Here is a 115,343-nt window from a genome sequence, read left to right on the forward strand (position 1 = left end):
TGATCAGCCAGGCCGTAAGATAGGTAAATGCACATATAAAGAAAAGCAGGTTATATCCGCCAACCAGGTTTCCGGCCGCTTTGTACTGATCAAGGATATATCCTACCAGCAGTGGGAACAGCATTCCGCCAACGGCTCCCGACATAGCTCCTATACCTGTCACCGAACTGACCGCCTGCTTTGGAAAAAGATCCACAACAAGTGTAAACATATTAGCGCTCCAGGCCTGGTGAACAGCGAGGGTGAAACTCAGAATAGCGACCACCATCCAGGCATTGGTGGCATATTGGGCCCCCAGAACACTCAACTCCATTACAGCAAAAATCAACAATGCGGCTTTCCTGGCTTTTAATACAGGCAGACCGCGCTTTACCAGCCAGGACGAAAAATATCCGCCGCCTACACTCCCCACTACGGTCATGATATAGATGATCACCAGCTCGGGACTTAATTTTTTCATATCCAGGTTAAATTGGAATGCAAAGTAAGAAGGGAGCCAGAACATAAAGAACCAATAAACCGGATCCAGGAGAATCTTACCGGTAATAAAAGCCCAGGTCTGAGGAAGGGTGAACAATTTCGGCCAGTTGATCTTTGCAACTTCCTCTTCTTCCTGCCGGTTGGTTTCCTGGCCTTCGTGGATCATATTATATTCCTCCGTGGTAAGTGATTTATGCCTGGCAGGTACATCATAAATGATCAGCCAGAACACCAGCCATATAAACCCAAGGAAACCGGTAATAATAAAAACCTCATGCCAGCCATAGGTGCTGAGTATCCAGGGCACCATCAGCAGGGCAATAATGGTACCCGCACTTGTTCCTGCATTGAACAGCCCTGCTGCGATAGCCCTGTCCTTACGGGGAAACCATTCCGCTATGGTTTTCATTCCGGCAGGAACGTTCCCGGCCTCGGTGAGACCGAGGCCGATACGCGCTAAACCAAACCCCAGCGCGCTCCGCGCAGCTGCGTGGAGCATGCCCATAATACTCCATGCCGACACCGACAAGACGTAGCCGATCTTGGTGCCTATCCGGTCGACCAGCCATCCCCAGGAAATCAGTCCGACTGCATAGGCGCCGGTAAAGGCCATCACCATATAAGCAAAGTCGGTTTCGCTCCAGTTAAATTCTACCTCCAGTATAGGCTTCAGCAAGCCCAGGACCTGCCTGTCGAGGTAATTTATCGTCGTGGCTGTAACCAGTAAGGTTAGAATGATCCAGCGGTAATTCTTTATTTTGCGTGCCATTATAATCCCAGTTTTTTACGTCCTTCATCTGTAAGCATATTCCACGACCATTCAGGATGCCAGGTTTGTTCCATGATAACCTTCTTCACCCCGGGCACTTCATATAGCGCTTCCGAAATATTCTTGGACACCGTTCCGTGAACTACGTTCGAGCCGTAATTAAAGTAGGTACCCAGCGGCCGGCCGCGGTGAGGCATAGCCATCGTGACCTTTACCACGCTGCCTCGCACGGCAACATCGTAAACCAGGCCCAGGTCTACAATATTAATATCAGATTTATAGAGCTGCGGATCTTTTACCAGCCGCAAGGCATCCCAGAGAGCCTTTTTAGAGATCCGGTTCTCAGCCGGCAGCTCACTTGCCCGTGCGAGCCTTCCCGAGCCTGTATTTGCTCCGCTTCCCGGCACGAAAGCCGATGCTGAAGCAGAAAGAGGATTTAGCAGTTCCTGCCGCAAGGCCTCAATCTTGGCTGCCCCCTCTGCAGCGCTGTAAGGTATCGTAATATATGCGTTCTTTTGGTGCAGTACAGCTCCTGCCGGCACCGGTTTATTTGCCGGTAAGGGATATCGGCTCCAGATCTGGCCATGCCACTTGTAATACAATGCAGGCGAGCCGTTATGGGCCAGCTCAGGAAGGCCGTCGCCGCGATGCTCGAGGAACAGCCCGATAAAAGAGTCCTGGGTGTCTTTATTAATAAAGCCGATTCCCCATAGCTTATCTTTCATATCAGCAGGTACATTTCCCTGGCGGATCTTTTCGTCAGGACCCATCCAGACCATGTCGGTAAAGGACTGACCGGTAATCACCCATTCGTCATCACGCAATGCTGCCGGTTCAAACTCCTTGATAGCCGTCATATGCCCGAACTTGTGGAAATATGGCAGTCCGGCGTAAAAGCGGTATTCAATATCCACGTTAAGCCGCGCCGGAGAGAACAAAGGGTGTACAGGAGAATAAGGGAAGCCCCAGCGCCGCACAATGGTACAGATCGGGCCTCTTACCACTTCGAAATCGGGGCATTCATCCCAAAGCGAGATCCGCATCTTCTGGAACCCGTCTTCAGATACATAGTCGTGCGCCCAGTCGATACCGGCCGGCTCGCCATGGCCCTGCCCCCCCGAATAGATCTCGAGCCCATGTTCCCGTTTCAGGATCATGCGGGCTAACTGTCCCGTCTGCTTCGAAAGGTAGGCTGTAAAATATTCATTCTCAATGTCGAGCCCATAACCCTCACCCCTGACCACCAGGTCGCTTTCATATTTGGGAGTTTCGGCCTCAGGGTTTCCATAGAACACCAGGTATTGACGCTTTTCATTTCCGTTATTATCTGCCAGGAACATCAGCCTGCAGATCTTCTGGTCGCCCCTTCGCAGCTCAGAGAACACCTGCGAAATGATCTCGGTGATCACCCCGTCCTTCATTTCTGCGACCCGGATCTCCCGTGCCAGAGAATTTGTCTGGGCATTCTGGAAGCTTAAAAGAACTTCTACCGGCTCTGCCTTGCGGCGGATACCTTTCTTCTCCTCCAGGTTTATCACCTTATAATAGTTCCAGCCTTTTGCCCAGTTCTTCCAGTCAGCCGGCAGCGACGATACCAGTCCGAACTGGCTCGCTGTAACAAGAGGTTTACCGGGATCTTCCTGTTCGGCCTGTGCCTGTATGCCCGAAATACGCAGCGAGTTGGCCAGCGCCCGCGCAACCCGGTAATCTTTCTTCTGCCAGGCCGCGTTCAGCAACTTCATCTTTTCATCAAAAGTATCCGACTGCCGTGAGCTGTCCGCTACCGGGTTAATGATATTGCCTACAAAATCGCTGACCGCAGCGCAGCTTTCAGCGCTCGACGCGAGCGGCAGCGCAAGGCCGGCGAAGCCAAGCAGGCCCATACCGAGGAACTTCCGCCTTTTCATGGCATCCGCGGCAACGGTATTCAAAGAATCCGGGCTTTTGACTGCCGGAAGTGGTTTATGTTTTTTCATTATTTTAATTTTTAATGGTAATGAAGCTTGATAGTGAGTTTACACCGTCACCCCAGTCCAAGCTTCTTCCTGCACTCTTCGCTCATCAAATTACTGCTCCATGCCGGAAACCAGGTCTGCTCTACCAGCACTTTTCGCACACCCGGAATTTCAGACAAAGCTCCGGTAATTGTCTTCGACACAGCACGGTGTACCACGCTCGAACCCCAGATAAAGAAGCTCGATAAGGGGCGGCCGCGGTGCGGCATGGTCATCAGTACATTCACCACACCGTCTTTAATGGAAAGGTTGTAGATATATCCCAGCTCAACCAGGTTCACATCAGAAATATACATCTGCTGGTCCTTGCAATTTCTCAGGGCATCCCACAAAACCGCTTTCGGGATCTCGCTGTCTCCGGCCTCGCCTGGGTTTGCCAAAGAGCCTTTTACAGCCTGTGAACCGGAGCCTGCCGGCAGGGAGCCTGCCAGGCTCTGCATTGGCTTAAGCAATTCTTTTCTCAATGCCTCTATTTTCGCAGGACCGTCTTTCTCGGTGAAGGCCACGGTAACATAGGCGTTCTTCTGGTGCAGCACTGCCCCTGCCGGGACCACCTGGTTCCGCTCAAGCGGGTAGCGCGACCAGGTAGTGCCATGCCAGTTGTAGTACAGCAGCGAGTGCCCGGAATCAAGGAACTTCGGGATCATCTCCGCTGAATGCTCCAGGTACATCCCTATAAAAGAGTCCTTAGAGTCTTTGTTATAGTAACCAAAACCCTTCACGTTGAACTTATTCGCTTCGTCGATCTCCCCAAAACGCAGCTTGTCGCTGCCATCGATCCACAGGCTTCCGGTAAACGGCTGGCCGGTGAAAACCCACTCATCATCCCGCAGGGCGGTAGCTACAAACTGCTTGACAGCCTTCATCTTACCAAATTTGTGAAAGAAAGGCAAGCCGGTATAAAAACGGTACTCGATGTCTATATTTAAACGCGAAGGGTTGTAAATGGGATGAAGCGCTGAATGCGGAAATCCCCAGCGCCGGACGATGGTACAGATCGGCCCGCGTGTGATCTCGTAATCAGGACATTCACCCCAATACTGGATCCTTACTTTCATAAAATTATCTTCTGCCACGTAATCATGCGCCCAGTCGATACACGGAGTCTCCCCGTGACCGGGACCGCCGGCATAGAGCTCAACACCATGCTCTCTTTTGATCAGCATCCGCTCCAGCTGACCGGTCTGCTTTGACAGATAGGCTATAAAATGCTGGTTCTCGATCTCCAGGTCATAGCCCTCACCCCTGACCTCCAGGTCTGTGCTGTAATCAGGAAGCTCCGCATCGGGGTTGCCGTAAAAGACCAGGTAGCTGCGTTTCTCAGAACCATTATTATCGGCCAGGAACATGACCTTACATAACATCTCCGAATTACGGCGCACCACACCGTGAACCTGCGAGGTTACTTCCCTCAGGGTACCGTTGCTGACCTCCGCCACGCGTATTTCGCGCGCCAGGGAATTCACCTGGTCGGCCCGGAAGCCCAGCAGCACCTCTACCGGCTCAGCCTTTCTGGCAATTCCGGCTTCTTCCTGTACGCCTACAACCTTGTAGTACTTCCATCCCTTCGCCCAGGTTCTCCAGGCGGCAGGAAGCGTTGCCACCGAACCGAACTGGCCGCCTGATAACAGGGGCTTGCCCGGATCCTCATATTCGTTCTGGGCCTGGATACCCGTGTTCCGGATGGAATCACTTAATGACCGGACCATGCGGTAGTCTTTTTCGGCCCAGGCCTTTTCAATCAGTTTTATCTTATCCTCGAAACTATCAGAATGTTTCCGGAACAGATCAGTCTCTGCCGCCAGGGCTTCTTTCACAAATATCTCGGCAGAGGTATCAGCAGCGCCTTTGGCACCCAGCGGTAAGCTAAGCCCGGCTATACCGAGCAGGCCCATGCCAAGGAACTTTCTCCGCTTGATAGGTTCTGCTACGGGCAGTACACTCTCGTTGGCAATAGTTTCAGACCCCGGCAAAGCTGGCGGGGTATTCTCAGGAAGGGACTCGGTATGCATCATCAGATCAGTGTGGTTTAGGTTAAATTCGTTCATTTCATAAGGTCTTGCTCAAATATCCTTTCAGTTGAGCTATACGGCTAATACTATTTTCTATTAAATCCCTAACTTCTTACGCCCTTCGGCAGATATCAGGTTGGAGCTCCATGCGGGATACCAGGTCTGCTCCACAAGTACCTTCCGCACGCCGGGCACTTCCATTAACGCGCCGTTAATTGTCTTCGACACGGTTCGGTGCACTACGCTGGAACCCCAGATAAAGAAGCTTGATAAGGGGCGGCCGCGGTGTGGCATGGTCATCAACACGCTGACAACACCATCCCTGACAGAGAGGTTGTAGATATAGCCCAACTCGACCAGGTTTACGTTTGAGATATACATCTGCTGGTCGATACAGCTCCTCAAAGCCTCCCAAAGAAGGGCTTTCGGTATCTCGCTGTCGCCGGCTTCGCCGGGATTGGCCAGTGAACCAGGACTTTCCTTTGCCGAAGCGTTTAAGGCCGTGGACGAACTCGCCATCGGACTTAACAGTTCCTTCCTGAGCGCTTCTATCTTTCCCGGTCCTTCCTTTTCGGTAAAGGCGATCGTGACATAAGCATTCTTTTGGCGCAGTATAGCTCCCTCCGGTATCGTATGGTTCTTAATGCCCTCGATGGTGGGATGGCGCACCCATACAGTTCCATGCCAGTTGTAATAGAACAGGGACGAACCTGCATCCAGCAGATCGGGAATAACTTCTGAAGAATGATCCAGGTAAAGGCCTACAAAGGAGTCCTTCGAATCCTTATTGTAATATCCAAAGCCCTTCACGCTGTTCTTGTTGGCAGCATCCACCTCACCAAACTTTACTTTTTCATCGGCACCGATCCACAGGCTGCCGGTGAACGGCTGGCCTGTAAAGACCCATTCGTCATCTCTCATCGTCTGGATAACGAACGACTTAACAGCCTTCATTTTGCTGGATTTATAAAAATACGGCAAGCCCGAATAAAAGCGGTATTCTACGTTAATATTTAAGCGTGAAGGATTATACACAGGATGAAGTGCCGAGTGCGGAAATCCCCACCGCCTGACGATCGTGCAGATCGGCCCGCGGGTGATCTCATAATCAGGGCATTCGCCCCAATACTGGATCCTGACCTTCATGAAAAAATCTTCTGCCACGTAGTCGTGCGACCAGTCAATGCACGGAGTCTCAGCATGAGCAGGTCCGCCGGCATAAAGCTCCACACCATGCTCCCTTTTCAGCAGCATGCGCTCCAGCTGCCCGGTCTGTTTAGACAGGTAGGCAATAAAATGCTGGTTCTCGATCTCCAGGTCGTAGCCCTCTCCCCGTACTTCCAGGTCGGTATCATAATCAGGCAGCTCCGCGTCAGCGTTGCCGTAAAAAACAAGGTATTGACGCTTCTCCCTGCCTTTATTATCGGCCAGGAACATCACCCTGCATAACATCTCCGAGTTCCGGCGCACCACGCCGAAAACCTGTGAAGTGACTTCGCGGAGTGTGCCTTCATTTACCTCTGCCACGCGGATCTCCCGCGCCAGCGAGTTCACCTGGTCGTCGCGGAAGCCCAGCAGCACTTCTACCGGCTCGGCCTTTCTTGCTATGCCTGCCTCTTCTTCAATACTTACAACTTTATAATATTTCCATCCTTTGGCCCAGGTCCTCCAGGCGGCAGGAAGCGTAGCAACCGATCCAAACTCGCTGGCATTTAAGAGTGGTTTGCCCGGGTCTTCATATTCGTTCTGAGCCTGGATCCCGGTGTTCCGGATGGAATCACTTAAAGATCGCACCAGCCGGTAATCCTTTTCATCCCAGGCTTTCTGTATGAGTTTTATTTTATCTTCAAAACTGTCAGAATGCTTCCTGAACAGCTCCGTTTCTGAAGCCATTATACCTTTCACAAATTCTTCAGCACGATTGCCGGCGGCAGCCCTGGCAGCCAGGGGCATACTCAGGCCGGCAATGCCCAGCAAGCCCATGCCAAGGAACTTCCGTCGTTTCAGGTTTGTTTTGATAATATCATTTCTTCCAGCCGCAAGATCGTAATCAGTCACGGCAGGGAAAGTTTCGTTAGGTTCTATCATCCGGTAAAAAATAGGGATCCTTTGGTTAAAGAGGGCATACCTGCTTTCGCAGGCATGCCCGGGGTATTATGATGAAAGCATTGAGTTAAGCCCTTAAGATAGCTTAGTTTGATTTCGACTTATCCCACCACAGGCGGGTTGCAACATTATCAGGTCCACCGCCCAGTAAAGGAACTGCTGCTTTTACAGCAACACCATTGGCAATGATCTCCCTGTCGAGGAACGAGATCCGGCGGATCATCTTATCAGCTGCGATGTCCGGATTCTGTGAGCTCATCAGCGGGTACATCTTCGGATAACCCGACCTCCTCATATTGGCCCAGGCCTCATGCGATTCGGGGAACAGAGCGATCCATTTCTGGGTGCCTATCTGCTCACGCTGTTTTTCAGGCACAGTTGAGAATTTTACCGGGATATCCGTCAGCGGCGGAGTAGGAAATGCATTCGGAGGGGCAATTGGCAGGCTCGTACCATTAATATAAGCCGCTATCGCCCCCGCATCAGTTACCCCATTCTCACGCATCGAGATCTCAATTCCTTTTTCATACATGGCCTGTGCTGTTCCGCCCATATTCCAGCCGTTCAGCGCACCCTCTGCCCTTAAGAAATAGGCTTCTGAAGCATAGAATACAGCCTGCGGAGTGGTGGTCATACTGGCCGCTGCGTATTTAAGCGACACCGCGGAGTTGTTGTTTATGCCGTTCTGAGGCATATTTTGCTGGGCTACGGTCATCCCGTTTCGCACGCCATGGAATTTACCATCACCCAGTGCAGGGCTCCACATCATCGGCAGGCGAGGGTCATTATATCCAACCAGCAAGCTTTCCATACTGGTGCTCATCCGCGATCCGTTCCGGGCCATGAAGTTGGCCAGGCCGTGATTAAAATCTGCCGAGGTCTTAAAGTAAGCCCCATCGGCAACCTCGGTCATAACCCCGTTGGCAAAAGCCTTTTCAGCCTCAGCTTTAGCCTTTGCAGGCTCCACATCCGAAATGCGGAGCGCCAGGCGCAGACGAAGCGTGTTGGCAAACTTCAGCCATTTCTCATTTGACCCGTTATAGATCAGGTCCTTGCTCTCAAATGAGGGCCTGGTTAAATTAGCCTTCAGGTCGGTAGTTGCTTCTTCCAGCTCCTTAAAGAAATCAAAGTAGATACTCTTCTGATCGTCATAGTTTACAACGGTAGTATCCTTACCGATCTTGGAATAAGGGATCGGCCCCCAATAGTCGGTTGCCCGCATAAAAGCATACACTTTCCAGATCCTGGCGATGGCGTTCATAGTTGGCTCCTTGCCTCCCTTAGTTGCCTCGATAATATTCACCAGCTTAGGCATGGTACCTGTGTAAGTTTGCGGCCAGATATCCTGCCATCTCTGAACAATAACATACCGGTGTGATTCCTGGGCAGGATTAGTGCTCGCAAAATGCTGGGAATATACCCCCGCAAACAGCAACATCGTTGTCTCGTTATAACCGGCGCCCAGTCCTGTAACTAAGGCACCCGGAAACAAACTTCTCAGATCCGGCGCTGCCAGTTCCTTCAGCCCTGCCGGGTTTGTATTTATCTCCTCGAAGTTCTTGGTACAGGCAGTCAGTATTACAATGGGCGCTAAAAATAGCATCACCCTGGTGGCCCATTTTCTATATAATGATTTTTGAGATTTCATCGTATTCTGTTTAATATTAATACTTATTTCAATAGCCGGTTAAAAGGTTGCGTTCAGGCTAAGGCCAATGTTGCGGGTAGTTGGCAATGATGAATACTCCAACCCACCCCTGTTAGCAACGCCGGTAGCGATTTCAGGATCGTAAGGAGCATCCCTGTAGAAGAAAAAGAGGTTTCTTCCTACAAGCGATAATCTCGCTGTCTGTACGAAGCCTGATTTCCGCACCAGCTCATTCGGCAATTTATAGCCTAATACAACTTCTCTCATCCTCAGGTTAGTTGCAGAGAAAGCGTAGAAATCCTTTACCGGGGTACGGTTACCCAGCGACTGCCAGTAGGTTTCTGCTGTGATCGACTTGGTGTTTTGCACGCCTGCCTCTGTGACCGCGTCCAATACTATCCCGTTTTCCCGTCCGTACAGTGAAGTCTTCGAGTTGCCGCTGGCATCCATTGCAGCCAGGGTACCGCCAATTACAGTTCCTCCGTTCTTGTAATCCACAAGGAAACTAAGCGAAAGGTTCTTAAAGTTGAGGGAGTTGTTCATACCCAGCATATAGTTAGGGTTATAATTCCCGGCATAGGCTGTTTTAGGCGTAACTACAGGAACACCATTTGCGTTCACTATCCTTCTGCCCTGAGCATCCTTTTTCCATTCTGCCATGTACATGGTGCCATAGCTCTTGCCTTCTTCCACGGTCTCAAGCACCTGGCGGTCATCCCCAAGGACAGCTGTTTTAAGCCTGTCGGAAAGCCTGACAACCTTATTCACATTCTTCGAGAAGTTAAACATCACGTCCCATGAAAATGCGCTGGATCTGACCGGTGTTCCGTTCAGCATAAACTCGACCCCGCTATTGCGGATCAGGCCGGCATTGATATACTGGGCATTAAACAAGGTCGCGTTCGGAACCGCCAGTGAGATCAGCTGGTTCTTTGTCTCGCTCCTGTAGTAGGTAATGTCCAAACCAAGACGGTTGGTAAAGAAGCGCCAGTCGAGACCAGCCTCGAACGACTGGGTAAGTTCTGGCTTGTAGTTGCCCAGCGAGCGGGTACCCGGTGTATTTATGGTACCGCCTGCGCCAACCGAGAAGTAGTTGTCGGTCAGGTATTGCTGTCCGCCATAACCGGCATTTGCCAGCGTAACCCTTGCCTTACCGTAAGAAACCCAGCTTGGCAGATCGACCATATCGCTGACAATGGCTGTTAAACCCACAGAAGGATAGAAATAAGACTGGTTTTCTTTTGGAAGTGCTGACGACCAGTCGTTACGGGCTGTCAGATCCAGGTATAAGTAATCTTTATACGACAAGGTTGTAGTAGCGTACAAGGACTGTACCTGCGGCGTACGGCCATAAGAATTGTTCGTCCGCGGGTTCTTGGCATTAGACATAAAGAAAAAGTCCAGCTTGTTCAGTCCGTTGGCTACTGTTGCAACAGACTCATATTTAGTCTCTTGTATAGAACCACCCAGATATCCCGTCAGGTTAAAGGTTTTGCTGATATCCTGCCTGAAAGATAACAAGGCATCCAGGTTGGTCGCGCGCCTGTTCCCGTCATAGAGGTTAAAAAGGTTTCCATTTCCTGAAAGTTCATAAGAATCGGCATACATTTTTTCATTTGTATTCTCATCCGTTCTGTCCAGACTACCCCTCACCTGGAGATCCAGCCAGTTTGTGAACTTGTATTTTGCAGAGATCAAACCTATCAGGCGTCGTTTCTGTTCGAAAAAAAGCTGCCTGTTCATTTTCCAGTATGGATTCGATAAATAAATTGAGCCCGGAACCCAATAGCTTTGCCTGAGGTTACCCAAAACATCGGTGTATTCGTACTTCTGCATCTCGCTTAATGGAATAGACGCCGGGGCATGGTATATACTACCTGTAGCGTCGTTTCTCTCGCCCGTGAACGGCTTATTGTCAACATCCTCCATGATATAGGTCAGCTTCGAGAAGAATGACAGCTTATCCGAGATCGTATTGTCGATCTTGAAATCAAAATTATGCCTGTCGTATTCATGATTCCTGAGAATACCTTTTGCATTGCTATTTCCATAGGAGAAGTAAGTCTGCATTTTTTCACTGCCGCCGCTGATGCCAATGGTATTAGATAAGCTTGACCCATCGCGGTAGAAATCCTTGATCCGGTCAGGCTGGCCCTGCATGGCCATTTGCGTACCGTTCCATAAGGTAATTGTCTGGCCGGTGATCTTCGGGCCCCAGCTGCTTTCGTTATTCGCATTGTATACACCTCCTGCACCCTGACCATATTCGGCCTGCACATCAGGTAAGATAAACGGACGGTCAATAGTGGTACTGCCGGTATAATCAACAGTAACCTTTCCTGTTTTTCCTCTTTTGGTTGTGATCACGATCGCACCATTCTGTCCCTGGCTACCATATAAAGCAGCTGCGGAAGCCCCTTTCAGGATGGTCATCGATTCGATGTCGTCACTGTTTATCATCCCAATACCGTCACCGCCGTCGCGGCTGCCGCTTGTCTGGCCAGTACCCTGCTCACGGCTGGTATTATCCATCGGTACCCCGTCTATCACATATAATGGCTGGTTATTGCCAAAGATCGAGCGGCTGCCGCGAAGCAGAACCTTGGTTGAGCTTCCCGGGCCGGTCGCATTTTTGGTGATGGTTACACCGGCAACCTTACCTGCCAGTGCATTGATCATGTTTGTTTCCTTGGCCTGGCTAAGATCTGCCGCATCAAGTGTCTGAGCAGCGTAGGTCAGTGATTTCGACGACCGTTCAATACCAAGCGCCGTGACCACCACTTCAGTCAGCGCGGTATTGGCAATATCGAGGGTTACATCGAGACTGGTGCGGTTGCTCACCGCAACTTCTTTTGTGATGTAGCCGATATAAGTAAAGATCAGCGTACTGTTATTATCCGGCACTGTAAGTGTATAAGCGCCGTTGGCATCTGTAGATGTGCCGGCATTCGAGCCCTTAACACGCACGCTAACGCCCGGGAGCGTCACTCCATCCACGTCCTTCACCACTCCCTTTACCACTACCGGAGGAGCCTCCGGGGCGGTAAAAAGGTCGCGCGCGGGCTCGATGTTAAACACTGGCGGGCGCCGCTTCACGATCACCATATTGTTTTTGATGGTATAGGTAAGAGGCTGCCCTGTAAAGCAGATAGCCAGCACCCTTTCAAGGCTTGAATTCTTCAATTCAATATCTACCGGCTTTGCTTCTTTAAGCATCTCCGTATCGTAAATAAATTCGTACTGGCTCTGATTGCTGATCGACCAAAACACCTGCTCGAGCGAAGTGTTTTTCTTTGACAGCGTAATCTTTTGCGCATACCCCACGGCATTGGCCTGAAGTATTGTAGCGACTATTAAAACAAGAGTGAGTTTCATAATCAGCAGTATTTTGGCTTTAGCGGAATACCCGCGGCATTCCCCAACAGAAGAAATTTTCATACATTTGAATAGTTTAAGTTTATAAGTTTTGTGATATCGCATATTATAGACGAGTAAGCTTAGACATGTCGCGTTCGACAGAAAGCCGGTGCGTTGGTAGCGCTCCGGTTTTTTTAAGCTCCCCTATAGGTATAGTTCAGGGCATAGCTATAATCCTCCTTTCATTTTCATGGCTTCCGCCGTTTATAATTTTGAACTTTATAGAACCGGTAGATTCAAGTACCTCCAGCACTTCTGAAATATTACGTGAGCGGGATATCCTTCCGCCAAAGTTTTTACGGGAAATATCTCCCTGAATTTCTATATCGACGTCATACCAGCGTGAGATCTGGCGCATGATGCTTTGTGCATCCTCGCTTTTGAAAATAAAGAAGCCGTTCTTCCAGGCTATAACCTCCTCGGTATCTACAGTGACCACATCAATACCGCCGTTCCCGTTCCTGGCCTGCTGCCCCGGCGTAAGGAGCTTGCTGCCCTTGCTGCTAAAGACTTTTACTGAACCCTCCAGCAGCGTGGTATTGATCGTGCTTTCGCCCGGATAGCTCATTACGTTAAAGTGGGTACCCAATACTTCTATCGTCTGACCTTCATTCTTCACCCTGAAAGGCATGGCCGGATTCCGGGCAACCTCGAAATAAACTTCCCCGGTAATTTCCACTTTCCGCTCTTTGCCGCTGAAGTGAACAGGATATTTTAAAGAGGAAGCTGAGTTAAGCCAAACCCGGCTGCCGTCGGGCAGGTTCACCTGGTATTGTCCCCCGTAAGGAGTTTCTATCGTATTATAAGAAAGGTCTTCCGATGCCGGGCCCGAATCTGATATGGTATATACCAGCTGGCCATCGGCTGTTTTTGTGACCCTGATGCCCGACTGGTTGGCGAGTTCGCCATTCCTGGCCTCGTTCAGGTCGATCCTGCGCCCATCGGCCAGGGTCAGCGTAGCCCTGTTCCCTCCCGGCAGGATATCATTTTCCTGCACCCCGGCAAGCGGCTGCGGCTCCGCGGCAAGGTTGGTCCGGTAGAGGTATATGCCCAGTGACGCCACCAGGATAATGGCTGCGGCTGATGCCACGCGCTGCCAGAGCCGGGAAACGGGTTTCCCGAATAAGGTATAGCTGTGTTTACGGAAAGCCTTTTGAGCCTCGCGGAGCTCGGCCTCCGTAAGCCCTGAGTCTTCATCCTCGGCAAGGTGATGAAACCAGGTTTGAAGAAGCAATTTCTCCTCCGGGGTGCATTTCCCGGACTTATACTTTTCAAATAGCTCTTTTGCTTCTTTCATGTGTTCTTTTGCCTCTTTATATACTAAAACGGCGAGCTCAGATGCGATGGGTACTGCGAACAGCAGAAAAAGGAGTAAGAAGTGAATATTGGTAAGGGAGTATCAGGAATCCGGAAGAAAGTATCAGGTGGGGATGTGGGATGTGGGATGTGAGATGTGAGATATGGGATATGAGCTGGGTGGAGGAGCTGTGTGAGGAAGCCGGAAATCGGTTCTCAGACTTCATACCTCAGCCCAGATATAGCATTATGAGGGTCCATAAGCCCGTCCCGACCCGCATCTTCAATATCCGAAGAGCTTTCTTGATCTGCGTGGACGCGGTTTGTTCCGAGATTTCCATGCGGGCTGCAACGTCTTTATGGCTGAGCCTGAGCTCGCGGCTGAGGCGGAAGGCTTCTCTCATGCGCGGCGGCAGGGCCTCGATCTCCTTTTCGATCAGGCGCTTTAAGTCGTGCTCACGCACCAGGAAGTCGGCCGAATCTACCGACGTATCGATCAGGTGCTGCACCGCGCTCAGGTATTTGGCTTCCACTTTACGATGGGAAAAGATGTCCAGCGCCTTGTTGCGCACAGCCGTAAAGAGATAGGCAGTGAGCGAAAGATCGTCTGCCAGCTGGAAGCGCTTGTTCCATAAAACGCTCAGAACCTCCTGCACAACGTCCTGCGCTTCCTGCTTATCACGGAGTTTCTTATGGGCGTAGATGTAAAGCAGGGAATGATAACGCTCGTAAATTTCAGTAAAAGCCTTCTCCTCCCCTTCTTTTAAGAGGACAGCCAATTCGTGATCGCTTAAACATTTATATCCCGGCATTGTTTGAGATGCGCTTGAACGAATGTAATTATTTTTATGGAGAATTAATATAGGGGGGTGAGGTATGAGGTATCAGGTGTGAGGTATGAGGTATGGGCCGATAAATAAACTCATAGCTCGTTATACCAACGAACTCAGTGCTTCAACAGGACTCATTACGGGCAGAGCACTTTTCTTAAAATCTTTCGTATTGCGGGTAACAATAAAATCAACCCCGGGGATCGCAAGGGCACAATAATACTGTACAGCATCTTCGTAGTCCTTAAAATCTGACCCTAAAGACTGCCGGATAACAGCCCCGGTCACATCGGTTATCTGCGTAATATCTGCAAGTCCTTCCAGTAACTTAATGACCACGGTCCCGGGTGCTGATTGACGCAAGACATAGTAGATATTATTGTAGGAAACTGCTGAGATGTAAATCTTGACCTTGCCCTCTACCGCGAAATTAAAAAGCCTGGCAGCATCTGTAGCAAAAGGTTCCCTGCCAGCCAGGAAGTCGATCACTACATTCGTATCCATGAAAATATGCCTCATATTTATTTCCTGTATTTTTCTGTCAGGGCCTTACCTAGCTGCTTCTTATAATCAAAATCATCGGGCAAACGTATTTTACCCATTAAGCTGCTAACCTTAGGAGATAAGCTGGGCGGGCTTTCATCCTGTGCACTGATCGACTTCAAATAATTTTCTACTATCTGCGACAGACTTTTCCCTTTCTGCCGGGCGTATTTCTTGGCTGAATTTATAACAGTATCGTCAATCGTTAACGTGAGTTTGGTTGTCATAATAACACGTGTAATTATATATACAAAGATACGTATCATATATTTCAATTCAAACTTTAACATCTTCCTACGGTCATAGACAATCTGATCAGGATGATCATGTGCTTCATCATCAAGCTCTATAATTAGTTTCCCGGAAGACAATAAAAAACAACGATGTATGATGCAAAATCTGGTATTCTATCTAAGAAAGCCTGACATAATGAGCGAGAGGTATATTTTAATTATTAAAGGTTTGACACCGCCGTTCACGGGAGTTCTGAAGAGGTATCAGGTATCAGGTATCAGGTATGAGCTGGGCGGAGAGACCTAATTATCCTAATTATCAGCCTTGCGGGGGAACCTAAAATTCACTAGTATGCGGCCTGCTGTATAACCGTGATGCTAAACCACAATATGCTAATACTGAGAACCCTTGCTCCCCTAGTCCTTTTCATTTTATTCACTTCCTGCGATATGCGGGGCGGCGGAACCGCTGTGGAGGCCATAAGGACGACAGCTCCGGGTCCGGGTGAGGGCTATCTGCAGGTTACGCGGGTGGTAGATGGCGATACCTTCTGGGTGGATAACGGGACAGAGAAGGGGCTGAAGGTGCGCCTGCTGGGGATTGACGCGCCCGAATCGCGGAAATCCTTTAACAAGGATGTTCAGCATTTCGGCAAGGAGTCGGCAGCGTACCTGACCAGGCTGATCGCCGGAAAAAAGGTAAAGCTGATGGCGGATGTTTCGCCGCGCGACCGCTACGGGCGGACCTTGTCGTACGCCTACCTGGAAGACGGCACCTTTGTGAATGCACTCCTGATCAGGAATGGTTATGCCCAGGTGCTGACCATTGCCCCGAATGTAAGGTTTGCGGCGGAGTTCGTGAGGCTGCAGCGCAGGGCCAGGGAAAAAGGACTGGGCTTGTGGGCCAGGGATTTCGCTGCTGCGGAGAAAGGCTAAAAATCGTCATTGAAGCCGGATCCGGCAGTTAAACGGTAGGGATCATTGAGGGAACGGTAATTAATGTATTTTAAAATATTAATTTCATTAATTAGCTTTAAATAGCTGCCGGTGCGATCGTGGATTGTCGCGAGCCCCGGCACCTGTCTTACTCATCACCTATGAAAGACAAAAACCAAGTATACGGCCCCTTGCCCGAGTGCGAGGATTACTGGGAGTCACTGCCGGAAGAATTTTACTGGGCATCTGAATGCCCTCCGTATATTACTGACGAACTGGTCAGCTGGCGGAAAAAGGTCGGTGCCAGCCCGGAAAAGATCGCCCGCTTAGCAGGTTTTGAGCCGGCCGATTATCTCCTTATTGAAAGCGGAGAAAGAAAAATCAACCAGGCGGAAGCAGCCAGAATTGACGAAGCGATTCTCGACTATCGAAGATTCCATATCTCCCCTTATTATAATCTGCGTTTAAAAATATTCTTTTGGCTGGAGCACCGTAAAGTGGGCTGGCGGCGATTCCGGCACCACGCACTGGAAATCATTCTGACCATTCTAATATTGTCCATCCCGGTTGTTTTCATACTGGTACGTACGTTTATTTTCCCGGGTCCTGAATATGCGCCGGTATTTTTGCTGGGAAGACTACTGGACTGGGGATCATCATTCGCTCTTCCTGCGGGAATCGGGCTGTGTATTGTGATCTGGGTAGCGCGGGGGGGTCGGGGCTCTGATAAGTAAGGGTGCCGGATGAAAAACATGTAATGTGAGCCGGAACCTGCGGCAGCCAAGCTTTCGCTGGAATCGACCGATAGCTGCTATTCTTTGCTGACGCATCCTTAAATCCTCTTTTTAAACCAAATCACGTTTGAGTACAAAAAATAGGTTTTGTTTGTACCTTCTTCGTCTTTTCTTCGTCTCCAACCCCATTTTAACTACCGCCAGGGCAATAATAGACGAAGAAGGTACGAACGAGAACACTAGGAGGTGGTTTGCGTGTGTCTGGCAGATAAAAATTTGTTACTTGTCAGAAGCCTTTCCAGACAAAGACCCTGAAGGGGTCGTATGTATTAGACTATTAAAAGGTAATTCGCATCGCACATGCGACCCCTTCAGGGTCGTGAATCATGTCCGTTAACCCCTCTATAAACATGTGGCCCCTTCGGGGTCACCTGCATTTTGAATAAAACAGGGATTCTGTTTTATAAATTTCAGGATTAGTTCAACTTTGGTGTGATATAACAAATTCAAATGAATAGTAAACTATCAAAGCGACTTGCTGATATTGTGGACGCACTCCCATTAGAAAAGGATATACGAGTTTTAGAAATTGGTTGCGGACCAGGCGCCATGGCGAGAGAAATTTCAAAACGAATTGGTAAAGGACATGTCCTTGCCATTGACCGTTCAGCCAAAGCCATACAACAGGCTATTTCCGGCTCGCAGCCTGAAATCGAAACAGGCAGACTTTCTTTCAGACAAGTTCTCATTGAGAAATTTGAACTTGGAGATAACGAAAAACCTTTTGACATAGCAATCGCTGTACGGGTTGGAGCCCTGGATGGGCGACACCCGGAAATTGAAAAACAATCATTACTTAAGATTGCAAAAGCATTAAAAAAGACCGGGAAATTATTTATTGACGGTGGGAACCCCTTAAAAGAAATATCACTTCACGAATATAGATAAAGGGGGTAACATGCAGCCTTAATTTGCGTATACCTGAACACCCCGGGTTTCAGTTGCCCGAAGCTCATAAGAGCAATTAAGACTTAACCTATGAATATTCACACCGGAAAATCACAGGAAAATGCGAGCCGGGCTGTTGCAAACACGTTCCATGGGCAGGCCGGGCAGGCTGAATCCGCTACTCAGCTGGGAGACGTCAAACAAAGTGAACTTCAGGAAATAGCAAATCAAAGTCCCCGGGTGCGGCAATTGAGAGCTTACCAGGAAATGGCCGATAACCGCCAGCGGGCAAAACAAGCAGAACCGGCCGACAATTCTCCGGCTCCTGTATCGCCACAGGTGCAGAGAAAAGAAAATAAAACAGGTTTGCCTGATACGCTCAAATCAGGCATTGAAAATCTGTCCGGATACTCCATGGACGACGTCACCGTGCATTTTAATTCCAGTAAGCCTGCCCAGCTGCAGGCTCTCGCCTATGCACAGGGAACCGATATTCATGTCGCACCCGGACAGGAGAAACATCTCCCGCACGAGGCCTGGCATGTAGTACAGCAAAAGCAGGGAAGAGTGAAACCCACGGTACAAACAAAGGGGGTACCTGTAAATAGTGATGCCGGGCTGGAGAAAGAGGCAGATGAGATGGGGGCAAAAGCGTTTCAGCTCTCGTCCGTGCGTAAGGATGGCCCGGAAAGCAGGCCTGTAAAAATAAGCAGCGGCGCTTTTTCAGGTGCTCAAATGCAAACTGTTCAGCGTGTATCCGGCCAGGTGACCCAGGACGAGGGGGACGACGAAGTATACCTGTACAGCGAAGTGATCAATGAGAGCTTCGGGCTTCCCCCGGGCCAGGGAGTTGCCGTTGGGGATATTGTAAGTTTTGACCTGGACGAGTCAGGCAATTCAGCGGAAGCCGGCACGGTTAACGGAATAGCCCCGCCCGGGCTGAATAGAAACGCTGTAGAAAACGAAGTTGGCAACTGGGGCGATGTTACCTGGAAAACCAATTGGTCACTGAACAGGCCTGCTGTTGCTTCGGGATGGGTGATCCAGGATGTTATTGCTGAAGAGCATAATGAGTCCCCTACGGGCGAAGAGCGTGAGGAAAGCTGTGTCTACCAGGAAGCCTGGAAATTGAATGCCGGGGACACTCTTACGGAAGGGTTTATCCAGGATACGATTGAACAAAACCGGCAAATTCAGGAGGCGCTGAATTCCGGCGCTGACGAAGCAGAAATTGATGAAGATCCTTATGATGATGATACAGGCCCGACTCTTGACGAGCATAATTATGAAGGGAGTTACCTGTTCCGGGGCTCCGCCCGTTTTTACGAGGGCTTCCGTTTACCCGGATCCTTTATTGTCAATAACGATGCCACCTGGGCAGGGCCCCTGCATTCGCGGCTTGGCAGTTCGCATGATGATCTCGCCGATGGACGGGCCAGTGCGCCAAATGACATGACATTGCAATTTGAATGGTCGCCATATACCGAAGACGGTCTGACCCAGGTAACCCAGTTGATGAGCGAGGAGGAGGAGCGCCCCGAAGCGGCTGAAACTGCCGGATTAATGGCACCTCCGGCTTCCGGGCCAGACGTAGTGCAGCGTGTGGCAATTAAAGGAGAAGTTCAGTCCCTCCCACCCCTGCCCCCTGTCCAGATGGTTCGCGGCGAGGTAGTACTGTCGACCATCCCGGACGATGACGAAGTATATATTTATTCGGAAGAGATAGATGAAAGCTTTGCGATTCCCGTGGGTGTGAATCTCAGCATAGGAGATCAGATTAATTTTGAATTAGAAGGCGACAAAGTAATTGCAGAAAGTATCGAAGTTATCGGAGAAGAAGTTGTCTATGGCTTGCCTTTATTAGAAGCAACATTTGGCGGTGCCTTCAAAGACACGGTTGGAGGCGCCCAGCGAAGTTCTGAGGATTTACCGGCATGCGATGGCGTTGTGGCCCACCTCTCGATAGTAGTCGCAGATCCCACGCAAATGCATCTGTCATTCTACCCGGCAGACGATGCAGATTACCTGCGAAAAATACTTGATGTCAGGTTTACCTGGAATACCGAAACAAAAACATTCGGAGCATCGGGCGTTGTCAGGGGGATCTGGAAACCATTCAAGGACAAATACGGACTGATGACCACCTGGGCAGAAGAAAGAAAAGCGGGACTGCAGTCACGGTTGAGGGATGCGCTGTAACGACCCCAATTTCAGAACTCATCTGTTCAGTGCACAGGATTACTATGCTATTTGCCCTGTCGTTCCAGAAACTCCTGCAGGTATCCGCTCTTTCGGGTTGTGCTACCTCTTTCCGAAATAGCGTTTGGATGTAATGATTTTTCCGCATAAATCCAACAACCTGAGCTTGTAAATTATAACCTCAGGTTATAGGTATCTCCATTTCTGCTGTCCACTTTTACTCTGGGCTTTCTATTACCCTTTAGTGTTTTTCTTTGGAATTAGGGGTTAGGTATTAGGACACCGGTGCATATGTACCAAATAGGATTAAACTAGATGTGATGAATCTAAACAAGACATACGATTATTTATCAGCAGTGATCGAACCCGGTCCGGGTTGGGTGCTGCTGTTTGCTATGTCCTTGTTTGGTACGTTCAAAGTTTTCTCTTTGATTCTTCTCCAATTTATTGTCCAAAAGATATCCATCACGTTCGTGGTGATTGAACCAATTATTTATCGGAAAAAGTTTACCGTGTTCCAGCGCGGGGCTGTGAACTGCTTATAATGAAAAAGGCCACCCTTAACGAATGACCTCTTTCCGGGAATGCCCACCTAAGCCGGCACAACCATTTTTGCATTCTAAATATAAAGTTTTTGGAGCCCTTTTTTGATAAATAAAAAGTTCAAAACCATGAAAAATCTAAGAATAAATTTATTGTTAATAGTCGCATTACTGGTTACTGCGGCTACTGTTAGTGCGTTTAGCTTAGTTAACCGTAAAGCGCCGATTGCAAAGCCACGCCTGACTTCTACCTGGACATTCGTTGGTACGACTGGTCAAATTTTGACAGCAAGCGAATGGGAAAAACGCTCACCGGGTGGATCTGAATGTGGCGAAATTGGTGATTTACCTTGTTCGATTAGTGTAGAAGCGGATGATGAAACCGCCCTTGCAGCGTATTTTGTCGGCAAAAGTGAGCAGAATATTCTTGATATGAGTCCGTCAAGAAGACCTTAATCCGAATATCAAGAGAGAAGCGGAACACTTCTCTCTTGATCTGTGCTCCTGCTCTCACCGGTAATTCTGGGTCATTCCGGATAAAGCAATCACATCGTCGGGTATGGGCAATGCGTATCTCAGGTCATTGGGAAGCAAGGTATAAGTAATACCATTGGCTTTTCTTGTCAGGGTAATGTTTGCCCCCTCTTTATTAAACCGCTTTAAGTCGGCCCAACGCAAGCCGCGCATGAGTAGTTCCTTTCTTCGTTCGGCTAATATGAGCTCTAGTGCTTTTTGCGGGTTTGGTGCACTTAAATTCAGGAAAGTACCTGCTTTCCATCTTTTGACTAACAGCGTGTTTAAATCAGACATTGCCGCAGATGTATTTCCTTTCCGGGCATTGGATTCTGCACGTATCAGGAACATTTCATCGGTTGTTAATCCTCCGTAAAATGCTGCACTTCCGCCGTAACCACCCTTGAAGGAAATTGTCTCATCGGTGTTTTTTTTAAACAGGATAGTTTTTCTCAAGTCATTGTTTTCATATTGCGCATACAATTCAGGCACTATCCGGGCACTAAGTACCATTGAGGGGCTATTGAGAAGCCGTTCAAGAATAATTTCAGCATTAAACCGGGCAACTGGTGCTGCCGCAGCTGCGTTAAGCTTATTATAATCCATCAGCGTACTATAAAGCTGCAGGCATGAATCGGCATACGCCCCTGCCCGCTCGTAATTACGCATGTTCAGGTACATGCGGGCCATCAATCCATAAGCCGCTGCGCGCGAGGGCCTGACTACATGGAGTGCTTTTACAGGCAGCATTGGAATAGCCTGTTTCAGATCATTCTCTATCTGCAAATATGTTTCCTGTAAGCTGCCCCGCTCCGACTCCTCGTTAAAATCTGTATTCAAACGCAGAGGGATTCCCAGGTCGGTTGCAGCACTCACAGGGTCATAGGCTAATGCCCAGATCTGCGCTGCATCGTGATAGGCAAAAGCCCGGAAGAACAGAGCCTGTCCTTTTAAATGCCGTGCGTCCGGATCGGTAGATGGATGACTCTCAAGTCCTTCAAGAACCGCGTTGGCAACATACACTGACTTGAACAGATAACTCCAGTCGTTACTGCTGCTGCCAGGGGCAAACAAATGGTCTTTTTCCCAGACGTACATGCGGCGCAGACCTTCCTGGCTGATGCTGTTAAGATTCGCATCACTGAGATAATAGTTATCTGCACTGATCTCACCAGAAGAGGGCATACTGTGATTCAGCGTGCCGTAGTTATCCAGCATCGATTGCAGGTCGGTCAGGGTTACGGGCACCGCCAGCTTCTTATCTGCCTTTTCGTCCAGGAATTTTTCACAACTGCTGAACAGCACGGCAAAAAATGCCATCCAACTTAAAAAGATATATTTTTTCATGATCGTAGGTTTAAAGATTAGTTCGAAGTCCGAAAGTCAGCGTCTTTGCCGGCAATAACGTAAAGGTGTCGTTCCCATATTCGGGATCAATACCCGATTTATTGGCCGTCCACAATACCCCCAGGTTATTTATATTCAAAAACAGATTGAGATTTTTTACAGGCAGCGATTTCCATTGACTTTTGTTCAGCGCGTACCCCAGGTTCAGGTATTGAAAACGTACGTGATCCGCTTTTTCAACAAGCACTTCCGAATTCCCGTAAAAGTTATCCCGAAGGGAACTAAGGGGATAAGTCATCGAAGGCACCGTAGTTCGTGATTCATCGCCCGGTGTCTGCCATCGTACATTGAAATCAGCATGACCTTTATTATTATTAAAGAGTGTAAAGTATTGGATAGAAGATCTCCTGAAATAGTGTCCCGCTTTGAACGTGAGACGGGCGCTGAGGGAAATATTATTCCAGGTCCAAGTATTGCCTACCGAACCAAACCAACGCGGAAGTGCCGGCCCGTGATAGTTCAGGTGTTCTATCAGCGTTGAATTGCCGGTAAGCCTTGTGTAGTCTTTTGTGCGAGTTCCATCCACATAGCCCATCGGGTCACCGGTGGTTGGATCCAGGCCCGCCCAACGATAAGAGAATATAGAGAACACGGGTTTCCCTTCTATACCAGCAATCCTGGGCACGGCTCCGACAAAGTTACTACCTACCCTGTTAGCCAGGTAATAGGCGGTAACTTCGTCCCGGTTATAACTCAGGTTCAGATGACTGGACCACTTAAATTTCGAATCGACGTTCAGACTATTCAAAGTTAGGTCCGCTCCGCTACCCTTCATAGACGCTACATTCCTGATCACGCTATTTATCCCCGAAGTATAATCAAGCGAGGAATTGCCAAACAGGTTACTCCCTTTCTTGGTATAATATTCCAGGCTCCCGGTCAGCCGGTTATTTACCGCCATAAAATCCAGCCCGATATTCACCATGCGGGAGGTCTCCCAGGTCAGCGAGGGGTTTGCATAGTTGTTAAACCGGGAGTACGGGCTTAAGGTGTATGGAGAAATGCCGGAGACAAATTCGATCGTGGTTAGCGCTGACTTCTGAGGGTCAATATTACCGCTGAATCCATAGCTTGCCCGCAGCTTAAGGTACGGCAGCCTGTCCCATTTATAGAACTCTTCCCGGGATATCGCCCAGCTCAGCCCTGCCGACCACAGTGGATTCCATTTATCGTTTGTCTTGAGGCCAAACAGGTTAGAAGCATCTTTCCGGGCGCTAAGCGATACTGTGTACCTGTCCTGCCAGGTATAAGCCCCGTTACCGTAAAAGGATACGAAATTGTTGACGGTTTCGTTCATACCGGAAAGGTCAGGTATCAGGTCACTGCTGCCGGTAATAAAATGCGGATAAGGATTGGTAAAATCTACATTTCCCCGGGTCAGAATATTCTGGTTATACCCGTAAACCCGCTGAACATTCGCGTTATTTTGTGCGTGACGGATTTCCGATCCGGCCAGCAGAGTAAGCGCATGCGCTTTCCAGTTCCGGTCATACGTAAACTGCCCCCTTACCTGATGGGCATCCAGCAAAGCATTTTTGGTATCCAGCACCGATCCTCTAGGAACCTTGTAGGTTATGGCACCCGTTGAGGGATTGATCTGGGTGTATAAATTCACCATCTCTCTGGCAAAATAGCTTTCCTCGTCCTGCAAATTTCTCCCTTCTGTTTGCTGCCGGTTATACTGGTACTTCAGATCGGCATTAAATCCATCAAACAGTTTATAGTTTATACCCAGGTTGGCGATCACATCCTGCAGGTTAATGATGTTGGTGTTATGCTTATAGTCCTCCAGCGGATAATATTTCCAATCAAGAAGCTTACCGGCGCCGGCGGTTTCTATGTAACTCTGGCGATAGGTTTTAGCAAGGGCCAGGGAATTACCTTGTTCATCAGCCAGGCTGGCATAGGGATGAACAGCTCCTCCTGCTTTAAAACTCATGCTGCTGAATGAGGGCTTGCCGCTGCCAGTGTTGCTCCTGGTAAAGTAAATACCGGTAGTGATCTGAAGGTCCTTCAGTGGTTTTAGGTTGTGATGGAACCTGAGATTCGTGCGCTTGTATGTTTCATCCAGGGAGCTTGAATTATTGTCGAACCCGGCAGAAAGAGCCCATGCCATCATATTGCTTCCTCCACGTAAACTGAGTGCATATTGCTGGCTGACCGAATTCCCATAGATATAGCGGTCAAAATCAGCCCTGACGTCTTCGCTGCGGAGGCTGTTGATCTCTTTTTCTACCTCGGCGGGACTTTTAGTTCCGGCGCTGCGCTGGATAAGAAGCTCTATCACAGGTGAGAGGAATGGCCTGCCCGTAGAGTTTATCTGACTATTATAAAAGCCTTTACCGTAGAGCATCATTTCTACATCGATGTAATCCGAAGAAGATATCTGGCGAAAGCTGTACACGTCAGGCTTTTCGCCCAGCGTTACATTGGAATTAAACTCAGCACAAGCGGCTGATTTAACTTACCGCGTTTGGTAGTGATTACGATAACGCCGTTTCCTGCGCGTGTTCCCCATATTGAGGCAGCGGCTGCATCTTTAAGAATGGTGATATTCTCGACATCATTCGGATTGATATTATTAATATCGCCGTCATAAGGAAAATTGTCGACCACCACCAGCGGAGCTTTGGGTCCCTGAATGGTGCTCAGGCCGCGTATCATCAGCTGCCCGCCGGGATTTGTTGCCCGGTCGACCGATACACTGCCTGCTACCGCCTCCAGTCTGCTGAGGATATCCGTACTTACCTGCTCATTAAAAAGTTTATTGCCTACCTGCGCGAACGAACCTGTTGAGCGTTCACGAGGTATTTCCTGGTAGCCGGTAGATACGGTCACTTCGCTAAGCATGCCAGTGCGGTCGGAAAGGTAGATGATAAGGGGATTGTTCAGTGGCAGCCTGAGTTCAAGCTCCCTGTCATCATAACCCACAAAGCTGACCAGCAGGGTTAGTTCTTTGGCTGCGCCGGCATTCAGCTCAAAAGTGCCCTGTTCCCCAGCTGATACGCTGGCTGTACTGTTCTTTATCCGGACGGTCGCACCGGCCAGCGGTGCACTGTTCTCCGCACTAAGGACGGTGCCCCTCACCCGGTTCTGGGCATGAGCTGATAAACCGGCAAGTATTATTAGTATGATATAGATCCATTTCATATTTTCTTGGTTAAGGTGTATCCCTGTGAACTTTATTTTTCTTTGATGATCATCATCAGCAGTTCTTCTTCCGAATCTCGCAGGACAAGACCATACCGGGCTAGTTCAGCATTGAGGAGAGGAAGGTTATTCCAGGCCGGCCTGATCTTCATATCCATCTTGCCGGAATAGCCGGTCCGATCAAGCACCGGCACTTTCATCCCCAGCTCCCCATTCATCCGTATGATCAGATCAATTAAGCCGGTATTGCTAAATACCATGGTGTCGTCGACCTTTTTAACCGAAGGACTTTGCCCGGTAGTGGTGAGTAGGCCATTTTTGGATCTCTCCAGCAGCAGACATTTCACGCGTCGCTTTTCAATCTGCATGGTAAAGTCAGTATAGCGGTTGAGATCTTCCAGCGCATACTTGTAGAGTCGTGCAGTATCGTGCAGCGGTACGAGCAGCTCATAAGAGTATAGGTTAGCATTCCGCCACGCAGGGCTTTTGGCACGATCCGCCGTGTAGTAAAGGCGGGCACTGTCCCTGGTTTCTACAATAACCCGGTTGGAGACAAAGCTCTCTCCCATTTCAGAAAATAACTTACTGGCGATATGATTATAAAACCAGAGCAGGGTGCTGTTAGTACTCATCCAGCTGTAAACGCTTCCGTTCTCCTTGCGGTAGCGGTTGCTGCTTCCCAAGCCTTCTGTAAAACCCTTAAGGAAGATCGAATAATGTTCCAGGCGATCTGCAGGAGCTTTGTCCGAAAGATAAAGCGGCATTTCCAGGTTGATGTCAGTTTTCGTCACTAATCTAACATCCGAATTCAGCATCGCCCGGATCGATTCTTTGCTTACCTCGTAGCTGCTGGTAATCGCCTTCACCTTCCCATCCGCAATCCACACATAATGCGGCAATAGCTTGTAAGGAAACAATTGTTTCAGGCTCTGGTCACCATCTACTCGTGGCAGAGTGAACGCCTTCCCGGTCGAAGCTTTACGTTTAGTAAAAAAAGCTTCGTTCTTTTCACTGCCATCAGAACTCACCAGCAGCACCTGCAGCTTGTCTTTAAACTCCGCCTGGAGCGATTCCATTTTCGGGAAGCTCTGGATACATGCTCCGCACCAGGTAGCCCAGAAATCCAGGATGAGGAGCTTGCCGTTAAAATCGGAAAGCTTTGCACTGCTTGTTTTATAGTTTAGAATATTATTTATAGTTAGATCGGGTACTTTATCCCCTATCTTGAGAGCTGCCGTTTGGCCATACACGACACTGCTTAAAAAAAAGCAAAGCGTGGCCACAGCGATTAATTGTATCGTTTTTTTCATTTAGATTTTGTTAAATTGATTCCGAAAAATTGAAGAAAAAACGGCAGCCCTGGACTGATCTAACCAATTAACCATATTCAAAAAATCGGCTGCCGTTTAAAGCGGTAGAGCTTATTCAGGATGTCGTTTTAGGGAAGCGTACAAACGGTTACTGGAATCTGACAGTAAAACTTCTCTCGCCTCATGCTGGCCACCTTCTGCAACAAGTTGCTTTCCCAATTCATACAACACAGGCAGAATATCTTCGATTGCTTCGAAATCGCCGAGAAATTCTTCACCGGGGACATTTTCCAGGAATTGGTAATCGTTGACAAAAAAGCTTTCAAAGGAATCGCGGAGATCCTCATCGCCTTTAAAAAGCGGGGCCCCGGAGCAAAAATCAGTTAGCTGGTCAAAGGATAGCAACGGGAAGCTGCTCACCTCTTTATCCCTGTTATCTTTTGCCTTATTATTTTTAGATGCCATCCTGATTGTTAAAGATTTTAATAACCGGCACAGATACAAATTGCACAACCGAAACGGTTAATTCAAGAAATTGAGAAGCGCTACCATATCTGTATATACAATAATATATAATATTATACAATATAACAACTAAATTGTTATAAATACTAGATATCGTTATCAATTATATTGTATTTCAATCTAAAGAAGTATAATTGAAGAAATCTCTGCATAGTTTGTCACGGGGTGAAGTACTCCACCAGGTAGCAAAATCAAGTCCTTTGAGTTTAAAGGAAATCATAAAGAAAGCAGGTTACAAGTACCCTACATTTTATGTTCATATTAAAAAAGCTGACCTTCCTTATGAAACCCTCGCCAGATACGGTAAGGCTCTTAATCATGACTTCACGAATGAATTCCCCGAAATGGCTGATTATATTCTGAATGATGATCGCAACCTCTACAATAATCAACTGAGCTATGATGAGTTGCTTAAGGACCGGGACAAATGGCTTTCTAAATACCAGGAGCAGACTGAGCGGTATCAAAGGCTATCGGATAAGTATAATAAGTTATTGGAGGAGAAGTTGGGGTTGAAGGGGGAGTGATAACGGGCGGGTGAAAAAGCTCTTGATACTTGCGTGACTAATTTAGGAGGTATTCCTCCCACCTCCGGGTTCTTTTTCTGTAATGCCTTTTTCGATCAAGTTTTGTATGTCTCTTATACTGTATCCGGGAAGCTTTTGGGCATTCTGGCCCATTTAGTTGCTCTTACTTCCGAGGCGATATTTTCAACCACACGATTCCGCTACAGTTTTAAGCTTTAAGTTCATTTCTGTTGTTATCTCTAAGGAAACAAAGTTATCACGTCGCCGGAACCGGGAGTTTCTCCGAATAGTGCTTACAATTCAATCAGCATAATTGCCTGGCCGTCTTTGATGATGGCATAGTTCACCTTCTCCTCTTTCTTAATGCCGAGATCTGCAACAAATTCAGGGCTTACTTCAAAGGGATTGAACATATCATATCCGGGAAGTTGAATAAAATGCATGATCAAGGTATTCTTGGTAGCTTCCTCAGTTTGAATCTGAGAGCATAGTTTTTCAACCCTGGAGGAGAATTGGAGGACTGAATCTTTGAATTCCATGTTGTTTGACTTGGGAACGATCTTTTGGATATCGTTTATCAAACTTATGGCTTCAATGGAATGAAAGAATACGGGAAACCGGAATACGTTAGGATGAACCCAACGCTTATTTGTTTTCGGCCTTACAGACTTTTATATGTAATGAAAGGTCAAATTGGTGATCTTACTAGTGCTAAAATTAAACAGGATTTTAAAACAAGATGTTATTTTTGTATCTTTAATTATTATGGCAAGTAAATCAACAGATAGATCAAGAACAAGCGATGGATTTGCTTATCTTACTAAGCGTATTGTTGTAAGCAAAGCAAAGAGCGCTGGTAAAGCTGCCGCTAAGAATGCAATGAAACTGATGGGCTACGTAGTGACTGTTAAAGGTGGCTGGGTAGTGAAGGAATATCAGGATGGAAACTTCGAGCAAATCGAGAAGCTTCAAGAGGCTTAATTCTATTGTTGGAGCAGATCTCACCACAACTTCGTCTTCGGGTTTTTGCTGGTCCAAATGGTTCAGGTAAAAGTACCGTTATAAAAAGCATTCGTGAAACGGAAATAAATGAGAATGTCAAACTTGACCTGGGGGTATACATTAATGCCGACGATATAGCTCAAAATTTAAAAGCCGGTGAATTCTCCTTTCAATCATACGAGGTAAATTGTACGTTAGCGGATCTTGCTAACTTTGGTAAAATCTCCGGACTCTTATCCAAGGACTTCTCTGTCCAACAATTTAGTAACTCAATTAAAATTTCTGGATATAAGCTTTCTTTGATCAAAGCAGAAAGTTTAGATCGCGTGGCGCAAATTATTGCAAGGTTCCTCAGACATGCATTTATAGTAGCGAAGAGAAGGTTTTCGTTTGAAACGGTGTTTTCGCACGAGTCCAACCTGGATGACATGCGCTTAGCGGCTGAAGCAGGCTACAAGGTTTATCTTTATTTCGTTGGAACGGAATCTCCTGAAATTAATAAGTTCCGCGTAACGCTAAGAGTTAGAGAAGGTGGGCATCATGTTCCGGCCGATCGAATTGAAAAGCGATATGTTCGTTCGATGGAACTGCTTAAAAAAGCCGCAGAAATCGCTTACCAGGCATATTTCTTTGATAACTCCGTTAATAATGAACCTTACCGGCTTGTCGGTCATTTCAAAGTGGTCGCAGGCGAGAAGGAATGGGATGATATTCCCGAGGATCAGGTGTCCATATGGCTTAAGAAATACTATCCCAGATCATAAATTAGTAGCCAAGAGGATTGAGGAGGACTGTTTATTTTTGATATCTTGAGGATTTTCAATTTGGCGACGTTCAAATGCTTTTGGGCATCAGTATCATTTTCCTAAGATCAGGAAAATGATAGGCAACGGTCTCACCCGCGTTTTTACGTGCCCTTCTGAACGTTGGTCGTGGTGTTGGTTCAGGCCCTATTTCCCTCTGCCAGCCAAACAGGCGATCTGCGGTTAAATCATCCGTATATTTTTGGGTAGCATCCAGCATCATTTCCACAACGCCTTTTACATTGCGATCTGACGATACCGACCCGACAAATTCTATACCTAACCTGCGTGCTATTGATGAGCGGACCTGATCCGTATTTAGTTTTTCGCCTTCTATCTCACTTGATTTGGTTACATCCCAGGGTCAGCGTATCCAATACTGCCGTTTCATTTATCTTAAATCCCGCCGAACCCATCAGACCTAGTATTCTTCCCTGCCGATGACGCACTTCACCGAGCCGGGTTAATAGCGCTTCTGCGTCCCAGGTAAAATTTGGCCAATTATTCGACTGATAGATATACCTATTCTCCGCAATTATGCGGTTAATTTACGGTTTATTCTCCGCAAAGTGAATAAAAGTCCGCAAATTTGCGGATTAATTATTATCGGTGCCGTATTCCCGAATAGAATGAACCAATCATTGTGGCACAATACAAGTTCACATAAAACGGCTGATCCAAATGATCTTCTTTAGTTCTATTTCAAAAACGCCACATTCGTTACTTTGTAGTTTAGGGCAGCTGTAGTACCAACAGTGACATCTATAGTAACGCCAGTAATTTTCGCAGCCAGGGGCGAAGCAAGGAATACAGCGGTATTTGCAATTTCTGCCATCATCGGCATTTGCTTTAGCATGGTGTCGTTCGCCATCTTGTCGATGAATTCCTTTACCTCCTCACCTCCTGCTTCTATAGCTTCCTTAAAAGGCCTTGAGTCCGGCGAGCCCCCCGAGCGAATATTGACAACCCTCACCCCCGACGGGCCAACTTCGGCCGCCAGGTTCCTTGAAAAGCCTTCTATTGCGTTACAGGCAGGTCCAAACCCGCCTACGTTGGCATAACCAATACCACCCGGGGTGGCGGTCAGTGATAAAATGACGCCAGATTTTTGCTCAATCATATACCTGGCCGCAGCAGTAGCAGTTAAAAACTGCGTTTTCATAGCGATGTTGATTGGCTGCTGAAACTCTTCTACGATCATCTCGATCAAAGGAATATTCTGAACGTCTTTTATCCCTATCGCATTATAGGAAATGTCGACGCTGCCTGCTTTATTTATTACGCTTTTCAGAAACGCTTCAATAGCATCCGGATCCAACGCATCTACCGCTGCTGCCTCCGCCTTTCCGCCATTCCCTATTATTTCCTCCGCAACCTTTTGAGCAGTTTCAAACCTGTGATTTGTTACAAAAACCTTTGCACCTGCTTCCGCGAAAGCCTTTGCAAACGCACCGCCCATTGATGCGCTGGCGCCATAAATGACAGCATTCTTATCTTTTAGTATCATAATATCGCTTTTGTTCAAAAATAGTACCTATGGCAACTAAACAAGGGGGGCTTGAGCGACATTCATGAGGGCTATTGGAGACATAATTTAAATAAACTTACCCGGCTGACCGGATTGCACTTCGTCCCGCAGATGTTTAGGACGTTTAACGAACGTTTAAAGTTAGGTTTGTCTGTGTCGGGAAGATTTGCATTTCCAAATTTACGTTCTTAAATCGTATATGAAGGCTTCACGTTTTTGGCAGGGTAGATGCGCACTTAAAAACAAAACTCTGGAAGATTATCTGAGTATTTTCGCGAATTTGGAGAATATTGATCAGAATGACAGGCTATTCCATTACGACTCATTAGCACCACTGGTCAACCAGGTGATCTTCCCATTTTCGTCGTAAAAGATCGCAACACAGGCATCAAGAAATACGCCATGTAAAGACATGATTATATATATCCGGTTATCATCCCGCGATTTATACGATTTAGGGAACTGCTTGGCTAACATGCTGATGTGATCACCGGGCTTGTACCAATGGCGCCCCAGCCTCATTTTGAAAGCTGGATTTGTGATATTAATGTTTCTATTGTTGCCAGCCGTATCAAATTCAGCGTCCAACCCGTCCAGCTCGTAAAAGATCCTCATTTCATCCACCATTTCTGAGAATATCCGTTTTTCTTTGGCCGGTCCAAATGCTGCCAGAAATGATTCTACGGAACCTGTAGAATACACGTTCCCATTATTATTTCCTACGGCGATGCTGTCTGCCCTGATGTTATCAAACATATCAGTATAGGGAATCGTATCCGGTGCAGGAGGCTTCAGGGAAATCATATGCCGGGCTGGCATGCTGTCGAGGATTGCAAATTTAGCTGGCTGTTCATCTCCCCTTGTTTTTGTCTGTTTTTTTCTACCGCAGGCCAGAAGACACACCAGGAGCGGATAGCAGATCAGGAGTACCGATATTTTGGGCATCGCGCAGATTTATTATTAAATATAATGTTTTATTTTTGGTATCAAGTGATGGGTAAACGGTAATCAGTGCGGGCGTACCTTGACGTCTAAAGGCTGATGGTATCAGTGAATTCCCATGTATTCAAAAATTATTCTAAATGAAGCTATGAGAAGCTGATTGTGAGTTCAGCTTCCATTAATGCCTTTTTCGATCATGTCTTTTAGATCTCTTAATGCGGTATCCGGGGAGCTTTTGGTCATTCTGGCTCATTTAGTTGTTCTTACTTCGGAGGCGATATTTTCAACCACACGATGACGCCGGAATCACAAATAATACACCATGGTTTTGCAATTCTGAATGAGTGTATCGATACAAGCAGGATTCAGAGCCTGGAGAAAGAGTTATCGGAGTTAAAGGTCTTCGAATTTAGTAGCGACGCAAGCCGTGTCAACCTGCTTAAGCATAGTAAAGCTGTTCATGAGACAGCGAACAACCCGGAATTAAACGGAATTATCACCAATATCTGTGACCGGAAAATGTTTCCCGTTAAAGCATTTGTTTTAGATAAAGCGCTGGACAACAATTGGGCTATCCCCTGGCACCAGGATTTAAAAATTGCAGTCGAGCAACAGGTAGCTGCCGAGGGGTATACCAACTGGTCGGTCGAAGCCGGGATTACACACGTACATCCACCGGTCCATGTAATGGAACGGCTTATCACGATCCGGATCCACCTTGACTCAGCTTCGGAAAAGAACGGCGCTATCCACGTTGTCCCCGGTTCTCATAAAAAGGGTGTTATTGATAATGATGACATTCAAAGGATCGCTAAAGGATCAGGCTGCCGTTTGTGTACCGTTGACAGCGGCGGGATAATGATCATGAAGCCCTTATTATTGCATGATTCGCCCCCCTCTCATTCTTCTGCGCGAAGACGGATTCTTCAAATTGAATTCGGATACGAACTGGGTAATGGGGTTAGGTGGTATGATCTGTCTTAATAAAAACCCAGGGGTGAAAAAAGCTGCGACGTCTTCCCAATTGCCGCCGAAGGTATGTTACTCATTCACTAAAAACCTCACCACCCTCACCGCATTCCCCTTACTCCCTTTGTTCCTTTCTTCACTCACCCTCAGCCGCAATACATGCGATTTAGCAGGCAGCTCTGCATCAAACAGCAGGAACCAGGGTAAGTGCAGGCTGTGACTCCATTGGGTAAAAAGATCCAGTTTCTCAAAGGGCCTGCCGTCAATGGAGTATTCCAGGATCCCGGCATCCGGACCGGAATTGACATTTATTCCTATCGCCCGGCCCTTAAACGGAAGGCTGAGCATGGCGCCGGGGGTGGTGGCTTCTAATACAGGCACGTTAATGAAACCGTCGCGGCCCTTAACACCTTCGGGCTTAAAGCTTTCTATACGCTGCCAGCCCTTCTGTAAGCGGGCGTTCTTAATATCGTAATAAGAAGCATTGGTGAAGCTGTACGGGTTAAGCGGCTTTTTAAGGGTCGTGGTTGTGGCAGCTTCGGCCGGCGGACTATCAATGGTTTTTGAGATCAGGGTTTTTATGGCCGAAAAATAAACCTCCTGTCCGAAAGGCGAAGGGTGCAGGTCTTTAAAATCATCCTTCCAGGTGAACTCCCCATTATCAATCCGGTCGTTTACCAGCCTGGCCAGGTTAATGGAAGGCAGGTCATAATAACCGGCTACTTTTTCATGATTGATCACTTCAACGGGCACTTTCCCGCTGTGATAATCATTGATCTTATCGGGATCCACGAAAGCCATCATAATAATATTGATCTTCGGGTTGGCGGCTTTCGCTTGCCGCACAACACCTTCCAGTCCCCTCACCTGGGTAATACTGTCGGTACCGTTGGCACGGTCGTTCACTGCAGCTTCAAAGAACAGCAGGTCTACATCAGCTAAATCAGGTACGTCGGTACTGATCCTGAATGAATGCGGTAGGCTTCCCAGCGAAGGGACAGCCGCCCTGATGAACGTAAACCGCGTCTGCGGGTATTTCTCCTCCAGGTATTTTGAAGTTTTGTTACGCCAGCCCTCCATGAACGTAATGGAACCGCCCAGGTAAGCCACCGTAAGCTCTTTGTCCTCTAAAATGGCTTTCCGGGTATTGCCTAAACCGCCCCTGATCTCCATGTACGGATCGTTGGGGAGAGTATTCTTCACGGGCTGGGCGGTAGCAGAAACTCCTATTAGAAAGGAGGCTATAAAGAGGTATAATTTCATGATGACAGGGTGAAAGGTTTTTTGAATAAACTTAGGGCTAAAAGCTGGAATATGAAAGTTTCGCCAGTAGCTGATTTGGCGACACTTCAAAGTTGTTTTAAAAAGTAAATGAACCCGCTTGTGCCGCGGGAGGGCACTTACTTTTTGCTGTAGGTCAAAAAGTAAGCAAAAACCCCATCGCTGCGCCTGATGCTTTGGGAGTTTCTGCCAGGGCCTGGCTTGTGCATGCCGCACCAGCCGATGCGAAAAAAAAGGTGAACGGAGATGTTGTGCTTGGGCCTTAGAAACGTACCTGATGGCTAGCTGGTGTAGAGGTGCCGGCCTGCGGCCAGCGTTGGAAACGAGCATGCGAATCAAGATCTAACGATGTAGATATCTGACTTACGGTGGGTGCGGTGGGTAGCTGACACTAATCAACCTTCTGTCACTGCAAGTTGCAGAACTCGCCCTCCTGAGATTTCGCAGGAAAGCTGCGTATTAGCCGTGCACAAACATTCATTTTTTCACTGCGGTCAGGCATCCGATAGCTATCGGATCCGGAGAAGTGTTGCAAAAGCTTTCATACTCTCACATGCAATCATACGGCTCGGATTGTACCTACAGGCTAAAACGTGGATTTACAAGAAATATCAGGAAGGCGCGGCTCTTTGCCTACTTTCCAGCTGCAGGGAAAGTAGGTGCCCTCCCCGCCGGCACGAGGCGGAAATAGCCCTCACGCCGGCACGAGCGGACCCTCAACCCTTACACATACGCTATACAATCAATCTCCAAAATCGACTTCCCTGGAATCCCTCCCTTTGCCACCGCTACCGTAGACCTCGCAGGCGGGTTTTTCCCAAAACGCCCTTTATAAATCTCGTTCATCCCCTCAAAATCCGCCAGGTCATCTAAAAACACGGTGACCTTTAAAACCTTTTCCATAGACGAGCCGGCATCAATCAGCCTTTTTTCCATTTTCTTCAGGACAAAATCCGTGTCTTTCCTGATATCATGTACGGAAGCGGCATCGGCGCCTGTACCGGATATAAATACGAGCCGGCCCAGTTGGGTTGAACCGGCAAATAGCGGTACATCCTGTAAATTTGTGACATCGCGGGATATTTTCTCATCCTTTTCAACTTCCGTTGCGCTTGCCAGGCTTCCTGCCGCTGCCACCCCTGCAACTGCAGCCATAAGTCTTTTTAGTACCGATCTTCGTTTTAGTTCCATGATCTTTGATAATTAGATTTGTGTATTACTAATCTAATCTTTAAAATCGTAAAGGTCAGTGTACGCTGTACGTTTTCTAAACGAGGTGCTTAGATTCCGGACTTGATCCGGAATCTCCCATTTCCCCGTATACGCCTGTCATCCCCGCGAAAGCGGGGACCTCCTGATGCATAAGGCAAAATCTCCAAAAAGCCTCCGCGCACTCCGTGTAAAACTTTGCGCCCTCTGCGTTAAAAACAGTGCCGAAGGCACTCAATAATTATACGTTTCTAAACGCCCCTCAGGCATGCCGTAAGATAAACTCTGCATCGACCTGAAGTTCGGAGTGGACAGCTTTAAGGAAGTCAATGTCCGGTCACAAATTTCATGGCCAATTTTCGTTTTTTTGAAGACAGATCGATATGTTTAACTTCTCAGAATATAAATGAGACGCCGGCATTCAGTACCGATACACCGTAACCCAGTTCGGTATAAACACCTATACGCTCGTTAAAGAACCAACGCCCCCCCAGAAAACCAGAAAAGCCCATACCGCTTCCATAATTGCCCGAGAGACTATTATCGTTTCCATCTGATGAATATTTGACCATGTTATAGCCCAACATAGCACCTCCATATACATCCAGATTAGGAACCGAAGCAAAACCGTTATAGTGATAGGCTCCGCGGACACCGGCTACGACGTAGTTCCATTTGGCGGTATAGCCCAAATCGGTATACTTATAACCGGTATTTCCGAGATACCCACCCAAACTAATAACCCCGGGACCTCCGATTTCCCATAATCCGTGATCAACAGAAGCGCTGATAGCAGGACGTGATTTGCCAAGACCACCAAGAGCGGTTCCTAAGCCTATACCAACATTGGCTGCAGTAGTTCCTTTTTGAAAAGGCTGAGCATAAGTTATTGAAGCGATAAAGATCGCCAGGAGAATAAGGATTGTTTTTTTCATGGTTTGTAGATTTATTGTTTTTAGTTTAATGATTTTCCTTTCAGTTTGCTTGTTTGTAGGTAAAAGTCCGGGTTTCCACTAATGTGTTGGAAGCCTTGTCGTACACTTCTGCCTTGCTGGGATAACCAGCTTCATTGTACTCGTATTCCCAACGCAAATTCCTCGTGGACACTGCCCCACCTGGTATCTGTACGGATTGTGAATACGATCGCTCATTGTTAACTGAGCCCACCTTCCATGTCCAGGGATAATTGGTATAGCGATTTGGTTTGTCATCATAATCCCCTAGTGTTTCATTCACCGAATTGCCACTCATCGCTATTTGTCGCGTTAGCTGGTTACCTTTATCATCGAATGTATAGGTGTTGATTCCTAGTTGATTACCATCTGTATCAAACGATGTTTCAGTAACCCTTTTACCAGAATAAGCATATATAATGTTAACGTTGACCCTACCTTTGTTATCTTTCAAAACAGCTGCAGTTGGTTTATCCGCCGTGCCGTAGGAGTATTCCTCGCTCATGACAAGCTGGCCATTTGATTTTCGTTCCATTTTCGTCAGCTTATCACCGGTATAGGTGAGATTTTCGCTCGTTATGCTGCCATCGATGCCATGCACATGTCTTAATACGACTTGATTCCGGTCATTGTACTCAAATTGCAATTCCGTTTTACCGTTTGTTTTTTCTTCCGTCAGCAGCAGTTTATTAGCGGCTCCCACACCTGCATAGCAACGGCTTTCTTCATCACTCGGATCGCAGTTTTCCTTATCTTTAGAGCAGGATGTTGACGCTATGGCTATGAAGAGCAGCCATACTGTTTTTTGAACTATCGGTTTCATAATTTTCTTTTTGGTCCAATAAAATAAATGATTGGTAGTTTCATCTTTAGAAATTTAAATCGGGTGCAAATTAGAGCAAAAGGTTTTCTGCCCATTGTATAAAAGAGACAATCCGACTTAAGATGAAAATTAAAGAAAGGGGCTGATTCTAACCAAAAATCTGTTGAAGAGCAACTATTGGCTCAGGAGCGATAACGGGACTTTGTTGCAAGTAGAATTCCGAGGGGGTCTTTCCAGAATATCTTTTAAACTCCCGGATAAAATGACTTTGATCGTAATAGCCGAACTTTACTACGATGTCGTGCCAATCTGGTAATTCCGATACTGTTTTCAGATACTTAAAGACGTTGTTGAAACGGCAAATGTTAGCGTATTGTTTGGGTGTAACACCTATGTAGTTCAAAAAATACCGTTCGTAGGTCTTCTTTGTGGTAAATACACCTTGGCGAAGTTTATGAATATCGTAAATTTTATCCGACTCCATTTTTTGGATGCTATGATGGAGCAAATAAGTCTTTTCGTCAAAACGCTGCTGTGCTTTCTTTTTTCTGAGAAAATTTTCTATCGCCTTTATGCGTTCAAATATATTTTGTCTGTCGAGAATTTCCTCATGCAGCAGATCGATCTCGTAATTCCACACATCGTTGGCGCTGATAATCTTGTCGGAGATATGCTTCATATCTATACCTGTAAGCCTGTATAAACCCAAGGTTGTAAACTTTACGCCCAAAATATCAATTCCAAACGAACTGCTTACCGAAACCCGTTTGGAAAGCGGTTGTCCGATCAGGTAGCAATCCTTGTCCATCCGCAAAGACATTTCTTCAGATAAAATATCTTCAGATTGACCACCGAGATTAAAGGTCATAGCCTGTAAAGTAGGTGTGTACATTTCTTGAACCAAAGGTTGCTCCAAATAACACTTTGAATGCCAATAAAGCTCGACAATATCTCCCAATTCATTGCAGGGACGGTATGTATTAAAAAAATTCATCGATTAAAACCGGTACCCGTAAAGATATAAAAAAAGTTATTGGGTGTTAGTTGGCAGATCTTCCCTATTTCAACAGCTGAATGGAATATAGTGCGGTATGGACGTTATCAGCACCCATATCTTTCTGGATCAGCTTTAGAAAGTCAATACCCAGGCGTTGCTTTCCGTTCATAACGAGTGACAGTTTTGCATAGCTGGTTGAGCCTGCAACAGAAGGTTAGTTGAACACTATTCGACTTTTCACTTATAACTTATAACTTACAAACTCTAACTTGCAAACTCTAACTTACAAACAAAACATGCTCAAGTCCCTCCTAATCCTAATATTCCCGCTAATGATCCTTTCAGCCGCATCTGCTCAAACTGTCGTACCGCTTTATGAAGGAAAGATCCCTAATTCTATTGATGCTGATAATATAGAAAAGTCGGACACCACGAAAGCCGACGGCAAGATCCGTGTACGGGATGTATCGGTTCCTACGCTGACGGTATTTCTGCCGGCCAAAGAGAAAGCGACGGGTGCGGCAGTGGTCATTTGCCCGGGCGGCGGGTATTCCCTGCTGGCTATTTCTCATGAGGGCTATGACGTGGCAGCCGCGCTGAATAAGATGGGCGTGGCAGCGATCGTGCTGAAATACCGTTTGCCGGGCGACAGGATTATGACCGCTAAAGAAACCGGTCCGCTGCAGGATGCCCAGGAAGCCATACACGTAGTGAGAAAACGCGCCGCTGAATGGAATATTGATGTAAATAAGGTAGGCATTATGGGATTTTCGGCCGGGGGGCACCTGGCATCGACGGCAGGAACGCATTTCAGCAAGCCGGTGAGGAAGGACCTGGGCAATGTTAACCTGCGTCCCGACTTTATGATACTGATCTACCCGGTGATCAGCTTCTCGGATAGCCTGGGCCATACGGGATCGCGCACGAAGCTGCTGGGAGCAACGCCTTCTGCCGAGAAGAAAGCGGCCTACTCCGCCGAGCTGCAGGTGAATGCCCAAACCCCGCCAACCTTCCTGGTACATGCCCAGGACGATAAATCGGTTAAAGTAGGAAACAGCATCAAGCTTTATGAAGCCTTAACGTCGAATAATATCCCTGCAGAAATGCACCTGTATCCAAAGGGAGGGCATGGGTTTGGGATGGTGAATCCGACTTCGGGGGATTTGTGGATGGGGAGGTTGGAAAATTGGTTAAAGGGAGTGGTTAAATAAGTTTACTCCCCCTCACGTGCATGTGAGGGCATTATTTTCCGCCTCGTGCCGGCAGAGGGCACTTACTTTTTGCTATAGGTCAAAAAGTAAGCAAAAACCCCATCGCTGCGCCTGCTGCTTCGGAAGTCAGTACTGAGGTCTGGACTGTGCTAACCGCACCAGCCGATGCGAAGAAAAAAGGTGAACGGAGATGCTGTGCTTGGGCCTTAGAAACGCACCTAACGTCTAGCTGGTGTAGATGGGGCTGGTCTTACGGCCCGCTGTGGAAACGAGCAGACGGTAGGTACGATGACGAGGCGGAAAATAAACCTAAATAAAACTATCAACCTCCCTATAAGCCTTTATCAAAGACACCTCCCCTTCCTTTCCTTTGAACGCATTCCCGTGCTCCATTCCCATCACACCTTTATAGCCTTTGCTGTGGATATGCTTCAGGACGTTCTTGTAATTGATCTCGCCGGTTGTAGGTTCTTTTCTGCCGGGGGTGTCGCCGATCTGGAAATAGGCTATTTCATCCCAGCATTTGTCAATGGTGGGAATAAGGTTGCCCTCGTTGCGCTGCATGTGGTATATATCATACAGAAGTTTGCAGGCGGGGCTGTTCACGGCCTTACAGATCAGGTGGGTCTGGTCGGCATGGCGGAGGAACAGGTTCGGAGTATCGCTCAGGGGTTCGAGCACCATGGTGATGTTATGCGGAGCGAGGATGTCGGCACCACGGCGCAGGGCCTCGATCACATGGCCCGTCTGGATACCTATAGGCAGGCTCCTTTCAAAATCGCCGGGCACTACGGTTACCCATTTTGCATTAACGCGCTTGGCTACATTAACGGCTTCGCGGCAGCCCTTTAAGAAGATTTCGACATATTCGGCTTTGCCGGCAGCGAGGCTGTTTGCGCCGTTGCCGCCCTTATCGACCACGAACACCCCCATGGTCATACCCAGCTTTGCCAGGGTATCCCCGATCCGGCTTTGCTCTTCGGCACTGCGCTTCATCATACCATTATCCTCGATACTGCGGAAACCCTGGTCGTGCATAAATTTGATCTGGTCGATAAAATCTTTCCCGGCATGGTTTTCGAACATGCCCGCGTGAGGGGCGTAATCCAGGTTAAAGGTTTTCTCTGCCGCGGCACCGCCCATCAGGGCCGAAGCCATGGTTGAGTTGGCAAAGGTTGCTGTCAGTCCTAAAAGAAAGCTCTTTTTCAGAAATTCGTCTCTGTTCATCATTGTAGGTTTAGGTTTTTTTGCGTCGGAGCTCGTCCGGCTTAATTATTTAGCAAGATATTCTTTCTGTTTTGAATTTGGTAATGGTAATTTAATTGTTCCCGCTCATAGCCGCGGGAAGGCCTAGTCCTTTTGCTTTAGGTCAAAAGGACCAAAACCCCACCGCTGCGTCTGGCGCTATGGAAGTTAGTGGTGAGGCTTGATCTGTGGAGCCCGCACCAGCCGATGCGGAAGGAAAAGTGAACGGGGATTTGGTGCTGGGGCCTTAGAAGCGTACCATACTGCCTGGCTGGTGTAGATGAGGCAGGCCTGCGGCCTGCGTGGAAACGTACCGGGCGAAGCTAGGCGAGGTCTTACTATATCTGCATGCGGCGTTGTGTACGCTGGGTAACAAACATTAATCATTTCTTCTGTCACTGCAAGTAGCAGAACACGCCCTCCTGAGATTTCGCCAGAAAGACGCGTTTTAGCCTTTGCACAAACACTCACATCTTCCACTGCGGTTAAGCATCCGATAGCTATCGGATCCGGAGAAGTGTCGTACAAACGCTCACCTCTGCAAAGCCATTCACACGGCTCGGATTGTACCAACAGGCTAAAATGTGGATTTACAAGAAATATCAGGAAGGCGCGGCTCTTTTGCATACTTTTCCAGCTGAAGGGAAAAGTATGTGCCCTTCCGCCGGCACGAGGCGGGATTTGACCCACAAGCTTGATCACCTTTAAAACAATAAACAACAGCGAAAAAAAGTTTGTGCCCTCCCGCGGCACGAGCGGGAATTAATATGTCGTGCCTCCGGTACAAGCCGGGAAAAACCACCTCCCTCTTGCACATCCCTTTAAAAATATTAATCTTTGCGAAAAGCATCTCTCTTGAGGAAACCGGTGATCTTTTCTTTTCTGTTCATCTATCTCTGTGCAAGCACCTGCATGGGTGAGCTCCTCAAGGCGCCTGTACTTTTGCTGCATTTTATTGAGCACCGTGCTGACAATAATTCGATCACGTTCGCCGCATTTATTTACCAGCATTACCAGGATGATGACGGAAATGACCAGGACAATGACCGCGACAGCCAGCTTCCTTTTAAATCACACGATAATTCGCATAGCCAGGGCAGCAATGCCGGGTTCCCGATGGTGCTGACGAAATTGCACCTCACCCCTTTCTCCCAGGCTTCGGTTATTGCCGGAAGTACCTATAAAGAACCTGATATCCCTTCCGCTTACCTGTCACGCATCTGGCAGCCGCCTAAATTCATCATCTCGTAAATTCCACGCAGTACCCGCTTCCTGAGCTAAGAACTTGAGGAAAAACCGGATGACTGCATGTATCGCTGTGTTTCGCGCATTTCCTTGCCGCGCCCCTCAGCTATTCCGCACATGTTACGATGAAATGAATTATGTTAAATAAGATCATTGGATTTTCCATAAAAAATAAACTTTTAATCGGGCTATTCACCATAGCCCTGGTCATATACGGCGTCTTTGAGCTGACCCGTCTGCCTATAGATGCCGTTCCTGACATTACCAATAACCAGGTGCAGGTTATTACCATTGCCCCCTCCTATGGCGCCACGGATATTGAGCGACTGGTAACCTTCCCGGTAGAACAGGCTAACAGCAATATCTCCGGACTTAAAGAGATCCGCAGTTACAGCCGCTTCGGGCTCTCGCTCGTCACCATTGTGTTTAACGACGATGTCGACATTTACTGGGCGCGGCAGCAGGTTGCCGAGCGCCTTCAGCTGGTGCAGGCGCAGATCCCCGACGGGATAGGCACCCCGGAAATGGGGCCCATCTCTACCGGCCTCGGCGAGATCTATCAGTATGTGGTGCGGCCCAAGAAAGGCTATGAGCACAAGTATTCGATCACTGAACTGCGGACTATCCAGGACTGGATCATCCGGCGGCAGCTGCTCGGCGTAAAGGGTGTGGCCGAGGTGAGCAGCTTCGGCGGCAAGCTTAAACAGTACGAGGTGGCCATCAATCCCAATAAATTACAGTCGTACGGCCTTACCATCAACGATGTATTCAAAGCGCTCGAAAGCAATAACCAGAATACCGGCGGCTCCTATATTGAACGTAACGCCGGGGTGCTTTACATCCGCAGCGAAGGCCTCCTGAATGATACGGAGGACATCGGCAATATTGCCATCCCAAGAGCCGGAAGCACAGCTCCCCTCCTGATCAGGAATGTGGCGGATGTCAGGATGGGGCATGCCACCCGTTATGGTGCGCTGACTTACAATGACGAGGGCGAGGTTTCGGGCGCTATCGTGATGATGCTTAAGGGCGGCAACAGCAACGTGGTGATCGATGATATCAAGGAGCGCATCGCGGTGATCCAGAAATCATTGCCCGAAGGGGTGATCATAGAGGCCTTCCTCGATCGCACAAAAATGGTGAACAATGCTATAGACACGGTGAAGACCAACCTGATGGAGGGCGCGCTGATCGTGGTGTTCGTACTTGTCATTTTCCTGGGAAACCTGCGGGCAGGGCTTCTGGTGGCCTCGGTCATCCCGCTGTCCATGCTCTTTGCCGTGATCATGATGAACATCTTCGGCGTCAGCGGTAACCTGATGAGCCTGGGAGCACTCGATTTCGGCCTTATCGTAGACGGGGCGGTGATCATCGTAGAGGCGGTGATGCACCAGCTGTCACACTCGAATAAGTTTAACGGTGCGAAGCTCAGCACTGCTGATATGAACCAGGAGGTGAAGAGCGCTTCCTCTAAAATGATGAACAGCGCCGTATTCGGGCAGATCATTATCCTGATCGTTTACCTTCCTATCCTGACCCTCGAGGGTATTGAAGGCAAGATGTTCAAGCCTATGGCACAAACGGTTGCCTTCGCGCTGCTGGGTGCTTTTATTTTGTCGCTGACCTATATCCCGATGATGAGCACGCTGTTTTTGAGCCGCAGGCAGAAAGAAAAGCTGAACCTGTCGGACCGCATTATGCTGAATATTGAATCGGCTTATAAAAACGCCATTCAGCGCGTGCTGGCCTTCCCAAGGGTGGTGATCGGCGGAGCGGTTTCCTTGTTTGCTATTGCGATGATCATCCTATCGCAGATGGGCGGCGAGTTTATCCCTTCCATCGAGGAAGGCGATTATGCCGTTGAAACGCGCGTGCTGGCGGGGAGTAACCTGAATACCACTATTGAAAGCACCCAGAAGGTGGTGCATATCCTGAAGTCGCGTTTCCCTGAAATAGAAAAGGTAATCACCAAGATCGGCAGCAGCGAGGTGCCTACCGAGCCCCTGCCGATGGACATGGGCGATATGATCATTACGCTCAAGGACAAGAGCGAATGGACTTCGGCTGAGTCGTTTGATGAGCTTTCTGAGAAGATGACGAAAGCCGCGCAGGAGGTTCCGGGAGTTACTACGAGCTTCCAGTTCCCGGTGCAGATGCGCTTCAACGAACTGATGACCGGCGCAAGACAGGATGTGGTCTTAAAGATCTTCGGTGAAGACCTGGATACCCTCTCGCATTACGCCAAAAAGCTCGGCACTATTGTGAGCCAGGTTGAGGGCGCCACGGAGCTCTACGTGGAAACGGTGAGCGGGCTGCCGCAGATCGTGATCGACTATAACCGGCCCGCCCTTGCCCAATACGGCCTGAGCGTAGCCGGGATCAACCAGATCGTTAATGCAGCCTTTGCCGGGCAGTCGGCCGGGCTGGTATTTGAAGGTGAAAAGCGCTTCGACCTGGTTGTACGCCTGGAGAGCGAGAACCGCAGGGATCTGAAAGACGTGCAGAACCTGCTGATCCCGGTGCCGAACGGCTCCCAGATCCCGCTGTACCAGCTGGCAGACGTAAGCCTGAAGGACAGCCCGAACCAGATCCAGCGGGAAGATGCCAGGCGCAGGATCCTCGTTGGCTTCAACGTGCAGGACCGCGACGTGGCGAGTATCGTCGATGAGTTACAGGGCAAGGTGGATGCTGCGATCAAACTGCCGCCGGGATATACCGTAACCTATGGCGGGGCCTTTGAGAACCTGAACGCGGCAAAAGACCGGCTGATGATAGCTGTTCCTGTTTCCCTGGCCCTGATATTCCTGCTCTTATACTTTGCGTTCAACTCCATCCGGCATGGCCTGCTGATCTACTCAGCCATACCGCTTTCCGCGATTGGTGGTATATTTTTCCTGGCACTGCGGGGTATGCCTTTCAGCATCAGCGCCGGCGTTGGCTTTATCGCGCTGTTCGGGATTGCCGTACTGAACGGCATCGTGCTGGTCGCAGAATTTAACCGGCTCAAGGCTAAGGGCGGGCTGGATATCCGGCAGGTTGTGATCCAGGGTACTATTACGCGGTTAAGACCAGTACTGATGACTGCCTCCGTTGCTTCACTGGGCTTCCTGCCTATGGCGCTGAGTACCGGTGCCGGCGGCGAGGTGCAGCGGCCGCTGGCCACGGTGGTGATCGGTGGTTTGCTGATTGCCACCTTCCTGACCTTGTTCGTGCTGCCGGTATTATACATACAGTTTGAAAAAGGATTTAAGATGAAAAAGAAATCACTGGCGGCAGGAATACTGGCTATACTGCTGTTATCGTCGTCATACACCCAGGCGCAGGAAACATTAAGTCTTCAGGCTGCCATTGATACAGCCTTAAAGAACAACCTGCAGGTAAGACAGGAAAAACTGGGCGCCGGTTACCGGCAGGAGCTTATTGCGACGGCGCACGACTTACCTAAAACCCAGCTTAACGCGGAATATGGCAAATTCAACGGACCCTATAACGACAGCCGTTTCAGCCTGGTGCAGAGCTCCAGCTTCCCAACCGTCTACAAAAGGCAGAGGGAGCTTTATGAGCATGAATGGCGGAGCAGCGTTCTTAAAACCGGCTTGCGTGAAGCCGAGGTACGGCGGCACGTGTCGCAAGTGTATTACTTGTTCAGGTATCTCACCGAGAAAGAGCAGCTGCTGAAACGGACGGACAGCATGTATGCGGAATTCCTGCGGGTAACGCAGGTAAGACTTAAAAGCGGTGAGACTAATATCCTGGAAAGCGCCAGCGCCTCTAACCAGAAGGGAGCGATCCGGCTGCAGCTGAACCAGGTTGCGCAGGACAAGGAATTGCTGAGCGTGCGCTTCCGGATGCTGCTGAACTCCGGCCAGGCATACCTGCCCGAAACCGGTCCGCTGAAAATTGCAGGCGGCCCTAACCCGCAGGCGCCCTTTGCGGCAGATCACCCGGTGCTGCAGCTCGCTGCACAGCAGGAACAGGTACAGCGCGCCAATACCGGCCTGGAAAGAGCACGACTCCTGCCCGACCTGTCGCTGGGCTATAATAACCTGAGCCTGCGCAACGGGCTGGACCTGCACCCCGGCGACCGCTTCAGCTCGGTGGAAGCCGGTATAGCTATCCCGGTCTTTACCAGGGCGCAGAAAGCCCGGATTTCAGCATCCAAGGTTAACGAGCAGGCGAGCCGCATTGCGTTTGAGCGTGAGAAGCAGTTGATCGGACAGCAGTACCAGGAAGCGAAGGCACGCTATGAGCGCAGCCTTGCTGATGTGAACTATTTTGAGAACGATGCGCTGAAAGATGCCCAGGTGATCCGCACTACCCTGCGCCTGCAGTTAAGCAAGGGCGAGATCAATTACCTGGAATGGACGCTGCTGAACCAGCAGGCCCTTACCATCGAAAGCAATTACCTGGATGCCATCAATGAGCTGAACCAGCATAGTATAGAACTTGAATACCTACAATCTAATTCAAAATAACATGAGACCTTCTTCTTTAAGATCCATATACCTTCCCTTTGCCGCTGCGCTGATCATCCTGGGCAGCTCATGCGGGACCAAGAATACAGAGGCCAAAACCGAAGCCGCAGCAAGTGAAACTACGGTGGTGCAGCTGAACGAAGCCCAGTTTAAAAATGCGGGAATTAAAACCGGCGCTGTCCAATCCCGGCAAATATCGACCATACTGAAACTGAACGGCCAGATCGATGTGCCGCCGCAGAATATGATCTCGATCAGCATTCCGCTGGGCGGATACCTGAGATCTACTAAAATGCTTCCGGGAACCCATGTCAACAAAGGCGACATCCTGGCGGTAATGGAAGACCCCCAGTACATTCAGCTTCAGCAGGATTACCTGGTTACGGTTGCGAAAATGTCGTACGCCGAGCAAGAGCAAAAACGGCAGAAAGAACTGAACTCCGCGAAGGCGGGAAGCGATAAGGCTTTGCAGATGGCAGATGCTGAGTACAGGGGACTGCGCATATCGGCGGGCGCCCTGGGCGAGAAGCTGCGGCTGATCGGAATTAACCCGGCCCGGCTGAATGAAAAGACCATTACCCGGCAGATCGTGGTGCGCTCTCCTATCACGGGTTTTGTAAGCAAGGTTAACGGCAATATCGGCAGCTATGTAAACCCTTCGGACGTTTTGATCGAGCTGATAAATCCGAAGGATATCCATCTTAACCTGACCGTGTTTGAGAAAGACCTCGACAAGCTGTCGATCGGCCAGAAGGCGCTTGCTTTTTCAAACAACGCGCCGGGAAAGAAGTATGAAACGGAGATCTTCCTGATCACGCGCGACCTTGCGCCCGACCGGAGCGCGGAGGTGCACTGCCATTTTGAAGCGTATGATAAGACCCTGCTGCCGGGCATGTACATGAACGCCGAGATCGCCATCACCAGTCAGCAGAAAGCTACCCTGCCCGAAAACAGCGTAGTAAGCTTTGAAGGGAAGCAATACGTATTTACCGAACGGGGAAATATGATCTATGAGATGACCGAAGTGGAAACGGGAGAAACCGAAAGCGGCTTTATTGCCGTGAACACCGACCTGACTAACCGGAAGATCGTAACGGAGGGCGCCTACTCTTTATTGATGCAGCTGAAAAATGTGCCGGAAGAATAAGTTTGTAAACTTATCTTTTCGCTATCTTGCTCATTAAATTTATTAACCTAATATTTTAAACTATGAAACGTAACGCAACAGCGATCTGGCAAGGATCCGGAAAAGAAGGAAAAGGAAACCTAAGTTCCCAAAGCGGAATTCTTAGCAATACCCAATATTCATATAAATCACGTTTTGAGGAAGGCACAGGCACAAACCCGGAAGAGCTGATCGCTGCGGCGCATGCGGGATGCTTTACGATGAAGCTCTCCTTTAACATTGATGCTGCCGGTTTTACCGCCGAGGAGCTGAGCACCAAATGTGATATTACGCTCGAGAACGGGGCTATCACCAGCTCGCATTTAACGCTGACTGCAAAGATCCCTGGAATTTCACAGGAGCAGTTTGACGCTGCTGTCAAGGATGCCGAAGCAAATTGCCCGATCAGTAAATTACTGAATACGGAAATCAGTGTGGAGTCCACCTTGATGTGAGATGTGAGTAAGCAGTGATCGGTAATCGGTAACCAGTAACCGTGTTTGGTAAGAAATATCCAGTAATAAAAATGAAGAAAAACACCCTTCTCTTAATCCCCCTCATCCTTGGTGCACTAAGCTCATATGCTCAGGACCCTGCCCGGAAACAGACTGAAACCCAATTTGACGCGTTTCTCAGCGCCCAGAGCATCGGAAACACGATTAAGGAGCTTTCGGCTAAGCCGCATTTCGTAGGTTCGCCCGGAAGTAAGGAAGTAGCTGAGAATATCCTGGCAAAGTTTAAAAGCTATGGCTGGGATGCCAATATTGAGACCTACCAGGTGCTCTTCCCCTTTCCAAAGGTGAGGTCGCTGGAAATGGTGAGCCCTCAAAAGTTCAAAGCCTTGCTCAAAGAGCCCGCGCTGAAAGAAGACGGCACCTCTGGTCAGCAGGGACAGCTTCCTACTTCGAATATCTGGAGTGCCGACGGAGATGTCAGCGGTGAACTGGTGTTTGTAAATTTTGGTCTGCCGGAGGACTATGAAACCCTCGAATCGCTGGGCATAGATGTTAAGGGTAAGATCGTTATCGCACGTTACGGCCGGTCGTGGCGCGGTATCAAGCCGAAGATCGCCCAGGAGCATGGTGCAATAGGCTGTATCATTTATTCAGATCCGAAGGAAGACGGTTATTTCCAGGGAGATGTTTACCCGAAGGGAGCATTTAAGAATGAATTCGGTGTGCAGAGGGGTTCTGTGCTGGATATGGTTATTTACCCCGGCGATCCTCTTACACCGGGGACCGGGGCTACGGAAAATGCCAGCCGGCTCGACCGGATGGATGCGCCTAACCTCTTAAAGATACCGGTTATCCCGATCAGTTATCATGATGCGCAGCCGCTTTTACAGGCGCTGGAGGGCCCGGTGGCGCCGGAAGCCTGGCGCGGCGCTTTGCCGATTACCTATCATATCGGGCCCGGCAAGGCAAAGGTGCGTCTTAATATTGAGTCGGACTGGAAACTGGTGCCTGCATACAATGTAATTGCCAAGATCAAAGGCTCGGCGTATCCGGACCAGTGGATCGTAAGGGGTAACCACCACGATGCCTGGGTGAACGGCGCCAACGACCCCGTTAGCGGGGTTGCTTCGATGATGGAAGAGGCAAAAGCCATCGGTGAGTTGGTAAAAAATGGCTACAGGCCAAAACGTACCTTAGTATTTGCAGCATGGGATGCCGAAGAACCAGGTCTGCTTGGCTCTACGGAATGGGTGGAGCATCACAAGGAGGAGCTGAAGCAAAAGGCGGTTGTATACATCAATACGGACGGCAGCGGGCGCGGCTTCCTGAGTGCCGGCGGTTCGCATGGGTTGGAGAATTTTATAGATGAGATAGCGAAGGATGTTAAGGACCCGCAGACCAATGTGAACGTCTACGAACGCTTAAAAGCCCGCCAGGTGGCTACTGCAGGTTCTGATAAAGTAAAGAGGGAGAACCTGGCCAGGAAGACAATGACTATCGGAGCATTGGGCTCGGGGTCTGACTATTCTGCCTTCCTTCAGCATGCCGGTATCCCCTCCCTGAACATTGGGTACGGTGGTGAAGACGGAGGCGGTTCCTATCATTCTATTTATGATTCATATGACCATTACAGTCGTTTTGGCGATCCGGGATTCAGCTATGGGGTTACCCTCGCGCAAACTATCGGACGCGCGGTACTGCGGATGGCGGACGCTGATATCCTGCCTTTCGAATTTAAGAACCTTCATAAGACTGCCTCAGGTTACGTGACCGAGCTGGCAGGCCTGACAGATCAAATGCGGGAATCGACACTTCTTCAAAATGAAATCATCAAGGGAAATAATTACCGGCTTGCAGCCGACCCAACATTGTTTTCGAAGCTGCCGGTGGCTAAGGCTGAAGTACCTTTTATTGACTTCTCCCCGCTTCATAATGCACTGCGTTCTTTAGAGTTATCTGCTTCCAGGCTTTCTGATGCTATAACTAAGCTGCCTGCAGGGGCTGACAGGTCGGAACTGAACAGGAAACTTTACCAGGCAGAGCAAATGCTGCTGAACGAGACAGGCCTCCCACGCCGCGGATGGTATAAGCATACCTTATATGCTCCCGGCTTTTATACTGGCTATGGTGTAAAGACTATCCCGGGTGTGCGTGAAGCTATCGAGCAAAGGAACTGGAAAGAGGCACAAGACCAGATCCATATCGTTGCCGGAAGTATTATGAAGTTATCGGGCCATCTGGATGAAGTGGTGAGAGGGCATTGAGAATGGGGAATGGAATGGGAATGGGGAATGGGTAATGGATAATGGGGAATGGGGAATGGACGGTGACGCGGGACTCTTCCCCGACTTGATCGGGGATCTCCTCATAAGCACCCGCAGCATATGCCCCTGCCGGGCATTCAGATGTAGCTGACCCTTCTTAAACACCGGCACAACTGGAATTTAATTTCAACCGAGTTTTGCAAAACGGAATGTCCCGGTCGCACCTGCGGCTTTGGCCGCGTGCCATCACCAGATCCCCGATCAAGTTGGGGAAGAACCGGAGCGGCAGATTGATCTTAATCCTCTTAAATAAAAAAATCCCCGCCATACAAGCGGGGATTTTCATTTCAACAGGCCCGTCCTCTATTAATCCCTCACCACCTTCGCACTATTCAAATAAATATATCTGCCGAGAACGGATTGCTCGAGAATCAATGTGTACTTGCCCCGCGGTGTTTTTGTACTCGTTTCTACCAGCCGTACTTTCGAACTGGTTGGCGCCGATGCAGGAGATTTCTTCGTAAGAAGTTCATGCATGACCCTGCCATCCATTTGTTCCGGTATAGCGATCTTATGAAGGTGGAGGATGGTCGGCACCAGGTCGACATTGGATGTCGGCAGGTCGCTTTCATAACCTTTCTTAAAGCCCGGACCGTAGGCGATCAGGGGAATCCTGACCTCATAAGGACTGAAGCCTCCGTGACCTGCCACACCCCTGGCGAAGCTTGACCCTGCGTAACCTTTATCGTTCTTTGCATCATTCCAGTTCACGTCCACTAAAATATCAGAGGACCTTTCCGGATGATCCCAGTGGATCGCGTCGAAAGAAAGCGTACCGGGAACCCAGCCTTTAGTATCTCCGGCTTTCCTGGCGGGAGTAAAGATCCCTCCTACCCATTCCTGCTGCTGTAATGCCAGGACGATCTTACTGATCAGCTCGCGGTTACTGTCTTTCACGTAAATGGCTCCGCCGGCAAGTACTACATCATCAGAAGCCTGGTCCTTTTTCAGGCCCTGGCTGATAAGGAATTCGCCCAGGCCCTCTTTTCCTATATCCGTAACGAATCCATGATCGGATGAAATGAGGATATTGAAGTTGTTTGCCAGGCCCTTAGCCTCGATATCTGCCAGGATCCTTCCGAATTGCTCGTCGACAGTCTTTATCGCTGCCATTGCTGTTGCAGTACCTATGCCATCGCGGTGAGCGGTACCGTCAGGATCGCCGAACCAGATGGCGCTTACCTTAGGGCCATCCAGCCGCAATCCGTACTTCATCAGTGCGTTGGCTACCCATATATGCTTATTGCCGGCAGACTGAACAGTGCCGATCTCAGACAGCACTCTATCCTTAAACGATTCAGGCCTTATCAGATCGGGATTAACCACGGCCCCGCCGCTGATCTTATGATTCTGCATCAGCGCCTGTCCGGTTGTGCCGGAGCTGAATACCATCATGCTTGAGCCGGCCTGCTGCAGCAGTTCTGCAAGAGAAGCTGCGGTAAGCACCTTATCGCCGGTTGCCTTTGCGATCTCATCCACCTCAAGGGCATTTCCTGTATTAAGTGCTTTGGCTTTATTTACCTGCGGAAAATAAACGCTGTTGCCCATCAGGCCATGTGTGCCCGGGTAGCTTCCGGTTGAATACGATGAGGCGTTTACACGGGTAACAGTCGGGAATACGCTATGGTGCTGCCTGCCATAGGCTGCCTTATTTTTGAAAGCAAAGAGGTTGGGCATATTGCCTTCAGTGATGTAATCAGGCCTGAGGCCGTCGAAGAACACGATCAGCGTTCTGAGCTCGCCGGCTGTTTGCTGCGCCTGCGAAGACAGGGTGGCGCAGACCAGGATCAGGAGGAAATAGTATCTCGATTTCATATATTATTTTTTAAGTTAATTATTTAGCCCACCAAACCTTGATATCACTATTGTCGCCGCCCATAGAAGCGATAGCGGCAGCAAGGTTATCCGCATTCATCGACTGCAGGTAACCCGGGTAAGGCACGCGGTTAGGAAACTGGTTCTCTGCCGGGATGCCTGAACCACGTGGCAGCACGGGGTAACCTGTTCTTCTCTTTTCGAACCAGGCCTGGTAATCCACGAAGAAATATGCATAATATTTCTGTTCCATGATCTTCTCAAGCTGCTGCTCAGCACTTGCCGCACTATTATAGGCCACACCTGCCTGCGACAGGTAGTTTGCCGGCATATTAACTCCCCACTGCGTCATGGAAGCAGCGATAGCAGATTCATAATGCTGCTTTGGTGTTTTACCGGTGTTCATCCCACGCAAAGCCAGCTCGGCTTTAATGGATTCAAGTTCAGAATAAGTCATCATTATTCCAAGCTGAGGCAGGGTTTTCATCACATCGTTATAGCTGGTGTTCTGCCCTACCGCATATTCCAGGGAAACAGGGTAGCCACTTTCTATACCGCGGTAAACACTTTGCCCGTTCTCCATTACTGGCGTGAACCACAGCGCACGGCGGGGATCGTTATCGGCATTCATCTTATTTATAAAGAACTTGCTGACGTAAGTACCATCTTTCCATTCCAGCTGGCGCTGGTTGTAGTAAGGATTATAGTAAGGGAAAGTGCCCGGGTACCTGAAGATTGCTTCGTCGGCATTAGATGTAAACACCGGGAATTTTACCGGATCGGCCAGGATAGCAGCTATCTGCTGGCTGACGTTGATCTCACCATCCCGTTTAGATAACCTGAGCAGCAGCCTCAGTCTTAAGGAATTGGTAAACTTCTTCCATTTAACTATACCGGCATTTGTACCGCCTGAAACTGTATTGGCATTATAAACCATGTCCCCGCCGTAAGTGAGCGCCGCAGAGGTATTAAACAGGTTGTTGGCCTGTTCCAGGTCGGCCAGGATGCCGGTGTAGACATCCTTTTGCTTATCAAATTTTACAATGAACCCTCCTTCGGCTGCCTTGGTCGCATCAGAATACGGAACATCGCCATACAGGTCGGTAAGGATGGAGTAGGCCCAGCTTTTGTAAACCAGGGCTATGGCTTTATAGTTATTCTCCTTCAGCCGGTCGGCGGTTTTATAGATATCCTCGACATCGGTCATATACGTATAAAAGTTACTCCATACACCCGCTCCCGGGTTTACCTGGTAGCGGTGCAAGCCGCCGCCGCCACTGCTTGAGCGGGGTGCATCCATCTGCATAAGCTGATGTGTAAAGTTACGCGCGGAAGTCATGCTGGCATTTACAATACCATACTGCAGCTGCCCCAGCATAACGCCGGGAGTGATCTCCTTAGGCCGGTTGGGATCGGTATTTAATTCAGCGAAATCCTTAGTACAGGCAAGCTGCAGCAAGCAGGCGGCGACTAAAAGAATATATATTTTTCTCATGTTGTGTATGTTGAGGTTTTAGAATTTTAAAGTAAGGTTCGTGCCTATGACGCGCGTTGACGGGAACTGGGCCAACTCGACGCCCGGGGTAAGGGTTCCGTTGTTGAGGTTACCACCCTCAGGATCGAAGCCCGGGAATTTGGTAATATTGAACAGGTCGCGGCCATAAAGGGCCAGATTTGCGTTCTTCACTCCGATCTTGCTTACCCATTTCAGCGGAAGCTTAAATTCTACCCTTGCTTCGCGCAGCTTCAAAAAGGACGCATCGAAAAGGTTTGTCTCCACGTTGCTGATCCCGTAGTAATTATCATAGTACGAAGAGGCCTGCACCCGTACGGTGTTCGGCGAATACGTATTGGTCGCGGCGTTATAAACTACGCCCTGGCCGATGATACCCTCATCACGCCCCGGTAATGTCACCTTAGTTTTTCCAAGCGTATTGTTCTTATGATTTGTCTGCGAGTAGGTATGTCCTCCCTTCTGGCCGTCGAGCAGGATATTGATCCTCACACTGCCTATGGTGAACTCGTTCATGAGGCCGGCTTTCCAGTCTGCAAAGGCATTACCCCATTTCCTGGTTACAGGGTCTAGTGTAGCAGGCAAACCAACAGAAGAATAGACTATCTGACCATCCGGTGAGCGCTGGAAGCCCTTACCATACATATCGCCCATCCTCCCGCCAACACGTGCTTCGATACTGACGTTGCTGCCGTGGCTATAGATCACCTGGTTGGTGATGCCCTCGGCAAGTTCCCTGACGTAGCTTCTATTCCTGCTCCAGGTTAGCGTAGTGCTCCAGCTGAATTTGTTCTTTGCAAAGGGCTTGCCGGTCAGGGCCACTTCTACCCCCCTGCTATTAATAAGACCGGCATTGACCAATGCGCTTGAAAAGCCGGAAACCGGGTCGAGCGGGATGGCCAGGATCTGGTTACGGCTATTATTGTTGTAATAGGATAGATCAAGGGAAAGACGGTTCCGGAACATCCTCAGGTCTAAGCCGGTCTCAACGCTCGAGGTGATCTCAGGTTTGAGGCTGGCATTAAAGAGCGTTGAAGGGTTAGTGAAGCTGTTGCCATATATGCGGTCGTAGTATTTGTCGGTCTGATACGGACGCGTATCATTTCCCACCTGCGCCCAGGATAGCCTGAATTTGGCAAAGGAGAACATGGACGGCAGGGTAAACAGTTCATCCAGGAGGAAGCTGCTGCTCACTGAAGGGTAGAAAAAGGAATTATTACCGTAAGGCAGGGTGCTCGACCAGTCGTTACGCCCGGTTATATCAAAGAAGATGCTTTCCTTGTATGATAACTGGGCCAGGCCGTAGAGACTGTTAATTGCCTTCCTGGTTTTCTGCGGATCTGCAACTGCCTGGTCAAGACTATTGGATATCTGATAAATGCCGGGCTGCGATAACTGGTCGGCATTCATTCCTGCGAAATCATAGGTCTGCTGCATAGCATTCGCACCGCCTGAAACTGAATAGCTGATATTGCTGCTGATAACATCCTTGTAAGTAAGCAAAGCGTCAGTGTTCAGCTCGTAGCTAAACACATTCTGTTCGCGGTACATACCACGCGGATACTTGGTCATGCTGAACGGACGCTGCTGGGAGCGGAATTCATTTGACATATCCAGTCCGGAGCGAAGCATAAGTTCCAGTTTATTATTGAACTGGTAGGTGGCTGAAAGGTTCCCGATTGCACCGTGCTTATTGATCTTGTTAAGCATTTCATACAGGTCCAGGTAAGGATTATCCGGGCCGGTATTGAACGAGTTCTTCTGCTTAACACCCTCCAGCCCCGGTTCCCAATAAGGCTTAAACCAGTCGGCACGGATGTTCGGCGTAGTGCCTATCATCAGGAAATACATGATTGACTGGTTATTATAACCGGCTGCGGGCAGGTTATTGCTTTTCTTATTGGTATAGTTTACTTTACCGTTGATCTTCAGCCTGTCTGAGATCTGCTGGTTCACCGACAGGGCCGCATTCATACGCTCATAGCCTGTGTTCGGCAATATCCACTTATTCTTAAACTGAGTGAGCGATAATCGCGCCGACCCCTTCCCGGTATTTCCGTCAATGGAGATACCGTTGGAGCTGGTAAGCCCTGTCTGGAAGAAATCAGATATATAGTTCTTATCGGCCACCCATGGCGTGCGCTCGGTTGGCCTGTTGCCCGGAACATCCGGGTTATACTGAAAGTAGGACTGGCCGTTGAACTTTGGCCCCCATGCCCGGCCTGCCGCAACGCCTGTTGCTGTATTAGGGCCGTCCGGACTATCCAGATAAGAAAAGTAAGCCATAGTACGGCCTTCTCCGTAATCAAACTGATAGTCCGGCCAGCGGTTAACCTGGTCGATGCTAATGTTGGAATTGAAGGTAATGCCTAGGCCGTTATCTTTGCTTTGACCACTCTTCGTCGTAATAATGATAGCTCCTCCCGCAGCACGGCTGCCATAAAGCGCTGTTGCCCCGGCACCTTTGAGGACGGTTACTTTTTCAATATCATCGGGGTTGATATCAGAAAGCGCCGATCCGAAATCTACCGGGCTATCCTGGGAAAGATGCGCTGAAAATCCGGTTCCGGTTATGCGGCTGCTTACCGGAACGCCGTCTAGCACGATCAGGGCCTGATTATTATCCAGGTTGAGGGAAGATTCGCCCCTCAAAGTGATCCTTGAAGAACCCATTGGCCCGGAGCCTGTTCCCTGGATGGTTAACCCGGCGACCTTCCCTGAAAGAGAGTTCACCCAGTTATTCGTCCGCGCATCCTTGATCGCATTTTCGCCTACGCTCTGGGCAGCGTAACCGAGAGATTTCTCCTCTCGCTTAATGCCAAGTGCGGTAACAACTACCTCGTTCAGCATCTTATTATCTTCACGAAGCGTAACGTTCATCTCTGTATTGCCATTATATGGCAGCTCGGTATTAAGGAAGCCGATGAAACTAAAGACGATCAGCGCCTGCCTGCCGATGGTTGGCGGAATTAACAGTTTATAATCTCCGTTGATGCCGGTCTTTGCGACTATCTGTGTCCCTTTGATAGAAACAGAAGCTCCGGGAAGCGGCTCCCCTAGCTTGTCTGCAACCCTGCCGGAGAGTGTACGGGATTGCGCAAGTGCGCTTAAACAGCTCACAAGCAGCAGCATAACTGCCAGGCCTGCACGCTTAGTCAGGTGGGTAAAAATATTCATAGCTTTTCTAAATTTTCTGCTAAGCTATTTTCCTGTTATGCACCTGAGATTAAGCCTGTTTTATGTCTATATTAATATTTCCAAGTTATCGTGCGGAAATGAGAAACGATGTAACATGAAGTTAACGAATAAGGCACAGGGGCTTAATGGATAACCATGAAATCACCTCAACTCCCTCATCGCCGCATCCAGGGTCATTACCGCACGTTCATAAAGCCTCTGATCGCCATGCGGTGCCTTTCGCAGGATCTCGCGGCATTCGGACAAGAACCTGCCGGCAAATCCGCGGTCGTGCCTGACGATCTCCGTGCAGTTGTCGATTATATCGGCGTATTTAATGGATTGGGAGTCGCCGCTGGTTTTTGCAATGCGCTCCACTTCAAGGTCTTTCCGCTGGCGGCGGTTGAGATGGGGAAAGGCGGATTTAACGTAAACATCGGTAAGTTCTTCAACCAGTTTGATCGTTTTTCGCACTTCAGGGGGAGGTAAGAGATCTTGCAGAAAGGCTCTGATGTCAGTACTGCTTACAGGAGTATCTTCAAGTACATCATGGAGCAAAGCTGCGGCCAGCATGCTGATATCCCCCGTGTATTCGCTGAGCATTTTCATCACCCGGATGGGATGAACTATATATCGGTCGGGGGTGTACTTCCGCGTTTGCTCTCCATGGGCCTGGTCGGCAAAATAGCTTACCTTGTCCAGGATCTGCTGAGTATGTGAAGATAGACCGGCCATATCCTTTTAAGCAAATTGGTGGCAAATTGTTTGTTCGGGACAGCCCGCGGCCTGGCTTTTACTTAACCGCAAATGCAACATAGCTTGCCCCCGATCTCATCCCAAGCTTACCACCGCCCGCGGCTATCACTACGTATTGCTTACCGTTTATGGAATATACGGCGGGTGTTGCAAAGCCGGCCGCCGGCAATTTTCCTTCCCAGAGCATCCTGCCGGTGGTCTTGTCGAATGCCCGGATCTTCTCGTCCTGGGTGGCAGCGACAAATACCAGGCCTCCTTTGGTGACCACCGGGCCGCCATATATTTCTGTTCCTGAGTGCGGCAGCCCCTGCTTTTTAAGCTCCTCAAATTCACCAAGCGGTACCTTCCATAAAAGTTTGCCCGTGACGAGGTTCACGGCATTGAGCGTACCCCATGGAGGTTTAATTCCAGGGAAGCCGTCTTTATCATAAAAACGGTGATAGCCGTTCATAGAATACAGCGGTGAAATATCGCGCTCACGGCTTGGCACGTCGCCAGCCCTCGCAGGCAGTGCCTCCTTATCTTCCAGGTCGAGCAGGAACGTCATCAGCGGCAGCTTTTCGCCCTCGACGATCTGCCGGAACGAAGGCATCATATTTCTACCGTTATCGAGCAATTGGCGGAGCTGCTGCTCATTATACCTTTTATTGAGATCGACAAGCGAGGGGATCGCCGAGAAATCGCCTTTAAGATCCGGGCCGTGGCAGGTAATACAGTATTTAGCGTAAACGCTCCTGCCCACTTCCTTGAAAGTCTTCCCGCCGACCTTATTCAGTGCAGGATTCGGCACCATTTGCGTCCACCAGGGAAGCTCGCTCGCACTGATGTACATGATCTTGGTAACAGGATCGACAGCGGCCCCGCCCCACTGGCCTCCTCCGTCGAAGCCGGGAAAGGTAATGGCGCCCTGGAAGCTCGGCGGTATAAATTCCCGTCCGCTCTTATATTTCGAGAACTCAGCCAGCAGCTGGGCTTTAATTTCCGGGCTCCTGTCGCTGATATCCTCCGCGGTGAACCGCTGCCTGGCGAATGGTACAGGCAGTGTTGGTATGGGTTGCGTAGGCCATGCCTCTTCACCGGGAAGATCGGAGGCCGGTACTGGCACCTCATTAATCGGAAAAACAGGTTTGCCTGTGACCCGGTCGAACATAAAAATGTACCCGTGCTTGGTGATCTGGGCCACCGCATCAATGTTCCTGCCATCCTTGCGGATGCTTATTAAATTGGGATTTGCGGGCAGGTCGCGGTCCCACAGGTCATGATGCACCACCTGAAAATGCCAAAGATATTTCCCTGTAGCGGCATCCAGTGCGATCAGGCTATTGGCGTACAGGTTGGAGCCTTTGCGATTTGCACCATAGAAATCCGGCGTGGCCGATCCTGTCGGGACATACACTATACCTCTTTTTTCATCCAATGCCATGCCTGCCCAATTATTAGCTCCTCCCACTCTTTTCCAGGCGTCCTTATCCTCCCAGGTTTCATGGCCAGGCTCGCCGGGTTGAGGAATAGTATGAAATATCCACCTCCGTTTACCGGTCAGAACGTCGAAGGCGCGGATATGGCCCGGCAGGGCGTCGCTGCCTTCAGAAACCCGCATAGATGTGATCAGGAGATCCTTATAGATTGCCGGAGCAGCGTTACCCGCGACATTAGCATTTGGGTAATCAAGGTCAAGGTTCTCACGCAGGTCGATAAAGCCCCCCTTACCAAAGCTGCTGATGATCTTCCCGTCGACCGCATTAACGGCATAGAGGTATGGGCCGGTCGAGTAAAATATCCTTTTTACCGTACCTCTTTTATCCTGCCAGTAGGACAAGCCTCTTACCGAGCCTCTCGCCGTTGAATCGGGCGGGCTGAACACCCATTTCTGACGTCCGGTTGCAGCATCAACCGCGAACAGCCTGAGCTGCGGAGATACGCCATAGAGCGTGCCGTCTATCATCAACGGCGTAGTGGGAATGGTAGTTTTGTTTGTTTTATCGCCGGTATCGTAAACCCATTCAACCTTCATGGAAGAAACGTTCTCCCGGTTTATCTGGTCACCGGAAGAATAACGGTTCCCCTCGTTCGTTCCGGCAAAGGTTTGCCAGCTAAGATAAATATCGCCGGCAGGCGGCATCCAGCTGACGGCCAGGAGAAGGATCAGGATACTGAAAATATAGAGGACGCGTTTCATGGTGCAGGAAAATTCGTTAAGGATGAAGATAATTGATTTTTTTTGATGTCCCCCGATTTAATCGGGGGTCTCGTGAAGATCCGGCGTAGCTCGCATCTTCAGGCAATTTGAAGTAAAACAAATTAATCCAGCATATTGTATTTTCATTTGCAGATGTAAATTCCCGCCACGCAACAGAGGCTGTCGCCTCGTGCCTTTACGAGATCCCGATTTCATCGCGGAACAATAATAGAAATTTCATTAACTTAGAGTAAACCAAATGAATAAACTATGTCCATAAAATCAACCTTCCTTTCAGCGAATGCAATTGCATCTGACTTTGGATTATTAATCCTTCGCGTAGTTTCGGGGGCTGCCCTGTTATCCCACGGGTATCCTAAATTTCAAAAAGTAATAGCCAGCGACATGCAGTTCGGCGATCCGCTTGGCATTGGCCAGGCTACATCACTCCATCTTTCGGCTTTTGCGGAATTTATCTGCGCTATCCTGGTCATACTGGGTTTCCTCACTCGCTTAGCCACGATCCCGCTGATCATTAACATGGCGGTTGCGTGCCTGATCGTTCACAGCGCCGATGATTTCGCTACCAAAGAGATGTCACTGCTTTACCTCGGCGTATTTCTGACGATATTCTTCACCGGGCCGGGCAGATATTCGGTCGACCGGAGCGTTTTTAAATAATTGACAGAGGAAAATACTCTTTTAGATTTCTTATCCTGGTGCCGAGTGAATTTTCACCGGGATAAGAAATCATTTAATCGTCTCAAAAGCCACAACGACAATAATTAATTCCTTTGTTGGGGCTGCCTTACATAATTGATCAAGACGTTCATATTTTTCATGTATTCACGCAACGAAATATATTGCTGGTCAGAGGCATCCATTATAGCTCTGCCTCCTGCATCACTGTCCCGGGCTGTATTGCTTTCTTCGCCTCCTGCTGTTACGGAGTACGGGCGGCTTGCCCATTCGTGCCTGGTAAGCCACCGATTCTGATTGTCCAATTTAGCAATAACTGCCTTTACCGCTGATTCATCCGGTGTTGCGGCAGGTGGATTTATTCGTCCATCAAAATACCGCTGAGGTAATTCACCTCCTGTAAACATTCGATTCTTTATCGGGGAGTTCCTGGTAACTTCCGCAGGCGAAAGGGCATTAACTCTCGCGTATTCGTCCTTTAGTTGATCCATATTTAACTTGGTTTTCGCACCATAGTGCAAAAGAGGATTCTCGCTGTTATAATCCCACCAATAACGCCCATTGTTCACTCCTGTACCCGTACGATGGGCATAAAGTTGCTTATTTGAACCTATCTCAGCAAAAACAGGATGAGTATATCTGCCATCCGCTGTTTCACTTTTTGGCAATTGAATACTTTCGAGCCATTTAATGGCATCGGGAATTCTGGCAATAAACTTTCGATCGCCCGTATATTCATAAAAACTTATCAGGGACATACTGTTTCTGAATGTCTGCCCTGGAAGAAGTGCCGGCGGTTCATACGAGCGCGCATGTGCCGGTTTAAGGTCCATATCATATTGTTGTCCCCAGCCCGCCTGAGGGTTTCCCTGCTGACTGATAATGAAAAAGTTCATCGCCCGTTGTATAGGATCAAGGAAACGCTTTTCACCTAAGGTCACATAACAGTCAATCAAAAAATTGAGATTGCCTAATATAACATCATCATTATAAGTATAAAAAGAAGTATAATCTTCGTAATCACCGTGAGGGTAATCATGCTTAAGCGGATATCGCTGAGGCCATCCTCCCAAAGGATACTGCGCTTGAATTATAAAATTTATAGCTTTATCCAGGGATGGCTTAAAGGAAACATCCAGCTTTTCAAGATACATGCGTAAAAGGAAACGGGCTGCCTGGGAAGTAACTTCATCATCAAAAGTAGCATTGCCATAATAATGATTATGTTCTTCAAAACCCCAGGCATTCTTTCCGATAGTATTATACCAGTTTCTGTTAGAAGCATCACCGGCGAAATCAATCATATAATTCCAGCCTCCTGAATCCTGCTGACCAAAAATCAGCGCTCCGGCTACCTTTTCTGCTGCTTTATAATAATATTCATCTTTGGTAACCTTATAAGCATCTAAAAAAACATGACCCATATCAACTGTTCCTGGATTTTGTACCCAGATCATCGTTTTATAGGCTTCGAGTTCGCCCCAGCGACGTGAAAGGTCTTCAAGATATAATCCTACGTAACCTCCGTTTGTACTGACTTTTTCCACCATAAACTTAGTTGCATCCAGCATCTTCTGTTTGGCATTGGAAAGTTGGGTGTTCTGACCCATTGCCGTAGAGGTAAAAATTAAACTAAAAAAAGCCAGGAATAATACAGTAATAGATCTTGTCATGTGTGCTATTTATCGTTTTGAAGTGTTTGTTTCAGTGCATAACCCGTTGCCCGGGAACATGAAGGTATGTGAATAATTGCAAGACAAGCCACAACTTTGCCAAGGCCTTGCTTGCCTGATCGATCAATCAACCATTGTTAAAAGTATCAAAAATTAAAGTTCTTTGCCTTTTAAAATCATTTTCCTCATTCCCAAATATATCAGCAATGAAATTAATAAACCAATGCTGCCAAGGATGAATATAATCTAATGAGTATCTTTTTGCTGAGACATCGTCTATCGTTTCCTTCGTTGAGTATTTTCCAATGATAATATTATTTCACACCGGGTAAATACTTAACATTTAAACTACTTAACGCTCCCGGGTTACCGAGTGCATCTATGCCACGGATCTCGAGGTTATTTAAACCCGGCGCCAGCTTCCATTGATAAGTTGAATCGCTGACTATTATCTTCTCACCATTGGCAATCAGCTCATAGTGCTTAAACCCGGGGCTGTCTGTTGCCATGGAAATCTTAAGCAAACCCTCTCTGACCGGGAATACAGCAAAATCGACAGTAAACAGTGAACCGTACATATCTGAGGCACGCCGGACAAAATAGCGGTGCTCGGGAGTCTCCGGCGTTTGATCATCGGTCCATGCATAATAGCCATCCCATCCCCAGTGTGTCCTCCCGTGGGTTACCGGCAAAGGTGATATCTGACTCAACCAGTTACTGCGGGGTAGCCAACGGACTTCAGCGGTATTATAGAAGCCGTATCCACCTGAATATCCCGGGTTTTCCTTGTTAGATGTTACTTTCCACCATGTATAATCCTGATTAATTTTACCGGAAAAGGCATGGCCTCCGTTTTCCATGGCAATAGGAAGTGTAGCAGGATCAATTCGGCTTGCACGGCGGTCTCTGTCCTCGAACGACCATTTATCCCGGTCGACAGGCTCTCCTCCCGGGTAATAGGTCTCCAGAAACAGATCATGTAATTCCAGAATATTTAATGGTATTCCCGTTTTCTTGTTATAGAACATAGAGTCGAAATTTGGATCAGCCATGATCCATTTTTGGTACTCCCTTGACCAGACCTCAACTAATTCATGTCCTCCCCAGATGGCATAATTGGTATTTACTATCCTTGCCGGAATACCAAAACTCTGGCAAGCCTGTGCGAAGACTATTGCATAATGAAGGCAGTTACCTCCTTTTTTTGACATATTCCCCGAAGCTGCCGGACCGCTGAGTATTTTAGCTGCATTCCAGCTTAACAGGTCTTCAAATTCGGAATTCGGCAGGAACCAATCCCAATAGCCAGCTGTCCATGCTCTCAGGCGCTTAATCTTTTCCCACTCGGTTTTTGCCCCCTCTACCACCTGATCGAGTTTATATTGCTTTCTGAATTCCTGAAGTTCGGGCAACGCAGGATTCTCATGAACAAAATCAAATGAGGATCGGGTAAGGGGGTAATTTTGCACTTCAGATATGAAGATATTCCGGGGGGATGAAGCCGTGCGCCATTGGCTTTTCAAATTAAGTCCCAGAATTTTGGGCTTGCTGTTTCCTGACCCGGGTTCAATGCGATATTCGAGCTGGACGAAGCGATGATTCATTCCATCAATTAATGACTCGTTCTCCATTTTCCTCCAGGGAGTCCATCCGCCTGCCTCGGGGATATGGGTATCCCCGCTTCTTATAAATGCTTGCCAATTAGAACCTTCAGAATCCCTGGTCTCAATTTTCATCTCTGCGGATTCCAAAACCACCGGAAGAAACATCACATTCCCCACGCCGTCTTCTGCCAGATTAATTACCGGGGTTTGCAGCCATGCCTTTTTGCCAAAATCTTGTAATTTCAGGCGCAGAGGGTATTCTGCTAAATCCGACTTGTTACCCGCATACTTCCAGGTTTTTCCATTGTCCTGACTTCGTTCGCTATTACCCGTAGATGACGCTTTCGCTGCGTTGGAGGGCATGATAATAGAATTCAGAGCCATTGGGATCCTGAATTTTTCATTTTGATTGTGCACACTGACCTCGATAAGGTTTTTACCTTTTTTCAGGTAAGATGCCGGCACCGGAACACTGGTCCAGAAATGCAACAATTCATATACAATGGGCTTATTGCCGTTCACAACAAACACAAGTTTCCCTCCGCTCATGGGTTCAGCCGGTACCAATGGATAGATCAGCATACTAATCCAGGCATTCTCAGAAGGCTGCAGCGGCAGTTCGAGATGCTTCCTGATGATAACACCTTTCGACAGCGTATCCCAGGCTTCAGAACGAATAGAACCTAAACTTACCGCATCGTTTTCAATCAAAAGATTGTCCTCAGGCACAATGGCATTTCCTTCAAGTTTAAGGTTCTGAGAAATAGATTGGGACCATAATTCAGCGGCAGTCCATTTCGCTACCTTGCCTTTCAGGGTATCCTTTACTGACTTCGCATCGGAAAATTTCCAGTAGATCGGGGACCGAAGCGACCCTTCGCGTTCACTTTTTTTTACCAGGGAGCAAAAACTATCCTTAAGTCCAAAAAGAGACAGAAAGACAATAATGCTGATACTGAGATTGCGTTTTCTATCCATGATTGCAAGAACGTCATTTCACATTGGTGGTACACAAATCGGAATACCGCAGGGGCCGGTGTTACCACCGGCCTCCCGGAATACCTGGATCCTGATCTGAAGACCCTGAAAAAACTTAGTTATTTATTTTCAAAGGAACTGTTCCTCCCGGCAATTTCACTGTCAGCATTTTTGTTGCTGCATCAAAGCCCCAGTCTTTAACCGCCTTTCCGCTAACTAAAACAGAGGAAGGTTTTCCAGACAATAAAACCTTTAAATTACATCCATTGGCTGATTTGATTTCAGCGTCTATTCCTCCAGGAACAATAGCCATAGTGCCTCTTACACCCACGTCTGAACTTAATGACAGGCCGTTGCCGGATATCGAACTTCCTTCAAAATAAATTTTCTGAAGAGCACCTGACTTGTCATAACTGGCTGTGAATCGTTTCGCATCGGTTGTAAAACCGGCCGCTGCTCCGTTTTCAGCTCCAATTCTGAACAAACCAAGGTCGGAACCATTGCTGTGCACCATCTTCGCACCGATCCATCCCGGAGCTTCCACTTTAGTGGTTACCGGTGCGGCACCGGCGCTGCCTCCTGACTTGGATTCCGGAAGGATCACTGCCAGGAAGTTAACCTGGTTAAGATCCGGCTTACTTGCAAGGTCGAGGAATGACTCATAGAACACTTTCCCAACGCCTTTATCATAGATCTTTGAAGCCTCAATCTCCGGACTAACGACATCCATTGTCAATTTTGCATTTGGGCGGTCAATGACCATCCGGCCTTTGTCATAAGTGATAGCAGTTTGATTATTCTCTCCCGGCGGAGCATGAAACAACCAATCGTAAACATGTCCCTGCGGTGATTTACTTTTTACTTCATCAAATAAGAAAAAAGGCCCGGTCTTGGTGTAAAGGATCGTACGCGAGTACTTTTCAAGTTTATCCTTGTATACAGAACTCAACTCGCTTTCAATTCCATCAGCATCTTTCCCGTTGAATAAATGCAATACCTTTGGCCAGTCACGCAATGATTTGATACCATTATCGTAATGGGCCGGGGCCTGGCTTTCAGGATCATGATCCACAAGCATAACATTGTGAGCGTTAGCCTGAACGTGATAACTCAAGTACTCCAGGTTCGCATAATAGCCCAGGGGGCCATACGCCGGATCAGTTAATAGCGTCTCCCCATTTTTCATGATCTGGAAACTCCCCTGATCATAATGATAATGATTGGAATTTGGCCCAACGCGGGTACTCAACACCGTTGCTGCATCATCCCAGCCTGAACGCATGACCATGCCCTGTGCTGAAAAGAATTTTGATGGCGCTAAGGTTTCTCTTGATACAGGAGTGATATCGTCCCTGAACCATAGGTAACTTAAATATCCGCCTTTGCCCGCCTCCCAGAACGGCTTGACGTAACTGTACAACAATGGGTTTTTGGTCCTGTTCACCAGCCACCAGGAATGTATCTGACCGCCAAGATCCACTTTTGAACCCTTTGCACCCCCTCCATCGCCATAATCCTGCATCAAACCATTTGAATAACTTGCCTGAACCAGGTATTTATAAAAATCTTTAAAGTTCGTGGTTGTCGTATAATCTACACCGAAATTCCGTTCCAGTGCCGGAAGTAATTCCCCCATATCCCGGCTTGCCATATTCATATAGCCGCTTTTTGGTTCACCATAGCTTCCGTCTTCATAATATGTCCGGTCAATAAAGGTTTTGGTTTTAGTCAGGATTCCGGAAATGTATGGTTCCAGATTCGGATTTGATGGATCATCCCCATAAATAGCGGTTGCAGCTAATCCCATACCACCTGCCAAAACTGCTATGTGATTGGTCTGGTTGGAAGGCATGCGGTTCATTTCAACCATATCACGGTGGAACATTTTCAATCCTTTTTCCATGATTGCTGTCCTTACCATAGCTCGTTCTGATTCAGAGAGCAGGTCATACAGCATATCGTAACCGTAAGCAACAGGCTTAATTGTATATCCTACGGGATAATAAGTCCAGAATTTACGTTCAAGCATCCAGTCAGCATTCCATTTCTTGAATGAGCACAGTTTCAGCAAAGCCTTTTTTGCCTGCTCACCTGCAGCCCGGTCGCCGGTAAATGCATATTGAAAACTGCCTTCTTCGATAACTTTCCCAAGTGTAGAATTTGGGTTATTCCAGACAGCATAGGAATTTAATCCCACTGAAGTCCGGGAATGAGGTCCGCCCACCAGGTTCTCTGCAGTATAGTCTCTCCCCTCATTGATGGCATTCACATTGACTTTCATAAAAGCCTTATGCTCTAAGGCATTATCAAGTATACCTTTTGCGACCGGCGATTTTTCGTTCGCAAGTCTTTTCTTCAATTCATCAGCAGAGAAATATAGTCTCGGATGGCCGTTTACTTGTTTTCCAGGCATCAGAAAACGTAAAGCCCAACTCAGTTCTCCCCCCTGCTCATCTTCACCCTTTAATCTGATCTCCCACTGGCCCCGGGCATCCTTTTCAGACAGTTTATAAATAGAAGTATTGGCCCAATCATTACCGCTTTTGCTGAATGAAATATTATCCCTGACAATATTTCCTTTGCTGTCTACCAATGTTCCCTTTACTTGCTTAAGGTTTATATTTCCTTCCGGTGCCACTTTAAGATTAATGTTGTCACCATAGAAAAAGTGCTTATTCAAAATAGACACATCGAACATTTCCAGGTTGGTTGAGCTGGGTGAAGTAGCTATAAATTGTCTGTCACGCTCACCATTGATGCTGAAATCGTCCATCAGAATAGTGTAGGTGAACAAATAATTAACGATCGGATAAGTTCCTTTCAATGTGATCACCTGAATGTGCTCATTCGCACCTAAAGATTGACCATTCAGCTTAAATGATGAAATTGGCAGATCCAGTTCTAGCCATGAATTTGCCTTTGGATTATTGATCTTATGGAAATAGCGCCTGCCATCAAAGGTTCCAAGAGAAAGCTCGAGAGACTCTGCATTCCGGTCACTCTGAAAATAAACAGCAGCTTTCACACGGCTATCTGAAACCGTATAAAGATTTAAGCGTTTTGTAAAACCCTGGTATAACTCATTGACATCATGGGCTTTAAACGGACGGGCAAGTGCATACTTGCTATCTTTATAAGTCGGGGATTTAACTGCAAAATACAGCGCATCAAAGGCTATATCCTGTGCATAGGGATAAGTTTCCCAACCGAAAAGCTCGCCCGTTTCAAAATCATTAAACAAGGTATAAGGAGTTCTGCCCACCTGATTCTGAGCATAGGCAAGATTAAAAATCATGCAAATAGCAAGAATTTGTAAAAGGAATTGTTTCTTCATATGTCTATCATTTGTTTGTGATATCCGCCTGTGCGGGAGGTTTATAGCATGTTTCTATTTGGTCTTTGCGGTTAAATTCTCAGCATACGCAGGGCGTTGCCCGACCATACTTTCTGTTTCTCGGTCTCGTTGATTGCTTTAAATGCTCCGAGCCTTAAAAACGGGGAGGTATAATCCACAAACGGAGTCTCTGTTCCGAAAGCCAGTTTATCAGCTCCGAAATTCTCCAGCAAATACGTTAAACTTTCACTGTTAGGGCCTTTTACAGCCACCCCGCTGCCTCTTGACGTGTCGAAAAGTACATCAGCGGCCTTCAGTATTTTAACAGATTCAGCTGTCGTTGGCTCCTGTCCGTCAGTAATCCTGGCTTCGAGGATCATATATTTTGCATCAGGCACTTTACTGACTAAAGCAGCAATATCATTATAGCTGATCGCCTTATCCACATCCAGCCACGACCTTTCACGCAGATCCGTCATTCTGAGAGGAATTGAAACCGGCATGCCCAGATCTCTGGCTGCTTTAACCATTTCAATACAGGCTTCATCCGTCAGTTTGTAATGGTGATACAGCGGAAATATCCGTATCCCTTTCATTCCAAACTCTTTGCTGCAGGTCTCCAGTGCATCCCTCCACCAGGGCAGAATCGGATTTATAGTTGCAAAGGGAATAAAACGATCTTTAAATGATGCATCGGAATTCAGCTCAGCAAATAGCTCTTCATTTGCAATCTGCCCATCCACATAAAAAATACCATTCAGATTGGATACAATTGCTTTATCCACTCCATAAGTATTCATCCGCTTCAAAAGCTCTTTGAGATTATTTCCTCTCAGGTTTCTGAATGGCCAGTGACCAACGAATGCATTAATATCAACCAGCATGATTACCCGCCTTTCTTAATAAATTGTTAAAATTTTCGAAGAATACCTTTTTCCTGTCTTCTTCACTCAGGTCGGCCCATATAATCTTCCCAACCCCGGTTTCATAATTCATATCTGTAGCAAACAATAAGCGGTCTGCGCCAAGGTATTTAACAGCCATATCGATCATACCCTCATCACTTACACTGCCACTGGTATCCAGATATAATGTTGGAGCTTTCTTTAAAACCCGGCACATATATTCCCAGTTACCACCCCCGCCAATATGACCGCAAATAATCATAGCTTCGGGATAGCGGTTAGCTATTTCAACAAAATCTTCAGGGACAGATGAATTTGGAGGATTAGTTGGCAGGTATCCCGGACGCCAGTTTCCCAGGGTAGTAACACCATGAAGCATTAATGGAATTTTATGTTTGATGCAGCGCTCTACAACCGGGTAATACAGCGGATCATTTATCTTAACTGCATCGTACAGTTCGCCAAGCATTACCATTCCATTATCCACGCAGCGATCAATTTCATCCAGTGCTTCCTTCTTGAACATAGGATTGATGTAACATTGCCCCATGATCCTTTTCGGATGCGATTTCATCGCCTGAATGATGATATCATTATTGGCGCGGATATCTGCCACAGTTTTCCCTCCCGGAATTGAACAGGCAGCTTTTGTAATACCCAGGGCTTCGCAGCTTTCGTCTACCTGGGCAGCATTACTGCCGTCCCAAACGTGATTATGAGCATCCAGTTTCGGATATTTCTTTGCCGATTCCATAATGGCTTTCCAGCCATCTTTCTGAAAGGTGTTCGCAGCTTTTTCAGATTCTTCCTTTGAAGGAACATTGCAAAGAACGCCCGACATGGAAGCACCCAAAAGCCCGAGACCTGTGGTACTTAAAAATGTTCTCCGGTTTAAACCAAAATCAGTCCGGTTTTTCATATATTAAAGTATAATACAGTTTATTAACTCTTTACTTAGATGACCTCCAAAACCCGAAAAGCCCCATTCAGAAATTAAAATATTATTCCCTGGATCTTTTAACCAGTTCAGCCACCTTTTTACTGATCTGCTTTTCTACCGTTTCGGTATAGGGTGCGCGATGTCCGTATTCAGCCATTCCGGTTTCACCCTCGTATCCGCCTTCTTTCAATACCCGAAGGCTTGGAACATAACTTAAGAGATCATTATTATACCCAAAGACCCATGTATCGTTCCAGCCATACAGGCCTTTAAATTTGAGGGAGTAATCGACTACGGTTTCTCCGGTTAAGGCGATAAAGGTAAATCCCGAGCCAAACCTCCAAACCTGAACCGGGTATCTCACCCGGTCTGGCGGAGCACCCAGAGTCTGATATTGATTGATCTGATGTTCAGTTTCAGTTTTTTCCATACCGCTCAGGCCCGGTAGTTTTTTCTGAAGTTCTGCAAGGGATAATCCCGGTTTAAGGTAGAGCTCCGTTTCACCCATAACCGCTTTCAGCGGACCGGTGACAGGTTTCATAGGAGCTGCAATCACTTGCTTAACGGACTCAGCAAGAATATGACCATACATCGAGGTAAGTTTTATTGCCTCACTCTCATTTCCACGTATCCTGGGCAGTGGATTTGCATCGCCGCCACAATTCTGAACAAACATGGCGAGTGATCCCGGGTATTGTTTTTCCAGTTCAATCTGGGCGAACCCGGCATAATCGCCGCTGATGCTTAAGCCACCCAGAGCGGTGGTATGACATGAATAGCCGAAAAGGATAGCCCTGATCTGTTCCCCCGACTTTATTGTCAATACGGGGACATCCTGATCAACCTGTCCGCCGAATGATCGTGTTTCCGCACCGCGAGATCTCCTGCGGTTCACAGCAATACCGGCGAGTCCCTGTTCAAAATTGATCTGTGCAGGAGAAAGATCCTTCAGTGCAGCAGCAATTACTTCATCATATCGCTGATAAACCATTTGGGTGTACCGGTCTTTCGCTGCCCGTTCCTGATCATTAAATTCATAATAGATCCATAATACATCTTCAGTAACCGGACAGGAATGATTATGAGAAGTATTTAAAATCAGGCGTTCTCTTGGCAGCTGATACTTTGCGAGTGCATTAGCCGCAATTATACCTACCATTTTATCACTCAGACCAACCAGGTCGGCAGTCACCATAACTGAAGTTTGTCCCGTTTCATCGCGAATGGCCATTGCCTTAAGCCAGATAGGATGCACAACCTCCTGCGACATACGGGTTTTGCCGCCATAACCTGCCAGCGGCACCGGTTCGGTAGGTGTGATGTCAGCTTTGGCTACACCAGCCTGCCATTCGGCCAAAGCAGGACTTGATAAGAGCATGCTTGCTATGAAAAGTCCCTTCATTAATCTCTTCATTTCTTATAACAGTATTTAAACGACAGACCATCTGATCCGGCAATAGTTAATTTCATAAGCATTTCACCAATCATTATTTGAACATCAGCGTTCCAAAATATTGCGGCAGATGAAACTGCGGCACCGGGTTCTGAACAACCGACCAGGTTATATAATGCGGATTAGTGCTTCTGCTTGATGTTTTATAAAAATTAGCTTTCCATTTAACACCCTTTTCCGGCTGCGTGTAATTACCATATTTTGCAAGCAAAGAAAGAGGCATTTTAAACTCGAGGAACCAGGTTACAGGTTCCGAAATTTCCTGGTCCAGTTTCTTTGGCAACGTATGTGCAACCTCTGCGACATTAAAATCCGCTTCGGTCACATTAGTCCTTTTTCCATCCTTATGGTAGGCCATAAGCGCCGTTCCGCCGGCATTGATCTCAATATTGAAGTATCTGAGCGGCCAGTCCTTATCCGGTGCGAAAAAGAACTCAACGCAGGCATCCGTTGAAACAGGGCTGTTAAATTTGGTATTCTGAATTCTTACATGACGATCTTCAACTTTATAGATCATGTAAATATTCCGGCTGTCATACATCATTTTTGCGACAACACGAGGTTGAAATGCGGGTATTTGACCCATAAAATTCTCGATCGGAATTTCCTTCACCTTCTTCCATTGCGCCTTATTCCAACTGGCATCGATTTTCATTGATCCCTGAAGTTTTTTGACTTTGTACATCGCAGGCTTTTCAGATGAGTGAGCTCCGGGAATCATAAAGACGCAGGCTAATAACAGTAATAATGATGTTTTTTTCATACTTGTATTTTTTTGAGGTGTTGGGGATTAGGTTTTAGGGATTAGGTGTTAGGTATCAGGTATCAGATGTCTTAATGAAATAATTCCGTGTCCGATTCCCTATTTCCTAAACCCTATTCCCTATTCCCTATTCCCTATTCCCTATTCCCTAAACCACCCCTTCGGCACTTTCAAACTCCATACCTGGCTGTCGAGCAAATAGTTTGGTTCTGCAGCACCGCCGGCAACCCAGATCTTATCATCAAATACAAACGCCGAGTGCTCATGGCGCTTTGACCAGATGAGATCCGACTTTAATTCAGTCCAGTTCTTGCCATCCCTGGAATACCATACGTCTCCCAAGTTTCCGGATTCTTCCCAGCCACCCAACACCCACATTCTATCTCTATAGACTAGTGTCGAAAACCACATCCTCGGCTTCCAGGCAGCCGAGCCTGTCACTTGCGTCCAGTTAATGCCATCTTCAGAACACCATACGTCATTCATGGCCTTAGGGTGCGGGTTTCTGTTACCGCCGCCCAGTATCCAGATCTTATTGTCAAACACGAGTGCCTGTCCATGGGTTCTTTTCGACCAGGGCGCATTAGCCAGTTCAAGCTTCCATTCTTTGCCGTCGGCAGATGACCACACGTCATTGAATACAGTTGTGTCATTGTTCTTATAAAAGTCGCTGGTACCACCCATTATCCACATACGGTCTTTAAAAACGACGAAGCCGGGCGCTAATCTCGGGCTCCATCCCGCGTTAGGTGTCTCCAGCACCCAGTCCGTGCCATCTTTTGACGACCAAACCTGATTACTGGTATTGGTACCGGGGAGCTTACGTCCCCCCATCATCCACATTCTGTCTTTAAAAACCACTGCCGCAGGCAGATCGCTATGCTGCCAGGGTGCTGTTTCGATTACACGGGTCCAGTTCTTTCCATCAGGTGATTTCCAGACATCCCTTGGGTTGGGTAACTGAGGCGTAAACCATCCGCCAAGAATCCACATCTGGCCTTTGAACACAAACTCACCCTGAGAATCCCGGGCCTGCCAGGCCGCTTCCTTACTTTCCTGCACCCAATTCAGGGTACCTTTCTGAGCATACGATTCTAAACTTAGTACAGTCAGGCACGCGATAATTAACACTGTAAATTTCATCTGTTTTATTTTTATTGAGCTGTGGGCTGTGAGCTGTGAGCTATCAGCTATCAGCTGTGAGCTAAAAAAATTCTTGTTATCACTTTCTAACACATTATTCTATTGCGATTTTCGATTGCCCGGCCGGCAGGCTCACTGTTAAAGTTTTTGAATCCTGATCGTACTTCCAGTTCTTTATACTAACTCCGTTCCGAACAACAGAAGATGGCTTTACCGGGCTTGCCATACTGAGTTCATAAGGGTTATCCGACTTTATTTCAAGGGCTGTACCCGAAGCCGAAAGTGTAATTGAAGCGTTCACAGGAACAGTGAATCTGAATCCGGAGCCGTAGCCTTCAAAAGTCTTCCCTTCAAAATAGGCCTCTTTTAGCTGATCTCCTGAAACGACTGCGGTAAGCCTCGATGCATCGGTCTTAAAACCTTCAATGCCGGCGCCTGAACTTTGGTTCACCCTGAAAAATCCGTAATAATTAGTATTGCCTTCATTTAATACAGCACCGGTCCAGCCATTTGAATCAATTCGCGTAGGTTTTGGCCTTGCTGCATAATCACCACTGGCGGGCTTGCCTTCAGGTACCATTACAGCAAGAAAATCGGCCTCCTTCAGCTTCGCAGATGATAGGGCGATAAAACTTTCATCACGGTCGGAGTTACGAATTACGCCCGTTAATGGCTGGGGTGAAAGCACATCCAGGGTAAGGCGAGCTTTGGGGCGGTTTATACTCACTCGATTATCCGCATAAGAAATTGAACTCTTACCATTCGTATGTTCGGCATGAAAAAGCCAGTTGTAGGAATGTGCATCAGGGCTTTTCACCCGGTCAAACAAAAAAACTGGTCCATTTTTAATGCTGAGTAACGTGCGGGTATAACTTGACACCGCTCCCTTGTAAACGCTTGTCAGGTCGCTGGCCACCCCGCTGAATCTGTCGCCTGCAAACGAACTGGTAATTTCAGGCCAGGTCTTCAGAGATGCAATCCCATTATTAAAATCACCGGGTGCCTGACTTTCGGCATTCATATCCACCAGCATCACATTATGACCTATGGCCTGTGTATAATACCCCGGGAAGTAAAGGTTTGCATAATAGCTGCTGCTATGTCCGGCATCACTTAAAAGCTCTTCTCCATTATGAGTCAGCAGTATGGTACCCTGATCATAATGATAATGATTTCCGTTAGGACCCGCTTTATAGATCAGGATACTACCTGAATCATCCCAGTTGGAACGAATTACCATGTGACCCTTGCCTTCAAAATGTTTAGATGTAGGCAGAGTCTCCCTGCTGACTGGCGTAATGCCTTCAGTATACCAGAGATAGGGTAATATACCTCCCCTGCCTGCCCCCGAATCCCATGAGGGCTTAACATATTTATACATGAAGGGATCTTTCATCTTATAAACAAGCCATTGCATGGGTTGTTGAGTGAAATTATAGGTAGGTGAAACATCACCCAGATCCTGATATTTTCCCCGGTTATTCTGTGTTACATACAATGGGTATTGATAAAACTCTTTTAAATAGGTAGTTGAAGTATAATCTATCCCATAGTTTTTTTCAAGAGAAAACAGGAATTCAACAAACTCCCGGTAGCCCATCTCCTGATACGTGTATGGCTCATTATAACTTCCTTCAGGCAGCATCGTACGGTCTATAAACTGCTTCGATTTTGCGAGGATGCCTGAGAGATAAGGTTCAAGACCCGGTAATTCCGGATCATCATTGGCAATTGCCATTGCAGCAAGCCCCACCCCGGAAAGTATTACCCCAATGTGATTCGAATTGCTGGTTGGCATACGATTTAGTTCAACCATATCGCGATAAAAAGGCTTAATCGAATTATCCATTATTCCTTTGCGGATAGTTTTGCGCTCCTGCTCTGATAATATTTGAAAAAGAAGATCATATCCCAAAGCTGCGGCCATTGCGGCAGGAGCTCCGGGGTAATAGGTATGGTTTCCATTTGCTTCCATCCATGGGTGATTCCAGGATGGCATGGTACAAAGTTTATAGAGTGCTGCTTTAGCTTTTTCTCCAGCCTCCGTATTGCCGGTCAGGTAAAATTGCCAGGCTTCGCTGTTAATAATCCTCGCAAGGGTATTCTGGGTGTTATACCAGCCGCCCATACTTGCACTCGCATAAGGCCCGCCGGTCACAGATTCAGGTGCTTCAGAAAAAGGCTGAGCCAGGGTATTGATATCAAGGGTCGACGGCTTGTAGTTATTTATAAAATTCTCTAAGAGCTTTTTTGCAGGTGCAGGTTCAGCCCCGGCTCTCCTGGCAGCAAGCTCAGCGCCAGTAAAAAAGATCCTGGGATGGCCTTTTGCACCCGGAAGCTGGATGATAAAGCTCAGATCCGATGTAAAACCTTGTGCCCCTTCGGCCGTAAATCTTGCTTTCCATTGTCCACGGGGATCTCCGGCTTTCACCGTATGCACCGCATTATTAGACCAGATACCATCGCCGGCCCGGAAATCGCCGTGACTTCCATCATCATAAAATCTGACTTTCTTTATCCTGGTCAGCCCATCCGGACCAATAAGATCAGCGCTTACTGCAACAGGTTTTGCCCCCTGTTCCGGACTAACGCTCAATGATATGGTCTGTCCGGTAGTATAATGACTGTGTATTACTGACTGACCGAATTGCTCGAACCAGGTCGATCCTGGCTGGGTTGAAATAAACTGTCTGGCTCTCTCTCCATTTAGCCGGAACTCATCCATCAGCATGGAATAGCTTGGCAGATGGTTCACCACGGGATAAAAGGCTTTCATAACCACAACCTGGAGATGCTCCCCTGCACTCAAAGACTTACCCGAAGACTTGAAATCCTCTATCGGCAGGTCTACTTCTACCCAGGTATTTGCTTTTGGTGAACTGATCGTATGGGTATACAATGTCCCCTGGAAAGTCCCGAGAGATACCTCCAGGCTGGCAGGTTTCCGGTCACTCATAAAAAAGAAAGCAAACTTCAGCCGTGTGGATTGATTGGCATACATATCAATTCGCTTGGTGAATCCCTGGGTAAGATCATTGGCATCATTAGGTTTGGTTAAGCGCCAGAGCGAACTTCCTTTTCCGCCATACGCAGGCTCCTTCTTCGTAGTGAATAAGGGATCATAACCCGTATCCTGCTGATATGGATAAGGCTCCCAGGTGAACATTTCACCCGTATCGAAATTATCATAAATGACATAAGGCACCCTGCTTCCTGATGTTTGTGCATTTAGCGCAATAACAAAAAGGAAAAGTGACACAAAAGGTAGGATTGCTTTTACTTTCATAATCTGTTTTTGTTGTCGTCAACCTAAAGCTATCGGTTGTCTGTTGGCCCTCATTTTACCCTCTCTATCAGTTCCATCGACGCGTCGATCAATGCCTGCTCTGCCTGTGGTGCATACGGACTTCCATTAACCGCATAACCGCCCTCAATATATTCAGCGGCGGTGGCGATATACCCATTAAATCCGCCCGCAACGCCCAATATAAACGTGTTTGGGAAGGGAGATTTCTGTTTAACGCTTAAACCGATTTCAGTAAAAACTTCAGCCGGGAAGGTTACAAATACTGTTGTTCCGATCCTTATCGCCTGCATAGGCATTAAAAAGGGTGCAGGATTAGCCGGCATTGCTTCGATCCGCTTCGATTGGTTGACCGCCTGGGTGGCCAGCCAGTAATCAACTTTGTATTTATCCAGAGTTCTGGGCCCGATGGTTTTCCCTATACTTCCTTTCGCCACCAGGTCACGGGCAGCTTCGTTGAGCCGTGCAACACCTTCAAGATCTTTGGGATAATAAATGACCAGCTTTTCCTTTTCATCTAAAGTCTTTTTGGCCTGCTCCTGCCAGCGAAGAGCTTCTTCATGTGTGTATGGAAAAGTTGTACGGATCGGGATCTTGAATTTATCATAAGTAACCTTTACGTCCAGGTCGGCAGAAGTTTTGATCTCCGGCAATACCTTGAGAACCGCATCAGAGAGAACAAGGCCTTTCTTCTCGGCAAATTCAAAGCTTCTTATTCCCTGCATGAAAGCCCCTACCGCAGATAGCTCGGCCTGATATCCCACCTTGGCATCACCCTGTGCCGATTGAAAATAACCAACGATAACACCCTTTGGCAATTTTTCTTTGATCCCCTTGATCGAAAAATACGGCCAGTCTTCTGTAAATTTCAGATTATGAAGGTCTAAAGCAGAAGGATGACAGCCATAATTGAAAAACACCCCGATCAATTTACCCTGGACATTTTCAACCTTAATAACAGCTGCTTCAGGGTCAGGTGGAACGCCTCCATGCTCCATTCTCCTGTCATTCATGGCCATTCCAAACACTTCTGTTGAGCCTGCTCCGATCTTTCCGTAAACTCTGCTATTCCACGCGTTCACCGCACTCTGTACAGTCCTGCTGACGAAAAATTTAATGTATTCATCCTCCGGACTGCCCATAACCGGGCCTGAATGGGTATGAGTAGAAGAAACGATCACATTTTTGAACGGAATCCCGGTCTCCCTATTCACCCCGGTGCGGATCTGGTCCATCACCGGTTCAGACATATTAACCACTGCAACAGTGATCATGGCAGAACTGGTTCCATCGGCAGCTTCAACAACAAGGCTTCGGGCGTAGAGATCGTCATGTACGCCGGTAGAGGTATTGGCCCCCCTGTCGTATCCGGCCATCCTGACACCGATTGGATTAGGAGGTGTAATTATGGTCTCGGCAACCCCTACTTTTATTTTCGCTGAAAGACTGTCAAATGAACTGACCAAAGCAATCAGAGTAAACAAAGATACTTTTAAATAAGTCGATTTTTTCATCAGAGCATAATTGTCTTTTAATGGCTATGAAGCCCGTCCGAACGGCTTTGGCCGGGCGGGCTTGCATGAGCTTATATTCATGTCGTTGTGTGAGCGGTAAGCTCATGCAGGTTTCATAGCCTGATACTTCTCCTGACCGGGAAATCCCATTTATATTATTTGGCTTTTGTTTCCAGGGAATGGACCATTATCTGGGGAGGATTATTGTATTTCAAAGTCTCGTCTTCCACGTACTTTACAAAATCCTTTTCGTTATTATTCACTTCACCAAAACTCCATGCACCAAATATCATGTACTCATAAGTCAGGTCGCTGGTTACCGGCATTTTAAAAACATGGTTACCACCAAAACTTTTAATAGCTTGATATTGAGGTTTATATTTATCCCTTATGGCTATACCGATTCCCTGCCAAGGCACCATCAGCACTTCATCACCGATATCCTCATCGGGAATCCTGGCCTCGACATCTTTACCCATGGAAATGGCGATCCCCTTTTTATTTACTGAAGTATATTCATTCATTATCCGGCGGATACCGGCACCGAACATTGCATTTGCATTCGGAGCATTAAACTCACTGAATTTAGTTTCAACGGTACTCCAGCTTTTGCCGGCATACGCGGTATAATACTGATCCAGTTCATAGAAACCTTGACCTGAATTCCAGTTTGTGGTCCTAACCTTGATCATGCTGCGAAGCGGACCGTTATAAACCAGATCGAATGCAAAGCGGCTGTCATTTAAGGGACCCTTGTTCTTGAACGGAGAATGGTAAGCCCGTGCCGGATTCTCCATATCCATTGGATTTTCAAACACACACATACCTCCTGCACCGAAAGTACTGGCAACGGTCATAATATCAGTCCCCATTTCCCAAGGCATATAATAACCAGACTTATTAGTTGAATACTCATAATATGCAGTCAGCATCGGCGCTCTTTTACCGTGAAGGTCAACCTCATGCGGATACCATAATTTCCAACCCATGTCCTTTGATTCCCATAGCGGCACAGTGTGGCGGCCATAATTGGCTATCGATCCATGAACCTGATGCTCATACATTCCCCGTTCGTAATGATCGATATAGATGTAGAAATCTCTGGATTCTTTAGCTGCAAGATCTGACATGAAAAATATCTCATCCCAAATGCCGTCTTTATTCTTATCGTCTACCTGAAGTTCCACGTAATGGCCATTGGTTTCCTTCCTTCTTACATACCCGCTATTGGTCTTAAGCTGTTCAACCGTAGGCTCAGGATCGGATGGAAGTTTGGGGTCTACAATACCTATCCAGCGCTCAGGAATGTTCTGCATTGGTAAAATAGTGCGTGGGACAACGATCGGACACCCTTTGACCGGTACATTTAAAGGATTGGTTACTGTGATCTTTATTCTTCGCGTGGGAGCATAATCCTTCCCCTCTGTGTACCAGCCAGAACCCGTTTGGGCATTGGCCATTCCGGCTGTAAAAAGTAATGCAGCAAATACGGCAATTTTCATGTTATTCTAGTTAAATTATATGGTCTGTTATTATTTATGTTTTAATTGTTCGTTTTCAGGGATTGTACATAACCTGCAGTTCACTGACCGGGCCAAGTATTCCCCTGCTATTTTTTGTACGGACCTTTATGCTGTTCAGCCCGCTCTGAAGTTCCCAATTCCATAGATTCTCCTTTCTGCTTATCCATTCACCATCATTGCTTGCAACAAGGAAACTGTCGAAACCTCCGGGAGTAAAATTGTCAACTTCTACTTTCAGAGTTCCGGCTTTTTGGGTTTCAGTAAGATAGACTTTCGCCTGGTTAAGCGGTTGATAAAAATCTGATGCACGATTCGTATATCGTTGATATTCATCCCGTTTTGGAAAAACGTTATCGTACCAGTTTAAAAAGCCGTCCCATCCCCACATGGTAAAACCGGTACGGACTGGCACTGGCAAAGGGTTCGAGAGAAAGTCATTCCGCGGTATGATCCGGAAGTGTCCCATAATTTCCAGAAGATGGTTGCCGCCGCCACTTTGTATAGGAAAGGGGTTATTACCCTGACGCTGTCCGACTTTTAATCTGGCGACGAGCTCCTCTCCTATTTCAGGTGCAAATGGGCGTTGCCAGGTTTCAACCCGCGGCATCTGTTCAGCAAGAAGATTATGGATTTCCAGCAGATTAAATGGTACGCCGGTCTTCGGATCATAGTAATAATAATCACGGGTGGAATCCATATATATCCATTTATTCAGCTGATTGGACCATACTTCTGTTACTTCATGGCCGCTTTCACCTTCGCTATGAATGTTTATATGCCGTGCCTGATATCCCATTGAAAGAAGCGCACCTATTAAAGCCTGATTGGGGTAAAGACACATTCCCACCATACGTCTTCCCTTGAAAACCGGGCCGTTCAGCTGGGGCATTCCGCTCCCCTCTGCAATCACCGGAGTTACAGTGACGTCATTCCAGTTCCATGAATATCCTTCGCTCGTGAGAGGCACGCGGTACGACCAGTTTAGAAGGCGCATCATTACTTCGAATTCGTTCCTTGCTCCCTTCACAATCTGGTCGAGCTTATGATCCGTTCTGTACTTTGCAAGGTCCAGGTGGTTTAAATTCTCATATGAGAATGGGTACGAAGGTTCTATAATTTTTCCGTTATTGATCACGCGGGCCTCAATACCGGCATTTGCATTTGTGGAAAGGTCTTCCCATCTGATCTTTATCCTGAGTCCTCTGATTACCGGAGTAGCTAAAGGATCAGTCGTTGAAAGTTCTGCCTTCCATTGTATGTAACGCTTATCGGAAAGAGAATATTCATGTCCCTTTTCGAGCGGCTGCCACTTTGTCCATGATTCATCTCCGATAAACGGGCTGGAGCCAAAACGAACATAGGATTTTAAACTGGTTTGGGCAGGCACATCGAAGTCGGGCCAAAAAGTAGCTGCAATCTTCCCCGAATTCCGTTTAAGCGGATCATCCTCGTTCACGAGATCCATTAAGGGAGAGAGGTACTCTCCGGAGGGGAGAAAACGATCAAGACTAAGTCGTATGGAGTACTCGCCATCTATCAGATTCATGGCGCCAAGCCTTGAGTCACTCCAGGATCCGCCGTTGTTAAGGCTTTTCATCGAACGGTTCGGACTTGTACGCGTTAAAGATCCCCGTTTAAACTCGTTTATATGTGCAATTAGTACCCGCCACGAGGTTGAATCAGACTCCGTCCACATAAGGATCTCATTATTCCCCTTTCTTAACTTTTCATGCGGAAGATCGATGTAATACCATCGGTCGAGACCAGCCATGTCAATGTATTGACGCGCATGAGGATATGCAATTACAGAAGCCTGCCTGATAAGCTTTTCCCCATTCAGGGACAAATGAAGGGGCTCTCTATTACCTTGAACCTCCATTCCTTTAAATACCAGTCTGGCGGAAGCAACAGCAGGATTATCAACTACAAGAATTTTCTTAATAACAATCCCTTTTTTTAAATCCTCAACCCATTCTACCGGGCCCTTATCGTAGTATTTATACCCCTGGGGAAGACCAGCAGCAGGTGCGTCATCTTCAATAAGTTCCATATCCTGCAGCCTGATGATCCCCCTGGCCTGGTCAAACTTCAGTTTGATCAATCGCGCATCCTTCTCAATACCGGCAGCATTTAAATCAGCTTCCTTAAATCTGAGGCTTGAAATGTCTTTCGGGTCCTCCGGTCTTACCATACCGGCAAGTTCCATGAACCCTGACCTTCGTTCTTCTTTAACCTGCACAGATTGTGAAAACACCGCAAAACAGTCAATTACTAACAATGCCAGAAGAGATAACGATTTTCTCATTTTTTCTTGATTAGAGTTAAACACTAGGATTTATCAGGGCGCTTCTGCATCAGTGATAGCGTCCGGCGATTTTAAGGAACTTGTAAGTTCTTAATTAGAATCCTGTTTATTTAAATGATCGCTCTACCCTGAATCGCAGTACGGGTGATAAATGGAAAAATCTTCTTTATAAGAACCAGTAATAAACCTTACAGGTGAGTAAAATAGCAGTTATTGGTTGTCAGGCCAATAACTGCTATTAACAACATCAATCTGTTGGTGTCGGGTACGATGCCAAAGGCTTCGCATCCCACCAAAGCCGGGTAGCATACGTATCCGGGCCACCCAATAGCGCCAGTGCAGCTTCTGTTGCTGTCTTATTGGTAGAATAAGAGTTTGGAGGGTAGATCAATCTTCTTGCTAACTGAGTCCGGGTAAGAGCGGTGTTATCAGACTGAATAATTGCATATCCTCTAGGGTAACCTGTCCTGCGGCGTTCAGCCCATGCTTCCGTATCATTCATTGGGAAAAGGGCAAGCCATTTCTGGGTGATGATCTGCTCCAGCTGCCTTTCAAAACTTCCACCTGTTTCATAAAGAACGGGAATATCTGTTACCGGCGGACTATTCCGGGCATCCGGGTTACCAAACCTGTCTAATGGTTTTGATGGCTTCTTGGTACTGTTAACGTAAGCATCAATTACAGCATCAGAAGCCGTTGTCCTGAATTTAAGGGACGCTTTGATTCCTTCGTTATAAAGATTTTGTGCCGTTCCGCCCATATTCCATCCCCGGAGAGCTCCTTCAGCTCTAAGGAAAAATACCTCTGCAGCCTCCATTATATGATCAGGTTCATTGGCGCCGCCATTATTTATAGGCAACCATTTTTTTCCAACATAGGAATATTGCAGATCAAGGTTGGTACCTCTTTGAGCGGCCGGATACCCGTTTCGGAATCCTACCAGTCCGCCGAATACTGCAGTAGACGGGGTTAGGCGTCCGCAGCATGGTTGGGTATAAACCGGAATCCTGGGATCCTCATAACCATTCATAAGACTTGCAACAGTAGAGCTAAGTACGAATTCGCTTATATAAGTGATCGTACTTAACTTATTAACGTTTGTACCGTCAACCTTAACCTTCGAAAGCGCATTATCAGCATTGCTTACAATAAAACCTTCAGGAGCCGCTGCAGCTTTTTCAGCCTCTTGTTTTGCCTTTGCAGGTTCAACATAAGAAATCCGCATAGCGAGTCTCAAACGTAAAGAGTTCAAAAATTTAAGGTTCTTTAACACATCTCCGTCGTAAACCAGGTCGTGAGAACTACCACTGATAGAAAAGATCTTTACCGCCTTATTAGCTGCCCTCAGGTCTGCTGCTGCCTCATCCAATATCTTAAAGAAATCATAATAAATGTCCTTTTGAGAATCAAATGCAACACTGGTCTTACCGTTACCAAATTCCGAATAGATAATTGGTCCCCAGTAATCAGTCTGACGGTGATAAAGAGCTACTTTCCAGATCTTAGCAAGCGCATTTTCAGGTTTAAGATTTTTTTCCGCTGTACTTTTAAGCACCAGATCAAGCTGGTTGGCTGCCGCTCCATAAGTGGTGTTCGAATAAAACCCTTCCATTAACAGGTTTGCCCAGCTGCCTGGCCCGTTAAAATTGGAGGAAGCGAAGTTAGGATGGATGGTAGCGTGAAACTGTGAGTACTCACCTGCGAACAGGTTATTCCCCTGGTACCAGGACCTCATGCCGAAATGCTGAGCCTGGGCGAATGCAAATCCAATCATACTCGCGTCCATCTGTTCTACCGTAAGCGCTGCCCTGGGCGTGTTGAGATCATCGAAGTGGTCGGTGCAGGAAGAAGTACCGATAGTAAGAAGGACTGCCGTAACGGCTATGCTTCTTTGTATATAATGAGTTATTTTCATAATATTTTATTATCTCTGTTTAAACATTATTATAAATCCTAAAAATCAACCTTCAGGTTTAACCCAAAAGTTCTTTCAGTAGGCTGAACATAGGTTTGAAAACCCGCTGATGCAGTACCGGCTCCCGAAAGAATTTCCGGATCCCAGTTACCTGTCTTCTTCAGGAAGAACAAGTTTCTTCCAACTAAGGATAACTTAACGCCGGAAATAAACCCGATTTTGTTCAGCATCGATTTAGGAAACGTAAAACCAAGTGTGGCCTCTCTGACCCGGGTATTGGTGGCACTTGTAATAAATGCTTCACCGATCGGCGCATTCCTTCCCCCAATTAATCTCCAAAAAGCCTGTGACGTTATTGCTGTAGTATTAGGAGCGCCGCTGGCAAGAACTCCTGTCTCGTTTGGAAACAGATTCTCTCCGAACACCAATCCGCCATCTCTTCCGGCAAGCGTTTCCCTGGTAATCCCTTCTCCATAAAGAAGTCCATCGGTTATGGAAACCATACTGCCACCCTGACGGTGCTCTATCAGGAAACCAAAATCGAAGTTCTTATATGAAAAATTATTGGTGATGGCACCCATCCAGTCCGGGTTAAAATTGGCAGCTAACACGGTTCTTCCCGCAGTAAGGGTTGGAATACCGTTTGCTCCGACAATTACCTGCCCTTGCGCATTTCTTGCCCATCCTCTTGTATAAATATTTCCGAATTCCTGTCCCTGAGCAACAACGAAATCAGACATATACGAATCCCCGCCAACGATAATGCGCGGACGATCATCAGATATCTTATTAACCCAGTTTCTGTTCTTTCCGAAATTACTGCTGATATCCCAGGTTAAGCCATTTGCATTCTGGACTGGTGTGGCCGATAAAACAACCTCAATACCTGTATTCTGAACATCTCCTCCATTAGTGAAGAATGAGGCAGCACCAGAACCTGATGGCAGGCTGATTGTGAATAGCTGGTCGAAGGTATTTGTTTTGTAGGCGGTGATATCAAGTCCTAAACGACTATTAAACAAGCGGGTATCGAGCCCGATCTCATATCCTTCAGTGGTTTCAGGTTTCAGGTTTGCATTAGGCAAAGTAGCCCCGAGAGTTATGAATCCAAAGTTTCCTCCCGTTCCTGCAAATGTAGCAGAGCGGCTTAATTGATAAGGTGAAGCACCGCTTCCTACCTTTGCATACGATGCTCTGAGTTTGGAATATGAAAACACGTCCGGAAGACCAGGGATCAAATCCGTAAGGATCGTGGAAATACCCACCGACGGATAAAAATATGACCGGCTGTTTGCAGGAAGGGTTGAACTCCAGTCATTCCGGCCTGTAACATCCAGGTAAAGGAGATTCTTCCATCCAAAATTAGCAGAAAAATAAACTGATTGTAATTCTTCCCTGGTACTTGGATTAAATGCCCCTTGTGTAAGAGGGGTATTACCGAATGAGAAGAAGTTAGGAATGGTCAATCCTTGCTGGGTACTTGCACTGATGCTGCCTGAACCATTATACTTTCTCAGCGTACCGCCGGCCAGCGCTGAGACATTCAGGTTCTTTGTAATGTCATCATTAAAAGACAGGATAGCATCATGGTTCCAAACCTGGCCAGGTCCGGAGATGCTCGCGCTGTAACTGCCGAAATTGTCCTGGCCCCCGCCGTACGAATCAATCCATGCTTTTCTCTCATTTGTGCCTGATCCGCCATCAAATGATGAACGCGCCATAAGTTTAAGATTAGGCGTAAAATCAATAGTCGCTGAAGCTAATGCGATAATACGATCAGTTGTTGCATAATTAACAACCCGGTTCATAATCCAGAAAGGGTTCCTTCCAATTGTAGAACCCGGATTCCAGTAATTTTGCTTGTTATTACCAGCCGCGTCGGTATATTCAAATTGTCTGAGATCCCCGATCGCAATGTTGCGGGGCATCCGATAGATATTCATAAACGGATTATTAGCCGCATTATCACCTGTACCGTTTTGATTATCTATTTCGTTCCTGATATAGTTTAGCTTGGTATCCAGAGAAAGCCATGATTTCAGCTTGCTGGTCACTCTGACCGTTGCGTTATCCCTCCTTAATTCATTAGTTTCGAGCATTCCTTTTGCGTCTTCCCTGGTATAAGAAAATGCCGTTTGTGTAGTCGCTGAGCCTACGGTAGCGTTAACGTTATGAGTTAAATAAGTAGAGTTCCGGAGAGCATCCCTATAGTTATTTGACTGCGGTAAAAATGCATACTGGGTTCCTGCTAAACCAGGAGCTGCCGACCAGTGAGGAACCATTTGACCGGTCATTTTCGGGCCCCATGATTCTTCAGACGTAGGGTTATAAACTCCGGAAACTCCCTGTCCGTACTCATTCTGCGGCTCAAAATAAAGCAGCGGCCTTCCTGTCTGGAATGTTTCATTCACACTGATTTGAACCTGCCCTTCTTTTCCTTTCTTGGTTTCGATAATAATAACACCATTCTGAGCAGCACTGCCATATAAAGCCGCGGCATTCGGACCTTTCAGCACGTTGATAGATTCAATGTTATCCGGACTGAAGTTCGATATTGCCGTGGTCATTGGAACTCCGTCAACAACATAAAGGGGGCCACTGCCGCCGGATATGGAACGGTTTCCTCTCAGAACAACCCGGGCTGTGCCGCCCAAACCTGTACCGGCAGTTTCAATGGACATACCGGCCACTTTGCCCTGTAAGGCATTCACAACATTCAGTGTACGTGTTTCTGTGAGTTCTTCTGCGTTAACACCTTGTGTGGCATAGGTCAGCGATTTTGATTCCCGTTTTATACCTAAGGCAGTCACCACTACTTCATTTAAAGAAGTGGAAGACTGATCTAAAGTGACGTTGATCATTTCCTGGTTGTTTACCGCAACCTCTTTCGTGTTATAGCCAATATAGGTAAATACCAGGGTCGCATTTTCAGGAACACTTAAAGAAAATCTTCCATCCGCATCAGATGATGCTCCAATCTCAGTCCCTTTTACCTTAACGCTAACTCCGGGAAGCGTCTCCCCTTTTGCATCCTTTATCTGACCTCTGACAACAATGTCCAGTAACCTGGTAACATCATTTTCTGTTAATCGATGAACGTCTAAGCCCTTTTGACTATTAACTATCATTATTCTGTTATCCACCTGTTTAAAATCAAGCGAGGTATTCGATAACAATTCTTTCAACACATTTGCAACAGACATCTTTTCTGCAGTCATCTCCAGTTTATTGACATCCTTTACATCGGCATAACGATACATAAATTGAAATGGACTTTGCTTTTCAATTTTTTGAAATGCCTTTATTAAGGACTCGCTTTTAAGCTCAAGTTTTATTTCAACTTTATCGATTGCCTGGCTCTTTACCGGAGGGGCAGAGAACAATTGAATCGAGGTTGTTAAAACAATAAAAAATGCTAATCGGAGTTGCATAATTATTAAATATATTTTATCAAAAAATAGCCTTAGATGATAGGCAAACAAGTTTTTTTGCTGGCGTTCAGCAGGAAGAGTAAAAAAAATCATAATTTTACATCGTTTTAAAAGTAATCAAAATGTCTGCGATTAATAGCAGACAGGATTTAAAACACAAATTGATGTGCGATGGCAGTCGGACAACAATTCTCCCCTCTGAATGCTCTCGAAAGAAATTCAGAGGGTTTTTTTTATGGTGGTAATCGTTTCTTCATATTTCTTTGATTATTTACTACTTAAGATCACTTTAGCCTCTTGTTTATCATACGTGTAGACGGCGTCATTAAATTCACAGATACTCTTTAGCACCTGCTCCAGGCTTTCGCCTTTCAGAAAAGTGGTTGTAAAGCGCTTGATCCGGACCGGCTCCTCGGTAATGGAGATACTAACCCTGAAACGGTCTTCCAGAATTTTAGCCGCTTCCAAAACCGTAACATTATCCAGGAGAAGGTCTTCCTGCTTCCAGGAAAGATATTCGGCAGCCTGGACATGGCGTTTTACTACGTCCGCTTTATGCTTATTGTAAGTAATCTGTTGGTTAGGTGTAAGTATACCCAGGGTATTCCGGCCGGCAGCTAAGCGAACCTTTCCCCTGTTAACAGTAACCGTAATATCTTCATCCAGCGGCCAGGCTTTGATATTAAAGGCTGTACCCAAAACCGTCGTAGCGACCTTTCCCGTGCGGACAATGAACGGTTTGCTGGCATTATGCTGAATATCGAAATAGGCTTCCCCCTCTAAATAAACCTCTCGTGTTGCGAAGCCATCAAAAGAAGAAGGATAATTCAATTTACTGCCCGCAGCTACAATAACTGTACTGCCGTCCGGTAAATTGATAAGGCGGTGTTCTTTGTTTTGGTAGGATTGGGTGATGCGGCCCGCGTTTACAGAAGGGATCTGCGGATAGAAATATAATCCCGCACTGACAACGATCAATATCGCCGCGGCCAGTGAGAACCATAATTTATGACGCCCTGGGTCCGGAGCATCCTGCCTGGCCTCCAACCTGTCTATTTCATTCCATATATTGCCGCGTACCTGATCCTTAATCTGCTGGCCCTTACCTGTATCAGACAAGTCCGGAACTTCCGGGTCAGCATCAAACAGCTCATAATAACTGAACAACAAACGACGCTCCTCCGGGGTCGCAGTTCCATTATTATACTTATGAAGAAGGTGAATAAAAAATTTCTTATCCATATAGAGGCCGGGCCGTATAAGGACATGACCCGCGATCAAAAAAAAATCCCACCCCGGCAGATATTTTTTTGATTAAATATAAAAAAAGTAAAAGAGACCTGCAGGAGACGCAGGAATAATTTATAGAAGAAGGTAATAAGGATTAAAACCGGTAGAAGACCCGATACGTAACTGATCTACAGCTTTTCCCAATTGATTCTGAACCGTTTTCCGTGAGATCCCCATTTGATCGGCAATGGCTTTCGTACTCAGGTCGTTGTGGTACCTCATCCGGAATATCATCTGACGTTTTGGTGGAAGAGTCTCAATAAGCGATTCATAAGCAGCATAAAACTCCTGATATAAGAGCTTGCTGTCCGCCTGGCTGTGTAATTCAGGGATCTTCTCGATCCAATCGAAAAACGGAGAATTATTTTTCTGCTTTTCAGCCAGCTTGAAAACACGGTTCCGGACCGCGACATTAAGATAGGCCGGAAAATTCCCGATGATTGCGTCCTTTTTCAACCAGATATTCACAAATATTTCCTGAACAATATCCTTGGCCTGATCTTCATCTTTTAAACGCTTATAAGCTGCCGAGTAGGCTATGTCCCAGTATCGCTCATACAGAATACTAAACGCCTGCTTATTTCCTTTCAGGATATCCGCAAAAAGCGTTGAGTCGTCGGAAGACTGAGATATATGGTTACTCATCAGGTTAATTTAGTAAGGTGTTGCCGATGCAACGGGCATATTCTAATACAGGTTAAAGCAAAAATCTCAAAGTCTAATATAAAAAAAAACAACGTTATTCAAATTCCACTACCTAAAAAATAAATAGAATTCCCATCTGGTTCCATTGTCGATAAAGTATTTATCACATGCGACCACCTTCAGGGTCGGGTAACGCATTAAATAATTTTCTATAAACATTCGACTCCTTCGGAGTCAGCGAACTGCCTTAAGATATTGCATTAACAAAAGGACATCAAATTCCTTAAATATCAAATTCCTTGAATAACGACATTGCCCGAAAGTGGTCACATGTTTATAGATGAAATCATTATAATCCTTTTTTCCGACCCCCGAAGGCGGTCACGTGTTTATAGATGAAATCATTACAATCCTTTTTCCGACCCCGAAGGTGGTCACATGTTTATAGATGAAATCATTATAATCCTTTTACCCGACCCCGAAGGTGGTCGTATCTGCCGGATTGAATGATAAGGTGTTTATCACATGCGACCCCGACCGAACGGTGTTCTCCCGGCGGGCTCCTTCGGGGGTCGGGAAAACGCACTAAATAATTTTCTATAAACATTCGACTCCTTCGGAGTCAGCGAACTGCCTTAAGATATTGCATTTAACAAAAGGACATCAAATTCCTTAAATATCAAATTCCTTAAATAATGACATTGCCCGAAGGTGGTCATACGTGCCTGACAATTTACATGCGATCGTCTTTGGGCAATGTCATTAAGTTGTCTACCCACTTATGTCAGCGAAAAATTGGAATCTCTGTAAATATGTTCTATGCTTTGCATTGATGCATTGCCAACTTAAAAAAAAAAACGTCCCTCTGTTAAAATACAAGCAGGTTTGACCCCGAAGGTGCCCGCCCGGATGAACGCCGTTCGGACGGGGTCACATGTTTATAGATGAAATCATTATAATCCATTTTTCCGACCCCGAAGGTGGTCGCATGTTTATAGATGAAATCATCATTATCCTTTTTTCCGACCCCGAAGGTGGTCGCATGTTTTCAGCTTTCAGTTTTCAGTTTTCAGTTTTCCACCCGATAGCTATCGGGTCTCACCCCCCTAGTTCCCCAAAATCTGCTCATCCTTCAGCAGCTGCTCCTTCAGCCTCTCATAACTGATATCCTGAACCGCCTTATTTTCATCGATAGCATGAACTGCTGCCGTTGCCGCGCTCTGTCCCAGGATCATGAATACCGGCTCCATCCGTATCGATCCAAATGCGATGTGCGATGAGGACAAGGATACCGGAACCAGTAAGTTGCTGCATTCGGCCTTTTTAGGAGTAATTGACTTATATGAAATCGGGTACGGCTTAAAACCGCCGATCTCGACATTACCCTCGTTCTTTACCATCCCGTTCACTACGATACGCTGAATGTTATGGCTGTCCATGGTATAGGCCGCCATGCCTACCGGGTCTTCTATAACCCTTTTACCGGTAACATTGTGCTCGGTCATTACATACTCCCCGATCATCCGTCTTCCCTCGCGCACATAGAGCTGCGGGGTGAAGTTTTTATTGCCCACGTACTCATCCTTCGGGTAACCCCATTTAGCGACAAAGTTGCGAAGGGTATCCGGTACCCGCTTATCGCTCACAAAGAAATACAGCAGGCCCTTCGTATAGGTCAGGTGATCATTAAAGATCCTCCGGCGCTCTTCAAAGCTAGCCTCAGGCCAGCTGAAGTTCATCCCGATCATGTCGGTCGAGAAGCCTCCCCGGTTATTGATATCGGTTTTTCGCCCGGGCATGTTGCTCCATATAAAGTAATCGTTGATCTTTCTCATGTTAGGCTGGGCATCAAACAAGCGTACCAGCAGCTCGTATTTAGAAGCGTCGTACCCCTTTGGCTTTTTGATCGGGATTCTGTTCGCGGGATCATCCGTCAGACAGATCCTGAAATTATAAGCCTGCACCTTTTTATCGCCCTCGCCCTGAGGCCGGGCCGTATCAGTACTTATGCCCCAGACCAAACCGCTGGCGGGATCTCCGGGAATCTTATAAGGGCTCACATTGTCCGGGAACTGGTGGAACCCGGAACGTTTATGGTATTCAGGCAGCTGAAAGCCGCTGTGATTCTCGTTGTAAACACGGTTATCTTCGCGGCCTACGGTGTAAGAAACCCCTGCAAGCGCCAGGAGATCGCCTTCATAGGTGCAATCCAGAAACACTTTAGCGCTGATGATCTGGCTTTGCTTTGCCGGGCCATAGGTATTTACCAGCTTAACCTGGGTGATCTTCGCGCCATCCTTGACCACTTCAGAGATCCGCCGGTTATAGATCACCGGCATATTGCCCTCCTTAATATAACCGGCAAACAGCTTCGAAGCCGCACTGGGTTCAAACACCCAGGATTCGTCCTCACCGTAAAACTTGCCCAGCTGCCGGTAGAACTGCCGGGAAAGGCCGCCAATTACCTGCTTGTTGCCGATGTCGGTTTGCCCCAGCCCCCCGGATGAGAGTCCGCCTATATGGCTGTCGGGAGCAATGATGACCACCGTTTTACCCATTTTCCGGGCAGTGTGAGCAGCAATCACTCCTGCAGAGGTGCCCCCGTAAATGGCAATGTCGTAGGTGAGGTTATTTTCTTTAGGCTGGCTGCTGGCAGGAGAGATGAAGCAGCAGGTTATTAGCGCGATTAAAATGGTTCTCTTCATCATTTTGTTTTCAGGAGTCTAGGTTGTTTGTGCAGAGGAAGATAGGAAATATTTTTAATTAGTTGTTCCCGCTCGTGCCGCGGGAGGGGCACCTACTTTTTTCTGCAGGCAAAAAAGTAAGCAAAAAGCCCGCGCCTTCCTGATATTTGTTGTAAATGCACGCTTTCTCCTGTGGGTGCAATCCGAGCCGTGTCAGTGTTGGTGCAGAAGCGAACGAATGTACAACACTTCTCCGGATCCGATAGCTATCGGATGCTTGACCGCAGTGGAAATTTGAATGTTTGTGCAAGGATAAAGCGCACCTTTACTGCCAAATCTCAGGAGGGCGAGTTCTGCAACCTGCAGTGACAGAAGATGAATTAATGTTAGCTACCCACCGTACCCACCGTAAGCTCCCAGATATCCACATCGTTATATCTTGATTCGCATGCTCGTTTCCAGAGCGGGCCGCAGGCCGGCCCCATCTACACCAGCCAACGCCATGTACGTTTCTAAGGCCTCAGCACTAAATCCCCGTTCAGCTCTCGTTCCGCATCGGCTGGTGCGGCAACTTCAGGCCAAGCCCCAGCAGAAACTTCCAAAGCATCAGGCGCAGCGGTGGGGTTTTGGTCCTTTTGACCTACAGCAAAAGGACTAGGCCCTCCCGCGGCTATGAGCGGGGCGGGAATTAGATTTTAGTACCGCCGGCACGAGCCGGGCATTCCATCACATTATTCCCCCCTTTCATCACAATTTAATGCTAATTTTCCCTCAAGCCTTTATTCTTGTTCCTTCGTAGAGAAACACTGTATTGAATATGGAATATCCCAAAATAAGCTTGTCCATCCGTAATGTTTCAAAGACCTATTCCAATGGAATAAAAGCATTAACGGATATCTCCCTTCAGATCCCGGCAGGCATGTACGGACTGCTGGGCCCGAACGGCGCGGGCAAATCTACACTCATGCGCACCCTGGCCACCTTGCAGGACCCGGATGAAGGGCAGATCTTCCTGGGTGATGTGGATGTAGTGAACCAGAAAGATGAACTGCGCAAGACCCTGGGCTACCTTCCTCAGGATTTCGGACTGATCAGAAATGTAAGTGCGGAGAAGCTGCTCGATCATTTTGCCATCCTCAAAGGGATCACCCAAAGCGCATCGCGCAGGGAAGTGGTGGAACACCTCCTCAAACAGACCAACCTCTGGGATAAGCGGAAGCAGCAACTGAACGGCTTTTCCGGCGGCATGAAACAGCGTTTCGGTGTGGCTGTGGCGCTGCTCGGCGATCCTAAACTGCTTATTGTCGATGAGCCTACCGCGGGCCTTGACCCGGCCGAGCGCGTCCGCTTTCTGAACCTGCTGAGCGAGCTGGGTGAAAACAGCGTGGTGATCCTGTCGACGCACATCGTGGAGGACGTTTCCGAACTGTGCACCCGCATGGCCATTATTGATAAAGGCAGGATCCTGCTGGAAGCCGAACCGCTGCAGGCTGTCCGCGAATTAAGAGGCAAGGTTTGGCGCCGCCTGATCGATAAAAGCCAGCTTAAAGAGCTCGAACAGAATCACCAGGTCATCTCCACCAAACTCCTGAGCGGACAGACGGTGGTTCATGCCTTCAGTGATACCGCCCCCGGACCCGGCTTTGAAGCAGTAGGGCCCGACCTGGAGGATGTTTATTTTAGCACCATGTCGGGGTACTACCCTTCACCGGGCAGCCGTGCAGGGAAGGAGCAGCAGCCATGATCTTTCGTGAGATCTTCCGCTTCGAGATCTGGTACCAGTTAAGGCGGCCCTCCACCTGGATATTTTTCCTTGCCCTTACCGGCCTTAACTTCATGGTAATTGGAGACCTGGCAGATTCGGTGCGTTCCGTGGAGAACCAGTTGTTCACCGCTCCCATCATTATCGCCCAGTTTTCCGCTTACTCTGGCAATATCGGCCTCCTGCTGATCGCCGCCCTGACTGGCGATGGTGCGATGCGCGATATTAATGCACGCATCGATCCCCTGATCTACACCACCCCCATTTCAAAACCCGCGTATTTAGGCGGCCGCTTTCTCGGCACGGCATGCCTCTCCGCGGGACTGATCATTGTCGCCGGATGGCTCAGCCTATGGCTGGCCGCCTGCACCAAAACGATCGACGCGGAAAGCATCGGTCCGTTTATTCCATCCGCATACCTCCAGGCTGCGCTCTTTATCGCCCTGCCGAATGTGATAATAGCCACCGCGGCGATGTATACCAGCGCGCTGCTTAGCAGGCAGGCCATGGCTGCCTACCTGGGCGCCCTGCTGATCGTAATTTTGAGCACCTTCAGCATGGAACTCTCAGGAAATAACCGGGAGGTAGCGCGACTGATCGACCCATCGGGGATCGTTATACTGGAAGCGTTTGGCAAGACCCTCACGCCACAGAATATGAATACAGAAGAGCTGTCAGTCGGCACGCCGCTGTTCGGTAACAGGATACTCTGGCTGGCGATATCCCTGATGACAGCGGTTTTCACATTCCGGCAATTCCGGTTTTCAAACAGGCGCGGCAGAAGGAGAAATAAAGCCGCAGCATTGGCCGATGAAGACCTGCGCGGTAAAATAAAGCCGCTGGCAGCGATGTCAGAGCCCGTTCGCAGCCTTGATCTTCGGGCCAGGATCTACCAGGTGCGCGCACTGTCCTGGAGTTTTTTTATGGAATTCCTGAAAAGCCCCATGGTACTGATCCTCCCGGTGATCGGCATTTACGCCTTTATCCTCATCCCAAACATTTCCGCCGGTCCGATGATGGTCCCTATCCTGCCCACCACCGGGCGCATGAACTTTTTCCTGAATCATTCAGCGCTGCAGATCATCCTGGTGATCCCGGTATCCTTTCTCGCCGGACAACTGGTTTGGCGGGAGCGTGATTCACGGAGCAGCGAAATCTCGGATGCCTTGCCGGTTCCCAACGCGGTCATCATTCTGAGCAAGTATGCAGGGCTGATCCTGATCCTGCTCAGCATCCAGCTGACCTTACTGCTTGCGGCGATGGCACTGCAGGCATCGCAGGGATATTACGAATTCGAAATCGCAGCCTATCTCAGGGAGCTCTTTGTGTTCCAGCTGGCGGAGCACCTGACCATCGCCGCAGCGATAGTCTTCATCCATGTGCTGATCAACCAGAAATATGTTGCGCACCTGGTGGTCTTTATCTTTTATCTGTATACCGCCATTCCCCGGCGCTTCGGCATCGAACATAAACTCCTGATCTTTAATTCCGACAGCGGCTTAGCCCATTCTGCCTTCTATGACCAGAGCCCTTTCCTCCCGGGATGGATACTCTTTAAACTCTACTGGATCGCATGGGGCATCCTCCTGCTCATCGTGGCAACACATCTTTTGCCGAGGGGCCGCGAGCTGAACTATTCCCGCCGGCTATCGCAGTCATGGACCGGCATGAGAACATCGCGGCTCAGCCGGCTTGCCCTGGTCCTGCTGATCAGCACGGGAGGCCTCCTGTTTTATAATACCAATATCCTGCACGACTATGTGACGCGCAAAGAAAAGATCGCCGCGCAGGCCAGCTATGAGCGTCAATACGCGCAGTATAAGCAAGTACCCCAGCCCTACCACACCGCCACCAAACTGGATATTGAGATCTATCCGCGGAAGCAGGAAGCCGTCATCTCGGGCCATTACCTGCTAAAAAATGGCAGCAAGAACGAAATGGATTCGATCCACATTGTACCCGCACCGGAAGTAAGCACCAGCGGCATCCGTTTCAACAGAACAGCCCGCCTCCTGCTGAACGATAAAAAGCAGGGCTACCTGATCTACCTGCTCGAAGAACCGCTGCAGCCGGGCGAGCTGCTGCAGATGAATTTTACGGTACGTTATACGCAGTCAGGCTTTTCTAATGAGGGGATTAAGACCGATGTGCTCCCTAACGGCAGCTATTTCGGCAGCTCGGACTGGCTGCCGGCGATCGGCTACCAGGAAAGCCGGGAGATCACTGATGCCGCTGCGCGGGAAGACCATGGACTGCCAAAGCTGCAGCCGGCATTAAGCATCGCGCAGGATCCCGCTGCCCGGTACGACCGAAGTGGTATGGAGAAGATTAGCTTTGAGGCAACGATCGGCACCGCCGCCGGGCAGCTCGCCCTGGCACCGGGCTCGCTGAAACGCACCTGGTCTGAAAATGACCGGCGATACGCGCATTATGTAAGCGAGAAGCCCATCCGGAACGCCTATCATATTTACTCCGCAGATTACCGGGTCCGGAATTCCAGCTGGCAGTCTAAGGAACTGAATATTTTCCATCATCCTTCCAGCACACTGAATCTCGGCCAGATCGGGAAGGCAATGAGTGCTTCCCTGGACTACTATTCCAGGAACTTTAGTCCCTATGAGTTTAGCGAGCTGCGGATGGTTGAGTACGCCGATCCCGGAACAGGGGGCATATCGCTGCCCGGGTCCATTGGCTACTCCACGAATTTCGCCTTGCTGAACACCGCGAACGACGTGCGGGGCTTCGACCTCCCGTTTGCCGTGACAGCGCATGAGATCGCCCATCAATGGTGGCCTCACCAACTGGGTGCCGCCCGGGTGGCAGGCAGGGCGCTCATCACCGAAAGCCTGGCCTGGTACAGCGCCCTGGGAGTGGTGGAACAAACCTATGGATCTCAGCATCTCCGGAACCTGCTGGATGCCATGAGAACGGCATACCTGGCGCCAAGGAGCAGGGCCGGCGTGCCGCTTCTCGAGTCGGCCGACAGCTTTGACGCCTACCGCCGGGGACCCTTTGCCATGTATGCCCTAAGGGAATATATCGGTGAAGAACAAATGAACCTGGCGCTGAGAAAGCTGCTGTACAATTTCCGGTCGGGCGAGCCGCCCTACGCCACTTCACAGGATTTATATTCAGAAGTCCGGGCAGTGACTCCCGACTCGGTCCAATACCTGTTGAAAGACCTTTTTGAAACCAACACCTTCTGGGACCTGGCGACCAGGCGTGCCGCTGCGCGGAAGACCAACAAGGGGAACTGGCAGCTTACCCTGGACGTGACGGCAAAAAAGTCGAAAGTTGATCCGGCCGGGGCCGAAACCGCCCTGCCCATGAACGACCTGATCGAGATTGGCGTCTTCGCACGCGGCAAAGAGGGTCGCCGAACACCCCTGTACCTGAAAAAGCACCGTATCCGTACCGGCGCAAACCGCATTATCATAAACGTAGCCGCCCGGCCCGCTGAAGCCGGCATCGATCCGAGGCATTTGCTGGTGGATACGGATATGGGGGATAATGTTGGGGAGGTGAAGTGAGGGTATGAGGTATGAGGTATGAGGCTGGGCGGAGAGGGTTCTCCCCCGATAGGTCCCGGGTCGAGCCCGGGACAGGTCTCGTCATGGGCATGCGTAGCATATGCCTGGTGATATATCCATTTTACTTGAATTCAAACGTCCAGCACAGCTTTACCCTATCAGTTACGTCCGTAGAAGCTCGCTGCTCAATTCTCGCTTCTCAAAAAAAACTTTTAGCAGAGTCTTCATATTACCGCCTATTTCGCGTTCGGTGCTTTTGTTGCCTGGTATATGATCATTTGAGCTCGTCGTATTTTTTTGCTGTGCCTTTTGATTTATCAATGGGATACTTGGCGGCGTTCTTTTCAATCTTGGTGTTGACTATTTCCTCAATATCCAAATCATATTTTCTGCCAGAAGCAAAGCGTAGGCAAAAACATCGGCTAGTTCTTCTTTTACTTTTTCGAGGTCTGCATCCTCTGAGTTTTTCCATAGAAATAACTCGTTGAGTTCTGCGGCCTCTATAGATAGTGCAAGTGCTAGATCTTTTGGGTTGTGGAGCTGGGCCCAGTCGCGGTCGTTTCGGAATTTGATGAGTTTTGCTTGGAGGGATTGCCAGGTGTTCATGATGCAATATAAATGTTTTGAAATTACACGCAAACTTTAGGAATGATCTTAATACCCACCCCAATTCCTGCCCGTCGTATTGAGTGTCCTTAAAAATGTAAAGTAGGTTAAACAGTAAATTCCTAACAATATGCGGCCTAGCTTACAGTTTAGAACATGTAATACAAGCCAATAGGAGATGAGCCAGGACAACCATCACTGAACACATACAAAACACATTTACTGAAGGGGAACTGGATGAAAATGTGGTATGTCGGAATTTCCGACATACCACTCCCCATGGTGCTATTGCAGGGAAGACTCAGGATAAAGAAGTAAAATATTATAACCTGGATGTGATAATCTCAGTAGGCTATCGTGTAAAATCCGTCCAGGGCACTCAATTTCGTATCTGGGCTACGCAGCGGCTTAAAGAATACATTATTAAAGGATTTGCGCTGAACGATGATCGCTTCAAGTCGGGCAGTTCTATGATTTATTTTAATGAGCTGCAGGATCGCATCCGGGAGATCCGGATTTCGGAACGTTTCTTCTATCAGAAGATCAAAGATATTTACACCACCAGCATTGATTGCGATCCCAAAGATGAAAAGACCCTGGAGTTTTTTAAAAAAGAGGCTGCTCTCCTGAGACAGCCTCTTCAAGCTACACCTGATTAATTTCAACTGGTGACGTTGAAACTATCATCATATTCCACAGTTCCCTCCGGTATATTTCCTGTAAATGACTGTACCTGGAAATATTCGGCAGGAGCATGCAGGTACTGCAAACGGGCATCGCTGCTGAATCCGAACCGGCCATAATAGGAAGGCTCGCCCAGCACCACACAGCCGGCTGCATGCAGCTCCTTCAATGCGTCAATGGCGGCCCTGATCAGGCCGGAGCCTACTCCTGATCCCTGTTTCGAAGGGATCACCGATACAGGCCCTAAGCCAAACCAGCCTTCATTTCCTGATGAAATGATTACAGCCGACATAGCAACATGTCCTATCAATACTCCCTCCTCTTCTGCTACCAGAGAAACGGCCAGTTGACCATTTTCGCGCAGGGATCTTATGATGAACGATTCCGTTCCGCTGCTGTATGCTGCGGAGGCAAATGCAGCCTTTGTTACCTGATCGATAGCCTCGATATCAGAAGGCATTTCCCTCCTGATAGTATAATTGTGTTTGTGCATTACTAAGAATTAAATAAAAATAGGAGACCTTACCTCTGCTGAAGACGCAGAAGTCATGAATAAAATTATCAGCTGAAGATGTAATTACCCGAACGGTAATTACTGTAATGCAATATCCATCATACGCTCAAGTGAAGAAATTGGACTTCGTGCCGAAAATAAAGAAAAACTATGATAAACCCTTCATGACAAGAGGCCGCCCCTTAAGCGAAGATCAACGCAGCTGAATCGGGAGATTATAAACTCTATTGCTAAAAACTTTCAAGAATCCTAACTACTCAAAAAAAGTTTCGATATTCGATCCATTATCTCCACCTGCTATGTCTAAGGATACCAAAGCGCAGATGATATTGTAACCTTCCCATGAGCTTATAGATGAATAAACACGAAAGTAATAGTTCAATATCGGTGATTGGCATCCAGGGATTCAGGGAAGGTCAGTTCGCCGGCCGTGAAGAGCTTTTATTCAACGAACTGCACGGGGAAAGAAGCATTGAGAAGCCCCATGCACATGATTTCTTCACGATCAATCTCTTTGACCGGGCCAAGGGCGTACATTCAATCGATTCCATAGATTATCCTATCGGCAATCACCAGGTCCATGTTTTGTTTCCCGGACAGCTGCACAAATGGGACATCAAGGCAGAAACGATCGGCTACCAGCTCATGATCGAACGGACATTCTTTGAAAAGTTCGCCCCTTATTTCAGGTTTTCTTTTACCAACTACCAAAATCACCCGGTCATACAATTGTCAGACAGCGCATTCGAGATGCTGCATTATGAATTCGATGCGATCAGAAACGAACTGGAACGAGCGGATTCCCTGGCACACCTGATCAGCGCCCGTTCAGCGGTCATCGCGTCCATTTTGAGCAGGGAGGCAGAACAAGCTTTTACGGAATTCAAGGTTTACCAGTCCAATGCAAGATTAGCTGCTTTCAACATGTTGATAGATGAATTCTTCCGGCAGCAGCAATCTGTGACATTCTATGCGGACAGGCTGAATATTTCTGCCAACTACCTCAACGTCCTTTGCAAAAAACACCTGAAAATATCTGCAACACAGCTGATACAACTACGTGTAAGTACAGAAGCCAAAAGACTGCTGCAAAGCACCTCGCTATCCATCAAAGAAATCGCTTTTAAACTAGGTTTTGCGGATCACGCCTATTTTTCTAATTTTTTCAAAAGCCGGACAGGAATATCTCCTACTGAATTCAGGGAAAAGAAATAAATTCTTCAAGTAACGGCAGGAATCCCACAAGCCTTATGCCAGGCAGGTTGGGTACATTTGTGATCAATCCCTCGCTTTCCCTTAAAGCGGGGCGACTTGTCAAAATCAATGCGCAAAAACGATGAAAAAGTCAGATATATCACGTAAAGATTTCCTCAAAAGCACTGGATTGAGTCTTGCAGGCCTGGCTTTTGTCCCGGGACTGCTCCATACACAAACTGGCGGAACACAAGAATCCAAAACCATAACATCAGGCAATATGTACACATTGAAAAACGTTCGTTTGGAAACCGGCTTTGACTATGAGGCCGATGAGATAGTCGCCACCAATACAGAGCTTTTCTGCGTAGAAATTGAAGGCGGAACAATAAAAAGAATAATCCCAAACCAGCCGGGAGCAAATGCCATAGATGCCCGGGGAATGCTTATGCTTCCTTCTTTCAGGGATATGCACATCCATTTGGACAAAACCCTTTATGCAGATAAATGGCGTGCAGTACGCCGCTCGGGGGGAATAAAGGGAATGATAGCACTGGAGCAAAGAACATTACGGGAAATGTTGAAAAACTCCACCTATAAGGCTGAAAGGCTGATAGAACTATTGCAGTCACAAGGAACCGGGTTCGCCCGCAGCCACGTCAATATAGAACCGACATCCAGACTTGATTCGCTTAAAAACCTGGAAATAGCCCTGGCCAATAAAAAAGATGTCTTCGGTGCGGAATTAGTCGCCTTTCCGCAACATGGTCTCTATTATACGGATTCGCTTCCCTATATGAAGGAAGCCGCAAAAATGGACATTGATTTTATCGGAGGTTTAGACCCTACCAACGTAGACGGCTCGATCGAAAGAACATTAGATACCACTGTTCAGCTCGCCCTGGACAATAACAAAGGAATTGATATCCACTTACACGAATCGGGGAAATCAGGTCTTGACACCATCGAATACCTGATCGCCAAAGTGAATGAAAACCCCGTCCTAAAAGGAAAAACCTTTGTCAGTCATGCTTTTGCACTGGGAACTTTAGAAAAGAACAAACAAGAAGCCATAGCTGAACGGCTGGCCGCAGCCCGGATCGGCATTGCTTCCACTATTCCATTCGGAGGATTGATTATGCCGGTTCCCGCACTGTTAAAACACGGTGTAGATGTGATAACGGGGAATGACAGCATTGTGGATTACTGGAGCACCATGGGAACCGGAAGTGTATTGCAGAAAGCCAATCTCGCAGCGCAATTGTATGGCCAGGTTTCAGAATTCGGATTATCCCGGATGTTGAAACTGGCAACGGCGGGGCCTATTCCCCTGGATGACAAAGGTGTACAACAATGGCCCAAAGCAGGAGACGATGCCAATATCGTGCTGATCGATGCAAGCTGTTCGGCAGAAGCAGTTTCCCGGGTATCGCCTGTGAAATCGCTGATATATAAAGGGAATATTGTTTATTAAAAGTTGAGGCTTATGAAAATTTTCTTTTTGATATTAACAATGATGACTATAGCATCTTCATGCTTTTCAACTCCGGCAGAAGATCCAAATACAGACAATATGAATGGACACGATATTTTAAAAGCTGTAGAAAACAACGATCTGCCGGCTGTAGAAAGAGCTTTGAACAATGGAGCGGACGTCAACACAACAGATAAAAACAAGCGTTCCCTGTTGTTGCTCGCCACAAATAACAGGCAAACCGAGATGGCCAAGCTTTTGGTAGAGCACGGCGCGGATGTCAATCAGCAGGCAGAAAACAGAGACAGTCCCTTTTTATATGCAGGGGCCAGCGGGCAAACGGAATTGGTAGCGTTATTCTTAAACAATGGCGCACGCTTTGACATTTTCAACCGTTACAACGGATCGGCACTCATACCCGCTTGCGAACGTGGCCATGTAGAGACGGTCAGGTTGTTGGCGAATACCAGGGATTATCCGGTTGACCATATTAACCGTTTGGGTTGGACAGCTTTAATGGAAGCCATTGTACTGGGAGATGGAAGCGAAAAATACCAGCAGATTGTTCGAATTTTAAAAAATGCAGGGGCGAAAATGGATATTCCTGACCACGATGGGATCACACCATTACAACATGCCCGGGCAAAGGGGTTTAAAGCAATCGTAGATATTATAAAATCATAGAAACCGGGGTCGGGATTAGCTGACAATATGATCCTATAAAGATGTGACCCCTTCGGGGTCTGTAATCTGCTTTAAGACACTACATTTAACAAGCAAAAGAACGTCAAAACGCTGCATTAACCCTATTACTCCGATTACAAACGTATTTCTTGAACCCCGAAGGGGTTATATGTTTATAGAAAATCAACGTTGCCTTTTTTCCCGAACCCGAAGGCGGTCACATATTTATAGTAACCGGTGTTCCCGGGCAAATCGACCCCAAGGTGGTCGCATGTGTCGTTTTGTTACATGCGACCACCTTCCTATACAGGTTATGAAATGACCTATTCCAACCTTGCGAATGAAAGCAGCCGTTCAAAGGGAGCAGCTGACCTGTTCAAATGCACTTTGGGATATTGGAATACCAGTATGGGTATAAAAAAGGGAGACAACTAACGTATAGTGTCTCCCTTAGTGACCCCTTGGGACTCCCCGTTCTGCAACGGGGTGAACTTCTCGTCCCGGAGAAGAAAATAACTCACGTGCTGCGCACCATTAAATGTGAACTTGATGGTACAGAAATAGTTATATAAAACATCATGAAAATTACGGCGTTAAAAAGAACTTAAATTAATGGCTATTGAAATTACCAAGAAAATAAAGAACAGTTTCGTAACGCTCTGGTAAATGGAATACTCCTATTAACATTGTTTATTATATTGGAATTGACTAATTTTGTATTTAATAGAGTGTTATTATGACAACAATAGACTCGGCATTACAAGAGATCATGCGAATGGATTATAATTCCAGGGAAATGCTATTGGAGATATTGCAAAAACGTCAGATAGAAGCTCGTCGTAATGATGTTGCTAAATCAGCTAAGCAGTCTTTAAAAGATTATCATTCTGGCAGGATCACTCCGGCTACTGCGGATGAAGTGAAAACCAGGTTAAATTCTCTTTAAAACGGATGCTGCCGGAACGTAAACTGGTTTTATCAAAAGCCTTCGAAAAATCATATAAAAAGTTTACGAATAATAACAACACGTTAAAGGCTGCCATTTTCAAAACTTTGGATAAGTTGCAGGTCGATGCATTTAATCCGTCACTGAAAACTCATAAACTTAGCGGCAAGTTGGCTTCTTATTTGGCTTGTTCATGTGGTTATGATTGCAGGATTATCTTTGTGATAGAAAAAGATCTATTGAATCCCGAATTAGAAAATATCGTCTTGTTAGATATTGGCACTCATAATGATGTTTATTAAACCTAACGACCTGACGAGTATCGAACTCAAAAAGTGACTTCTGTGGATGGAAATGCAGTCTCTACCAAAGAGTCTAAAATACAAAACCGCCCTAAATGTATCTAGAAGCGGTTTTTGTGATTTTGTGACCCCTCTGGGACTCCCCGTTCTGCAACGGGGTGAACTTCTCGTCCCGGAGAAGAAAATAACTCCCGTGCTGCGCACCATTAAATGTGACCCCTCTGGGACTCGAACCCAGGACCTACTGATTAAGAGTCAGTAGCTCTAACCAACTGAGCTAAGGAGTCATGTGATCAGGTTGCAAAGAAACAAAATTCCTATCACAAATCCAATCAATACCAGGCTAATCAATGAACGTTGATTTCATTTTTTCAATGTCTCCCCGCTTCCTCGTCCCTTGTATTCTGAGAGATTTCCGGCATCGCTTCAAAAAACCTATAACGTCACCCCTGCCCCTATGATCCAGGTACCGGGCTGCTTCAATTCTAACTCAAGCAAGGGACGGTCGGCAATTGTAAGTCTTAATCTTAGCGGGTACACCACATCCAGCAGCTGCAGTTTTACTGCGCGGCCGGTTCTGGAGACTTCATTTTTTCTCCCATAACTTCCGGCAACAACTTCCATACTGGTTATCTCTACAGTTGGGACATCGCCTTGCAAAAGGGTTGCAGAACCGCCGGTTACACTTTGGGTTTCTATCTCGACCACGTTCGCCGTGGCCTTTGCATTTCTGCGTATATCCAACCGCGTTATCTGGCGGCTTCTCTCATACACAACATATTGCTTTTCAGGCTTTGATTTTTCTTTTTCCTGGGCCTGAACGCTAAAGGCTGAAAGTGAAACAATCAGCAGGAATACAAGTTTAAAATTCTTCATTTTATTATTTTAGTTAAGGTACCGGTTTATAAACATTCTGTCTGACCGTTGCGGCAGTCTGCCGGGCTGATCTATCTGTTCTCCACCTCCACAACCCTTCCCCTTCTTCCCCTTACATCAAATGCAGCAAAGCGGATCAGGCCCCTCTCAGATACCGGTCCGCTGTAAAGTTTACTTGCCGCTGAAGGCTCCGAGCCGTCGGCAGTATACCTGATATCCAGCCCCGGGTATTGTATTTTGGCAGTAATACGGCCATTTTCTGCTTTCAGTCCCGGTTCAGGAATACGATAAGAATATCCCTTATTATAATAGCTTAAGCGCGGAAGTTCGCGTTTACCCAGAAGGTTTGCAAACTGGTTCCATGACTTTGCATACAGCTCATCCGACCTGGCCTTGTCAGCGCTTGCAGCCCACTCAGGATCTTTAGCCCATGCCCGTTCGGCCAGGCCTAATAATTTGGGTAGCAGCATATATTCCACCCGGTTGGTGTCCACATTATTTTCGGACCATAGCAGTCCCTGTATGCCCACGATATTGGACTTGCCGTAATCGGTGAGCCTGATCTTCCCGGTTTGGTCGAGCTTGCCAATGGGATTACCCTGTCCATTTTCCTTTACATTTTTGAGCATATCAAACGGGATCAGGTAGAAGGGCTTATCGGTATCAACAAATCCGCCCCATTTGTAACCCGGCTCGTAGTATGAATTGTTATAAGCAAGATCAAAATATTGGTTCGACACGGGGGACAGAACTACTTTATACCCACCGTTGGCCAAACGGTAAGCAAGATCCTCGGAACCGGAGCCGATGGTATTATTCCAAACGTTGAGCTGGAAATGGTCATCCGCAAAATCCGGATTGGAAATATAATGAGGCCTGCCGTCGAGAATGGTCTTCCGCATACCCGCCTCTTCCCAACCGGAAAGATACAGGCCCCGCTTTTTTACCATCTCATTCAGTTTCCCAAAGTAATAATACCAGAGGTCGTCAGTATTTTTTATGGATGAATTTGTTTTTCTTAACTGGAGATATGCCGGGGACCTTTCCCAAACACCTGCAGGAACCTCATCGCCGCCAAAATGAATGGTCTTAAGAGGTGCATTAGCTTCCTTATACATCAGGATCAGATCGTCGGTAACCCGCTCCATGAAATTGTAGGCCGATGGCAAAGCAACGCTGATCACATTATCATCCCAGCCCTGTACAGAGCGGTATTTCGAGGAGTCTGCCGGTTCGGTCAGGCGATACCTGCTTGCTTCGGCCGGTTTACCGGCTTTCATCAGTTTATGATAGCGGTTCTCCATCGATTTTATTGCGGCGCGCGCATGGCCGGGCGATTCGATCTCGGGGATCACGCTGATGTGCCGGCCGGCAGCATACCTGAGTATTTCGATAAAGTCAGAACGGCTGTAATGACCGCTGCCGGGAAGCACCTTTGTTGCCCCGCCAGACCCGAATGATGGCTGGATATTGTTTCTGTTGTCAACAGTATGCCCCCTGACACTTCCTACCTGGGTCAGTTCCGGTAATGAAGGGATCTCAATGCGCCAGCCTTCATCATCCGAAAAATGAAGGTGCAAAGTATTTAGTTTATACAGGCTCATCACATCCAGTATCTTGATCACTTCGCTTTTGGGCTGAAAATTGCGTGATACATCCAGCATCAGGCTGCGGTAGCCAAAACGGGGTGCATCCACAACCTCTACTCCCTGGAGCGGGATAGCCTTTTGTTTTTCCTTCCAGCTGGAGGGAGGCAACAGAGTTTTTAAGGACTGTATACCATAGAAGGCTCCTGCCGGTGTGGAAGCAGAAATAACAACTCCATTAGGCGAAACCTTAAGGGAATAGCCTTCGGGAACGATCCGCATATTTTTTTGAAGGACAATGGAATTACCTGTAGGTACAAGTTTAACAATACCGGGTTTTAAAAACAGTACCTTACCCAGTTCGGACGAGAGATAGGCAGCCTCTCTAGCAAAAGCAGGGTCAGCATAAATGCGGGTACCGGCGTAAAGTGAGAATTCTCCGCTCCCGGTATTATATGATACGGGACTTGGAAACACTTTAACCAGCTCACTTTCATCAATATCCTTTACAGCGGCACTTTTTGCAAAAATATTAACCGGATTCATTGAACTGTTAGGAGCCGATGCCAGACTTTGAAGAAAGGCCCTATCGGGGTCGGGATAGGTTGCAGGTACCACAATAGCCTTTGCAGGTTCTTTGTCAAACACCAGGTAAAACCCCATGGGTGCCATCGTGATATTGTCGATCGTTCCGCCTCTGACCATCTGATAATTCAGGCTGCTATTTGCCGCAATACCCGCAAAGGTTGTATCAGGCCGGATCTTGTAAAGGTCGCCGTTTATATATGACATGTGCAGGCCGTGGCTCTCAGGTTTGGGGAAGCTGCCGCTGTAGTTAAAATACAGCGTCCATCCCCCGGACGGCAAGTCGATAGCCGAGTCATTTATGATCCTCAGGGTCGAAAGCGACTGGTTGTTACCCTCGAAATTATTCCGGGCCGGCTGCCACTCTACTCTGAGTTTATAATCCGGGCTCTGACTATACGCAAAGGCAGAAACCTGCAGAATTAATAACAGAAGAAACGCGGTTTTAAAGAAGACAGATCTGTTCATATTCTTAAATTACAAAAAATCATCCGGAGGTGCTCCTCATATCACGGATCTCAGGCTATTTAACCTCCAGTATAAGTTCGCCGGTCCCAACTCTCCCCGCAGCCGATATGCCCTGCAATTCAACCCTGTATTTCCCTTTTTTATCGGAAGTATAAAAACTGATAGTCTTTTTGCCGGAACTGTCAATGCTTATATCCGGCGACCAGTATAGTAAATTTCTGAAGTCCGGCATACGGTCGGCCATCTGCTCCGCAGTTTCATAGGCCGGCGCATAAAACTCCCGTCTTAGCTGCGTGCCTTCATAATCCTGGACAGTAGCCCTGTGGTCCAGCTGGAAGTCGGGCAGGTTGCTCTTATACGACTTGAACTGGATTATGCTGTTAAAGATCACCGGGCCGTGGTAATATTTCTTGTCGAGGATCTCAACGGTTTTAACCTTCTTTGGATCATATCTGACCATCCTGGTACCACGGTCGAATACAGGAACCCCGTCATACACCAGCAGCGGCTCGACATTTCTATAGGGGTCATTATAATGCCGCTTAAAGGCTACCCAGAGACTAAATTCATCCCGCTGCCGGGTTACCGGCACCTCGGTAACATACTCCCTCAACACTTCTTCCATGGTATTGAACCGTACAAAATTATCGAGCAGGTAGCTTTTCACAGGCTGGAGGTAAAAGGAGCCGCTGTCTGTTACGGCAGGATAGAATGTTCGCAGCTTGTTGCCAAGGAACACATTCTGAACCTGGTTACCCACACTTTGTCCGAGCAGCGATTCCCGGAAGCCCTCAGACAGGCTAAAGGCGGGAAGGGGGCTTTGAGAAAACTTGCCGGCGAAAGGGCTTGACAGTTCAATGGTATATGTCGAATCCCGCCTGAAGTCGGTTTGGGCTATCAGTTCCGATGGACCTGCGATGTCGTGGGTATAGAATGTAAGCTTACCTGAATTATCACTGCGCGCCGCGTATAGCTGGAAGTTCTTGCCGGGCACCGACAGATAGCTGACAATATCGCTGACCGGCGAGTTTGAGCGGATATCTTTAAGGCTTCCGGTGATGATGTGCCCCTGGATCTCGGGCAGATATTCAGTGGCCGGAGCTTTCCGCCCCAGAACGTCATCCCAAACAAACCGCCGCCAGCCATGTGTCAGCATCAGGTTATCGAGGTCTGCGTCTCCCTGCGCGTTTTTATTCCTGAAATAATAGCCCGGGTCTTCTACATTCCCTTTCAGCTCGGATTTCAGCCAGAGATAGTTTACAATGTCTAAACCCGGCAGCAAGCCGTCATGCGTATAGACAGAAACCGAAGCATTAACATCAGAAGCTTCGTTCTTTTCGTTAGTGGCTTCCAGGCTGATTGTTACCTTCTTACGGCTTCCATACTGCTCCTGGTCGGGCTGTATCCTGAACCTGAGTTCGGCTGATGGTCTTTTAAAATAGAGGCGCTCGCACACCGGCTGGCCGGCGCTGTTAAAAACAGTTATATGCGATATCCCGTCGCCCAACCGGTCCTTATCCAGTTCAAAACTGCCCATGCCCGCGGCGAGGCTGATCTTTTCTGAAATCTTAGTCTCCTGCCTTGTATGGACCAGCAGCAGCGCCTGCTCTGAACCCTTCCCCTTAGAAGAGAGGGAAAGTTTCAGTTTATTGCCGCCCAGCTCCTGAACGGCCAGAACATAGCCGCTCTCCCTGACTGCGGGTAGCTGCGTGGTGAAAGCTTGTTTACCAGGAATGCTGATCACTGCACGATAGGTTTTGCCTGCCTCGGGCTTAAACATAAAGCTTCCGATACCAAACCGCTCGGGCCGGAAGGTTACAAGGGTATTATTATTCTCGTCTGTAACCGAGCCGCTGAATACGATGCCTTTGCCCCTTTCATCGATGGCGCGATAGGCAATTTTAGAAGTCAGGCCCGCTACCAGCTCCCCGCCTTCGGGGAAGAATTGAATATCATGACCAGGGCTCAGCTCCGCAGGCACCGCCGGCTTAGCCAGGGTGTTGACAATATAAAGGGGTTTCTCAAAGAAATAGCCGGGACTAAAGTTCTTCATCCAATTGGTGTACGACCTGATGCGGTAGGTCCCCGAGGCAAGATCAGCAGGCAATTGGAAGGAGCCGTTTCCGCTGCCGCCTGCGATAGCATTTTTGGCCTGGAAAATTGCTTTGTTATCCTTGTCGAGGATTTCGGTATAAACGATCTCGCTAAAATCGATCGGAGTATTGTTTGCGGCTCCGACATGGTAGGCTTTAAACCACACGATCTCACCCGGCAGGTACATACTCTTGTCGGTATGCAGGTAGATCTTTTCCTGCAGGCTCTTTTTTGCATAGCTGTTAAACCGTGCTGTCACTGTATCAAGTACGGCAGACTGCGCCAGCAAAGTTTGAGCGGAAAGCAGCAGTACCAGGAAGCAGGCGCAGCTTGCTGTTAATAACCGGGCTTTCAGTTTATATCCTGGCGTTGTTCTCATCTTCATCTTACCAAAAAGCCGGTTTATTATTGTTCCCTCCGCGGCTCCTGCAGTCCATACAGTTAATACTTAGGCCTTCCCAGGCTTCTATTCCCCCTCCAGCGCTGATAATCGGGGTACGGGGTATCAGCTGTCCCGAATTAAATGCTACCAGGCTGTCCGCATTATTCTTCACTATAGGATTTACACAGCTTAACCGAAATCCCCACGACTGAAGCTCGTTCCTTTCAATAAAGATCCGCTTTTCCTGGACAGATGCGATGCCGATAAAACCGATCGCAATATCTTTCGGGTCATTTATATTCCTGATGTTACCGATCAGCTCTGATGGCTGAGCGTCAAAGAATGATCCTAATTGTTCCGAATTCCTTTTCATCATACTCAAGTATTCAAATGCTTCAAAAGGCAGCGCATACTGTCTTACAAGGACGCTATATCTCACCGCCAGTTTTTCTGAATTATCAGGAATAAACACCACCCGGTGCTTTGATACTACGTCACTTGTAAGCGGAGCGGTTGAAAATATATCAATATTGGTGGAACGGCCGGATTTATAACAGGTTAACATAAGCGGCGTCTCCTTTGGGTCTCTGGACACGACACTGCCCTTCCCGTTGGATAAGGGCATTCCTTTGTACAGGGATTCATCAAGAGACCGCAGCTCCCAATCTTCCTCGTAATCCCACTGATAATACCGGGTGTTGTTTTGACTATCATGCGCATCTACATAGATTCCCACACCACCCGGTTCTCTTACCCATGCCAAATTATCGATCAGAGGCGTATTTTTTACGCCCATAGGATCTGACATGTATTCGGCGCCGGCGGCGGTTTTGATCTTTAACCGGTATTTTTGGGCGCTATTAAGGCTTAGTTGGGGAATTGAGTAAAGCCCGTTCCCTTTTTCTGTTAATGTAAATGCCGCGTTATTTTCAGCGAGCACCTGAACAGATGCCTTTAATTCAGCCTTAACCGCGACTTTATCATCAAGATCAAGCGTACGGCTTAAATAGATATTAGTTACTCCTGAAGGATTTATCACTCCCTCAACGATCAATGCACTTGAAAAACCCTTAATGGTTTCGGGATTAAATGGCTTCCTGCATCCGGGCGACGTTAGGAGAGTTGAAAATAAAGACAGAATTAATAACTTCCTGATCATGTATTTAAAATCTAATATTATAATTCACGTAGGGTATCGCATTGCCAAAAACGGATAACCGATAGCCTTTTATCATCCCCTGTTCAGAAGTAAAATAGGTAGAATATGGATTATCCCGGCCGGTTAAATTATATACTCCGACAGTCCAGGAGCTATGTGTAAGCTGATGAATTTTGTGGTTGCCCTCAATGTTCATGGAGACATCTGTCCGGAAATAATCCGGAATACGAAGTTCGTTCCTTCCGGAATAACGTGCTCTAAGTGAGCCGGCATAAAAATATTTGCCAACGGGTACTGTTATCGGCCTGCCTGTGCTGTACGTTGTATTCAGCGACATGCTGAACCTGTGAGAGAAACGGTAATTGCCCACCAGGGTGAAATCATGAGGCTTGTCGAAATTCGAGGGATAATAATCGCCATTATTAATCAACTGGGCAGCAGTGGGATCATTCATACGAAGCAGTGTCCGCGACCAGGTATAGCCCAGCCAGCCATTAAGCTTACCGGTGAGCTTTTTCACTAAAAACTCTAACCCATAGGCCTTTCCGTTAGTGTTGATCACGTCCCGTTCTATGTTATGGTTCATGACCAGGATAGCGCCGTTCTTATAGTCCAGGTAGTCTTTAATACGCTTATAGTAGCCTTCAACAGAGGTTTCGATGGTGTTGGATTTAAAGTTCTTATAAAGTCCCAGCGAAACCTGGTCGCCATACTGCGGCCTGATATTAGGATCGCTGAGTTTCCAGATATCTGTAGGAGCCATAGCTACCGTATTGGAAAGCACGTGAATGTATTGGCGGAGGGTGTTATACCCGGTCTTGACCGACAGGTCTTCGCTGATCTGGTAGCGGGCCGAAAATCGCAGCTCGGGTCCGTGGTAAGTTTTAATAAAATCACCTTTGTTAAAGGCGGTCGTTCCTGTCAGGTTAGCTTCCGACCGCGGCAGGCCTGGTGCGTAGGAGTCAATGTCTTGCGGGCCCTGGTAATTAAACATCGAATACCTCACTCCCAGATCAAAAGAAAGACTCGGGGTAAGATCAAAGCGGTCGCCAAAGTACACAGCACTTTCCAGGGCCTGCTCGGTGTCTATTATATCCCGCGCAATCAGCGACTCTCCGCCGACAGGCGTAAACGACCCTGGCTGGAGCCTGTATTGAATAGTGCTCACACCGAAATCCAGGGTATGCTTAGGGCTCAGGTAATAATTAAAATCGGCTTTGGCGTTCAGCTGTTTAATATCGAAGCCAAGCTTGTAGGCGTTGACCGGATTAACATCCGAACGGGTATTATACTGGTACCCGCTAAAGCCGCCTACAAGGACACTGGTGAATTTATTGTTAAACACATGCTTCCATTTTACTGACAGGGCTTTATTGCTGTACGCGTATGAAGTATCGCTGTTCAGGTTGGAATCATCATTGCTTAGGTAGCCGGTAATATACAGATTGCTCTTTTCGCTGATCTTATGGCTAAGTCTCACGTTTGCATCGTAAAAAGAAGCTTTGCTGTTTTTATAATTCGAGTCTTCCGGAAGCAGCTTTAACAGCCAGTTCGAATAGGTAGTTCGCCCGCCCAGAATAAACGAGGTCTTATCTTTAACGATCGGGCCTTCCACATTCAGACGGCTTGTAAGCAGTCCTATACCGGCAGTACCGGCCAGTTTTTTGGTATTCCCGTCTTTACTGTTTGCATCCAGCACAGCCGAAAGACGCCCGCCGTAACGCGCCGGGATACTGCTTTTATACAGTTCCACGTCTTTTACGACATCGGGGTTAAAGGCAGAAAAGAAGCCAAAAAAGTGAGAAGGGTTATATATCGTGAGATCGTCAAACAGGATGAGGTTCTGGTCTACCGCACCGCCCCTGACATTGAAGCCGCTGGCAGCTTCGCCCACGGTCTTAACACCAGGAAGAGTGAGCATCACCCGCACCACGTCAGCTTCGCCAAACACCACCGGCACCTGTTTGATGGTAGCGATGTTTAGCTTTTCGACTCCCATCTGCACATTTCTTACGTTGGCCGAGCTTTCTGCAGAGATCACTACCTCGCGCAGCGACAGCACCTGGGTTTTGATCTCAATATCCAGTTTTCCTTCGGAATAAAGCATGATCCTTCGTTTGGAATCGGTAATGCCCAGCGCCTTAATGTTCAGGTTATGAGCTCCGCGCGGCAGTATCAGGGAATAATAGCCGAACTGGTCGGTATATGTTCCAATACGCGGGTTTTCCGTAAATACGGCAGCGCCGATGATCGCTGCGCCATTAGCCGCATCCCTTACATATCCTGCAAGGGAAACGCTTCCCCCCTGGCCCGCAGCGGATTTATTTCCGATCTCTACAAGTTTATTCTCCTGCGAAGATGTTACGCTCCCCTGTTCGTCCTGGTTATACAGCTGGGCCAGAGCTGAAGGTTCCTTCTGGCTCGCTATCCGGGCTGCATCGCGTTCCGCATCGAATAGTCCGTAAGGAAGTGAGGCAAATATTTCCCTGCCTTTTGTAAGGAAGACATTCCCCCCGGGGTCGATGGTGAATTTAACCGGTGTCTTTTCAAATGCTTTCTTCAGCACCACAGCAAGCGGTTCGGAGTCGACCCTGGCAGTTATGCGAATACTGTCCAGTTGTTTCACATCGAAATAGAAGCGTACGCTGGTTTTTGACTCGATGTCAGTTGCCAGCTGCGTTATGGTAGCGTTAGACAGGTCTATGCTCAGGACCCGCGGCGGTACCTGCGCGCCGGCGCTAATGGCGACAAACAAGCAGCAGATCAGGATCAGGTTGCGAATGGCTCTCATAGCTGACTATTTAATTCATCATAATAAGCGACCATTATAATAATGGCTTTTTCGCGTTCTTTATTGAACCTGATCTTAGTTTGTTTAAGATCGGCCTGGATCTCCTTTTGATATTTGCCGAGCGCCTGCAGCACCGACTTCTGGCTCGAAACCTGTTTATATTCTGTACCGGTGCGAATAAACACCGCGTTCTTCTCATTTGAAAAGCTTACCCATACGCCGTCTATGTTGGTGTTGATCAGGAAGTCTTTAGACCGCCTGACAAGCACTTCCGATTTTTTGTGATACAGCTGATCATAAAAGCCTTTTGCAAGTCCGGTGCGCCCGGATGCCGTCTCGTCTATTTTAATATAATGATGACCTGAAATGGAAAAGTCCCTGATCCTTTCCGGATGCAGGCTTATCCTGGAAAAATTATCGTAACGCTGGATAATAACCTCATTCTTCGCAAGATCATACCACATAGGGATATCCTTATACTGTATCCCATCATAATATATTTCTCCTTTAAATGGCTCCGCTGATAAAAAGAAAGGGTGACCATCTTTTACCGGATGAGGGTATCCTAAATAATCAGGTCCGCTGTAAATGCCTGCCTGCTGCGACAGGCTGTTGACATACAGCTGCCGTGCGTGCTGCAATGCGCTTGTTTCGTTAGCACCACCGGACTGACAATAGGATATCTTGAAAAATGAGCAAAGGAATAAGACCGCAAGAAGGCATTTGCTCATAAATGATCGTATAGTTCGTTCATAAAGTTTTTATAATACAGGATAGATCAGGGCACAATTCATAAATGTAATATAAATCATACAAATTGTAAAATACTTATGATCAGGTATTTTAAAAAGGACGATTTAAAACACTTTGATCAGGCTTACTGTTAATAAGCAAAAACGCGATTATGATTTTAGAAGAAATAACCGGTAAGTTGAAGGAGAAGGTAGATTTTTCTTCAATTCAATCACAGCATCCAAATGTCGACCTTGCCGAACGGGTTTTATCTGTTCTGGGAGGAGTATTCCTCACATACCAAGGTCTTAAGCAGATAAGGAAGCATCCCTTTCTGGCCTTACAGGAAGCAGCGGCCGGCGGGCTGATGTTATACCGTGCGGCTACCGGATTTTGCCCGGTATATGCCGTTCTGGATAAAGATGGTACAGACCCTGGGGCAATTAACATTACGGAAAGTTTTATTGTAGACCGGCCGCGGACAGAGGTCTATGCTTTCTGGCGAAAACTGGAGAACCTTCCACGATTTATGAAACACCTGGCTTCGGTCGACGAGCACGACCGCACCCGCTCGCACTGGCGTGCCAACCTCCCGGGCGAGATACTAAAGCTGAACTGGAACGCCGAGATCACCCGCGAGGATGAAAATAACTATATCGGCTGG

General features: G+C 47.6%; 83 protein-coding genes and 1 tRNA gene (1 of these 84 only partly in view). 26 read left to right on the plus strand and 58 right to left on the minus strand.

What is annotated here, in order from left to right; translation table 11 throughout:
* The 10 genes from P2W76_RS03965 to P2W76_RS04010 all read right to left on the minus strand — a co-directional run.
* On the minus strand, window positions 1-1,249 hold a 1,249-nt coding region (locus P2W76_RS03965), incomplete at its 3' end, for an MFS transporter (RefSeq protein ID WP_276346227.1).
* Entirely contained in the window at window positions 1,249-3,225 is a 1,977-nt protein-coding gene (locus tag P2W76_RS03970) for a metal-sulfur cluster assembly factor (protein ID WP_276346228.1), read from the minus strand. The genes P2W76_RS03965 and P2W76_RS03970, both read right to left, overlap by 1 nt.
* Window positions 3,226-3,272: 47 nt before the next feature.
* Window positions 3,273-5,312: a hypothetical protein gene (locus P2W76_RS03975; protein ID WP_276346229.1), complete on the minus strand. Its 2,040-nt coding sequence runs from the start codon at window positions 5,310-5,312 to the stop codon at window positions 3,273-3,275.
* A gap of 60 nt (window positions 5,313-5,372) precedes the next feature.
* A complete protein-coding gene (locus tag P2W76_RS03980; RefSeq protein ID WP_276346230.1) occupies window positions 5,373-7,364 on the minus strand; it encodes a hypothetical protein in 1,992 nt (663 codons plus the stop codon).
* Between the two features lie 103 nt (window positions 7,365-7,467).
* Window positions 7,468-9,030 (minus strand): SusD/RagB family nutrient-binding outer membrane lipoprotein, encoded by a 1,563-nt coding sequence (locus P2W76_RS03985; RefSeq protein ID WP_276346231.1) that lies wholly within the window; start codon window positions 9,028-9,030, stop codon window positions 7,468-7,470.
* A 39-nt stretch (window positions 9,031-9,069) separates the two neighbouring features.
* Entirely contained in the window at window positions 9,070-12,405 is a 3,336-nt protein-coding gene (locus P2W76_RS03990) for a SusC/RagA family TonB-linked outer membrane protein (RefSeq protein WP_276346232.1), read from the minus strand.
* 199 nt (window positions 12,406-12,604) lie between these two features.
* Window positions 12,605-13,744, minus strand: a complete 1,140-nt coding sequence (locus P2W76_RS03995; protein ID WP_276346233.1) for a FecR domain-containing protein — start codon at window positions 13,742-13,744, stop codon at window positions 12,605-12,607.
* Between the two features lie 229 nt (window positions 13,745-13,973).
* A complete protein-coding gene (locus P2W76_RS04000) occupies window positions 13,974-14,555 on the minus strand; it encodes an RNA polymerase sigma-70 factor (protein WP_276346234.1) in 582 nt (193 codons plus the stop codon).
* 120 nt (window positions 14,556-14,675) lie between these two features.
* On the minus strand, window positions 14,676-15,092 hold the full coding sequence (locus tag P2W76_RS04005; protein WP_276346235.1) for a PIN domain-containing protein: 417 nt from the start codon (window positions 15,090-15,092) through the stop codon (window positions 14,676-14,678).
* A gap of 2 nt (window positions 15,093-15,094) precedes the next feature.
* Window positions 15,095-15,343, minus strand: a complete 249-nt coding sequence (locus P2W76_RS04010; RefSeq protein WP_276346236.1) for a DUF6364 family protein — start codon at window positions 15,341-15,343, stop codon at window positions 15,095-15,097.
* Window positions 15,344-15,503: 160 nt separating this feature from the next.
* Between P2W76_RS04010 and P2W76_RS04015 the strand changes: the two genes are divergently transcribed.
* From P2W76_RS04015 to P2W76_RS04040, 6 genes are all read left to right on the plus strand, one after another.
* Window positions 15,504-15,656 (plus strand): hypothetical protein, encoded by a 153-nt coding sequence (locus P2W76_RS04015; RefSeq protein ID WP_276346237.1) that lies wholly within the window; start codon window positions 15,504-15,506, stop codon window positions 15,654-15,656.
* An 83-nt stretch (window positions 15,657-15,739) separates the two neighbouring features.
* Window positions 15,740-16,285: a thermonuclease family protein gene (locus P2W76_RS04020; protein ID WP_276346238.1), complete on the plus strand. Its 546-nt coding sequence runs from the start codon at window positions 15,740-15,742 to the stop codon at window positions 16,283-16,285.
* 161 nt (window positions 16,286-16,446) lie between these two features.
* A complete protein-coding gene (locus tag P2W76_RS04025) occupies window positions 16,447-17,019 on the plus strand; it encodes a hypothetical protein (protein WP_276346239.1) in 573 nt (190 codons plus the stop codon).
* Window positions 17,020-17,529: 510 nt separating this feature from the next.
* Window positions 17,530-17,967: a class I SAM-dependent methyltransferase gene (locus P2W76_RS04030; protein ID WP_276346240.1), complete on the plus strand. Its 438-nt coding sequence runs from the start codon at window positions 17,530-17,532 to the stop codon at window positions 17,965-17,967.
* Window positions 17,968-18,057: 90 nt separating this feature from the next.
* A complete protein-coding gene (locus tag P2W76_RS04035) occupies window positions 18,058-20,166 on the plus strand; it encodes a DUF4157 domain-containing protein (protein ID WP_276346241.1) in 2,109 nt (702 codons plus the stop codon).
* Between the two features lie 671 nt (window positions 20,167-20,837).
* On the plus strand, window positions 20,838-21,164 hold the full coding sequence (locus P2W76_RS04040) for a hypothetical protein (RefSeq protein ID WP_276346242.1): 327 nt from the start codon (window positions 20,838-20,840) through the stop codon (window positions 21,162-21,164).
* 54 nt (window positions 21,165-21,218) lie between these two features.
* Here P2W76_RS04040 and P2W76_RS04045 read toward each other — a convergent pair whose 3' ends face one another.
* From P2W76_RS04045 to P2W76_RS04065, 5 genes are all read right to left on the minus strand, one after another.
* On the minus strand, window positions 21,219-22,568 hold the full coding sequence (locus tag P2W76_RS04045; protein WP_276346243.1) for a RagB/SusD family nutrient uptake outer membrane protein: 1,350 nt from the start codon (window positions 22,566-22,568) through the stop codon (window positions 21,219-21,221).
* A gap of 10 nt (window positions 22,569-22,578) precedes the next feature.
* On the minus strand, window positions 22,579-25,032 hold the full coding sequence (locus P2W76_RS04050; protein WP_276346244.1) for a TonB-dependent receptor: 2,454 nt from the start codon (window positions 25,030-25,032) through the stop codon (window positions 22,579-22,581).
* A 20-nt stretch (window positions 25,033-25,052) separates the two neighbouring features.
* A complete protein-coding gene (locus P2W76_RS04055; protein WP_276346245.1) occupies window positions 25,053-25,778 on the minus strand; it encodes a carboxypeptidase-like regulatory domain-containing protein in 726 nt (241 codons plus the stop codon).
* Between the two features lie 32 nt (window positions 25,779-25,810).
* Window positions 25,811-27,088, minus strand: a complete 1,278-nt coding sequence (locus P2W76_RS04060; RefSeq protein ID WP_276346246.1) for a redoxin domain-containing protein — start codon at window positions 27,086-27,088, stop codon at window positions 25,811-25,813.
* A 111-nt stretch (window positions 27,089-27,199) separates the two neighbouring features.
* Window positions 27,200-27,553: a hypothetical protein gene (locus tag P2W76_RS04065; RefSeq protein ID WP_276346247.1), complete on the minus strand. Its 354-nt coding sequence runs from the start codon at window positions 27,551-27,553 to the stop codon at window positions 27,200-27,202.
* A gap of 194 nt (window positions 27,554-27,747) precedes the next feature.
* Here P2W76_RS04065 and P2W76_RS04070 point away from each other — a divergent pair, with 194 nt between their 5' ends.
* Window positions 27,748-28,140, plus strand: a complete 393-nt coding sequence (locus tag P2W76_RS04070) for a hypothetical protein (RefSeq protein WP_276346248.1) — start codon at window positions 27,748-27,750, stop codon at window positions 28,138-28,140.
* Between the two features lie 293 nt (window positions 28,141-28,433).
* Here the strand turns inward: P2W76_RS04070 and P2W76_RS04075 are convergent, their stop codons facing one another.
* On the minus strand, window positions 28,434-28,679 hold the full coding sequence (locus P2W76_RS04075) for a hypothetical protein (protein WP_276346249.1): 246 nt from the start codon (window positions 28,677-28,679) through the stop codon (window positions 28,434-28,436).
* A 226-nt stretch (window positions 28,680-28,905) separates the two neighbouring features.
* Between P2W76_RS04075 and P2W76_RS04080 the strand changes: the two genes are divergently transcribed.
* Together P2W76_RS04080 and P2W76_RS04085 are read left to right on the plus strand one after the other, a co-directional pair.
* The gene (locus P2W76_RS04080; protein WP_276346250.1) at window positions 28,906-29,121 is read left to right on the plus strand and encodes a hypothetical protein; all 216 of its coding nucleotides are present in this window, start codon (window positions 28,906-28,908) and stop codon (window positions 29,119-29,121) included.
* Between the two features lie 8 nt (window positions 29,122-29,129).
* On the plus strand, window positions 29,130-29,906 hold the full coding sequence (locus P2W76_RS04085) for a hypothetical protein (protein WP_276346251.1): 777 nt from the start codon (window positions 29,130-29,132) through the stop codon (window positions 29,904-29,906).
* A 70-nt stretch (window positions 29,907-29,976) separates the two neighbouring features.
* On the opposite strand, the gene P2W76_RS04090 is transcribed toward P2W76_RS04085, so the two are convergent.
* From P2W76_RS04090 to P2W76_RS04105, 4 genes are all read right to left on the minus strand, one after another.
* The gene (locus P2W76_RS04090; protein WP_276346556.1) at window positions 29,977-30,282 is read right to left on the minus strand and encodes a DUF4172 domain-containing protein; all 306 of its coding nucleotides are present in this window, start codon (window positions 30,280-30,282) and stop codon (window positions 29,977-29,979) included.
* A 1-nt stretch (window position 30,283) separates the two neighbouring features.
* Complete coding sequence (locus tag P2W76_RS04095) at window positions 30,284-30,493, minus strand: DUF4172 domain-containing protein (RefSeq protein ID WP_346429822.1); 210 nt, start codon at window positions 30,491-30,493, stop codon at window positions 30,284-30,286.
* A gap of 149 nt (window positions 30,494-30,642) precedes the next feature.
* Window positions 30,643-31,452 (minus strand): SDR family oxidoreductase, encoded by an 810-nt coding sequence (locus tag P2W76_RS04100; protein ID WP_276346252.1) that lies wholly within the window; start codon window positions 31,450-31,452, stop codon window positions 30,643-30,645.
* A gap of 336 nt (window positions 31,453-31,788) precedes the next feature.
* Entirely contained in the window at window positions 31,789-32,418 is a 630-nt protein-coding gene (locus P2W76_RS04105) for a hypothetical protein (protein WP_276346253.1), read from the minus strand.
* A 291-nt stretch (window positions 32,419-32,709) separates the two neighbouring features.
* Between P2W76_RS04105 and P2W76_RS04110 the strand changes: the two genes are divergently transcribed.
* A complete protein-coding gene (locus P2W76_RS04110) occupies window positions 32,710-33,399 on the plus strand; it encodes a phytanoyl-CoA dioxygenase family protein (protein ID WP_276346254.1) in 690 nt (229 codons plus the stop codon).
* A 57-nt stretch (window positions 33,400-33,456) separates the two neighbouring features.
* Here P2W76_RS04110 and P2W76_RS04115 read toward each other — a convergent pair whose 3' ends face one another.
* The 5 genes from P2W76_RS04115 to P2W76_RS04135 all read right to left on the minus strand — a co-directional run bounded on the left by P2W76_RS04115 (window position 33,457) and on the right by P2W76_RS04135 (window position 38,644).
* Window positions 33,457-34,647, minus strand: a complete 1,191-nt coding sequence (locus P2W76_RS04115; protein ID WP_276346255.1) for an SGNH/GDSL hydrolase family protein — start codon at window positions 34,645-34,647, stop codon at window positions 33,457-33,459.
* Window positions 34,648-35,388: 741 nt separating this feature from the next.
* Window positions 35,389-35,856 carry a RidA family protein gene (locus tag P2W76_RS04120; RefSeq protein WP_276346256.1) on the minus strand — a complete coding sequence of 156 codons (468 nt, stop codon included), beginning with the start codon at window positions 35,854-35,856 and terminating at the stop codon, window positions 35,389-35,391.
* 413 nt (window positions 35,857-36,269) lie between these two features.
* Window positions 36,270-36,809 (minus strand): hypothetical protein, encoded by a 540-nt coding sequence (locus tag P2W76_RS04125; protein ID WP_276346257.1) that lies wholly within the window; start codon window positions 36,807-36,809, stop codon window positions 36,270-36,272.
* Between the two features lie 40 nt (window positions 36,810-36,849).
* Window positions 36,850-37,650: a hypothetical protein gene (locus P2W76_RS04130; RefSeq protein WP_276346258.1), complete on the minus strand. Its 801-nt coding sequence runs from the start codon at window positions 37,648-37,650 to the stop codon at window positions 36,850-36,852.
* Window positions 37,651-37,798: 148 nt separating this feature from the next.
* Window positions 37,799-38,644 carry a helix-turn-helix domain-containing protein gene (locus P2W76_RS04135; protein ID WP_346429820.1) on the minus strand — a complete coding sequence of 282 codons (846 nt, stop codon included), beginning with the start codon at window positions 38,642-38,644 and terminating at the stop codon, window positions 37,799-37,801.
* 335 nt (window positions 38,645-38,979) lie between these two features.
* Between P2W76_RS04135 and P2W76_RS04140 the strand changes: the two genes are divergently transcribed.
* Window positions 38,980-39,858, plus strand: coding sequence for an alpha/beta hydrolase (locus P2W76_RS04140; protein ID WP_276346260.1), 879 nt, complete (start codon window positions 38,980-38,982; stop codon window positions 39,856-39,858).
* A 309-nt stretch (window positions 39,859-40,167) separates the two neighbouring features.
* Here the strand turns inward: P2W76_RS04140 and P2W76_RS04145 are convergent, their stop codons facing one another.
* Both P2W76_RS04145 and P2W76_RS04150 read right to left on the minus strand, forming a co-directional pair.
* Entirely contained in the window at window positions 40,168-41,088 is a 921-nt protein-coding gene (locus P2W76_RS04145) for a TIM barrel protein (protein WP_346429821.1), read from the minus strand.
* Window positions 41,089-41,271: 183 nt separating this feature from the next.
* Window positions 41,272-41,730: a hypothetical protein gene (locus P2W76_RS04150; protein ID WP_276346261.1), complete on the minus strand. Its 459-nt coding sequence runs from the start codon at window positions 41,728-41,730 to the stop codon at window positions 41,272-41,274.
* Between the two features lie 285 nt (window positions 41,731-42,015).
* Here P2W76_RS04150 and P2W76_RS04155 point away from each other — a divergent pair, with 285 nt between their 5' ends.
* The 5 genes from P2W76_RS04155 to P2W76_RS04175 all read left to right on the plus strand — a co-directional run bounded on the left by P2W76_RS04155 (window position 42,016) and on the right by P2W76_RS04175 (window position 50,707).
* On the plus strand, window positions 42,016-42,354 hold the full coding sequence (locus P2W76_RS04155; RefSeq protein WP_276346262.1) for a hypothetical protein: 339 nt from the start codon (window positions 42,016-42,018) through the stop codon (window positions 42,352-42,354).
* A 131-nt stretch (window positions 42,355-42,485) separates the two neighbouring features.
* Window positions 42,486-46,823, plus strand: coding sequence for a CusA/CzcA family heavy metal efflux RND transporter (locus tag P2W76_RS04160; protein WP_276346263.1), 4,338 nt, complete (start codon window positions 42,486-42,488; stop codon window positions 46,821-46,823).
* Between the two features lies 1 nt (window position 46,824).
* The gene (locus P2W76_RS04165) at window positions 46,825-47,970 is read left to right on the plus strand and encodes an efflux RND transporter periplasmic adaptor subunit (protein WP_276346264.1); all 1,146 of its coding nucleotides are present in this window, start codon (window positions 46,825-46,827) and stop codon (window positions 47,968-47,970) included.
* A 62-nt stretch (window positions 47,971-48,032) separates the two neighbouring features.
* Window positions 48,033-48,443, plus strand: coding sequence for an OsmC family protein (locus tag P2W76_RS04170; protein ID WP_276346265.1), 411 nt, complete (start codon window positions 48,033-48,035; stop codon window positions 48,441-48,443).
* A gap of 71 nt (window positions 48,444-48,514) precedes the next feature.
* Window positions 48,515-50,707, plus strand: coding sequence for a M28 family metallopeptidase (locus tag P2W76_RS04175; RefSeq protein ID WP_276346266.1), 2,193 nt, complete (start codon window positions 48,515-48,517; stop codon window positions 50,705-50,707).
* A gap of 366 nt (window positions 50,708-51,073) precedes the next feature.
* Here P2W76_RS04175 and P2W76_RS04180 read toward each other — a convergent pair whose 3' ends face one another.
* From P2W76_RS04180 to P2W76_RS04200, 5 genes are all read right to left on the minus strand, one after another.
* Window positions 51,074-52,582, minus strand: coding sequence for an alkaline phosphatase family protein (locus P2W76_RS04180; RefSeq protein ID WP_276346267.1), 1,509 nt, complete (start codon window positions 52,580-52,582; stop codon window positions 51,074-51,076).
* Window positions 52,583-52,601: 19 nt separating this feature from the next.
* The gene (locus tag P2W76_RS04185; protein ID WP_276346268.1) at window positions 52,602-54,077 is read right to left on the minus strand and encodes a SusD/RagB family nutrient-binding outer membrane lipoprotein; all 1,476 of its coding nucleotides are present in this window, start codon (window positions 54,075-54,077) and stop codon (window positions 52,602-52,604) included.
* Window positions 54,078-54,095: 18 nt separating this feature from the next.
* Window positions 54,096-57,272 (minus strand): SusC/RagA family TonB-linked outer membrane protein, encoded by a 3,177-nt coding sequence (locus P2W76_RS04190; protein ID WP_276346269.1) that lies wholly within the window; start codon window positions 57,270-57,272, stop codon window positions 54,096-54,098.
* A gap of 162 nt (window positions 57,273-57,434) precedes the next feature.
* The gene (locus P2W76_RS04195; RefSeq protein ID WP_276346270.1) at window positions 57,435-58,007 is read right to left on the minus strand and encodes an HD domain-containing protein; all 573 of its coding nucleotides are present in this window, start codon (window positions 58,005-58,007) and stop codon (window positions 57,435-57,437) included.
* 58 nt (window positions 58,008-58,065) lie between these two features.
* Window positions 58,066-60,207, minus strand: coding sequence for a PQQ-binding-like beta-propeller repeat protein (locus tag P2W76_RS04200; protein ID WP_276346271.1), 2,142 nt, complete (start codon window positions 60,205-60,207; stop codon window positions 58,066-58,068).
* Window positions 60,208-60,477: 270 nt separating this feature from the next.
* Between P2W76_RS04200 and P2W76_RS04205 the strand changes: the two genes are divergently transcribed.
* A complete protein-coding gene (locus tag P2W76_RS04205) occupies window positions 60,478-60,888 on the plus strand; it encodes a DoxX family protein (protein WP_276346272.1) in 411 nt (136 codons plus the stop codon).
* Between the two features lie 104 nt (window positions 60,889-60,992).
* On the opposite strand, the gene P2W76_RS04210 is transcribed toward P2W76_RS04205, so the two are convergent.
* From P2W76_RS04210 to P2W76_RS04290, 17 genes are all read right to left on the minus strand, one after another.
* Window positions 60,993-62,579, minus strand: coding sequence for a pectate lyase (locus tag P2W76_RS04210; RefSeq protein WP_276346273.1), 1,587 nt, complete (start codon window positions 62,577-62,579; stop codon window positions 60,993-60,995).
* A gap of 314 nt (window positions 62,580-62,893) precedes the next feature.
* The gene (locus P2W76_RS04215) at window positions 62,894-65,161 is read right to left on the minus strand and encodes a transglutaminase-like domain-containing protein (RefSeq protein ID WP_276346274.1); all 2,268 of its coding nucleotides are present in this window, start codon (window positions 65,159-65,161) and stop codon (window positions 62,894-62,896) included.
* Window positions 65,162-65,276: 115 nt separating this feature from the next.
* A complete protein-coding gene (locus P2W76_RS04220; RefSeq protein ID WP_276346275.1) occupies window positions 65,277-68,495 on the minus strand; it encodes a DUF4962 domain-containing protein in 3,219 nt (1,072 codons plus the stop codon).
* 71 nt (window positions 68,496-68,566) lie between these two features.
* The gene (locus P2W76_RS04225; protein ID WP_276346276.1) at window positions 68,567-69,379 is read right to left on the minus strand and encodes an amidohydrolase family protein; all 813 of its coding nucleotides are present in this window, start codon (window positions 69,377-69,379) and stop codon (window positions 68,567-68,569) included.
* On the minus strand, window positions 69,369-70,319 hold the full coding sequence (locus P2W76_RS04230) for an amidohydrolase family protein (protein ID WP_276346277.1): 951 nt from the start codon (window positions 70,317-70,319) through the stop codon (window positions 69,369-69,371). Before P2W76_RS04230 ends, P2W76_RS04225 begins: the two co-directional genes overlap by 11 nt.
* Window positions 70,320-70,401: 82 nt before the next feature.
* Window positions 70,402-71,754 (minus strand): neutral/alkaline non-lysosomal ceramidase N-terminal domain-containing protein, encoded by a 1,353-nt coding sequence (locus P2W76_RS04235; RefSeq protein ID WP_276346278.1) that lies wholly within the window; start codon window positions 71,752-71,754, stop codon window positions 70,402-70,404.
* Window positions 71,755-71,827: 73 nt separating this feature from the next.
* A complete protein-coding gene (locus P2W76_RS04240; RefSeq protein ID WP_276346279.1) occupies window positions 71,828-72,556 on the minus strand; it encodes a carbohydrate-binding family 9-like protein in 729 nt (242 codons plus the stop codon).
* Between the two features lie 141 nt (window positions 72,557-72,697).
* The gene (locus P2W76_RS04245) at window positions 72,698-73,699 is read right to left on the minus strand and encodes a hypothetical protein (protein WP_276346280.1); all 1,002 of its coding nucleotides are present in this window, start codon (window positions 73,697-73,699) and stop codon (window positions 72,698-72,700) included.
* A gap of 94 nt (window positions 73,700-73,793) precedes the next feature.
* Window positions 73,794-76,985, minus strand: a complete 3,192-nt coding sequence (locus tag P2W76_RS04250; RefSeq protein ID WP_276346282.1) for a heparinase II/III family protein — start codon at window positions 76,983-76,985, stop codon at window positions 73,794-73,796.
* A gap of 50 nt (window positions 76,986-77,035) precedes the next feature.
* The gene (locus P2W76_RS04255; protein ID WP_276346283.1) at window positions 77,036-78,517 is read right to left on the minus strand and encodes a neutral/alkaline non-lysosomal ceramidase N-terminal domain-containing protein; all 1,482 of its coding nucleotides are present in this window, start codon (window positions 78,515-78,517) and stop codon (window positions 77,036-77,038) included.
* Between the two features lie 155 nt (window positions 78,518-78,672).
* Window positions 78,673-80,019, minus strand: a complete 1,347-nt coding sequence (locus P2W76_RS04260; protein WP_276346284.1) for a DUF4861 family protein — start codon at window positions 80,017-80,019, stop codon at window positions 78,673-78,675.
* Window positions 80,020-80,074: 55 nt separating this feature from the next.
* Window positions 80,075-82,345, minus strand: coding sequence for a hypothetical protein (locus tag P2W76_RS04265; protein ID WP_276346285.1), 2,271 nt, complete (start codon window positions 82,343-82,345; stop codon window positions 80,075-80,077).
* Window positions 82,346-82,592: 247 nt separating this feature from the next.
* On the minus strand, window positions 82,593-84,260 hold the full coding sequence (locus tag P2W76_RS04270) for a SusD/RagB family nutrient-binding outer membrane lipoprotein (RefSeq protein ID WP_276346286.1): 1,668 nt from the start codon (window positions 84,258-84,260) through the stop codon (window positions 82,593-82,595).
* A gap of 38 nt (window positions 84,261-84,298) precedes the next feature.
* Window positions 84,299-87,691: a SusC/RagA family TonB-linked outer membrane protein gene (locus P2W76_RS04275; protein WP_276346287.1), complete on the minus strand. Its 3,393-nt coding sequence runs from the start codon at window positions 87,689-87,691 to the stop codon at window positions 84,299-84,301.
* A 267-nt stretch (window positions 87,692-87,958) separates the two neighbouring features.
* Complete coding sequence (locus P2W76_RS04280) at window positions 87,959-88,933, minus strand: FecR family protein (protein WP_276346288.1); 975 nt, start codon at window positions 88,931-88,933, stop codon at window positions 87,959-87,961.
* A 120-nt stretch (window positions 88,934-89,053) separates the two neighbouring features.
* A complete protein-coding gene (locus tag P2W76_RS04285; RefSeq protein WP_276346289.1) occupies window positions 89,054-89,626 on the minus strand; it encodes a sigma-70 family RNA polymerase sigma factor in 573 nt (190 codons plus the stop codon).
* A 1,106-nt stretch (window positions 89,627-90,732) separates the two neighbouring features.
* Window positions 90,733-92,334 carry an FAD-dependent oxidoreductase gene (locus P2W76_RS04290; protein ID WP_276346290.1) on the minus strand — a complete coding sequence of 534 codons (1,602 nt, stop codon included), beginning with the start codon at window positions 92,332-92,334 and terminating at the stop codon, window positions 90,733-90,735.
* Window positions 92,335-93,127: 793 nt separating this feature from the next.
* Here P2W76_RS04290 and P2W76_RS04295 point away from each other — a divergent pair.
* Window positions 93,128-94,054, plus strand: coding sequence for an ABC transporter ATP-binding protein (locus tag P2W76_RS04295; protein WP_276346291.1), 927 nt, complete (start codon window positions 93,128-93,130; stop codon window positions 94,052-94,054).
* Window positions 94,051-97,602, plus strand: a complete 3,552-nt coding sequence (locus P2W76_RS04300; RefSeq protein WP_276346292.1) for a hypothetical protein — start codon at window positions 94,051-94,053, stop codon at window positions 97,600-97,602. The genes P2W76_RS04295 and P2W76_RS04300 overlap by 4 nt, the downstream gene beginning before the upstream one ends.
* A gap of 360 nt (window positions 97,603-97,962) precedes the next feature.
* On the opposite strand, the gene P2W76_RS04305 is transcribed toward P2W76_RS04300, so the two are convergent.
* Window positions 97,963-98,208: a nucleotide pyrophosphohydrolase gene (locus tag P2W76_RS04305; protein WP_276346293.1), complete on the minus strand. Its 246-nt coding sequence runs from the start codon at window positions 98,206-98,208 to the stop codon at window positions 97,963-97,965.
* 245 nt (window positions 98,209-98,453) lie between these two features.
* On the opposite strand from P2W76_RS04305, the gene rhuM reads away from it, so the two are divergent.
* Complete coding sequence (gene rhuM / locus P2W76_RS04310) at window positions 98,454-98,867, plus strand: RhuM family protein (RefSeq protein WP_276346294.1); 414 nt, start codon at window positions 98,454-98,456, stop codon at window positions 98,865-98,867.
* 2 nt (window positions 98,868-98,869) lie between these two features.
* Here rhuM and P2W76_RS04315 read toward each other — a convergent pair whose 3' ends face one another.
* Window positions 98,870-99,385: an N-acetyltransferase gene (locus P2W76_RS04315; protein WP_276346295.1), complete on the minus strand. Its 516-nt coding sequence runs from the start codon at window positions 99,383-99,385 to the stop codon at window positions 98,870-98,872.
* A gap of 375 nt (window positions 99,386-99,760) precedes the next feature.
* On the opposite strand from P2W76_RS04315, the gene P2W76_RS04320 reads away from it, so the two are divergent.
* From P2W76_RS04320 to P2W76_RS04340, 5 genes are all read left to right on the plus strand, one after another.
* Window positions 99,761-100,621 carry a helix-turn-helix domain-containing protein gene (locus tag P2W76_RS04320; RefSeq protein WP_276346296.1) on the plus strand — a complete coding sequence of 287 codons (861 nt, stop codon included), beginning with the start codon at window positions 99,761-99,763 and terminating at the stop codon, window positions 100,619-100,621.
* Between the two features lie 121 nt (window positions 100,622-100,742).
* A complete protein-coding gene (locus P2W76_RS04325) occupies window positions 100,743-102,074 on the plus strand; it encodes an amidohydrolase (protein WP_276346297.1) in 1,332 nt (443 codons plus the stop codon).
* 39 nt (window positions 102,075-102,113) lie between these two features.
* Window positions 102,114-102,758 carry an ankyrin repeat domain-containing protein gene (locus P2W76_RS04330; protein ID WP_276346298.1) on the plus strand — a complete coding sequence of 215 codons (645 nt, stop codon included), beginning with the start codon at window positions 102,114-102,116 and terminating at the stop codon, window positions 102,756-102,758.
* 736 nt (window positions 102,759-103,494) lie between these two features.
* Window positions 103,495-103,704: a hypothetical protein gene (locus P2W76_RS04335; protein WP_276346299.1), complete on the plus strand. Its 210-nt coding sequence runs from the start codon at window positions 103,495-103,497 to the stop codon at window positions 103,702-103,704.
* 5 nt (window positions 103,705-103,709) lie between these two features.
* A complete protein-coding gene (locus P2W76_RS04340; protein ID WP_276346300.1) occupies window positions 103,710-104,006 on the plus strand; it encodes a type II toxin-antitoxin system mRNA interferase toxin, RelE/StbE family in 297 nt (98 codons plus the stop codon).
* Window positions 104,007-104,219: 213 nt separating this feature from the next.
* Here P2W76_RS04340 and P2W76_RS04345 read toward each other — a convergent pair.
* The 7 genes from P2W76_RS04345 to P2W76_RS04375 form a co-directional block, all read right to left on the minus strand.
* Window positions 104,220-104,293 (minus strand) — tRNA-Lys (locus tag P2W76_RS04345).
* Window positions 104,294-104,441: 148 nt separating this feature from the next.
* Complete coding sequence (locus P2W76_RS04350) at window positions 104,442-104,882, minus strand: hypothetical protein (protein WP_276346301.1); 441 nt, start codon at window positions 104,880-104,882, stop codon at window positions 104,442-104,444.
* Window positions 104,883-104,953: 71 nt separating this feature from the next.
* A complete protein-coding gene (locus tag P2W76_RS04355) occupies window positions 104,954-107,521 on the minus strand; it encodes a family 20 glycosylhydrolase (protein WP_276346302.1) in 2,568 nt (855 codons plus the stop codon).
* Window positions 107,522-107,576: 55 nt separating this feature from the next.
* Window positions 107,577-109,994 carry a hypothetical protein gene (locus P2W76_RS04360; RefSeq protein ID WP_276346303.1) on the minus strand — a complete coding sequence of 806 codons (2,418 nt, stop codon included), beginning with the start codon at window positions 109,992-109,994 and terminating at the stop codon, window positions 107,577-107,579.
* A gap of 7 nt (window positions 109,995-110,001) precedes the next feature.
* Complete coding sequence (locus P2W76_RS04365; RefSeq protein ID WP_276346304.1) at window positions 110,002-111,156, minus strand: DUF4249 domain-containing protein; 1,155 nt, start codon at window positions 111,154-111,156, stop codon at window positions 110,002-110,004.
* 4 nt (window positions 111,157-111,160) lie between these two features.
* Window positions 111,161-113,947 (minus strand): carboxypeptidase-like regulatory domain-containing protein, encoded by a 2,787-nt coding sequence (locus P2W76_RS04370; RefSeq protein ID WP_276346305.1) that lies wholly within the window; start codon window positions 113,945-113,947, stop codon window positions 111,161-111,163.
* Window positions 113,944-114,678, minus strand: coding sequence for a hypothetical protein (locus P2W76_RS04375; RefSeq protein ID WP_276346306.1), 735 nt, complete (start codon window positions 114,676-114,678; stop codon window positions 113,944-113,946). Before P2W76_RS04375 ends, P2W76_RS04370 begins: the two co-directional genes overlap by 4 nt.
* A 173-nt stretch (window positions 114,679-114,851) precedes the next feature.
* Here P2W76_RS04375 and P2W76_RS04380 point away from each other — a divergent pair, with 173 nt between their 5' ends.
* Window positions 114,852-115,343: the 5' portion of an SRPBCC family protein gene (locus tag P2W76_RS04380; RefSeq protein ID WP_276346307.1), read on the plus strand. The gene runs 282 nt beyond the window's last position; only the first 492 of its 774 coding nucleotides appear in the window; it begins with the start codon at window positions 114,852-114,854; the stop codon falls past the right edge of the window.

It is taken from the genome of Daejeonella sp. JGW-45, assembly GCF_029360805.1.
Taxonomy (GTDB): domain Bacteria; phylum Bacteroidota; class Bacteroidia; order Sphingobacteriales; family Sphingobacteriaceae; genus Daejeonella.

Excerpts from the sequence above, each read along its gene's own strand:
- P2W76_RS03970 (WP_276346228.1), bottom strand. The coding sequence starts at position 3,225 with ATGAAAAAACATAAACCACTTCCGGCAGTCAAAAGCCCGGATTCTTTG.
- P2W76_RS03975 (WP_276346229.1), bottom strand. The coding sequence starts at position 5,312 with ATGAACGAATTTAACCTAAACCACACTGATCTGATGATGCATACCGAG.
- P2W76_RS03980 (WP_276346230.1), bottom strand. The coding sequence starts at position 7,364 with ATGATAGAACCTAACGAAACTTTCCCTGCCGTGACTGATTACGATCTT.
- P2W76_RS03985 (WP_276346231.1), bottom strand. The coding sequence starts at position 9,030 with ATGAAATCTCAAAAATCATTATATAGAAAATGGGCCACCAGGGTGATG.
- P2W76_RS03990 (WP_276346232.1), bottom strand. The coding sequence starts at position 12,405 with ATGAAACTCACTCTTGTTTTAATAGTCGCTACAATACTTCAGGCCAAT.
- P2W76_RS03995 (WP_276346233.1), bottom strand. The coding sequence starts at position 13,744 with ATGAAAGAAGCAAAAGAGCTATTTGAAAAGTATAAGTCCGGGAAATGC.
- P2W76_RS04000 (WP_276346234.1), bottom strand. The coding sequence starts at position 14,555 with ATGCCGGGATATAAATGTTTAAGCGATCACGAATTGGCTGTCCTCTTA.
- P2W76_RS04005 (WP_276346235.1), bottom strand. The coding sequence starts at position 15,092 with ATGAGGCATATTTTCATGGATACGAATGTAGTGATCGACTTCCTGGCT.
- P2W76_RS04010 (WP_276346236.1), bottom strand. The coding sequence starts at position 15,343 with ATGACAACCAAACTCACGTTAACGATTGACGATACTGTTATAAATTCA.
- P2W76_RS04015 (WP_276346237.1), top strand. The coding sequence starts at position 15,504 with ATGATGCAAAATCTGGTATTCTATCTAAGAAAGCCTGACATAATGAGC.
- P2W76_RS04020 (WP_276346238.1), top strand. The coding sequence starts at position 15,740 with ATGCTAATACTGAGAACCCTTGCTCCCCTAGTCCTTTTCATTTTATTC.
- P2W76_RS04025 (WP_276346239.1), top strand. The coding sequence starts at position 16,447 with ATGAAAGACAAAAACCAAGTATACGGCCCCTTGCCCGAGTGCGAGGAT.
- P2W76_RS04030 (WP_276346240.1), top strand. The coding sequence starts at position 17,530 with ATGAATAGTAAACTATCAAAGCGACTTGCTGATATTGTGGACGCACTC.
- P2W76_RS04035 (WP_276346241.1), top strand. The coding sequence starts at position 18,058 with ATGAATATTCACACCGGAAAATCACAGGAAAATGCGAGCCGGGCTGTT.
- P2W76_RS04040 (WP_276346242.1), top strand. The coding sequence starts at position 20,838 with ATGAAAAATCTAAGAATAAATTTATTGTTAATAGTCGCATTACTGGTT.
- P2W76_RS04045 (WP_276346243.1), bottom strand. The coding sequence starts at position 22,568 with ATGAAAAAATATATCTTTTTAAGTTGGATGGCATTTTTTGCCGTGCTG.
- P2W76_RS04055 (WP_276346245.1), bottom strand. The coding sequence starts at position 25,778 with ATGAAATGGATCTATATCATACTAATAATACTTGCCGGTTTATCAGCT.
- P2W76_RS04060 (WP_276346246.1), bottom strand. The coding sequence starts at position 27,088 with ATGAAAAAAACGATACAATTAATCGCTGTGGCCACGCTTTGCTTTTTT.
- P2W76_RS04065 (WP_276346247.1), bottom strand. The coding sequence starts at position 27,553 with ATGGCATCTAAAAATAATAAGGCAAAAGATAACAGGGATAAAGAGGTG.
- P2W76_RS04075 (WP_276346249.1), bottom strand. The coding sequence starts at position 28,679 with ATGGAATTCAAAGATTCAGTCCTCCAATTCTCCTCCAGGGTTGAAAAA.
- P2W76_RS04080 (WP_276346250.1), top strand. The coding sequence starts at position 28,906 with ATGGCAAGTAAATCAACAGATAGATCAAGAACAAGCGATGGATTTGCT.
- P2W76_RS04100 (WP_276346252.1), bottom strand. The coding sequence starts at position 31,452 with ATGATACTAAAAGATAAGAATGCTGTCATTTATGGCGCCAGCGCATCA.
- P2W76_RS04105 (WP_276346253.1), bottom strand. The coding sequence starts at position 32,418 with ATGCCCAAAATATCGGTACTCCTGATCTGCTATCCGCTCCTGGTGTGT.
- P2W76_RS04110 (WP_276346254.1), top strand. The coding sequence starts at position 32,710 with ATGACGCCGGAATCACAAATAATACACCATGGTTTTGCAATTCTGAAT.
- P2W76_RS04115 (WP_276346255.1), bottom strand. The coding sequence starts at position 34,647 with ATGAAATTATACCTCTTTATAGCCTCCTTTCTAATAGGAGTTTCTGCT.
- P2W76_RS04120 (WP_276346256.1), bottom strand. The coding sequence starts at position 35,856 with ATGGAACTAAAACGAAGATCGGTACTAAAAAGACTTATGGCTGCAGTT.
- P2W76_RS04125 (WP_276346257.1), bottom strand. The coding sequence starts at position 36,809 with ATGAAAAAAACAATCCTTATTCTCCTGGCGATCTTTATCGCTTCAATA.
- P2W76_RS04130 (WP_276346258.1), bottom strand. The coding sequence starts at position 37,650 with ATGAAACCGATAGTTCAAAAAACAGTATGGCTGCTCTTCATAGCCATA.
- P2W76_RS04135 (WP_346429820.1), bottom strand. The coding sequence starts at position 38,644 with ATGAATTTTTTTAATACATACCGTCCCTGCAATGAATTGGGAGATATT.
- P2W76_RS04140 (WP_276346260.1), top strand. The coding sequence starts at position 38,980 with ATGATCCTTTCAGCCGCATCTGCTCAAACTGTCGTACCGCTTTATGAA.
- P2W76_RS04145 (WP_346429821.1), bottom strand. The coding sequence starts at position 41,088 with ATGATGAACAGAGACGAATTTCTGAAAAAGAGCTTTCTTTTAGGACTG.
- P2W76_RS04150 (WP_276346261.1), bottom strand. The coding sequence starts at position 41,730 with ATGCAAAAGAGCCGCGCCTTCCTGATATTTCTTGTAAATCCACATTTT.
- P2W76_RS04155 (WP_276346262.1), top strand. The coding sequence starts at position 42,016 with ATGGGTGAGCTCCTCAAGGCGCCTGTACTTTTGCTGCATTTTATTGAG.
- P2W76_RS04160 (WP_276346263.1), top strand. The coding sequence starts at position 42,486 with ATGTTAAATAAGATCATTGGATTTTCCATAAAAAATAAACTTTTAATC.
- P2W76_RS04165 (WP_276346264.1), top strand. The coding sequence starts at position 46,825 with ATGAGACCTTCTTCTTTAAGATCCATATACCTTCCCTTTGCCGCTGCG.
- P2W76_RS04170 (WP_276346265.1), top strand. The coding sequence starts at position 48,033 with ATGAAACGTAACGCAACAGCGATCTGGCAAGGATCCGGAAAAGAAGGA.
- P2W76_RS04175 (WP_276346266.1), top strand. The coding sequence starts at position 48,515 with ATGAAGAAAAACACCCTTCTCTTAATCCCCCTCATCCTTGGTGCACTA.
- P2W76_RS04180 (WP_276346267.1), bottom strand. The coding sequence starts at position 52,582 with ATGAAATCGAGATACTATTTCCTCCTGATCCTGGTCTGCGCCACCCTG.
- P2W76_RS04185 (WP_276346268.1), bottom strand. The coding sequence starts at position 54,077 with ATGAGAAAAATATATATTCTTTTAGTCGCCGCCTGCTTGCTGCAGCTT.
- P2W76_RS04190 (WP_276346269.1), bottom strand. The coding sequence starts at position 57,272 with ATGAATATTTTTACCCACCTGACTAAGCGTGCAGGCCTGGCAGTTATG.
- P2W76_RS04195 (WP_276346270.1), bottom strand. The coding sequence starts at position 58,007 with ATGGCCGGTCTATCTTCACATACTCAGCAGATCCTGGACAAGGTAAGC.
- P2W76_RS04200 (WP_276346271.1), bottom strand. The coding sequence starts at position 60,207 with ATGAAACGCGTCCTCTATATTTTCAGTATCCTGATCCTTCTCCTGGCC.
- P2W76_RS04205 (WP_276346272.1), top strand. The coding sequence starts at position 60,478 with ATGTCCATAAAATCAACCTTCCTTTCAGCGAATGCAATTGCATCTGAC.
- P2W76_RS04210 (WP_276346273.1), bottom strand. The coding sequence starts at position 62,579 with ATGACAAGATCTATTACTGTATTATTCCTGGCTTTTTTTAGTTTAATT.
- P2W76_RS04215 (WP_276346274.1), bottom strand. The coding sequence starts at position 65,161 with ATGGATAGAAAACGCAATCTCAGTATCAGCATTATTGTCTTTCTGTCT.
- P2W76_RS04220 (WP_276346275.1), bottom strand. The coding sequence starts at position 68,495 with ATGAAGAAACAATTCCTTTTACAAATTCTTGCTATTTGCATGATTTTT.
- P2W76_RS04225 (WP_276346276.1), bottom strand. The coding sequence starts at position 69,379 with ATGCTGGTTGATATTAATGCATTCGTTGGTCACTGGCCATTCAGAAAC.
- P2W76_RS04230 (WP_276346277.1), bottom strand. The coding sequence starts at position 70,319 with ATGAAAAACCGGACTGATTTTGGTTTAAACCGGAGAACATTTTTAAGT.
- P2W76_RS04235 (WP_276346278.1), bottom strand. The coding sequence starts at position 71,754 with ATGAAGAGATTAATGAAGGGACTTTTCATAGCAAGCATGCTCTTATCA.
- P2W76_RS04240 (WP_276346279.1), bottom strand. The coding sequence starts at position 72,556 with ATGAAAAAAACATCATTATTACTGTTATTAGCCTGCGTCTTTATGATT.
- P2W76_RS04245 (WP_276346280.1), bottom strand. The coding sequence starts at position 73,699 with ATGAAATTTACAGTGTTAATTATCGCGTGCCTGACTGTACTAAGTTTA.
- P2W76_RS04250 (WP_276346282.1), bottom strand. The coding sequence starts at position 76,985 with ATGAAAGTAAAAGCAATCCTACCTTTTGTGTCACTTTTCCTTTTTGTT.
- P2W76_RS04255 (WP_276346283.1), bottom strand. The coding sequence starts at position 78,517 with ATGAAAAAATCGACTTATTTAAAAGTATCTTTGTTTACTCTGATTGCT.
- P2W76_RS04260 (WP_276346284.1), bottom strand. The coding sequence starts at position 80,019 with ATGAAAATTGCCGTATTTGCTGCATTACTTTTTACAGCCGGAATGGCC.
- P2W76_RS04265 (WP_276346285.1), bottom strand. The coding sequence starts at position 82,345 with ATGAGAAAATCGTTATCTCTTCTGGCATTGTTAGTAATTGACTGTTTT.
- P2W76_RS04270 (WP_276346286.1), bottom strand. The coding sequence starts at position 84,260 with ATGAAAATAACTCATTATATACAAAGAAGCATAGCCGTTACGGCAGTC.
- P2W76_RS04275 (WP_276346287.1), bottom strand. The coding sequence starts at position 87,691 with ATGCAACTCCGATTAGCATTTTTTATTGTTTTAACAACCTCGATTCAA.
- P2W76_RS04280 (WP_276346288.1), bottom strand. The coding sequence starts at position 88,933 with ATGGATAAGAAATTTTTTATTCACCTTCTTCATAAGTATAATAATGGA.
- P2W76_RS04285 (WP_276346289.1), bottom strand. The coding sequence starts at position 89,626 with ATGAGTAACCATATATCTCAGTCTTCCGACGACTCAACGCTTTTTGCG.
- P2W76_RS04290 (WP_276346290.1), bottom strand. The coding sequence starts at position 92,334 with ATGATGAAGAGAACCATTTTAATCGCGCTAATAACCTGCTGCTTCATC.
- P2W76_RS04295 (WP_276346291.1), top strand. The coding sequence starts at position 93,128 with ATGGAATATCCCAAAATAAGCTTGTCCATCCGTAATGTTTCAAAGACC.
- P2W76_RS04300 (WP_276346292.1), top strand. The coding sequence starts at position 94,051 with ATGATCTTTCGTGAGATCTTCCGCTTCGAGATCTGGTACCAGTTAAGG.
- P2W76_RS04305 (WP_276346293.1), bottom strand. The coding sequence starts at position 98,208 with ATGAACACCTGGCAATCCCTCCAAGCAAAACTCATCAAATTCCGAAAC.
- P2W76_RS04315 (WP_276346295.1), bottom strand. The coding sequence starts at position 99,385 with ATGCACAAACACAATTATACTATCAGGAGGGAAATGCCTTCTGATATC.
- P2W76_RS04320 (WP_276346296.1), top strand. The coding sequence starts at position 99,761 with ATGAATAAACACGAAAGTAATAGTTCAATATCGGTGATTGGCATCCAG.
- P2W76_RS04325 (WP_276346297.1), top strand. The coding sequence starts at position 100,743 with ATGAAAAAGTCAGATATATCACGTAAAGATTTCCTCAAAAGCACTGGA.
- P2W76_RS04330 (WP_276346298.1), top strand. The coding sequence starts at position 102,114 with ATGATGACTATAGCATCTTCATGCTTTTCAACTCCGGCAGAAGATCCA.
- P2W76_RS04335 (WP_276346299.1), top strand. The coding sequence starts at position 103,495 with ATGACAACAATAGACTCGGCATTACAAGAGATCATGCGAATGGATTAT.
- P2W76_RS04340 (WP_276346300.1), top strand. The coding sequence starts at position 103,710 with ATGCTGCCGGAACGTAAACTGGTTTTATCAAAAGCCTTCGAAAAATCA.
- P2W76_RS04350 (WP_276346301.1), bottom strand. The coding sequence starts at position 104,882 with ATGAAGAATTTTAAACTTGTATTCCTGCTGATTGTTTCACTTTCAGCC.
- P2W76_RS04355 (WP_276346302.1), bottom strand. The coding sequence starts at position 107,521 with ATGAACAGATCTGTCTTCTTTAAAACCGCGTTTCTTCTGTTATTAATT.
- P2W76_RS04360 (WP_276346303.1), bottom strand. The coding sequence starts at position 109,994 with ATGAGAACAACGCCAGGATATAAACTGAAAGCCCGGTTATTAACAGCA.
- P2W76_RS04365 (WP_276346304.1), bottom strand. The coding sequence starts at position 111,156 with ATGATCAGGAAGTTATTAATTCTGTCTTTATTTTCAACTCTCCTAACG.
- P2W76_RS04370 (WP_276346305.1), bottom strand. The coding sequence starts at position 113,947 with ATGAGAGCCATTCGCAACCTGATCCTGATCTGCTGCTTGTTTGTCGCC.
- P2W76_RS04375 (WP_276346306.1), bottom strand. The coding sequence starts at position 114,678 with ATGAGCAAATGCCTTCTTGCGGTCTTATTCCTTTGCTCATTTTTCAAG.